Raw genomic sequence first — 113,141 nt, 5'->3', positions numbered from 1 at the left:
GAGCGGCTGGCGCTGTGGGAAAAGATCGCGCCGTCCACCGCCGCATTGACGACGATGCAGATCATCGACGGCACGACCCGGCTGCTGCGCTCGCCGACCGTTTCCTTCCGCGCCTCGGAAATCGGCCTCGACGCTTTCGGCTACAATATCCCGAATGCCGTGCTGCTCGGCAGCCTCGCTGAAGCGGTCAAGGCCGAGGGCAATATCACGCTCGTCGAGACGACCGCTTCCGAGGTCACCATCCGCGATGATGGCGTCACCATCACGTTCGAAGACGGCGATACCGTTGAAGCCGGCTTCGTGGTCGGCGCGGACGGGCGCAATTCGATGGTAAGGGAAACCTTGGGGATCAAGGTCAAGAGCTGGTCCTATCCGCAATCGGCCATGGTGCTGAATTTCGCGCATTCCTTGCCGCATCAGAATATCTCGACGGAATTCCACACCGAGAGCGGGCCGTTTACGCAAGTTCCCCTGCCCGGCAACCGCTCCAGCCTCGTCTGGGTGCAAAAGCCGGCGGAAGCCGCTGACAATGCGGAGAAATCGCTGGATGAGCTCGGCCTGTTGATCGAGGAGCGCATGCAGTCGTTGCTCGGCAAGGTCACGGTCGAGGACAATGTGCAGGTTTGGCCACTCTCCGGCATGACGGCCCATCGCTTCGGCAAGGGTCGCGCCGCGCTGATCGGTGAAGCAGCCCATGTTTTCCCACCGATCGGCGCACAGGGCCTGAACCTCAGCCTGCGCGACATTCTGGTGCTGACCGATGTTCTCTGCGACCGTGCCGATCAGCCAATTGCGGCGGCCGCCGGAGACAGTTTCGACCGCAAGCGCCGCGCCGATATCCTCAGCCGCACGGCGAGCGTCGACCTGCTGAACCGTTCGCTTCTGTCGGACTTCCTGCCGGTGCAGATGCTCCGAGCCGCCGGTCTGCACGTCCTCTCAGCCATCCCGCCGCTGCGCAATGTCGTCATGCGCGAGGGTATCGAGCCCGGTGGCAGCCTGCGCGGCTTTACCTCGATGTTACGGGAAAAGTTGCGCCGGTAAGGTGCCGGACTTGATCAGGTAGAGCAGCAGCGACACCGTCACCACGGAACATGCCGTAGTGATCAGGATGGTGGCGGAGGCCCGCTCCTGCCAGACGCCATATTGCTGGCCGATGACGAAAACATTGGTCGCCGTCGGCAGGGCAGCGAGCAACACCGCCGATTCGATCCAGATCGGATCGAAGCCCCCGACCATCTGCAACACGAGATAGACCATCAGCGGATGCAGGATGAGCTTCGCCGGCACGATATAGCCGATCTCGGCTGGAATACGTTTCAGTGGCCGAAGCGCGAGCGTCACGCCCATGGCAAACAGCGCGCAAGGGGCTGCGGCCTGGGCGAGATAATCGACAAAGCGCTGGAAGGCGACCGGCTGGTGGACCGAAAAGGCGGCGGCGGCAAAGCCGAAGGCGGTCGATAGAATGAAGGGATGCAGTAGCACCTTCCGGGCGATATCGGCGGCAACCCGGCCCGGTGAACGCTTGTCGCCGCCCTCGATGGCCATCAGAGCCGGAGCGACGATGAAATGCAGCGCGTTTTCGAAGCAGACGATCAGCGCGACAGGAACGGCGGCGTTTTCGCCGAGCGCCAGCAATGCCAGACCCGGCCCCATGTAGCCGATATTGCCGTAGGCACCGGCAAAGGCCTGGATCGTGCTGTCGGCCAGTGAATTGCGGCGTAGAACACGTCCGACCAGGAACACCAGCAGGAAGATCGAATAGGTCGCGGCAATGTCGGCGACGATGAAGTCGACGCGCGTCAACTGCTCGATCGGCGTTTGCGAGACGAGTTTGAAAAACAGCGCCGGCAGCGCTGCATAGATGATGAATGTATTGAGCCAGCCGAGCGCTTCGGCCGGCTGGCTTGTGGCGCGCGCGGCGATGTAGCCGATCAGGATCAGGCCGAAGAACGGCAGCAACAGACCGACAATGTCAGCCATCGGGGTCAGCCATCGGGCATTTTCCACTTTGATGATGAAAACAGGAACGGACGATGACGTCCGGCTTAGCCGATTTTCATCAGGATTGGAAAGGTCTGCTGAAACCAGATCGCCATGTCGCTGACATAGCCGAATATGAAGGCGAGGCCCGTGAGCACCAGAAACCCGCCCATGACCTTCTCGACGGTGCCGAGATGGTGGCGGAAACGGACCAGGAAGCTCATGAAGGCACCGGAAAAGCCGGCGGCGATCCAGAAGGGTATGGCAAGACCCAACGAATAGATGGCAAGCAGCCCGGCGCCGGCGCCAATCGTCTCCCGCGATGCCGCAACCCCAAGGATCGCTCCGAGTACCGGGCCGATGCAGGGCGTCCAGCCGAAGGCGAAGGCGAGACCCATGATATAGGCGCCCGTCAGCGTCGCCGGCTTGCCATTACCTTGAAAACGCGCCTCGCGTGCCAGAATGCCGAGCCGGAAAACACCGAGGAAATTCAAGCCCATGATGACGATGATCAGGCCGCCGATCTTGGCGAGGACATCAAGATGCTGGCGCAGCAGCATGCCGATCGACGAGGCGCCCGCGCCAAGCGCAATGAAGACCGTCGCAAAACCGAGCGTGAAGAACAGGGAGGAAAACAGCACATTGCCGCGAACACTCGGCCCGCTCGCCACCGCCGCTCCACCGCCACGAAACTGCTCGACGGAAATGCCGGCCATATAGCAAAGATAAGGCGGCACCAGCGGCAGAACGCAAGGCGACAGAAAGGAAAGCGCTCCGGCGAGCAAGGCACTGAGAAGCGAGATATCGGCAAGCGACACGATAGACTCCGGCTATGTCATTCAGCCGCCTTACTAGCGTTGCGCGAGACGGAAGGCCAATCACCTTTTCGCGGGTGATGCGGTGACAATGAAGGCATTCGGCTACTTCATGAACGTTACGGCAGTCGGCAAAATTTCCGGTAGCGTGAAGACCGTTCGCAAAGATCAACAGTATAAACAGCCGCCATGCCTCGGCCCGACCTCACTGCAACAGAGATACCCCAGCCTCTTCTGCGGCCTTGATAAAGGCGTTTCGGGCGGCTTGCGGATGAACGCGTTCCATGATCGCGTCGAGACATGCCTGGATTGCTATCAGGTACGCTTCACCATCCCTAATCGGCCAATGGTCCAGCAGCGTCTCCGTCGCATCCTGTGCCGTATTGACACGTCGATATCCGCCAGTGTCGCTCATCACGAGCGTTACGGCGGCTGGAAATGGTCGCAAAGTGTTTCGTTCCAAAACTTATTACCTCAAAAGCGTAAAGACGCGAGTAACCTTGCAAAAGACATTCCAGGAATTGCGGCCAACATAGTCAGGGCGGTTCGGGGTGCTGGGAAGCCCGAAGAGTTCATCAGGCAATGCGTCGACGTGCTGAACATGACCGCTGCGTTTGATGAAATAACGCACGTCTTTCCGTCGCCGTTACCCCAAGCTCAGAAAGATCACTATCTCTTGGATTAAGTTCACCAAACCAGTCACTTGAAAGACCTTGGTGAGAGCGTCGGGGTTCGAACCCGAGACCTACTGATTAAAAGTCAGTTGCTCTACCAGCTGAGCTACGCTCTCCCCGTCCGCGGGTGGTAACACCCCGGCTGGAAGTGCGCGGAACATATGCAGGCGCCCTATTGCGGTCAACCCATAAAATCGTCATTGCGGCGTCTCAAAATGCTTTTCCGAAGGTTGAAGTCACAAAACCTGGCCGCGTTAGTAGGGGAATAGCCTGGATTGGCTGAAAACTGGGCCTTCGAAGATCCGGAAAATATCTTGTCGATAGTGGAATTTGTGTCGGCACAGCGGGCCAATTGTAACAATAACCGTCAATAATCGGGATTGCGATGCATGGCCCTGCCATACGCGCGCAATTGTTTGCCGCGCGAATCGCTTTTGGTGTATATCAGCATTTGTGAACAACCCACCGAGTCTTAGGAGGACCTTATGGAAGTCGGTTGGATTGCAGCTATTGTTGTTGGTGGCCTTGCCGGCTGGTTTGCTGAAATGATCATGAAAAGCAACACCGGCATAATCATGAATATCGTTCTCGGCATTGTCGGAGCTCTTGTCGCCAGTTGGCTGTTTGGGATACTGGGCATCAGGCTGCCCTTCGATAGTGCATTGATCAACTATCTGATCACCGGCTTTATCGGTGCGTGCATCCTGATCTTCGTCGGCAGACTGATCAGGCGATAGACACTGTATGGGCGTAAGCTCATCGAGAGTGGGGACAGAAGGGAAGACGGGACAACCGCCTTCCCTTTTTTTGCTCTTAAAGGCGCTTCGCCAAAGCAAAACCCTTTTCAACCTCACTAAAAGCACTAGGTACGAAAGAAGAACCAAAGAGGAGGTTGAAAGCATGACGGAAAGCGCCAATCAGACGCCGAACCGCAAGGTGCTTCGCGGTCGCCCCTACAGCATCGCTGAATTCGCTCGGAAATATCGCCTTGATGACAAGGAGGCCAAGCGTCTCTTCGACAAGTTCGGCCCATCGTCCACGGAACTCGATCTGCTGATGGCCGCCAAGCGGAAACTGCCTGGTCTTCCTTCCGTCATCAACCATTGATCGATATCGCGGCAATGGGGAGCCCGGCATTTACCCCGGTCTCCTTTGCCATAACAGCAGGAATGAGGCTCGTAGCGGCGCCCCTCCTTCCAGTCTGATATATCAGTGTGACTTGCCATCGCATATGCGACATGCGAGAATGTGATATATCAGTAAGGATATGGGAAACGGCTGGGAATGCAGAATTCGCAAAGCCACCTCGCCTATCTCGCCCTGGAGCACCGAATCGTTACGCTGGCGCTGAAGCCCGGTGCGCTGGTAACGGAAAAGCAGCTGATCGAGCTGGCGGGCCATGGGCGCACGCCGGTGCGCGAGGCGATCCAGAAGCTGGCATGGCAAGGGCTGATCCATGTGCGGCCGCGCGTCGGGCTGCAGATCGCGGAAATCCGGCCGGCAGACCATATGCATGTCATGCAGGTCCGGCGCGAGCTGGAGCCGATCGCGGCTTCGCTCGTTGCCACCAATGCCAATCAAGAGCAACGCGAGCAGTTGGTCGAATGCGCCCGCCTGATGTCGGATTGTACCGTCACCGGTGACCTCCCCGGCTTCTTCGCCGCCGACAAGACATTCGATGAAATCCTGGAAGAGGCCTGTCCGAACGGTTTCATCACCGCAGCGCTCGGCCCGGTGCAGACCCACTCGCGCCGGCTCTGGTACTCCACCGCGACACCTGCCGGCATGGACAGGTCGATTGCGCTGCATGTCGGCGTCATCCGGGCCATTCATCAGGGCAACGCCGAAGACGCCGGCAAGGCGATGGCGACGCTGATCGACTATCTCAGCGGCAAATGAAAAAGGCGGCCTCGCTATCGAGACCGCCCTTACCTATTCCTATGTCCTAAAACTTTCAGCCGACGAAAGCACGCTCGATGACGAATTCGGCCGGCTTGCTGTTGGCGCCTTCGTTGAGGCCCGCCTTTTCCAGCAGTTCCTTGGTGTCCTTGAGCATCGCCGAGGAGCCGCAGATCATGCCGCGATCGATCTCGGGATCGAGCGTAGGAATACCGAGATCGGTGAAGAGCTTGCCGTTTTCCATGAGATCGGTGATGCGGCCCTTGAAGGCAAACTCTTCGCGGGTAACGGTCGCATAGTGGCGCAGCTTGTCGCCGACAACCTCGCTCAAAAGCTCATTATTGCGGATTTCTTCCACGAGATCGAAGCCATATTTCAGCTCGGCAACATCACGGGTGGTGTGGGTGAGGATCACTTCCTCGAACTTCTCATAGGTTTCCGGATCGCGGATCAGGCTCGCGAAAGGCGCGATGCCCGTGCCGGTCGAGAACATATAAAGCCGCTTGCCCGGCGTCAGCGCATCGAGAACCAGCGTGCCCGTCGGCTTCTTGCGCATCAGCACTTCGTCGCCCGGCTTGATGTTCTGCAGATGCGAGGTCAACGGACCGTCCGGCACCTTGATCGAGAAGAACTCGAGCTCTTCGGCCCAGGCGGGGCTTGCAATCGAATAGGCGCGGTAAAGCGGCTTGCCGTCGACCATCAGGCCGATCATCGCGAACTCGCCCGAGCGGAAACGGAAGCCTTGCGGCCGGGTCATCGTAAAACGAAAGAGCCGGTCGGTATAATGCGTCACGCTCAACACCTTCTCGGCGAAAACGCCTGATGGTACTGCGGAAACAAATTCTTCGGTCTTGGCGGGGGCGTTCATTCGATCTCAGATCCCGTATTCGTCGTGGGGCGTCGTTCTTGGCAGCCTGTTTCTGGCGAGGCACATATTACACTATAGCCCGGATTTAAAGGCATTCCATTCCATCCGGCAGCGCCGGCATAAAATATGTGTATCATGGTCAAGTTTTATGCGATCTCGCAGGCTAGATATAGCCATCACCAGGAATGCGGCAATCCGGTGTATATCCCAGTGCCACAACTCCTGGAATGAAAGCCGAATCAGGCCGTCTTGGCCGCCTGACGGCGCCAGCTGTAGGCCTCGCCGCCTTCGGCTGGTTTGGCCGTCGGCTGATAATAATGCGGAATACCCGGCAGGCGATTTTCCGAAAGCCGCTTCAAAGCCGTTTCATTGGTGACCGCAAAACTGTCGATACCAACGCGCAGCATCAACGGAATCTGGTCGATCAGCACATCGCCAACAGCGCGCAACTCGTTGGTAAAGCCGAGACGCTGACGCAGCAGCGAGGCGTGACTAAAGGCACGACCGTCGCTGAAGGCCGGAAAAGCCACGGCTACGATAGCCAGACGATCCAAATAGGGCTCCAGCTTCGTCACATCGTCGGCCGGCTTGATCAATACGCCGAGACCCACGTCATTGCTCTCTTCAGCCTTGGTGATCAGGGCGTCGAGGCTGAGTAGCGGCTTCTGCTCTTCGGTCGCCTTGACCTCCTCGGACTCGATAACCCAGGGATCGTTTTCGACAAAACCGGTTTCGCGCCAAATCTTCGTCATGGTCATCTCCTTACGCCGCTTCGGCCGCAGCCGAGGACGAGCCGTAGAGCGCATCCTTGAAGGGCTGCGGTCCGACACGCCTGTAGGCAGCGAGGAAGATTTCCGAGGGATCGAGACGCAGGCCGAGATAGGTGTCGACGATCGTCTCGATGGCGTCGGTCACCTTGTTCGGCTCAAAACCGCGGCCGATGATTTCACCGATCGAGGTATGTTCGTCGCCGGAGCCACCGAGTGTGATCTGATAGAGTTCCGCACCCTTCTTCTCGACGCCAAGCAGGCCGATATGGCCGACATGGTGATGACCGCAGGCGTTGATGCAGCCGGAGATCTTGATCTTCAGCTCACCGATCTCCGCCTGACGCTCGGCCGAGCCGAAACGCGTGGAGATTTCCTGCGAGAGCGGGATCGAGCGGGCATTGGCAAGGGCGCAATAGTCGAGCCCGGGACAGGCAATGATATCCGTGATCAGGCCGGCATTGGCGGTTTCAAGCCCGACGGCGACCAGGCCGCGATAGACTGCTTCGAGATCGGCGAGAGCCACATGCGGAAGGATCAGGTTCTGTTCGTGGCTGACGCGGATTTCGTCGAAGGCATATTCCTCGGCGATATCGGCAACGACATCCATCTGCACATCCGAGGCATCGCCCGGAATACCGCCGATCGGCTTCAGCGAGATCGTCACCATGCCGTAGTCGGGATTCTTGTGTGGCTGCACATTCTGCTGCACCCAGCGGGCGAAGTCCGGATCGGCCTTCTTCCAGCGGGCAAGGCTTTCCCAGCCTTCGGCGCGCACCGGCAGAGCCGGCGGCGCGAAATAGGCCGAGATCGCCTGAACGTCTGCCTCGGGGAGTTTCAGCTCCGTATCCTTGAGCTTGGCAAACTCGACCTCGACCTGACGAGCCAGCTCTTCGGCACCGGTTTCGTGCACGAGGATCTTGATGCGGGCCTTGTATTTGTTGTCGCGGCGGCCATGCAGATTGTACACGCGCATGACGGCCGTCGTATAAGACAGCAGGTCCTCTTCCGGCAGGAACTCGCGGATCAGCTTGGCAACCATCGGGGTACGGCCCTGCCCGCCGCCGACGTAGACGGCAAAGCCGATCTCACCCTTGTCGTTCTTCTTCAAGTGCAGGCCGATATCGTGCACCTGGATCGCAGCGCGGTCGCGCTCAGCACCGGTGACGGCAATCTTGAACTTGCGCGGCAGGAAGGAGAATTCCGGATGGACCGACGACCATTGCCGCAGGATTTCAGCGTAAGGACGCGGATCGGCGACTTCATCGGCGGCAGCGCCGGCAAAATGATCGGCTGTGACGTTGCGAATGCAATTGCCCGACGTCTGGATGGCATGCATCTCGACGGAGGCCAGTTCGGCGAGCACGTCGGGCATATCCGACAGCTTCGGCCAGTTGAACTGAAGATTCTGACGGGTGGTGAAATGACCATAGCCGCGGTCATAGGTACGGGCGATATGGGCGAGCATACGCATCTGGCGCGAGCTCAGCGTGCCATAGGGAATGGCGATGCGCAGCATGTAGGCATGCAGCTGCAAATAGACGCCGTTCATCAGGCGTAACGGCTTGAACGCATCTTCCGCGAGTTCTCCCGAAAGGCGCCGCTCCACCTGATCACGAAACTGGGCAACGCGTTCCGCGACAAAGGCGTGGTCAAATTCGTCGTAGCGATACATGGCTTCCTCAGACTGCAATAAATTCAGGATCGGCCGCAGCATAGCCCAGCGCGTATTCCATGGTGGGACCTTCGGCGCGGATACGCTCACGCAGGCGCAGCGGCCAAAGCTTGCCGCCGGTTTCCTGAACTTCGATCAAATTGACGTCGACAACCTTATTGTCGGCGTAAGCCTGCTTACCGATAGCTTCTAGCGCGGCCTCGGCCTCGGCGTGACGGGCTACCAGCGACTCCTGCAGCGACGTTACCCACTCGCCATTGGCATTCAACCAGACGGCGACACCATCGGTCAGCCGGTTAGCGGTCAGAACCTTGTCGACCATGGGATCAGCTCCTTGCAAATTCTTGAGCGGCGGTCTCCTGACGGACCAGCGGCTCGGACTGTTCGAAATTGGCGCCGGCGACGGCTTCACCGATGATGACCATGACTGGGCCGCTCAGTTCATCGCGATGTTCCAGATCAGGCAGATCCTTCAATGTGCCGTGCATCAGCCGGCGGTCGCGGCGGCTGGCGTTCTCGATGACGGCAACCGTGGTCTCGGGCGGAAGCCCGGCTTCCATCAGACGGCCGGCGACAGAGGCGGCAACCGTGCGGCCCATATAGACAGCGATGGTCGCGCCGGAAATAGCAAGGCTCGCCCAATCCGGCAGAACATCGCCGGTCAGGTCATGGCCCGTCGTGAAGACCAGCGACGAGGCGACACCGCGCAGCGTCAGCGGCAGCTCGAAATCAGCAGCGGCAGCGAAGGCCGAGGTGATGCCCGGAACGATCTCATAGGTAACACCGGCGGCGCGCATCGCGGCCATTTCTTCGCCCGCCCGGCCATAGACCAGCGGATCGCCGGACTTCAGCCGCACAACGCGCTTGCCATCTCGGCCAAGCTGCACCAGCAGATCGTTGATCTCTTCCTGTGATTTCGTATGGCAGCCCTTACGCTTGCCGACCGAGAGGCGCTCGGCATCGCGGCGTCCCATATCGACGATCGCCTGCGGCACGAGCGCGTCATAGACGATGACGTCAGCTTCCATCATCACGCGCTGGGCGCGCAACGTCAGCAGGTCTTCCGCACCAGGACCGGCACCGACCAGCCAGACATGGCCTTCGACCTTGTGCGCCGAATACAACAGAGTATCAGCGGCATGCTCGGCCTGCGGCAAGTGGCCGGCACTGACGGCATCAGCAACGGGGCCGGAAAAGAAGCGGCGCCAGAAGACACGGCGGGCAACGCCACGCGGCACCAGGCGATCGACGGGCTTGCGATAGCGCGTCGCCAGTTCCGCGAGCTTACCGAGCGAGGGCGACAGCATCTGGTCGATCTGCGCGCGGATCATCTGCGCCAGCACGGGACCAGCGCCTTCGGTACCGATGGCAACCGCGACCGGAGCGCGGTTAACGAGCGCCGGGGTGTAGAAATCACAATAGTCGGGCTGATCGACGGCGTTTGCCGGGATTCTCTCCAAGCGCGCCGCGTCAACGATCGCGCGGTCAGCCTCCGCATCGCCAGTGGCGGCGAAAATCAGGGCAGCGCCCTTGACCTGATCCGGAGAAAAAGCAGCGCGCACGGTTTCGATGCGGTTGGCGATCAGGAAGGAATGATAGTCAGCTTCGGGCGATGTGGCATAGGCGACGATCTTCGCCTGGGTGTTCATCAGAAGCCGCGTCTTGGCGAAAGCCTCATCACCATTCCCGAAGACAGCCGTGATCCTTCCTTCCACGCGAAAGAAAGCTGGAAACACCGAGAGCTGGTCAGTCCTGGGAGGCATTATCGTTCCACTTCGAGATTGCCCAAATATCGCCCTTACAGCCATAAGATTGAAGAAACAGAAATTCTAATGCCCCGGCAAGTCCGTATTCTTTTGCTCGACATCTCTCCGATTTGAGCAAAACTCACCAGAAGCCCTGACACAAGATAAATACAGGAAATCTATAGACTTTTAGAATTTCTCAACTTTGAAGATAGATTTATTGTCTGTGACAAAGGGTGTCTATACGTCATTTGCGCATTCCGCCGCGCCGGCAATGCCGCTAAGCTAAGAAAAAATCTTGGAGTACGCCGCTTGTCCGCAAACACCATCGCACCCCGCCTTCTCGATGTCATGGAACAGGATATCCTGCCACTGACGCAAAAAGGCGTTGCCGCCGGAAACAAGGTATTCGGCGCCGCGATCCTTCGCAAGTCCGACCTGTCGCTGGTGGTCGCCGAAACCAACAATGAGCTGGAAAATCCGCTCTGGCACGGCGAAGTGCATGCGCTGAAGCGGTTTTACGAGCTTGGCGACAAGCCCGCGACCAAGGATCTGATCTTCCTGTCGACCCATGAGCCCTGCACCATGTGCATGTCGGCGATCACCTGGGCCGGCTTCGACAACTATTATTATTTCTTCAGCCATGAGGATTCCCGCGACGCCTTCGCGATCCCGCATGACTTGCAGATCCTGAAAGAGGTCTTCGGACTGGAGCCCGGCGGCTATCGGCGGCAGAATGCCTTCTGGAACAGCTTCGCCGTCGCCGATCTGGTGGAGACAGAAGAGGATCCGCTGAAGACGGCGCTCAAGGAACAGACGGCACGCATCAAGACCGCCTATGCCGCGCTCTCCGACAGCTATCAATCGTCCAAGGACGACAACGACATTCCGCTGAACTGACCAAGGCCGGACTACAGAGATCCCAATGGAAGCATCACAAGACATATCCCGCCTGATCGAGATCATGGCGGCGCTGCGCAACCCTCAAACCGGCTGCCCATGGGACATCGTCCAGACCTTCGAGACGATCAAGCCCTATACGATCGAGGAGGCCTACGAGGTTTCCGACGCGATCGAGCGCAAGGACATGGATGATCTTTGCGATGAACTGGGCGATCTGCTGTTGCAGGTGGTGTTCCACGCTCGCATGGCCGAGGAAGCGGGCGACTTCTCCTTCGGTGATGTCGTCGAAGCCATCACTCGCAAGATGATCCGCCGGCATCCGCATGTCTTTGCCGTCTCCAGCGCGGACACGCCCGATGCGGTGAAGCTGCAATGGGATGAGATCAAGGCCGAGGAGAAGCGTGAGCGCGCTGAACGCCGGACGAAACGCGGCATCTCCGAGGATTTCAAGTCCGGCTTCCTCGGCTCTGTGCAGCGCTCATTCCCGGCCTTGACCGAGGCGCTGAAATTACAGGAACGCGCCGCCAAGGTCGGCTTCGACTGGTCCGCCCCGGAACCGATCCTCGACAAGATCGAGGAAGAGATTGGCGAATTGCGAGTGGCGCTTGCAAGCGGCGATAAGGCCAAGGTCAGCGATGAACTCGGTGATTTGATCTTCGCGGTCGTCAATATTGGCCGGCATGTGAAGACGGATCCTGAGCAGGCGCTGCGTGGAACCAACACGAAATTCCGCCGCCGCTTCAATCACATCGAGACGACGCTTGAGGCGGAAGGCGAAACGCTGGAGGCAGCTTCACTGCAACGGATGGAAGACATCTGGCAGGCGGCAAAAGCGATCGAAAGGCAGCTTGCCGAATAGGGAGGCGCCTTCCCTATTCCCAATCCTCGCGTTGCGCCTTCGGGCCGCGGCCTAGGCGCCGCTCCAGCTCGGTCGCTTCCGTCTCGGTCAAGCGTACTTCCAGCTTCACCGTACCGTCCTCGTTGTCCTCACGGCTATCGACGATGGCATGATTGTAGACCCAGGACAGCAGCGCCAGCTTGTCGACAGGCAGCGTTATCGTCGTCTCGGTCAGGACACCCGAAAGCCGGTGGCTGATTTCGTCCATCAGACGATCGACACCCTCGCCGCTCATCGCCGATACGGCAATGACGTTTTCAGCGGTCGATGCCTTCTGGACGATGGCGTCATGCGCCTCAGGCTCCAAACGGTCGATCTTGTTCCAGACTTCGAGGATACGCTCCGCCCCTTCCGCCTCACCAATGCCGAGGTCGTCGAGGATCCGCATGACATCGGCGCTCTGCACCTGATTGTCTTCATCCGAGAGATCGCGGACATGCAGGATCAGATCGGCTTCCAGCACTTCTTCCAGCGTGGCGCGGAAGGCGGCTACGAGATGGGTCGGCAGGTCGGAAATGAAGCCGACGGTGTCGGAGAGGATGACGGTACGGCCATGCGGCAGCTTCATGCGTCGCAGCGTCGGATCGAGGGTTGCAAACAGCATGTCCTCGGCGAGGACGCCTGCACCGGTAATGCGGTTGAACAGCGTCGATTTGCCGGCGTTGGTGTAGCCCACCAGCGCCACGATCGGATGCGGCACCTTCCGGCGCTTGGCGCGATGAAGCTGGCGGGTACGCACCACCTGCTCCAACTCGCGCTCCAGCCGGATAATCCGGTCTTGCAACTGCCGCCGGTCGGCTTCGATCTGGGTTTCACCGGGGCCGCCCATGAAGCCCGCGCCACCGCGCTGACGTTCAAGGTGGGTCCAGCTCCTGACCAATCGGCCCTTCTGGTAATTGAGATGCGCCAGTTCGACCTGCAGCGTGCCTTCCTTGGTGGAGGCGCGGCGACCGAAGATTTCGAGGATGAGGCCAGTGCGGTCGATGACCTTGGCGTTCCATGCCTTTTCGAGATTGCGCTGCTGCACCGGCGTCAACGGATGATCGACGATCACCAGACCGGCATTGAATTCATCGAGCAGCGCGAGGATTTCCTCGATCTTGCCGGTGCCAAGCAAAGTCGCCGGACGCGGGTCGTTGATCGGTACGATGGAGCCAATGACGACCTCAAGGTCGATCGCCTGCGCCAGTCCCTTGCCTTCTTCGAGGCGGCTCTCCGGTGTGCGCGACGATGTCGTCGTACCATCCGCCTGAGCCGAGCGCGAACGCGCCTGCTTCAGCACAGGCACGATGACGACAGCTCGCATATCATCCCGATGCTTTACGGCTTCCGGGATGATGGAATCATTTTTGGTATCGCGTGTCGTGATAACGGCAAATCCTAGTTAGGATGCGACTTCTTCGCTCTCGAACATCTGCATGGGCTGACCCGGCATGATGGTCGAAATCGCGTGCTTGTAAACAAGCTGCGAATGACCGTCGCGGCGTAGCAGGACGCAGAAATTGTCGAAGGACGTAACAACGCCCGTGAGCTTCACGCCATTGATCAAGAAGATTGTGAGTGAAATTTTTTGCTTGCGAACAGTATTAAGAAATAGGTCCTGCAAGTTCTGAGAACGTTCCGCCATCGCGCCGATTCTTTCTTTTTTGCCGACCTAAGCCGGTGCAATATCAAGATATATTGAGGTATCTGACAGGAGATACCCTCAATCTCTCCCGCCATCGATTGTTGGTATCAAATCGCAGTCTTTTCCGCAACGTCGAAAAAGGCTTCACGAATTTTCTCGGAAATGCTGCCAGGATGGCCATTGGCAATGGCCTCGCCATCGATGGCAACCACCGGAAAACAAATACTTGTGGCGGCCGTAATGAACACTTCGCGGGCCGCCATCATCTCCTCGACAGAGAAGAAACGCTCGACGATGGTAAGCCCGAGCTTGGCCGCAACCTCCATCAAAGTCGTGCGCGTGATGCCCCGCAGAATGCCATGCTCGGCCGGGCGTGTGACCAGGTTGCCATCGGGATCGACGATCCAGACATTGGTCGCGGCACCTTCCTTCACCATGCTGTTGTGATCGATATAGATCGCTTCCTGCGCGCCGGCCTCCTTGGCCTGCTGGCGCGCCAGCGCATTCGGCAAAAGCCCGACCGACTTGATGTCGACCCGGTCCCAGCGATTATCACGCACGGTGATCGCCTTGATGCCATTGGCATTTTTCTTGGCGATGACGGAGGGATCGGTGCTCTTGGCGGTAACAACGATCGAGGATGGCGTGCCTTCCGGCGGAAAGACATGGTCGCGCCGGGCGACGCCACGCGTTACCTGTAGGTAGAACAGGCCGTTGCGGACGTGATTGCGCCGGAGCGTCTCGCGAATCACATGGATCAGCGCCGCACGGTTCATCGGCCAGGCAATTCGCAGCTCACCGAGCGAACGGTTGAGACGATCAAGATGCCGGCTCAGATCAACGATCAGCCCATGACGAACTTCGCAGACCTCGTAAACGCCATCGGCAAACTGATAGCCGCGATCTTCGACGTGAACCATGGCGTTGCTGTGCTTGACGTAACGACCATTCACATAAGCTATTCTCGGCATGACGAACCTTGATCAGACCTTCACGGGACTATGGGCAGTTGTGCGACAGATTGCTGCAGCTACCTAAACGATATCAGACACCAAGCGACTTCAGCTTGCGATGCAGCGCCGAGCGCTCCATGCCGACGAATTCGGCGGTGCGCGAGATATTGCCGCCGAAGCGATTGATCTGCGCGATCAGATAGTCACGCTCGAACATTTCGCGGGCTTCGCGCAGCGGCAGCGTCATGATGTGATAGTCGTTCTTGGCGGAAACCTTCGGCAGCATGTCGCCGAGATCGGTCGGCAGCATCTCCGCCGTGATCGGCGTATCCGGGCCGTCGGTGCGCGCGAGAATCATCAGCCGTTCGATGTTGTTGCGCAGCTGGCGGATATTGCCCGGCCAATCATGGGCCTGCAGCACAGCCATGGCATCGTCGCCGATCCGGCGCGAACGAATGCCGGCCTGCTCTGAAATCTGCCGCATCAACTGGTCGACGAGGAAAGGAATGTCCTCACGCCGCTCGGCGAGCGCCGGCACGCGCACGGGCACCACGGCAAGCCGATGATAGAGATCCTCGCGGAACAGGCTTTCGGCAATCCGGCTCTCGAGATTGTAGGCTGTGGACGAAATGATACGCACATCGACCTTGACCCGCTTGGAGCCGCCGACACGCTCGAACTGCTGATCCACCAGCACGCGCAGGATCTTGTTCTGCGTCTCACGCGGCATTTCGCCGACTTCATCGAGATAGAGGATGCCGCGATGCGACTCCTCTAGCGCGCCGATCTTGCGCGGCTGGCCGGGCGAGCCTTCCGTGCCGAACAGGGCGACTTCCATTCGCTCGGGCGTAATCGTCGCGGCATTCAGGGCAACAAAAGGCCCGTTGGAGCGCGCCGACTTCTTGTGAATCATGCGCGCCACAAGCTCTTTACCGGAACCGGACGGGCCGAAAATCATCACGCGGCTATTGGTCGGAGCAACCTTGTCGATGGTCTGGCGAAGCTGGGAGACGGCAACCGAGGTGCCGATCAGCTCGATGGCATCGCCGGTGCGGCGCTTCAGTTCCGAAACCTCGCGCTTCAGCTTGGAGTTCTCCAAGGCTCGCTCGGCAATCAGGATCAGCCGGTCGGCCTTGAACGGCTTCTCGATGAAATCGAAGGCACCGCGCTTGATGGCGGAGACGGCGGTTTCGACGTTGCCGTGGCCGGAGATCATCACGACCGGCAGGTCCGGATGACGCACCTTGATCTCGTCCAGCAGCGCGAGCCCGTCGAGCTTGCTGCCCTGCATCCAGATATCAAGGAAGATCAGCCGGGGCGCCCGATCGGAGATCGCCGCGAGCGCGCTGTCGCTGTCATGGGCCGTGCGGGTCTCATGCCCCTCATCCGAAAGAATTCCCGAAACGATTTCGCGAATGTCTTCCTCGTCGTCCACCACGAGAATATCAGATGCCATAAACGCTTTCCTTATCACTTGCTGTCTGGGCGACGATGGCTTGCTCACGGCGCGGCAGATGCACGCGGATCATGGCCCCCCTGCCCTGGTCGAAATCGGCGGGTGCATCGTGCAGTTCGAGCTGCCCGCCATGGTCTTCAATGATCTTCTTGACGATCGCGAGCCCAAGGCCCGTGCCCTTCTCGCGCATCGTCATATAGGGCTCGAGAATGCTGTGCCGGTTCTCCACCGGCAGGCCACGGCCGTTGTCGACGATATCGACAGTAAAGCGGTCGCGCTCTGTATCCAACGACGCGCGCACGAGGATTTTCGGCTCCTCTCGGGCCTCATCGCTCGGCACGCCATCGATCGCTTCGACAGCATTCTTGATGAGATTTCCGAAGGCCTGGCCGAGCATACGCGTGTCGAACATGCCTTCCAGCCGCTCGTCGCCGAGCTCGCGCTCGAACTTGACATGGCTGTTGCCCATTTCGCGCAGGAACACGGCGTCGCGCAGGATATCGCGCAGGTCGCTTGGCTCCATCGTCGGTTTCGGCATGCGGGCGAAAGAGGAGAATTCATCGACCATGCGGCCGATGTCGCCGACCTGGCGGATGATCGTGTCGGTGCATTGATCGAAAACAGGACGATCCACTTCGGCGATATTCTTGCCGAAACGGCGGCGAATACGCTCCGCTGAAAGCTGGATCGGCGTCAGCGGGTTCTTGATCTCATGGGCGATACGGCGGGCGACGTCAGCCCAAGCGGTCGAGCGCTGTGCGATGACGAGATCGGTGATGTCATCGAGCGTGATGACGTAGGATTCGTTCGTATCGCGGGTTTCCTCGCGCGTCACCTGGACACTCAGCGTACGCACCGTGCCTCCGCGCACGAGGCTGATCTGCTTGCGGAAATCGTTGCGATGCCGCGACGTGGCCTCCGTGACGACTTGCTCGACCTCCGGGGCAATCTCGGCCAGGTTCTTGCCGACGAGTTCGTCGCTCTTCAAGGACAGAAGCTCTTCAGCCGACGTGTTGGCGATGGTGATCCGGCGGTCGTGCTCAACGCCAATAACGGCGGCTGTCACGCCGGAAAGCACCGCTTCGATGAAGCGGCGGCGGTCGTCCACCTCGTCCTTGGCTTCAAGGATCTCGTCGCGCTGGGTGCGGATCTCAGAAATCATCTTGTTGAAGGTGCGCGACAGGCTACCGACGTCACCATCGGCGGCGCGCACCGGCACCAGCACGTTCATATTGCCGGAAGCGACGTTGTCGGCGGCGCTGATCAGCAACCGGATCGGCCGAACGATACGGTCGGCCACCGCGATGGCGGTCCAGATCGCAGCCAGAAGCACGATCAAGGCAAAACCGATATAAAGCACGGCAAAGGCGATCTGCAGGGACATGCGTCCCTGTTCCATCGCCTTGTACTCGGCCGTGTTGTCTTCCACCATGCGCATCGCATTCATGACGCGCGGATCGACGGCCCGAACTGTATAGAGGAAGGCACCGGGAAGATCGTCAAGCTTGATGATCGCGCCGACGAGGTTGGTAACGCCGGGCGGGATGAGCGTCGGCTGGCCATCTGCGGAGGCTTCGAGCGCGTCCTTGGGGATTGCCGGCAGCGGACGCTCTGTCTTGATATCGGCCTGGACAATCGCCACGCCGTCCCGGCGCACCAGGAAGGCGCCGAGCAGGCCGCGACCCTTGGCTTGCCTCGTCATCAGATCGGCGAAACCGGTGCGATCGAGGCTGTAGAGCGAGCGGTTGCGTTCCAGGTCGTTCGCCATGGATACGGTCTGGCCCTGCAAATAGCTGGCATTCTCCATCAGATAGGCCTGCGCGACGTTCTGCGAGGAACTGATGATCTGCTGCGTGCGCAATGCGAACCAACGATCGAGGCCGACATTCAGCGTCAGGCTGGCGACAATGGCCACAAGGATCGCGGGCGTGATCGCCACGATTGAAAAGAGAACGACAATGCGGATGTGCAAGCGCGCGGCGGCGCGGCCCCGGCTGCGTGCCTTTATAAGGCGCCCGACTTCACGCCCGATCAGGGCCATCAGCCCCAAAACGAAAAGGCCGTTGATCACGACGGAGGTAAAGACAACCGAGGATGTGGGGGCAATGGGGGTCAGCCCCAGAAGCACCAGAAGGGTGGCAATCGCGCACGACAATGCCCCACCGGCCAGGATCAGGCCAGGAAGAGCGAAGGACGCACGACGGTCCGTCACCTTGACAACCGCCTCGTCGCTTGCCTCCGACGACACCGCGTCCTGCTTCATTCCCAATATCTCCAGGCACAGGCGATGGTCGGCGCCTTGGCCTAATTGCAATCAGCGCTGTTTTGGCGGCAGAGCACAGCAGTCAAAGGCGGCATCGCCACCCGGTTTCGTGTCAACGCGAAACCCCTACTCAAAATTATTGATACAACGGCCTGAAACTTCTGAACAATCTCTATTCGTACAGGAGTTTTTCCGATGAATCGCTACCGCAAAAACCGCGAACCGGCTGCGTGACCTTTAAGCAACGCATTGTGGCGAAAATGCAACGCAGCGGATCACATTGTCAAGCCGTGCGGGAGCTCCGATAGACGGAAACACCCAGTTCTCTGATCTTTTTGCGCAGCGTATTGCGATTGAGCCCAAGCAGATCGGCAGCCTTGATCTGATTACCACGGGTGGCGGTCAGCGCCGCAAGGATCAGCGGATACTCCATTTCGGTCAACACGCGGTCGTAGAGACCGGGCGGCGGCAAATTCTCGCCAAAGCTGGAGAAATAGCTTCGCATATTCTCCTCGACGGCCTGCGCGATGGTCATGGTACCGGTCCGGACAGGACCTTTCTCGATTGGGCTATCCGGCACATCGGCGCGCAATTCCGAATCGATGATTTCGCGGGTGATGACATCCTGCGGGTAAAGCGCCATCAGACGGCGGATGAGGTTTTCCAGCTCGCGCACGTTGCCCGGCCAGGGATAGGCCTTCATCAACTCCAGCGCTTCCTGGTCGAACCGCTTCGAGCCAAGTCCTTCTTTTTCCGCCTGCGTTATGAAATGGCGGACGAGATCGGGAATATCCTCGGCGCGGTCACGCAGCGGCGGCAGACGCAGCGGCACGACATTGAGGCGGTAATAGAGGTCCTCACGGAACAGGCCCTGGTTGATCGCCTGTTTCAGATCCTTGTTGGTCGCGGCAACGATGCGAACGTCGGTGCGGATCGGCGTGCGGCCACCGACGGTCGTATATTCGCCCTGCTGCAGCACGCGCAGGAGGCGCGTCTGGGCGTCCATCGGCATATCACCGATTTCGTCGAGAAACAGCGTGCCGCCCTCTGCCTGTTCGAAGCGGCCGGTCGAACGCGTCTGCGCGCCGGTGAAAGCGCCCTTCTCGTGGCCGAACAATTCCGATTCGATCAGGTCGCGCGGGATGGCAGCCATGTTAATGGCAACGAAGGGACCGTTGCGGCGCTTGCCGTAGTCGTGCAGCGCGCGGGCGACAAGCTCCTTGCCGGTGCCGGACTCGCCGGTGATCATCAGCGTCAAGTCGGTCTGCATCAGACGCGCCAGCACGCGATAGATTTCCTGCATGGCGGCCGAGCGGCCAACCAGCGGCATGCCGTCCTGCATGTCATCATCGAGCTTGGCAGGCTTGCGCTTGGGCTCAGACAAGGCGCGGCCGATGATGGCGATCAGCTCCGTCAGGTCGAAGGGCTTCGGCAGATAGTCGTAGGCGCCTTTTTCCGAAGCCTTGATTGCCGTCATGAAGGTGTTTTGCGCACTCATAACCAGGACAGGCAGTTCCGGCCGCGCCTTCTTGATGCGCGGCAGAAGGTCGAAGGCGTTTTCGTCCGGCATGACGACGTCGGTTACAACGAGGTCGCCTTCGCCGGCGGAGATCCAACGCCAGAGCGTCGCAGCATTGGATGTAATGCGCACATCGTAACCCGCGCGGCTCAAAGCCTGATTAAGCACGGTACGGATGGCCGCATCGTCGTCGGCGACAAGGATCGTGGCTGTCATCGAGTAGTCCCTGTAGAGTTCGGAAAGGGTGCATCTTCAAGTGTGATGCCTTTGGAGGCCGGCATCAGAACCCGGAAAGTGGTGCGATGGTTCTGGCTGTCGCATTCGACGATGCCGCCATGGTCACCGATGATCTTGGCCACAAGCGCCAGGCCGAGACCGGTTCCGTTCGTCTTGGTGGTGATGAACGGGTCGAAGAGATGCGGCACAAGATCGGAAGGTACGCCGGGGCCGTTATCGATCACGCAGAATTCGAGCGGTAGCGAGATTTTTTCCCGAGTACCGGCGACGGACAGGCGAATCCCCGGGCGATAGGCCGTCGTCAGCATGATCTCGCCATCCGGCTTCTCGCCGATGGCTTCGGCGGCATTCTTCACCAGATTGAGGAAGATCTGCACGAGTTGGTCCCTGTTGGCATAAACGGCCGGCAAGGATGGGTCGTAGTTTTCGCTGAACTTGATGTTGCGTGCAAAGCCAGCCTTGGCGACCGCCTTCACATGATCGAGGACAGAATGGATATTGACCGGCACGCGATCGATCGGGCGCTCGTCTGAAAAGACTTCCATGCGGTCGACCAGCGAAACGATACGGTCGGTCTCATCGCAGATCAGGCGCGTCAGCGCGCGATCGTCGTCCTCCACCGACTGCTCCAGCAATTGGGCAGCGCCGCGAATGCCGGAGAGCGGGTTCTTGATCTCATGCGCCAGCATCGAGGCAAGGCCGGTGACGGAGCGTGCGGCGGCGCGATGCGTCAGCTGCCGGTCGATCTTGTCGGCCATGGAGCGTTCCTGGAAAACGACCACTACGGAGCCTGGCTCGCTCGAAACGGGCGCGACGTAGATATCCACCAGCTTATCCTGGCCGAGGCGCGGAGAGCTCAGATCGACGCGATATTCATTCACCGGCGCGCGGCGTTCGCGCACCTGGTCGATCAGTGCCAGCAACGGGCTGCCAAAGGGAATGAAGGCGGAAATCTCGTAGCGCGCCAGATGCGAGGCGCTGGCGCCGAAGAAGGCCTCGGCCTCCCAATTGGCAAAAGCGATCAGGCCGGCCTCGTTGACCATGACGACCGGATTCTGGATCGCGTTGAGAACGGCCATGGCCACGGCGCCACCCGTATGCTCCGCGCCGCCGGAATTAAATTTCGGGCTCATGCGGCCACCTGCATGCTTCGGGCGAAATCGGACCCGGCCTGTAGCGCCGCATGGAACAAGGCGGCCACTTCTTGGCTATCTTTCGAAGTCATGATTCTTGCCTTTTCAGCGCCAATGGTGGTGGGAGCGTAGCGGTCCAGATACCAGCTGAGATGTTTTCGAGCATGACGAATGCCAACGGCCTCACCGTAGAAATCCAGCATCATCCGATAGTGTTCGAGGGCGATATCAGCAATCTCGCCGCGATCCGGCTCGCGATGACCGGCTAGCACGCCCGCATGCCACGGTCGCCCCTGACAGCCGCGCCCGACCATGACGGCATCGGCGCCGGAACGGCGCAGTATCTCGCTTGCGTCTTCCGGCGTATCGACATCGCCATTGGCAACGAGCGGAATGGCAATGGCCTCGCGCACGGCGCGGATCGCATCCCAATCGGCCCTGCCCTCGTAAAACTGCATGCGGGTACGGCCGTGGATCGTCACAAGCTGGATGCCCGCCTCTTCGGCACGGCGCGCAATATGCGGCGCATTGATGGAATTTTCGTCCCAGCCGAGCCGCATCTTCAGCGTCACGGGGACATTGACCGCCTTGACGGTCGCCTCGATCAGGCCCAGCGCGTGATCCGGATCCCGCATCAGGGCCGAGCCGGAATAACCGCCAATCACTTTCTTGGCGGGACACCCCATGTTGATGTCGATGATATCAGCGCCATTGTCGGCGGCAATCTTAGCGGCTTCCGCCATCCAATGCGCCTCGCGACCGGCCAGCTGCACCATATGCGGCTTCAGGCCAGCGCTCTTCAGACGCGCCCAGGATTCAGGAGTGTCCTGCACCAGTTCACGGCTCGCGACCATCTCGGTCACGACCAGGCCGGCCCCATAGCGCAGAGCCAGCTGCCGGAACGGCAAATCGGTTACACCCGACATCGGCGCGAGGATCACGCGATTGCGGATAGGCACCGGACCAATGGAAAATGAGGCTGCTAGCTCGGACGGAAGCAAATGATTATCTTTCAGGCACACCATGCATCTGCACTATTTTTAGACACTCTTGAAGGGCTTGCCAAGAGGTTTCGGAGAATGCCGATATTTTTTGGGCAAATGCTGGAAAATACCCATTCGAGGCGATAGACCCTGCTGTAGTAAGATCCTGCTTTGGCGATCTTCTTAGCATGATCTTGTCCAAAAAACTGCTTCGCACTTTTTTGGGATCATGCTGGAGTGAGCCTTTCATCCTCGGGGGTTTATGACGCAAATGCACTCAACGCAACCGATGTCGATCGGAATTGTGATCGTTGCTGCCGGGCGCGGTGAGCGGGCGGGAGCGCCCGAAGAAGGCCCGAAGCAGTATCGCGCGATCGGCGGCAGGCCTGTTATTGCGCATACGCTTGAAAAATTCGTGACATGGCAGCAGACAGCGAAAATCGTGATCGTTGTTCACCGCGACGACGAGAAATTGCTGCGCTCTGCGCTGGAAAAGGTTGCCGATTCGTCCGGCCTCGAGGTCGCTTTCGGCGGCGCCACGCGCCAACAATCTGTGCTTGCAGGGCTGCGGCGGCTGGAAAAGACCGGCGTCACCCACGTCATGATCCACGACGCCGTGCGCCCTTTCTTCGATCACGACCTACTTGATCGAGTCGCCGCAGCACTTGCCGCCGGTGCACCCGCCGTACTGCCGGCCATGCCTGTGACGGATACATTGAAACGCGCAGCCACGGATGCACTGGTGACGGAAACTGTGCCTCGTACCGGGCTCTACGCCGCGCAGACCCCGCAGTCCTTCCGGCTGGCCGATATTCTGGCCGCGCATGAAAAAGCGGCTGCCGGTAAAAAGACAGATTTCACCGACGATGCGGCGATTGCCGAATGGAGCGGCCTGCCGGTGACGCTGGTTGCCGGCAGCGCGGATAATGTCAAACTGACGATCAAGAGGGATATCGCTATGGCCGATGAAAAACTTTCCGCCGGCCTGCTGCCGGATGTGCGCACCGGCAATGGCTATGATGTCCACCAACTCGAGCCGGGTGATGGCGTGACGCTCTGCGGCGTCTTCATTCCACATGATCAGACGCTCAAGGGCCATTCCGATGCCGATGTCGCCCTGCATGCCTTGACCGACGCCCTGCTCGCCACCTGCGGCGCCGGCGATATCGGCGACCACTTCCCACCCTCCGATCCGCAATGGAAAGGCGCGCCCTCACGCATCTTCATCGAGCACGCTGCAAAGATCGTCCGCGATCATGGCGGCACGATCATGAATGCCGATGTCTCGCTGATCGCCGAAGCGCCGAAGGTTGGCCCGCACCGCGAGGCCATGCGCGCCAAGCTCTCGGAATTTTTGGGGATTAGCCTCGAGCGCTGCTCGGTGAAGGCGACCACCAACGAACAGATCGGCTTCGTCGGCCGCCGCGAGGGCATTGCGGCCATCGCCACGGCAACGGTTGTTTATCGCGGCGGCAGAGCATGAGCCATTTCCCGGATGATATTCTGGCGCTTGCGCGCGATATCGTCACCGACTTCGCGGCAAAGGGTCTCATGATCGCCACGGCGGAATCCTGCACCGGCGGGCTGATTGCCGGCGCGCTGACGGACATTCCGGGCTCATCGGCGGTCGTCGACCGCGGCTTCGTCACCTATACGAATACGGCGAAGATGGAGATGCTCGGCGTTCAGGAGCAGACGCTTGCTCGGTTCGGCGCCGTTTCGAAAGAGACGGCGCTGCAGATGGTGCATGGCGCCCTCTTCCGCTCGCATGCTGATCTGGCCGTTTCCGTCACCGGCATCGCCGGACCAGGCGGCGGATCGGCGGACAAGCCGGTTGGCCTGGTTCACCTTGCCGCCAAGGTACGAACGGGAGGCCTCATTCATCGCGAGATGCGTTACGGCGATATCGGTCGCGACAAGGTTCGGCTCGCCACGGTGCGGACGGCGCTCGAAATGCTGATCGCGCTGGATCAAACGTAGATCTTGCCTGCCCGCGTCTCGAAGGCATCCGTGAACATGCGGAAGGCGCGGTCGAACATCGAGCCCATCAGGGCGCCGAGAATGCGGCTCTTGAATTCATAATCGATGAAAAAATCGATGACGCTGCCGTTCTCAGCCGGCTGGAAGCGCCAGCGGTTGTCGAGATACTTGAACGGCCCGTCGATATATTTCACGTCGATCGCCCGCTCCGCCTTGTTGAGCAGTACCTGCGTCGTGAAGGTTTCGCGGATCGCCTTGTAGCCGACCGTCATATCGGCAACCAATAAGACTTTACCGTCGCGCTCCTTGCGACTGCGGATCACCAGCCCATCGCAAAGCGGCAGGAATTCCGGATAGCGCTCGACATCGGCGACGAGGTCGAACATCTGGTCAGGTGTGTGCGGGACGGGGCGGTGCGTTTCAAACTGTGGCATGAGCCGCAATTAAGCAGGACGGCCGAGAAGATCAAGAAGCTGACGCATTTCGCCGCGGGATTTTAGCTGGAAAACAGGGACGTCGGGGCCGTGTTGAGCAAGGCCGACCAGCACTTTGGGTGCAAATTTGCGTTCCCAATCCCAAATGTAGCGCAGGAACTCCCAATGGATGCGCTCGGGGCAACCCGGCGCCATGTCTGGACGGGACCGTCCCAACCACCGCACTGCTCTCGAAAGAGCTCCCCACATGCACAACCATCGCGGCATGCGCACCCAAAGAACAAGCTGTGTGCGCGGCAATCTCAGATCAAAGCTTGATGGCGCCGTTCCATCGATCAGCCAGCGCGCCTCCGCAACCTTGGCGGCGATCAGGGCACGCTCCTCCGCCTTATCTCTTTTTTGCCAACCCGGTAGCCAGAAAAACTCGCGATCCATCGAAACATAGGGGAGATCGGGGCGTGCGCAGATCTTCCGCGAAAGGGTCGTCTTCCCACCGCCAGAACACCCCATGACGAGGATGCGGTCTGCGGCCCTGAGACGAACCGCAGCTTCGACTATGCTGCTCAATTCCTTCATATTTCATCTCCCAAAACCAGTCGATTGCAGCACTATGAAGTCTGTTTGCAATTAGCCGGGAGTGACAAGGAGATCAAGAAGCTCACGCATCTGGCGGCGGCTCGTCAATTGAAGGATCGGGACGTTCGAGCCGTGCTCGGCAAGGCCGGCAATGACGCGCGGCGCGAATTTCTCCTCGAAGGTCCAGATGAATTGCAGAAATTCCCAATCGATCTTTTCGGGGCAACCGGGCGCCATTTCAGGGCGCGTGCGGCCGACCCATTTGAGCCACCTCGATATGGCGCCCCAAAGACAAAGCAGGCGTGGCATGCGGACCCAGACGACGATATCGGTGCGCGGCAGGCGAATATCAAAGGTTGATGGATTCGTGCCGTCCATAATCCAGCGCTCCCCAAGGATTTTCTCGGCGATGATATTTCTTTGCTCCGTCTTGCCCCGCTGCTTCCAATCGGGGAGCCAAAGCACATCGCGATCGATAGAGACATAAACAAGGCCGAACTGCTTGGCGATCTTCTGCGACAACGTTGACTTACCGCCACCGGAGCAGCCGACAACGAGAATACGGTCGGCAGTACGAATGAGATTAGCTGCAAGCTCCAAATCATTGATTTCGCTGTGTATGATAGGTAGCGTTATCTGATCCATCACAACCTCTCCATTCCGATTTCCGACTGAATGCGCGCCAGCAATTCATCGCCATCGCGATAAGATCTCAGCGTCAAGACCGGCACATCCCGCCCATGGAGCGCCAGCATTTCCATGAATTGCGGAGCCTCTTCCCTTTCGAAAGTCCAGATGTAACGAAGGAAGGCCCAATCCAGCTGCTCCGGACACCCATCGGCCATCTCCGGTCGCGTTTTACCCCGGAAGCGCAGCCAGCGTCGAAAGACGCCGGATAGTGCAACATGTCGCGGCGGACGGCACCACACCACGAGATCGGTGCGTGGCAAGCGCAGGGGTAGCGTGCCGGGGCTGTTGCCATCGATCACCCAGCGCGGTTCCGCGACCATCTCTTTCATCAGCTTGATGGATTCCTCGCGTGGTCGCAGCCTCCAGCCCGGCAACCAGAAAAAATCACGGTCCATCGACACATAGGTCAGCCCGCGCAACGAGGCTATCGCTTGCGCCAGCGTGCTCTTGCCGGTGCCGGAGCAGCCTATGACAAGGATGCGGTTCGCCTCTTTGATAAGCGCAGTCGCCTCTTCGATATCAATGGCACGGACATGCGCCTGCGGCGCGACGATCTGCTCCACGGTACAGCTCCATAGTCGAATCGAAAGTGCCGGCACCGGCAACAAACGGCGGGCATGTTTCCTAAATCAAACGGATGACGATCATATGGCGAAGCACGCGAAAACCGTGGTAGCATCCCTTAGCCAGATCGAGGAGCAGCGCAATGGCGATGGTGCGGTACATAGTCGAGGATGTCGAAACGGCAGCGGCATTCTATCTGAAGCATTTCGGCTTTACGCTAAAACAACAGTTCGGACCGGCAATGGCGATTCTGACGCGGGACGACCTCACATTGTGGCTTGCAGGCCCGATGGCGTCGGCTTCCCGGCCAATGCCGGATGGCCGCAAACCTGAACCGGGCGGCTGGAACCGGTTCGTGCTTGAGATCCAAGGAGAGTTGCCTGCGCTCGTTTCCACTCTGCGCGAACATGGTGTTCATTTCCGCAACGACATCATAGAGGGACCAGGCGGACGACAAATCCTCTGCGAAGACCCGTCCGGCAACGCGATCGAATTATTCGAACCCAAAAGTTCCTGAGATCTCCGCGCCCTCCTGAGGACGGAGAGACTGTTCTCCTATTCCGCCGCTAGCAGAACCTTCTTCTCGCGGGCCGCCCGCAGCCGGGCGAAATCGTCGCCGGCATGATGGGACGAGCGGGTCAGCGGGCTGGAGGCCACCATCAGGAAACCCTTGGTGTAGGCAACCGTCTCGTAGGACTTGAATTCGTCGGGCGTGACGAAGCTCATGACCTGATGATGCTTGCGGGTTGGCTGCAGATACTGGCCGATGGTCAGGAAATCGACGTCCGCTGTCCGCAGGTCATCCATCAGCTGCAGCACTTCGTTGCGCTCTTCGCCAAGACCGACCATGATGCCGGACTTGGTGAACATGGTCGGATCGAGTTCCTTGACCCGCTGCAAAAGCCGGACCGAATGGAAGTAGCGAGCACCGGGACGTACCGTCAGGTAATTACCGGGCACAGTTTCCATGTTGTGATTGAAGACGTCGGGCTTGGCGGCAACGACACGCTCCAGCGCACCGGGCTTCTTCAGGAAGTCAGGCGTCAGGATTTCGATCGTCGTCATCGGTGAAGCGGCACGGATCGCCCAGATCACCTTTTCGAAATGCTCGGCACCGCCATCCGCCAGATCGTCGCGGTCGACGGAGGTGATGACGACGTGACTGAGGCCCATTTCCTTGACGGCCTTGGCGACGTTTTCAGGCTCGGCCATATCGAGCGCATTCGGCTTGCCGGTCGAGACATTGCAGAAGGCGCAGGCGCGCGTACAGATCTCGCCCATGATCATGAAGGTGGCGTGCTTCTTTTCCCAGCACTCGCCGATATTCGGGCAGCCGGCCTCCTCGCAGACCGTGACGAGCTTGTGCTCCTTCACGATAGAGCGCGTTTCGGCATAGCCCTTCGATGTCGGCGCCTTGACGCGGATCCAGTCGGGCTTGCGCAGAACTTCCGTGTCCGGCCGATTTGCCTTTTCCGGATGCCTCACGCGCTTTGCGTCTGAATTGATCCTGTCGAGAATCGTGACCATGAAACGTCTACTTTCCGCCGCTCGTCCGCGGCCCATTCATCGCCGGGCGAATTTGGCGAGAAATATCAGAATGCATGCACCAATGAAACCGGTGACGAAAAAACCAAACCTTCCACCGGGTACGCCGACGTGCAACCCCGCGAGAATGGCAGCTGCAACCACCGAGCCGGCGATGCCGAGGACGATGTTGAGAATGACGCCATAGCGCACCTCCATCAGCTTGCCCGCGAGCCACCCCGCAAGACCGCCGATAATGACCAAACCCAACCAGCCCGTACTTTCCATCGAATCCTTGCCCTTAAGCTATCAATCTCGCCAGCACCACCACGACAATCGCACCCACGGTCGCGTGAATAATCTCAACCACCAGCGCGCTCTCAATTCCCAGCGAGATCCCGAACCAATTGAACAGGAACCCGCCGACGAAAGCACCGATCACGCCGCTGACCAGGCAACCGATCAAACCACCGCCGCCGCCGACGATCAGGCTGGCGAGAAACCCCGCCACCAGACCGATCAAAAGAAAGACGACCCAACCTTCCGTGCCTATAGACATGATGATTTCCTTCGCTATTTTCCACCCTCAACATAGAGGGCATGTCAGAAAATTATCAAGCGTTCAGCACGCGGCCGTAGGCGTCCAGCACGGCTTCCTTCATCGATTCAGAAACAGTCGGATGCGGGAAGATCGTGTGCATCAGCTCTTCTTCCGTCGTCTCCAGGTTCATGGCGACGACAAAGCCCTGGATCAGTTCGGTGACTTCGGCGCCGACCATGTGGGCGCCGAGCAGCTCACCGGTCTTCTTATCGAAAATGACCTTGACCAAGCCCTGGTCTTCACCGAGCGCGATCGCCTTGCCGTTGGCGGCGAAGGAGAAGCGGCCGACGCGGATCTCACGGCCCTGCTCCTTGGCTTTGGCTTCCGTCAGGCCGACGGAGGCGACCTGCGGATTGCAATAGGTGCAGCCCGGAACCTTGCTCTTGTCGGTCGGATGCACGTTCGGCAGGCCCGCGATCTTCTCGATGCAGACAACACCTTCATGCTCGGCCTTGTGGGCCAGCATCGGCGGGCCGGCAACGTCGCCGATCGCATAGATGCCCGCTACATTGGTCTTACCGTAGCCATCGATAACGACGCAGCCACGATCGGTCTTCACGCCGAGCGATTCAAGGCCGAGATTTTCGATATTGCCCTGCACACCGACGGCGGAGATCATGCGGTCGGCAACAATCTGCTGCACCTTGCCGTCTTCGGTCTCGACATGGGCAGTGATGCTGTTGGCAGCCTTCTCGACCTTGGTGACCTTGGCCTTGGTAATGATCTTCAGGCCGCGCTTTTCGAGTTGCTTGCGGGCGATGCCGGAGATTTCGGCGTCTTCGACCGGCATGATGGTCGGCATGACCTCGACGACGGTGACGTCGACGCCCATGGAGCGATAAAAGCTTGCAAACTCGATGCCGATGGCGCCCGAGCCCATAACCAGCAGCGACTTCGGCAGGAAATCCGGCTTCAGCGCTTCAAAATAGGTCCAGATCAGCTTGCTGTCCGGCTCGATGCCCGGCAGAGCGCGCGGACGGGCGCCGGTGGCGACGATGATGTGCTTGGCGGTGTAGGTGCCCTCGCCCTTGGTGTTCTTCGGCAGCGGATGCTGCGGCTCGACAACGACCTTGGTCGACTTGCCGACGACGATTTCACCGGGCTTGGTGATCTTGGCTTCGCCCCAGATCACGTCGACCTTGTTCTTCTTCATCAAATAGCCGATGCCGGAGTTGAGGCGAGCAGAAACGCCGCGCGAGCGGGCAACAACCGCCTTCACATCTGCGCTCACCTTGCCCTCGAGGACGAGGCCGTAGTCCTTCAGGTGGTTGGAATGGTCAAGAATTTCGGCCGAGCGCAGCAGCGCCTTGGTCGGGATGCAACCCCAGTTGAGGCAGATGCCGCCCAGGTGCTCGCGCTCGACGATCGCCGTCTTCAGGCCAAGCTGGCCGGCGCGCACGGCGGCGACGTAGCCGCCGGGACCAGAGCCGATGATGATGACGTCGTAATTCTCAGCCATGTGTTTCCTGCCTTTTTGGTGGCGGCCGGTAAAGCGTCAGCCTGCCCTGAATTGTTAGATACCCAGCATCATGCGCACGATCGACTCTACGCCACGACCAAGCGCCCGGGTGTTTTCCGCATCGAGATGCACGCCGTCGAGCGGCGTTGTGACGGCTACCGAAGCGCCGTCGAAAAAGCCGCAGCCTTCCTCGTCGGCGAGATCGCGGTAGAGCGTTGCCAGCTTGCCCGACTCGTCAACCGCGCCAAGGAAACTTGAAGCGAAGGCCGCATTGGCCGTCTCGGAGATGACGGGCGGCGCGACGATCAGAATATCGGGGACCTCATGATCGAACCCCCATGTATGATTGCGCACGAGCTGGATCAACCGCCGCACACCCTGCATCGCCGCAAAAGCGGGACCCGCAACAACCGGCTTCATGTCGTTGGTGCCGAGCATGATGATGACGAGATCGAGCGGCGCATGTGTCTGCAGGATCGTCGGCAACACCCTTGCGCCATTGCGATCGCAATCGGCAAGGTGATCATCAAAAGCCGTCGTGCGGCCGTTCAGCCCTTCCGGGATGACGCGCGCCTGATCGCCGAGCGCCTTTTGCAGCACGCTCGGCCATCGATCTTCGAAGGCATGACGACCGATCGTTTCGGCGTTATAGCCCCATGTCAGAGAATCGCCATAACACAGAACGGTCTTGGTCATTCATGCCTCCGATTGACGACAAGGCTCAGACGAGCATCCCCATCGGGTTTTCGATGTAGCCCTTGAAGGCTGCCAGGAGTTCCGCGCCGAGAGCACCGTCGACGGCGCGATGGTCGGTCGACAGCGTGACGCTCATCACGGTGGCGATGACCATCTCGCCCTTCCTGACGATCACTCGCTGCTCGCCCGCGCCAACGGCCAGAATGGTCGCATGCGGCGGGTTGACGACGGCGGCGAAGTTCTTGACGCCCATCATGCCCATGTTGGACACGGCGGTGGTGCCGCCCTGATACTCTTCGGGCTTAAGCTTGCGCTCCTTGGCACGCTTGCCGTAGTCCTTCATCTCGTTGGAGATGGTCGAGAGCGTCTTCTCTTCGGCACTGCGGATGATCGGCGTGATCAGGCCGCCCGGAATGGAGACGGCAACGCCGACATCGGCATGCTTGTGCTTGACCATGTTGCTGTCGGTCCAGGAGACGTTGGCATTCGGCACATCGCGCAGCGACAGCGCCAGGGCCTTGATGACCATGTCGTTGACCGAGAGCTTGTAGGCCGGAACACCGTCCTTCGACTTCGGAGCGGCATCGTTGAGTTGCGTACGCAACGCCAACAAGGCGTCGAGTTCGCAATCGACCGAGACGTAGAAATGCGGGATCGTCTGCTTGGATTCCTGCAGGCGCTTGGCAATGGTCTTGCGCATGCCGTCATGCGGCACGAGCTCGTAGGAGCCGGCCTCGAACAGCTTGAGAACGGCGTCTTCCGACATGCCCTTCGGCGCGGCGGCCGGTGCCTGGGCAGCTGGTGCTGCAGCCGGAGCGGCCTTGGCGACGCCGCCGCCGGCAGCAGCGGCTTCGATGTCCTTCTTGATCACCCGGCCATGCGGGCCGGAGCCGACGAGCGCGGTCAGATCAATGCCAGCATCCTTGGCAAGACGACGCGCCAGCGGCGATGCGAAGGTGCGCTGACCACCCGTTGCTGCCGGAGCCGAAGCCACGGCGGGAGCGGCAGAAGCCACCGGAGCAGGCGTTGCCGCGGGAGCGGCAGCAACCGGAGCAGCTTCAGCCTTCGGCGCAGCGGCCGGAGCCGAACCCGCGCCGGAAGCAGCAGCGGCAACATCTTCGCCTTCGCTGGCCAGAACCGCGATCAGTGCGTTGACCTTGACGCCTTCGGTCCCGGCGGGAACGAGGATCTTGGCAACCGTACCTTCATCGATGGCTTCGACTTCCATCGTCGCCTTGTCGGTCTCAATCTCGGCGATGATGTCACCGGACTTGATCTTGTCGCCTTCCTTGACCAGCCATTTGGCAAGGTTGCCCTCTTCCATGGTTGGCGAGAGGGCAGGCATGGTGATGTTGATAGGCATCGAAGAGCCCTCCCCTTATTTGTAGCAAACGGCTTTCACCGCATCGACCACTTCACCGACATTCGGAAGCGCCAGCTTCTCGAGGTTGGCGGCGTAGGGCATGGGCACATCCTTGCCGGCAATCGTCAGGATCGGCGCATCGAGATAATCGAAGGCCTGCTGCATGACGCGGGTCGCGACTTCCGTGCCGACGGAGGACTGCGGATAGCCTTCCTCGACGACCACCAGGCGGCCGGTCTTCTTCACGGATTCGATAACTGTCGGCAGATCCATCGGACGGATGGTGCGCAGATCGATCAGCTCGACATCGATGCCCAGGGCTTCCAGCTCGGCAACCGCCTTGATGGAATAGGACATGCCGATACCGAAGGAAACGATCGTCACGTCCTTGCCAGTACGATGAATGCGCGCCTTGCCGATCGGCACAACGAAATTGTCGAGCTTCGGCACGTCAAAGTGCTGGCCGTAGAGAATTTCGTTTTCAAGGAAGACAACCGGGTTCGGATCGCGGATAGCAGCCTTCAGCAGGCCCTTGGCGTCGGCTGCCGAGTAGGGCATGACGACCTTGAGACCTGGAATCTGGCTATACCATGCAGAATAATCCTGGCTGTGCTGAGCACCGACGCGGGCTGCAGCACCATTCGGGCCGCGGAACACGATCGGAGCGCCCATCTGGCCGCCGGACATGTAGAGCGTCTTGGCAGCGGAGTTGATGATCTGGTCAATCGCCTGCATGGCGAAGTTGAAGGTCATGAACTCGATGATCGGACGAAGACCGGCCATGGCAGCGCCGACGCCGACACCGGCAAAGCCGTGTTCGGTGATCGGGGTATCGATAACGCGGCGAGGACCGAACTCCTGCAGCAGGCCCTGGGTGATCTTGTAGGCACCCTGGTATTCGGCGACTTCTTCACCCATGACGAAGACGTCTGGGTTGTCGCGCATTTCTTCGGCCATGGCGTCGCGCAGTGCTTCGCGCACCGTCATCGACACCATTTCCGTGCCGGCCGGGATTTCCGGATCGGCAGGAGCAGCGGCCTTCGGCTGTGCCGGAACAGGCGCCGGAGCGACGGCAGCGGCAGGCGCTTCAGTCTTGACCGGCTCGGCAGCCGGAGCAGCCTTAGCCGTCGAGATGTCCGAAGCGGATTCGCCGTCCTGCAGCAGGATGGCGATCTTGGCGTTGACCTTGACACCTTCGGTTCCGGCTTCCACCAGCAGCTTGCCGATGATGCCTTCATCGACGGCTTCCACTTCCATGGTGGCCTTGTCGGTTTCGATTTCCGCAATGACGTCGCCGGATGTGACCTTGTCACCTTCCTGCTTCAGCCATTTGGAAAGGGTGCCCTCTTCCATCGTCGGAGAAAGGGCGGGCATGAGAATATCGATGGGCATGGTTTTCCCTCCCCGATTCAGAGCAGAATGTCGGTGTAGAGCTCGGATGCATCCGGCTCCGGATCGGCCTGAGCGAAATCGGCGCTGTCGGCGACGATGTCGCGGACGTCCTTGTCGATCACCTTCAGGTCGTCTTCCGACGCCCAGCCCTTGTCCAGAAGACGGACACGAACCTGCTCGATCGGATCATGCTCGGAGCGCATCTTCTGCACTTCGTCCTTGGAGCGATACTTAGCCGGATCCGACATGGAATGGCCACGGTAACGATAGGTCAGCATTTCCAGAATGATCGGACCCTTGCCGGAGCGGCAATATTCAACCGCCTCGTCGGCAGCTGCCTTGACGGCACGAACGTCCATGGCGTCAACCTGGATACCGGGGATACCGAAGGAGGCACCGCGCTTGGAGAAGTCAGGCTGCGCGGTGGCGCGTGCCGTCGACGTACCCATGGCATAACGGTTGTTCTCGATCACGTAGATCACCGGCAGCTTCCAGAGCTGCGCCATATTGAAGCTTTCGTAGACCTGGCCCTGGTTGGCAGCGCCATCGCCGAAATAGGCGACGCTGACATTGTCATTGCCGCGATACCAGTTGGCAAAGCCGAGACCGGTGCCAAGCGAGACCTGCGCGCCGACGATGCCGTGGCCGCCGTAAAAATTCTTTTCCTTGGAGAACATGTGCATGGAGCCGCCCTTCCCTCGGGAATAGCCGCCCTGGCGTCCGGTGAGCTCGGCCATGACGCCGCGGGCACTCATGCCGGCTGCCAGCATGTGACCGTGGTCGCGATAGCCGGTGATGACCTGGTCGCCATCCTTCAGGGCCATCTGCATGCCGACAACGACAGCTTCCTGACCGATATAAAGGTGACAGAAACCGCCAATGAAGCCCATACCGTAGAGCTGGCCAGCCTTCTCTTCGAAGCGGCGGATCAGCAGCATCTCGCGATAGGCACTCAGTTCTGCATCGCGGTCAAATTCTGCAATAGCGCCGCCATTGGTTTCCTTGGCAGGCCTCGATGCTGTCTTCCGGCTGGAAACGGACGCGGATTTACGTGGCGCCATTCAACCCTCCCTGTGTGAGTAGCCTCGTTTTATAGTGAGGCGTAACATAGGGAAGATTGTCCGCCACAGCAATGCTATAATTGCATGGCTCATATTCATCGCAAGCTATTGTTATAGCTGTGAAAAATTCAGTTAACTTGAATTCGGTTAATTGTGGCTATTTGTTGAAAATGACGATTTCATCAGCCTTGGAATAGGTTAGCTGATAGCGCGCGTACTGATCAAGCATATCCTTGTCCAGCGAGCCGTCGCTGAGCAGCGCCACGGCCTTTTCGAGGTGTTCGCGCTTGGCAACGAGATCGGCAAGCTCCTTGCCGCGATCGATGCGCCGCTGCTCGAAAACCTCGGTTGCCTTCAGGCCGTAGTCGCCATGAATACAGTGATAGCCGAAATAGCTGACGAAGGCGACCGTGATGGCGGGAAGAACGAAACGACCGAATCTTCTCTTCTTATGATATTTTGTCCACATACTCGCCCGCTCGAAACGCCCTACGGAGTATGATCCCGAACCTTTGGTCCGCGCAGCGAAAATGCGAAGCGGTTTCCGGATAAGATCATGCCAAATCAAACATCTATGACGACTCTAGCCGGTAGAGATTAACCATCCGTTGACTCTAACCTTCCCACAACGAAAAACCGCGCCCGAAGGCGCGGCTCAAGATATTGCAGGCATTAAAGGCAGACCGGATCAGCGCCCGGCCGAACCCTGAAATCAGCCGCGCAGGATGGAGCGGCCGGCATACTTTGCCTGCGGGCCGAGGCCTTCTTCGATGCGGATCAGCTGGTTGTACTTGGCAAGACGATCGGAGCGCGACAGCGAGCCGGTCTTGATCTGACCGCAGTTGGTGGCAACTGCGAGATCGGCGATGGTCGAGTCTTCGGTTTCGCCGGAACGGTGCGACATGACGGCCGTGTAGTTGGCCTTGTGCGCGGTTTCGACAGCGTCGAGCGTTTCCGTCAGCGTGCCGATCTGGTTGACCTTGACGAGGATCGAGTTGGCAACACCCATACGGATGCCGTCGCGCAGACGAGCCGAATTGGTGACGAACAGGTCGTCGCCGACAAGCTGCGTCTTTTTGCCGATCAGATCGGTCAGCGCCTTCCAGCCTTCCCAATCGTCTTCAGCCATGCCGTCTTCGATCGACGCGATCGGGTACTTGGCGGCGAGTTCGGCAAGGTACTCAGCCATGGCGCCCGGTTCCAGCGTGCGGCCTTCGCCTTCGAGAACGTACTTGCCATCCTTGAAGAATTCGGTCGAAGCGCAATCCAGGCCGAGATAGATATCTTCGCCCGGCTTGTAGCCGGCCTTTTCGATCGACTTCATGATGAAGTCGAGAGCAGCTGGCGCGCTGGAGAGGCCCGGCGCGAAGCCGCCTTCATCACCGACGTTGGTGTTATGCCCCTGCGACGCCAGTTCCTTTTTGAGAACATGGAAGACTTCCGCACCAATGCGCGCTGCGTCACGGAAGGTTTCTGCGCCGACCGGCAGGATCATGAACTCCTGGAAATCGATAGGATTGTCGGCATGAGCGCCGCCGTTGATGATGTTCATCATCGGAACCGGCAGCAGGCGAGCGTGAGCGCCGCCGACATAGCGGTAGAGCGGCAGGTTTGCAGCCTGGGCGGCAGCCTTGGCGACAGCGAGCGACACGCCGAGGATGGCGTTGGCGCCGAGACGGGCCTTGTTCGGCGTACCGTCAAGCTCGATCATGATGTCGTCGATCTGGATCTGATTTTCAGCGTCCATGCCGCCGATCGCGTCAAAGATCTCGGTATTGACGGCTTCGACGGCCTTTTCGACACCCTTGCCGTGATAGCGCTTGCCGCCGTCACGAAGCTCGACGGCTTCATGCGCGCCGGTCGATGCACCCGACGGAACCGCTGCGCGGCCCAAGCTGCCATCTTCGAGGTAGACATCGACTTCAACAGTCGGATTGCCACGGCTGTCGAGAATCTCGCGGGCGATAATGTCGGTGATTGCGGTCATGATTGCTTCCTGCTCGCTGGGTTATAAATCGATTGAAATCGTCTTAATCGAAGATGCGGAAATTACAATGCCGCTCCGCACCTCAATCAGGCGCTCCAACAGGCCGCGTATAGCAAGTTCATGTCAGCCTGTTGAATGCCGCTTATATCTCTCAGGCCTTGGCGATGGCGTCGAAGGCCAACAGCTTTTCCAGAAGCTGCGGCATGTCCTTCAGATAGACCATGTTCGGACCATCGGACGGTGCATTGTCCGGATCCTCATGTGTCTCGACGAAAACGCCGGCAACGCCGACGGCAACGGCGGCACGCGCCAGCGTTTCGACGAATCGGCGGTCACCGCCCGTCGAACCGCCCTGCCCGCCCGGCTGCTGCACGGAATGAGTGGCATCGAAGATCACCGGAGCGCCCATCGCCGCCATGATCGGCAGCGAGCGCATGTCGGAGACCAGCGTGTTATAGCCGAAGGAGGCACCACGCTCGCAGAGCATGATATTCGGGTTGCCGCTCTCGTTCAGCTTGGCAAGCACGTTCTTCATGTCCCAGGGCGCCAGAAACTGACCCTTCTTGACGTTGACGACGCGGCCGGTCTTGGCGGCAGCAACGAGAAGGTCGGTCTGGCGCGACAGGAAGGCCGGGATCTGCAGGATGTCTACCGTCTTGGCGACGATCGCGCACTGTTCTTCGGTGTGGATGTCGGACAGGACTGGAAAGCCATATTCCTTTTTTAGATCGGCAAAGACTTCCATGGCCTTGTCCAGGCCGATGCCGCGCTTGCCGGAGAGCGAGGTGCGGTTCGCCTTGTCATAGGACGACTTGTAGACAAGGCCGATGCCGAGCTTGCCGCAGAGTTCCTTCAGCACACCGGCAACCATGAAGGCATGATCGCGGCTTTCCATCTGGCAGGGGCCGGCAATCAGCGACAGCTTGGCGGTATTGGAAAACAGAACCTTGGATGCGCCCTCGCCGACGATCACTTCGGAATTCGTGCTCATGCTATCTCCTCGAAGGCAAACAACGCGCCCTGTCCGGGGGCGGGCTTTGCCAGAATACGATTGTTCTTACGCGTGTATGTGACGCCGTTAGCAGCCAAATGCGACGATGTCACGGAAAGATCGTGTGTCTTGAAGAGGATTGCGCGCGCGCGAAGGCCGGGATCGCCCGCCGGCACAGGAAAATCGTAAAAGGCTTCCATGCCTTCCGGGGTCAGAACCTCGATCCGGGCATTCGCCGTCTCGATCGTCAGCCCAAAGGAATGCTCCGATATCTTCGGTCCACCTGCAACCTGTTCGAAGAAACCCCGGAATGCCGCCGGCTTCGGCGTCGACAGGGCGACCTGTGCAATGCCAGTCACGCCGTTGGCATGCCGTTCCAGGGCGCTGCGATCGGCCGGTATGGGATTGATCCGCTGCGCGCAGAAAGCGTAGAAATCCGGCGACCGCAGATCGGCCGCGAAAGCGAGACGGAAGCCGGCGATCGTTTCCGAGCCGTCCAGCATGCGCATCGGCCGTTCGAAATCCAGCATGCTCCCGGCCGACATGGCGTTCGCCTGGAAGCGCTTATCATCGACGGCCGCATCCTCAGTGCCGAAAACCACGGCCGAAAAACCTTCCTCACTGACGCGAAAACGGTAGGCCTGATCGCGAGCGACAAAAACATTGCCCTCCTCGATACTCGCTTCATATTGCTCATGCGACGCAACGCCCAGAGGCTCCAGATAGGTCTTGTCGGAAAAGAACACGCAGGCATTCTCGGTGCCGAAAGGATGGCGGGCATCAGCGGCAACGGTAAAGCCGAGCTTGCCAAGCCGCTCCCGCGCCATGGCGATATTGACCGTTGGCAAAACGAGATGATCCAGCGGATGCAGCGATAAGGCCATGGCTTCCTCCTTCATGTATGCCGCAGGTTTGCGCCCTTCCGCGGTTCAATTCAAGATGAAAGCGCGGCGTCTAAAAACCAGGCGGATCGCAAAAAGAAGGCTTATTGTCGAATAGTTTGCGACTGCGCGGAAGCCGCAAGTCCTCCGGGTTTCAGTAGTCATGCAACGATAGCCGGCTCCCATTCCCGCAGAATCGACCATGGCCGACTTCCATATATGTTTCCATTGACTAGCGCCGGAATACTCCACGGTTCCGCCTACGGGGGACCTGTTATGTTCTGCTTTATTTAACACGCCCACAAAACATTCATCGAAAATTAGGGACTTGCGGAACACATATGGAACATATAGTGTTCGTTCTGGATTTGTTTCACGATACCTTCACGATTCTGGGGTTCAAATACGATGTTGACACGCAAGCAGCAGGAACTGCTTCTCTTCATTCACGAACGGATGAAGGAGTCCGGTATTCCACCTTCTTTCGATGAAATGAAAGATGCGCTGGATCTTGCGTCCAAGTCCGGCATTCACCGTTTGATCACGGCTCTGGAAGAGCGCGGCTTCATCCGCCGCCTGCCGAATCGGGCTCGAGCGCTGGAGGTCATCAAGCTACCGGAAGCCTATAGTCCGAGCCTGCAGCCGCGCCGCGTTTTCTCGCCGAGCGTCATCGAGGGCAGCCTGGGCAAGCCCCAGCCGGTACAGCCGCCCGCCCCTGCGAAGCCGGCGAACGACGAGAACAATAGCGCCGTATCCGTGCCGGTCATGGGCCGCATTGCTGCCGGTGTTCCGATCTCGGCGATCCAGAACAACACTCACGATATCAGCGTCCCCGCAGACATGCTTGGCTCTGGCGAGCATTATGCGCTCGAGGTCAAGGGCGACTCGATGATCGATGCCGGCATCTTCGATGGCGACACTGTCATCATCCGCAACAGCACGACCGCCAATCCCGGCGATATCGTCGTCGCCTTGGTCGACGATGAAGAGGCGACATTGAAGCGCTTCCGCCGCAAGGGTGCCTCAATAGCGCTCGAGGCGGCCAATCCCGCCTATGAGACCCGTATTTTCGGGCCGGATCGCGTCAAGGTGCAAGGCAAGCTCGTCGGCCTTATCCGTCGTTATCACTAGCTGGTGACGCGGGCACAATCGGCGCTCCGAATGTGCCCGTTCGCCAATCATAGCCGCGATGCAGATTCCATGGCCGCGCTAGAGTTTCAAATGCGGTCGTGGCGATCGGCTTGTTGGCACTAAGATCCATTTCGATGGACCCGGTTCGCTGTAACGTAGCCCCTGTAAACAGCATTGCACCCGAGCGGCAACGATCGAGTCGCAGACGGATAGGGGTGACGACGATATTGGCGGTGTCACAGGCCGGGGCGAGATAGGCCGCATCCTCGATTGTGACGAGCATCTCGCCATTGCTGAGCACCGCCACGCACCATGCCCGTTTCTGGCAGGCAAAGCCACCCTCCCCCGCTTTATCCAATGCCGCATCCATCGCCTTGCGGACAGCGTTCTGCTCATCGGCAGTCAGGCGGCGGTTCCTGTCCGATTTGCTGATCTTGGGGAGTTGGCTGTCGGGTGGAAGCATTGTCGGCGGCCGGTGATCGGTCATGGCCAGTGCCCTTTGCCACTGCTCGAAGATGAAGTCAGGCGGCTTTTCGCGATTGCTCGTCAAAGCATCGTCCCGCCGCAAGGCTACCAAGGTGCCATCCTCGGAAATCATCAAGTCAGGCTTTCGGACATCCGGAACAAGTGCGGCGACAACAACCGAGCCAATCATCAGCAACACGCCCGTATGCCGTAGCCAAGTCTTCAGCAAAGTCATCAATACGAAGCCGGCAATGAATGTCGGGAACAGCCAGACCGGCATTCGGCCGAACGGAATATTGCCACCCCAGGCAGCAACAGTCTTGGCGATGATGATAACGAGGTCCAGCCCCTCGCCGGTGATCTGCCAGAACCATCCATCGAGACCGAACGGCATCAGCAGCATCGCGGCCATTCCGAACGGCATGACGATAAAGGAAACGATCGGCATGGCAGCCAGGTTGGCAGCGAGACCATAGGTCGACAACCGGTGGAAATGCTCGATCGAAAAGATCGCCGTCGACGCGCCACCGAGAAAGGAGGTCGACAATATGCCGCCGAAGAAACGCGAGACGAAAAGCAGCGGGCGCATGACCCGAAACCGGGAAAAAATGCTTTCCCGATGCCGCCGCCGCGTCCAGAGCGAATAGCCGGATACCAATGCCAGTGTTGCGGCATAGGACATCTGGAAACTCGGTCCCAACGCCTGCGACGGCGACAGGACGAGGATAACGATCGCCGACAGGGCAACGTTGCGCAGGCTGAGAGATGGCCGATCGAAAAGAACGGCGACCAGCATGATCGCCATCATGATGAAAGCGCGCTCCGCCGAAACACCGAAACCGGAAATCAGGTAGTAGGCGGTCACCGTTATCAGCGCGCCAATGGCAGCGATCTTCTTCGTTGGCCAGGCCTGTGCGACTCCAAACAACAGGCTGAGGGCATAACGCAAGCCGACATAAAAGATACCGGCCGAGAGCGCCATGTTCAGGCCGGAAATGGCGATGATATGCGTAAGGCCCGCCGTCCGCAGCGCTTCGGTCGTATCGTCAGAAATCGCGCGTCTCTCATCGGTGACAAGCGCTGCCGCAAAGGCCCCGGTATCGCCGGGCAGTGTCTTCCTGATCCTGTCGCCGATGCTGTTGCGCAAACCCGCGAGCCAGATATCCGCTCTGTCGAGAATTGTTCCGTTGTCGATATCACCGGAAGGTGAGATGAGTGTCGGCGCTCCAAAGGCAAAGCCGTTCGCGCCGATCCCATTGAAATATGCGCTGAAGGCAAAATCGTTAAGACCCGGCAAGGCAGGCCCCGCCGCCGGCGTCAGCCGTACCCTGCCCTGCATGCGATCGCCGAGTTGGAAGGGCTGGGGCTGTTTGCGCACGAAAATGGTGACCCGTTCCGGGGCCCTGCGGATGGTCGGCTTCTCCGTTGCTTCGAGTGCGACGACATAGCGCCAGCGTCCGTTATCATCCGACTCACGCCGCTCGATCCGCCCGGTGATCGTGGTCGTCACCGCTGAGTCGAGCATCACGGTCGAAGCGCGCCAGGCTTCACATTGAGCCAACGCCATGCCGGAGCATGTCAGCATTCCAGCCAAGAGGAAGTGCCGCAGCCCAGGCTCCGCATGCTGCTTCAGAAAGAAAGCACCCGCGAAAATCAAAAGGGCCGCGAAGACGGCCTGGGGTGGCGGATCGACACCGGCCTTGAACCAAAAAATCGCGCCAAGGCCGATATAGACCGGCACAAAGAGAAGCGCTCGCCCATGGGCCGCCTCTTCCTCGACCAACCGGACAATGTCGAGCCGAACACTATTTGCGGCGAGACGAAGACGCGTCGCGAACGTTGCCTGATCCTGCGTCCGCGACAGGGGGATGGCTTTGGCAACGACGATAACAGCCGGAAAACCGCCGTCGCGGTCGGCAACCTCGGCTTGATTTTGGCTGTCCAACTGCCGATCAGATGCCTCTAAATTAGGCATTTACCCCACGCCCACCGCAAAACTACAGCTATGACGAGATTTTTGCCGTCACCGGCCGGTGAATTCAACTGAAATCGCGTGCGTGCTGGATAAAACACCTCACTCAGCATGGAAGCGAAGCAATTTCATCTATTGCAGTGCCCAAAAGTTGATACCGCAATGCACAAATAGGCGTAAGGATAACTTGGCATTAGGCTCTGGATCATATAGCTAATCCGTAGTCGCTTAACCTTTTGGCGCTTTTTATGGCGTCAACCCCCGCCAAATCTTGGAGGATCAGCATGACGGAACAAAGCGCGAAACTAACTTGGGGCGAAAAGACGGTGGATCTGCCGGTGAAATCCGGAACCATCGGCCCAAGTGTCATTGATATTGGTGCCCTTTATAAGAACACCTCCACTTTCACCTACGATCCGGGCTTCACCTCGACCGCGTCGTGCGAGTCCGCCATCACCTTTATTGATGGCGACGAAGGCGTTCTGCTGCACCGCGGTTATCCGATCGAACAGCTTGCCGAACACGGCGACTTCCTCGAAGTCTGCTACCTGCTTCTATACGGCGAACTTCCAACCGCTGCCCAGAAGAAGGATTTCGATCATCGCGTGACCATGCACACGATGGTGCATGAGCAGATGAGTCGCTTCTTCACCGGCTTCCGCCGTGATGCGCATCCGATGGCCGTCATGTGCGGCTGCGTCGGCGCCCTGTCGGCTTTCTATCACGACTCGACCGACATCACCGATCCGCACCAGCGCATGGTTGCAAGCCTGCGCATGATCGCCAAGATGCCGACGCTCGCCGCCATGGCCTACAAGTACCATATCGGCCAGCCCTTCGTTTATCCGAAGAACGATCTCGATTATGCGTCGAATTTCCTGCGCATGTGCTTTGCTGTTCCTTGCGAGGAATATGAGGTCAATCCGGTGCTCGCGCGCGCCATGGATCGCATCTTCATCCTGCATGCCGATCACGAGCAGAATGCCTCGACCTCGACGGTTCGCCTCGCTGGTTCTTCCGGCGCCAATCCATTCGCCTGTATCGCCGCTGGCATCGCCTGCCTCTGGGGCCCGGCTCATGGCGGCGCCAATGAAGCTGCGCTGAACATGCTCAGCGAAATCGGCTCCGTCGACCGTATTCCGGAATATATCGCCCGCGCCAAGGACAAGAACGATCCGTTCCGTCTGATGGGCTTCGGTCATCGCGTCTACAAAAACTACGACCCGCGCGCCAAGATCATGCAAAAGACGGCGCACGAGGTTCTGGGCGAACTCGGCATCAAGGACGATCCATTGCTCGATATCGCTATCGAGTTGGAGCGCATCGCGCTGACCGATGAATATTTCATCGAGAAGAAGCTCTATCCGAATGTCGACTTCTATTCCGGTATCACGCTGAAGGCCTTGGGCTTCCCCACGACCATGTTCACGGTGCTCTTCGCCCTTGCTCGTACCGTCGGCTGGATCGCCCAGTGGAATGAGATGATCGAAGATCCGCAGCAGCGAATCGGCCGTCCGCGCCAGCTTTACACCGGCGAACCGCCGCGCGAATACATTCCGGTTTCAAAGCGTTAAGCCAAGTGACAAAACAACAAAAAACCCGGTCAGAAATGGCCGGGTTTTTTGTTGGCTAAAACATCAAGGAGGATCGCCGCCGCCTTTTCTCCGGGCGGCTCTTCCGTCTGCATCCGCTGCCAAACCAGATCGTAACCCTCCAGCATGGCCGCCCGCTCCAAGGTATCGTTCGACAGGCGTTCCATATAACGCGCCACTTTGCCGGGCCGTAGCACGTCGTTGAGGAGTTCGGGCACGATGACATAATCCGCAATCAGGTTCGGCAAAGCGGCTGTCCAGACCTTTATACGCGACATCACAAACCGGGCAAGCCACTCAGTTTTATAGGTCGAGAGAACAGGAACGCCGGCAAGACCCAGCTCCAGGATCACGGTGCCGGAGGCGGCAACCGCAGCATCCGCTTCCACAAAAGCCTTCCATTTAGCCTCCTGTCCGACGAAGATATCCGGCTTGACGCTCCAGTTTTCGACAAGAGAGCGCACCAATGCTTCCTGTCGCGGTACGGTCGGCAGCAGATAGCGAACGCGATCATTTCGCCGGCTAAGCTCCATCACTGCCTGCTCGAAAATCGGCAAGAGCTGGCGAATCTCAGTGGAGCGCGAGCCGGGAAGCAGCAGGATCGTCTTTTCGCCATCAGGGGCGCTCACGGCGCGGAGCGCACGCTGGCGGCGGGTCTCGACGAGGCTCGCATCCACCGTCAGGCGATGTCCGACATAGCTCGTTGCCGGTCCCGCCAACCGCTGCATCGCCGCCGGTTCGAACGGTAGGATGGCCAAGACATGATCAACATAGGCGAGCATTTTCTGCGCGCGATATTCCTTCCACGCCCAGACGCTGGGGCAGACGTAATTGATGATCGGCAGGTCCGGCAAAGCCGCCCTTACTTTCTTGGCGACGCGATGGGTGAAATCCGGGCTATCGATGATCAGAAGCACATCCGGCCTGGCCGCGATGATGGTATTCGCCGTCTGCCTGATGCGGGCAAGCAGTTTCGGCAGTTGCTTGATCACCTGCGCAAACCCCATGATCGACAGTTCGGAATAGTCGAACAGCGATCGCAGGCCCTGCGCCTCCAGCGCTTCGCCGCCGACACCGATCAATTCCACCGGGCCGTCATAACGACGCTTCAATGCAGCGACAAGATCGCCGCCGAGCAGATCGCCCGAGACTTCACCGGCAACCACCGCGAGTTTCAGCAGCCCCTTGCTCACATGAAGCCCTCCGCGCTCAGGCCGCGGTCGATACCGCACACGAAAAGCCCTGCTTCATCGGCAGCAGCAATAACCGCCTCGCGCTCCAGTACCAGCGCCCTGCCCGCCTCGATGGCAACACCGGCAAGACCGGCCTTCTTGGCGTTCATCACGGTCGAGACGCCGATCGAAGGCAAATCGGCGCGCACATCCTGCTGCGGCTTGCAGAGTTTGACCAGCACGCCGCGACGACGCGTCGATATGCGCCCTTCCGCACGCAGGCCAGCGACGCGCTCGATCATCTGGTCCGTGCCTTCGGCGCCCTCCAGCGCCACGACGCGGCCGCCGACGCTAACCGCGCCCTGGCCAACATCCAGCAGCCCCAATGCATCGGCAGCTTTCGCGCCCTGGGCGATATCTCTTAGATCCTCTTTGGATGGCGAATGCTTGCCAAGTGGCCCGGTGGTTGCAAGCAGATCGGGCGCAATCTCATGCGCGCCGATAACGCGGACACCGCACGCCTCAATCAAACGAATGACCATTTGCAACACGGCATTATCGCCGCCGGAAAGAAGCGTGCGAATGGTCGAGGGCAATTCCTTGATCACCCGCCAGGTCGGATGGATCTCCCGCCAGGCTGGGCGGCGCGCGACTGCGCCGGACATGACGACCCGGTCGATGCCATAACGGCGGAACGCGGCTTCAAGACCGGCAAAATTGCCGACGCCAAGAGTAGCGTGATCGAAAGCGGACCAATCGCGGTCCGCCTCGTTGGTCAATGCAAGAATAACAGGATCTTCGCCGGCCTGGCGGGCGGCTTCGGCGACATAGGCTGGCAAAAAACCACTACCTGCGATGATCGCCAGCCTGCCCTTGTTGTCCTGACCGCTCGCGGCCACCTTAGCCCTTACCGCGATTGGGCGACGACAATGCGCGATCGCTATCGGCGGCGATGAAATCGAGGATCTCCATTGCTTCCTTGCAATCGGCATATTCCTCGCGGATCGCCGCCGCATTGTCGCGGATCGAGCCTTCACCTTCGAAAATGCTCTTATAGGCACGGCGGACCCGATGGATCTCCGAACGCGCGATACCGGCGCGGCTCATGCCGACAATATTCAAGCCCGACAGGACACCAGGATTGCCGTTCAGCATGCCATAGGGAATGACGTCGTAGCTTGCGGCCGAGAGGCCGCCGACGAAGGCCTGACGGCCGATGCGGGTGAACTGATGCACCGCGCAGCCGCCGCCGAGAATGGCGCGGTCTTCAACGGTGACATGCCCAGCCAGCATGACGTTGTTCGACATGATGACATTGTTGCCGACGCGGCAATCATGGGCGACATGCGAATTGGCGAGGAACAGATTGTTATTGCCGACGATCGTCTTGCCGCCGTAATCGGCCGTGCCGGTATTGATTGTCACGCCTTCGCGGATCGTGCAATTCTCGCCGACATCCAGCGTCGTCTCTTCGCCGCCGTGATGCACACTCTGCGGATCGCCGCCGACGACAGCCATGGCGAATATCTTCGTACCCTTGCCGATCGTCGTCCGACCGGTCACGACCACATGCGTCAACAACTCGACAGCGTCATGCAGCACGACCTTCGGACCGACATGGCAGAACGGACCGACGAAAACATTCTCGCCAATGACCGCGCCGTCCTCGATAACCGCAAGCTTATGAATGCGTGCGCTTTTTGCGATGCTGCTCATGCCTGATCTGGGTCCCTTCGTACAATCATCGCGCCAATATCGGCCTCGGCAACCACCGAACCATCTACCTTGGCGTCACAGTGGAACTTCCAGATCGTGCCACGCTGCTTCTGCTTGACGACATGGAACTCCACACGATCGCCCGGAACGACCGGTTTGCGGAATCGGGCATTATCGATCGTCATGAAGTAGACGAGATTGCCGCCGATGCCGTCCTTGCGGGCGCAGATCGCGCCTGCCGTCTGAGCCATGCCTTCAATCAGCAGAACGCCCGGCATGATCGGCGCGCCTGGAAAGTGCCCGGTGAATTGCGGCTCATTTGCCGTGACGTTCTTGATGCCGATAGCGGAATTATCGCTATCGATCTCAATGATCCTGTCGACCATCAGGAAAGGATAGCGATGCGGCAAAAGCTTCATAATCTCGATGATGTCAGCCGACGACAGCGACGTTTTGGCGTCTTCAGTCATGCTCCGCACTCCCGTCCTTCTTCTCTCTGGCTCCGGATCGCTTTGCAATCTCGGCCACCTCTCTCAGGAAATCCCACAAAGGTCGTGCCGGAATACCCGCAAAGCGCGCTCCCGCCGGGATACTGTTCATGACGCCGCTCATAGCACCGATCTGAACGCCATCACCGATATGGATATGACCGTTGATGCCCGTATGGCCGCCGATCTGCACGCCATCGCCGATCACCGCGCTGCCGGCTATGCCGACCAGGCTGACAATAGCGCAATGACGGCCGATCCGGACGTTATGTCCGATCTGCACGTGATTGTCGATCTTGGTGCCTTCGCCGATCACCGTATCATCCATTGTGCCACGGTCGATCGTCGTGTTGGCACCGATCTCGACATTGTCCTGGATGATAACGCGGCCAATTTGCACGATCTTGATCATCCCGCGCGGGCTTGGCGCATAGCCAAAACCATCCTGACCGATACGGGCGCCATTGTGGATGATGACATCGTTGCCGAGATAGGAACAAAGAATACTGGCACCGCCGGCGATCGTGCAATTGCGCCCGATCTTGACGCCCGGGCCGATGATGGCGCCGGCTCCGATGCGGGTTCCCTCGCCTATTTCGGCACCCGGCCCGACGACCGCGCCTGGCTCGACGCCGACCTCGGCTTCAAGCCGGGCCGTCGGATCGACGAAAGCCATCGAAGAAATCAGGTTTGGCGTCGACGTCAGCGCAACCGGACGCATGGCTTGCGGATGCAGCAAAGCACCGGCAAGCGCAAAATCAGTATGCGGCTTCTGGGAAAGAAGAACCGGAACGTGTTCCGGGACGATAGACCTCAGGGTCGGCAAACAAATGATCGCCGAAGCCTTGCAGGTCTCCAGTTCCGCTCGATTCTTCGTGGAAAGAAGGTAACAAACATCGCCTTCTCCGGCCCGATAGACCGGTGCGACGGACTTGATAATGACGCCCGCAAAGGCCTCATCAGCAAGTTCCGCCCCAAGATGCTCGGCCAGCATACCTAAGCTGACGCCATCATGGGGCGGGAAAAAACCAATATGTTCCATAAGCACCAGCTCCAGAACGGTGTTAAGCCCGCAGTTCTGGGCTGCCGATATCAGAACTGGTTGGCAATGCCAAACCGGAAATTCTCAACCTTGTCGTAGTCCTGCTTGAGAACCGGCACTGCATAGTCGACACGGATGACACCGAAGGGCGAAGACCAGATCAAGCCGGCACCAAGCGAGGCACGGATCGAGCTGTTATCATTCAGGACGTCACCGAATAGGCTAGCCTTGTTGCCGGTGAGCGTACCCGCATCGGCAAAGGCTGCGAGGCGTAGACCGACATCCTGCGGAACACCCGGCATCGGCATGCTTGCCTCAGCCGAAGCCGTGAAGTAGGTCGTACCACCAAGCGGATCGCCATTCGACGTGCGCGGACCGATACCGGCATTCTCGAAGCCACGGATTTCACGGCCACCGAGCGTAAACTGATCGAAGACATTCAGCTTGCCGTCCGTCGGCATGACATAGCCGGCACCGACCGTCAACGAGCCGATGATATCGGCCTCGTCGCTGATCATCTTATAATAACGCGCCTTGCCGCTCAGCTTGTAGAAGTCGGAGTCGCCGCCCAGACCCGCATATTCATGCGTGAACTTAGCGATGATACCTTCACGCGGCAGATTTTGGTCATCCAGCGTGTTGTACGTGAAAGTCTGCGAAATCGTAGACTGAATCCAAGGACCGTTCTCGACAAGATTCTGGTACGGAGCGGAGAGGTGATCTTCCCAATCATTCGTACCGTCATAGGTGAGGCGCTTGTAGTTGTAGCGCAGCGTCGTCGCGAGGTTCTCGGTAATCGGAGCCGTCACGCGCAGCGAGAAGCCTTCTTCCGAGTAATCATAGTAGTCGTCGCTCGACGTCTGGTTCTTGAAGATGTCGAAACCGGCAGCCAGACGATAACCGAGGAAATAAGGCTCGGTGAACGAGATGTTGTAGGTACGATTGCCTTCAGTGCCGGCGCCCGCAGCAATACGGATATACTGACCGCGACCGAGGAAGTTCTTTTCTTCAACCGAAGCTTCGAGCAGCAGACCGCCATTATTGCCGACGGCGTAACCAGCACCGATACCGAACGAGCCGGTCGGCTGATCTTCGACGTTGACGACAACGACCACGCGGTCCGGAGCGCTGCCCGCTGCCGTGCTGATATCAACCTTCGTGAAGTAGCCGAGTGCGTCGAGGCGACGCTTGGCGCGGGTAATCATTTCCTGATTGAACGCATCGCCTTCGTTGATGTCGAATTCGCGACGGATAACGTAGTCGCGCGTGCGGGTGTTGCCGCGGATCTCGATGCGTTCGACATAAGCGCGCTCGCCCTGGTCGACGAGATATTCGATACCGACCGTGTGGCCGCTCAGGTCACGGTTACCGCGCGGCGTGATGCGGGCAAACGGATAGCCGGCGGAAGCGACGCGCTTGGAAATGTTCTCGATGGAGGTCTGGATATCCTTGGCGCTGTAGACATTACCCTTCTGAGTAATGACCAAGCTCTTCAGGTCCTCGGCATTGACACCGTCAACCGTCGAAACGACATTGATGTCGCCGTAGGTATAGCGCGGGCCTTCATCGACGTTGAAGTTCAACGTGTACTCGTTGCTCTGCTCGTTCATCGTCGCATCGGCACTGACGATGCGGAAGTCGGCATAACCGTGATTGTAGTAGAACTGACGCAGCGTATCCTGATCCGCCTGCTGGCGATCGGCGCTGTAGACGTCCTTGCGGGTCAGGAACGACATGAAGTTCGTCTTCTTGGTGCTGATCACCGAAGCGAGACGACCACTGTTGTAAGCCTGGTTGCCCGAGAAATTAATCTTGTCGATCTTGGTACGATCGCCTTCATTGATGACGAAGGCAACGTTGATGCGACCCTGCGCGACCGGAACGGTCTGCGTCGTCACCTGAATTTCATTACGACCGATCGCCGCGTAGGCGTCCTTGATCGTCTTGATGTCGGCCTGCACCTGGGTTTCGCTATAGGGACCAGCGGCATGGGTCTGTACGATACCCTGCAGCTTGTCGTCCTTGATCTTGCGGTTGCCGTTGAAAACCACAGCGTTGATCAGCTGGTTTTCCTTGACGGAAACGACCAGCGTGCCGCCGGAAACGCTCACATGCACATCGGAGAAGTATCCGGTGGCATAGAGCTGCTTCACCGAACTATCGATATCACCGGGCGAGAAACTCTTGCCAGGCTTGATCGTGAGATTGTCGCGAACAGCATCAACACCAACGCGCTCAGCCCCCCTTACATCGATCCGCTGTACAACAGCGGCTTCTGCGACCGAAGCAGAAGCAAAGGTGACAACACCAGCGCCCGACGCAACAACACCAGCAGACAGCGCTACCGCCGACACTGCGTTCAAAAATCTTGAACCAGCCTTCATTTCACTTCTTACCTTTTTTCAGTCGTCCCCAGCCCCGGGAAGAACCCGATTCCGGCCACGTGTGTCGTTTTACCCGCTTTTGACATACAAGCAAGGGAGCAAGTTAATTTCTATTTACTTCATTTCAAAGAGTGGCTCATTCGCCACTACAGCTTTGAAACATCGTAAATAAATCGTAATTTTCCTCTTGCTCCCCATCAGCCTATCCTGGAGCTGATGTCGTTCCATGTCGCAAATACCATGAGTGACAGAACCATCGCGAAACCAATCCGGAAAGCGATGTCTTGCGCTCGAGCACCTAGCGGTTTTCCCCTTACTGCTTCAATCGCATAGAACATCAAGTGCCCGCCATCAAGTACCGGGACCGGCATCAAATTTAATAAACCAATTGAAACAGAAAGTATGGCGGCGAATTGGAGCACTGCGGAGAGGCCCAGCGTCGCCATCTGGCCGGAAAGTTGCGCCACACGAATCGGGCCACCGAGCTGATCCGCCTTCATGTAGCCGCCGATGACATTGCCGAGATATTCGACGGTACCGGAAATGATGTTGCCGGTCTGCTTCACGCCTTCGCTTAGCGCCTGCACCGGCCCGTATGCCTGATACCGCAGCTTGATAGGCTTCTGGCCGTCGCTCATTCCTATGCTGCCGATCTCCGTCTCGTTGCCGAAGGCATCGGGTTCTGCAGCCATCCTCGGCGTAATATGGACGTCACGCCTCACGCCGTCATGCTCGACGGACAATACCACAGTCCTGTCCGCACGCGAGGCAACATAACGCTGCACCTCGCCGATGGAGCCGATGGCCCGTCCATCCACAGAAATAATGCGATCTCCGAGCGTGACGCCCGCGCCGGCAGCCGGGCTGTCTTGCGCAATGGTGGCAACGAGCGGATCGACCGGCGAAATGCCGATACTACCGACATCCTTCTTATTGCCGGAGGAATCAGTCTCGGCCAAGGTTTCCGGCACCATCGGAAAATCGCGTGTCTGGCCATTGCGTTCGACCGTCAGGACCACGCTCTTGCCGGGGCGATCACCGATATAGCGGGCGATATCGTAATAGGTCGCGACATTGTTGCCGTCGATAGCAATCAGGCGGTCGCCGGCCTGCAAGCCCGCCCGCGCGGCCGGCCGGCCCGGCTCAACCGCCGTCACCACCGGATCGACAAGCGCAATGCCGATGCGGCCCATCTCCATCTTGTTGCCGAACTGATCCGTATCTTCCGCGAGCTTCGGCATGAGGTTGAAATCGCGCTTCTGGCCATCGCGTTCGACACTCAGCACGATATTGCGGCCGGGACGCATGCCGACATAGCGCTGCACTTCGTCAAAGGTCGTGATCTTGTTGCCATCGATGGCAACGAGACGGTCGCCAGGTTCGATCCCGGCTTCAGCGGCAGCGCCGCCGCGCGTGACCATGGCGACAACTGGATCCGCGACCGTGCGGCCATAGACGCCGAACAGCACGGCAAAGATTACGATAGCGAGAATGAAATTGGCGATCGGGCCGGCGGCGACGGTTGCGGCGCGCTTCCAGAGTTTCGCGCCGGCAAAGGATTGGGCACGCTCTTCCTCGGTCATGGCCGCGAGTTGATCCGTGTCAGTCTTGCTCGAGGCATCCTCGTCGCCGAAGAAACGGACATAGCCGCCGAGCGGAATGAGCGACAGTTTCCAGCGCGTACCGTGACGGTCGGTGAAACCGGCGATCTCCGGGCCAAAGCCGATCGAAAAGGCCATGATGCGAATGCCGGACCAGCGCCCCACGAGATAGTGACCCATCTCGTGCACGAAAACGAGCAGTGACAGGACGAAAACAAACGTGATGACGTTGTTCGTCAAGAAGCCGATGATGCCTGCCACGCTACCCATGCATTGATCCTGTTCGCGTTGATTTCATACACCGAGCAGGACACTGCCCAATGACATGGTCTCGCCGCTCATTGTCAGCGATATCACGATAGCCAACATGAACGCCGCAAAACAAGCAAAAATTAGTCCATCGACTCGATCCATGACACCGCCATGGCCGGGAATCAGGTGGCTGGAGTCCTTGACGCCGAAGCGGCGCTTCATGAAAGACTCGAATAAATCGCCGGTTTGGCTACAAATCGACAGCACCAGCGCGAGCACCGGAATCCATAAACCATCTGCAGAGAAATAACTCCAGACGACGGCAGTTCCGGCAACCACGGCGGCGATTGCGCCGCCGATGGCGCCCGACCATGTCTTGCCCGGTGATATGCGTGGCGCAAGCTTTGGTCCGCCGATGGCACGGCCGACGAAATAGGCGAAAATATCCGTCGCCCATACTGTGGCGAAGATGAACAGCATCAGCACGAAGCCGCGCAGGTCATCGTCGCGGATCTCCGCAAGGGCGATGGCGGTCAACCCGGCATAGAATATTCCGCCGGGCAGCCACCAGCTTTTACCGCGCATGGCGACCATGATCGCGGTCACCGCAACAAAAGCGAACAGCACCTCGACGGAATAAACCGATTCTTCCATCAGCGTTGCGCCGGAAATCAACACCAGCCCCAGCCAGGCAAGCGCGTTGCCCTGCGGATCCTGGCCATGAAGATCCGAGATTGTCGACCATTCATAATAGACGAGCAAGCCAATCGCCACCGCCAGCAGACGGAAGCTCAGACCGCCGTACCAGGTGGCAACGAGAACGATTGCGGCAAGAATGATGCCAGAAATAATGCGCAGCCTGAGTTCGCGACTCATCAAGACCCCACGGCCGCCGCCTGCTTGGCGGAAAGACCGCCAAAACGCCGATCGCGCGCGGCATATTTTTCCAGCGCGGAGAAAAAGAGGTCGCGGCTAAAGTCCGGCCAGTATTCCGGCATGAACATGAATTCCGAATAGGCGGCCTGCCAGAGCAGGAAGTTCGACAGCCGCTCTTCACCGCTGGTGCGGATGATAAGGTCCGGATCGGGAATTCCGGCCGTGTCCAGGCGGGCTCCGACCAGTTCGGGGCTGATGTCCTGCGGGCGCAGCCGCCCAGCCTCGACGTCCCTGGCAAGGCTGACGAGGGCGCGGGCGATTTCATCGCGCGAACCGTAGTTGAAGGCGATGACCAGCGTGAGGGCAGTGTTGTCCCTGGTGGTCTCCTCCGCCTCGATCAACAATGGCAAGATGTCGCCGCGCAGATTGTTGCGGTCGCCGATCACGCGGATACGGACATTCTGGCGATGCAATTCGGCAAGGTCTCGCCGAATAAATGCCTTCAGGAGACCGAGGAGATCGCTCACCTCTGTCTCCGGTCGACGCCAGTTCTCCGACGAGAAGGCAAAAAGGGTCAGATATTTTACACCGATGTCGCCGGCTGCCCGCACGGTTTCGCGCACCGCCTCCACGCCCTTACGGTGACCCATGGTTCGCGGCAGGCCGCGTGCATTGGCCCATCGCCCGTTGCCATCCATGATGATGGCAACGTGTTCAGGTATGGCAGAGAAGGTCGGAAGTGACATATGGGTCCAGTTTTGTTCGGCAGGAAAGGTTCTGGCCTCTTAATCTAGAGCACCCTCGCCGCTTTCAATATCTCGTGATCGAAAGCGCGATGCCCCAGACTGAAATCAAACCTGCATGATTTCCTTTTCCTTGTCGACTAGCAAGCGGTCGATATCCGAAATCGTTTCATCCGTCATCTTCTGCACACGCTCGGACAAGGAGCGGCTTTCGTCCTGACCGATCTCACTGTCCTTTTCGGCCTTTTTGAGACCGTCCATGCCGTCGCGACGAACATGGCGAATCGCCACCTTTGCCTTCTCGGCATATTCATGGGCGACCTTAACCAGCGAGCGGCGACGCTCCTCGTTAAGCTCCGGCAGCGGAATTCGCAGGCTCTGCCCATCGATGATCGGATTGAGACCGAGATTGGATTCGCGGATGCCACGCTCGACCGCGCCGACCATCGACTTGTCCCAGACCGAGACCGACAGCATGCGCGGTTCGGGAACCGTGATGTTTGCCACCTGATTCAGCGGCATGCGCGAGCCATAGGCGTCAATCGTCACCGGGTCGAGAATGTTGGCGGACGCGCGCCCGGTGCGAAGCGACGCGATGTCGCTCTTGAATGCCGCAATGGCGCCGTCCATGCGGCGCTTCAATTCCTTGAGGTCAGTGCCTTCACTCATGTTTATACTCCCGTCTAATAGGCGGCGCCGGGAAGGTCCGGTGCCACAGGAACGTCAATTGTCTGATACGATGGTCTTGCGGCCGCCGCCGGTCAAGATTTCCGCGAAGCCGCCCTTTTCATGAATGGAAAAGACGATAATCGGAATGGAGTTTTCCCGCGCCAGCGCCACAGCGGCCACATCCATGACGGCGAGCCCCTTTTCCAGCACCTGGCTGTGGGTCAATTGTTCGAAGCGAGTCGCATCCGGGAACTTCTTCGGATCGGCGGAATAGATGCCGTCGACCTGCGTGCCCTTGAAGATCGCCTGGGCGCCCATTTCGGCGGCACGCAAAGCTGCGGCTGAATCAGTGGTAAAGAAGGGATTGCCGGTGCCGCCGGCAAAGATCACCACACGGCCAAGCGAGAGGTGATAGAGCGTGGCGCGTTGCGAGAAGCTCTCACAGATCTCCGGCATGGAGATAGCCGACAGAACGACGGTGTCGATATCGAGCTTGCGCAGCGACGTCGCCAGCGCCAGCGCGTTGATGATGGTTCCCAGCATGCCCATGTGATCGCCGGTTACGCGGTCGCCACCCTTGGAGGCCACTGCGACGCCGCGGAAAATATTGCCGCCACCGACGACGACGCCAACTTCGACGCCCATTGCGCGCGCTTCTGCAATATCAGAGGCAATCCGGTCAGAGACGGTCACATCGATACCGAACCCCTGGCTGCCCATCAGAGCTTCGCCAGAGGCCTTGAGCAACACACGCTTGTAGATCGGCTGAGACATCATGGCTCCTTGAAGTGATCGCGGGGAAGATTGTGAAAGCCGGATACACGAAGGGCATCGCGTTGTCACGCGATGCCCACGGGTTTTCCCGGATATGGTTTCACCTATCTGGGGTATGGTTTCGTTTCGTCAACAGACGAAACGAATTCGATGGTCAGCCCTTGGCCACGGCGGCGACTTCAGCGGCGAAGTCAGATTCTTCTTTCTCGACGCCTTCGCCGAGCAGCAGACGCGCCATACCGACGACTTCGATCGAGGCACCGGCGGTCTTTTCAGCTTCCTTGATGGCAGCAGCGACCGTCAGGTCCGGGTTGATGACGAAAGCCTGCGAGAGAAGAGCGACTTCCTCGAAGAACTTGCGCATGCGGCCTTCCACCATCTTTTCGATGATTGCTTCCGGCTTGCCGGATTCGCGGGACTGCTCGATGAAGACGTTGCGTTCGCGCTCGGCGACTGCCGCATCGACGTCATCGGCGCGGATAGCCAGCGGGTTGGTAGCAGCAATGTGCATGGCAACCTGGCGGCCGATCGACGTCAGAACGGCCTTGTCACCGACCGACTTCAGGGCGACCAGAACGCCGAGCTTGCCGATACCGTCGCCGGCAGCGTTGTGGATGTAGGTTGCCACGACGCCGTGCTCGACTTCCAGCTTAGCGGCACGACGAAGCGTCATGTTCTCGCCGATGGTTGCGATTGCGTCCTTGATAGTGTCGACGACCGGCTTGCCGGATGCGGGATAGGTCGCAGCGGAAATGGCTTCGACCGTGCCGTCGGTGGACAGGGCAACTTCGGCGATGCCGCGAACGAGTTCCTGGAAGGCATCGTTACGGGCAACGAAGTCGGTTTCGGAGTTGAGCTCGACGACAACGGCCTTGTGACCGGCGCCGGCAATAGCAACCAAACCTTCAGCGGCGGTACGACCGGACTTCTTGTCGGCCTTGGATATGCCCTTGGCGCGCAGCCAGTCGATAGCAGCTTCGATATCGCCGTTAGTTTCGATCAGCGCCTTCTTGCAGTCCATCATGCCCGCGCCAGACTTTTCGCGCAGTTCCTTCACCAGTGCAGCCGTAATCTCGGTCATAAGCTTCCTCTTGTCGGTTCATACGGTGCGGCATGCGGCTTTGAGCCAAAGCGGCACCGATTTGAGGGACGAAATGTACTCGTAAGTATGACAGCGTTATGAAGCTGCATCATACCGTGGAATTCTTGATTGGAACACGCCTGGATTCATCGCCCAGGCAACTCGCCATCCTAAACAGAACAAGGCCGCTCGAACTCCTGAAAGTCGCAAACGGCCTTATCCCGGATGTCAATACGCTCGGGCGGACAAGTGTCTGTCCGCCGCGGGGCGTGATCAGGCTTCGGTGCCGCCTTCGACCAGGGTCGGCTCGACCATAGCTTCGATGGAAGCGCCGAGGTCACGGCCGGATGCGCTCTGCTGGCGAGCGATGCCGTCGATGGCAGCGCGTGCGATCAGGTCGCAGTAGAGAGCGATGGCGCGCGAGGCGTCGTCGTTGCCCGGGATCGGATAGTCGATCAGGTCCGGATCGCAGTTCGAGTCAATGATGGCAACGACCGGGATGCCGAGGCGCTTGGCTTCGTCGATCGCGATCTTTTCCTTGTTGGTGTCGATGATGAACATCAGGTCCGGGGTGCCGCCCATATCGCGGATACCGCCGAGAGCCTTGTCCAGCTTTTCGCGCTCGCGCTCAAGGTTCAGACGTTCCTTCTTGGTGAAGCCCTGGGCGTCGCCGTTGAGGATTTCGTCGAGCTTGCGCAGACGCTGGATGGAATTCGAAATCGTCTTCCAGTTGGTCATCATGCCGCCGAGCCAGCGGGCGTTGACGTAGTACTGAGCCGAGCGCTTTGCGCTGTCGGCAATCAGTTCAGACGCCTGACGCTTGGTGCCAACGAACAGAACGCGGCCGCCACGGGCAACGGTGTCGCTAACGACCTGAAGAGCACGGCTCAGCAACGGAACCGTCTGGGCAAGGTCGATGATGTGGATGTTGTTACGATCGCCGAAGATGTACGGCTTCATCTTCGGGTTCCAGCGATGTGTCTGGTGGCCGAAGTGAATGCCAGCTTCCAGAAGCTGACGCATAGAAAAATCGGGCAATGCCATGCCTTTGAATCCTTTTCCGGTTGAACCTCCGCAAGGCAAACAGCACCCTCTTCGAGGATGCCACCGGGCGGAACGATCCGGATTTCTCCCGGACAATCCCATGCCTTACGTGTGGAATGCGGCTGGCCATACATTCGATTCACCGCGAATGCAAGGGCGAGGCAGAAAAAGAGCGATTTGGGCCGCGTTAGCCCGATGCTTTACTGGCAGGCCTTGGCGTCAAGCACTTCCAGCTTGGAGAGTTTGCCGGTCAGCACGAAGTCACCGTAATCCATGGTGAGATCGCGGGTGATGCCGTTTTCATAGAGTTTGAACGACATGCGGTAGACCGGTATGGCATCGCCCTTGGACTTCTCATTGAAATAGGCAACGGTCACCGGCCAGAACGATGTCTTGGCGAAGGCCCCTGCCTTGTCGGCATCGGGATCGTCGGTGGCGGGCGTTTCCTGCTTGCCGACGACGGTGGTGGCGAGCAACGGCTTGTCGCCGTCATCTGAACCGTCGAAAACCTGGGCCTCGAAGAAATTCTTGCCCAGCTTGGCATTGTGGATGATGTCGAGCATGTGCTCCGTCGGAAACCGGCTCTGGATGAGTTCGATCTGTTTTGCCTGCGGCTGGGTCAGATCAACCTTAATGCCCTTCTGATCGTCCGCCGCAGCACCGCGCACGTCCTTATCCAGTTGATTGTCGGTATAGGACTTCGTCTCGAAGCGGAATGTGCGCTTGTCGAGATCCTCGAACGTGGTCGTCTGCTGGTCGCTGACGCGCGTGGCGTCGCCGGTGTCGATCTGCGTGACGAAGCGGAAATTGGTGGTGAAACCGGCGCAATCGGAGCCGTCGAATTCATAGACCATGCGGCCGAACATGCCGGCAATGCCGGAGCGGTCGGTAGCGTCCTTGAGCTCGAGATCGTAGACGGCGCGATGCGCGATCAACCCGCTCGGACCGGCCGCATGGGCGGGTACGCCCAGAGATGCGACGCCTAAACTCGAAACAACAACGGCGGCAAGACTCGAGCGGAACATTCATTATCTCCTGTTGGACTCGCACGCGATGTTATAAGAACGCTTTCGGCTAAAACGAGGCCGCCGGTCCCTATTATGGGAATATAATCTTGATGCCGGATTTTTGACAGTTTTACAACAAAACGGGAGATGAAAATGTCCAACGCTATAGAGGTCCGTCTGAAGGAGCTTGGCATTGTCCTGCCGCAAGCCGCCGCGCCGGCTGCGAATTATGTTCCTTATGTTATCAGCGGCAATCTTCTTTATCTCTCCGGACAGCTGCCGATGGAAAACGGCAAGATCGGCGTCGCCGGCCATCTCGGCAAGGATGTCGACGTTGCCGGTGGCCAACGCGCCGCTGAGCTTTGCGCCATCAATATCCTCGCTCAGGCGAAAGCGGCCCTGGACGGCGATCTCAGCCGTATCAAGCGCCTGATCAAGCTGAACGGCTTTGTCGCCTCGGTGCCAGAGTTCGTCGAACAACATCTTGTGATCAACGGCGCCTCCAATCTTCTGGCAAATGTACTCGGCGAAGCCGGCAAGCATGCGCGCGCCGCCGTCGGCATGGCCGCATTGCCGTTCAACGCCGCCGTCGAGATCGATGCCATCCTGGAAATTGCATAATGAGCAAGATTGCCTGGCTGACCGAACGCCCCGTCGCCCATCGCGGCTACCACGACATGAACAAGCAGGTTTGGGAAAACACGCTCTCAGCCTTTTCCCGGGCGATCGAGGCAGGTTTTGCCATCGAATGCGATCTGCACTATGCCTCGGACGGCGTCCCCGTCGTCTTTCACGATGACGACCTGCAGCGCGTCTGCAATCTTCCCGTCGAAGTGCGCGACCGCACGTCGGGCGAACTCGGCCTGCTGTCGATCGGCGGCACAAAGGACAAGATCCCGACGCTGAAGCAACTCCTGCGGCTCTGCGACAGCAAGGTGCCGCTGGTACTCGAGCTCAAGGGCCGCGAAGGCGACGACGAAGGCTTTGCGGAAACCGTGCTCGAGGTGCTGGACGGCTACAAGGGTCCTGTGGCGCTGATGAGCTTCGACCATTGGCTGCTCAAGGACCTGAAGGCGCTCGATGCCCCCTACCCGGTCGGCCTGACGGCGGACGGAAATAAGCCCGAGACATTTTTTAAGCATGACGAAGCCATGCAGCTTGGGCTAGACTTCATCTCGTATTTCTATGGCCATCTGCCGAACCCATTCATCACGGCGCAGCGCCAGCGCGGCATTCCGGTTATCACCTGGACCGTGCGCGACGAAGCGGCCCGTCAACACACATTTGCCAACGCAGACCAAATGACCTTCGAAGGTTTTGATCCAAGGGAAAGTCCACCCCTCATTTCATGACAGACGAATTATCCATTCGCGTAGAACGTTCCTTCAAGAATATTGCTCCGGAGAGCTGGTCCAGGCTCGCCGGGGCATCGAGAACGGGTACGCTGCTGCCGTACAACCCGTTCGTCTCGCATGCCTTCCTGTCATCGCTGGAGGAGTCCGGCTCCGCAACCGACAGGACGGGCTGGCTTGGCAACCATCTGCTGCTCGAGACCGATAGCGGCGAGCTGATCGGCGCCGTCACCGGCTATCTCAAGAATCACAGCCAGGGCGAATATGTCTTCGATCATGGCTGGGCCGACGCCTTTGAGCGGGCGGGCGGGCGTTATTATCCGAAGCTGCAATGCTCCATTCCTTTCACGCCGGCGACTGGCCCACGGCTGCTGGTCGCCGAAGGTCAGAATCGCAACGCGATCCAGCCGGCGCTGGCCGAAAGCCTGAAGGAAGTGACCCGACAGATCGGCGTCTCCTCCGCCCACATCACCTTCCTGCCGGAGGACGAGGTTTCCGTCTTTGAGACGGATGGCTACCTGCATCGCACCGATCAGCAATTCCATTTCATCAATGACGGCTACGCCAATCACGACGCCTTTCTGGAAACACTGGCGTCCCGCAAGCGCAAGGCGCTGAAAAAGGAGCGCCGCACCGCTCTCGAGGACGGAATCAGCATCGACTGGTTGACCGGCAGCGACTTGACCGAAGACATATGGGACCAATTCTTTACTTTCTATATGGATACCGGCAGCCGCAAATGGGGCCGGCCCTACCTCACCCGCAAATTCTATTCGCTGATCGGCGAGCGCATGGCCGACGACATCCTGCTGGTGATGGCGAAGCGTGAGGGCCGCTATATCGCCGGCGCCATCAACTTCATCGGCGGCGACGCGCTCTATGGCCGGCATTGGGGCTGCATCGAGGACCATCCCTTCCTGCATTTCGAGGTTTGCTATCATCAGGCGATCGATTTCGCGCTGGCCAAGGGGCTGAAGCGGGTCGAGGCCGGCGCGCAAGGCGAACACAAGCTCGCACGCGGCTACCTGCCTGTTATCACGCATTCGGCGCATTATATCGGCCATCAGGGCCTGCGCCGCGCCGTTGCCGACTATCTGAAGCAAGAGCGTGAGCAAGTGGAAGAGATGAGCGAGATCCTGACGGAACACAGCCCCTTCCGCAAAGGCGAGCGGCAAGATAACTAGAGCAATTCCAGGAAAAGTGCGCTGCGGTTTTCCGTCCGGAATTGCGTAAAAACAAAGAGATAGAACGTTTCTACGCTTCCGTGAGGAGTAGAAACGTTCTAGCTGCTCAGCACAACCATAATCGGAAGACGAGGAGACCCTTCATGACCAGCCCGGCCTATGACACGAACAACATCTTCGCGAAGATCCTGAAGGGCGAAATCCCCTCTGTCCGCGTCTACGAGGACGAGCACACGATCGCCCTCATGGATGTCATGCCGCAGTCGCCTGGCCACACGCTGGTGCTACCGAAATCTCCGTCGCGCAACCTGCTGGATGCTGATCCGGCCGCCTTGCCGCATCTGATCACGACCGTCCAGAAGATCGCCGTCGCGGTTCAGGAGGCTTTCGATGCTGATGGCGTCTATATCGCCCAGTTCAACGAGCCGGCCGCCGGCCAGACGGTGTTCCATCTGCACTTCCACGTCATTCCGCGCCATGAAGGCATCGCGCTGAAGCCGCATTCGGGGAAGATGGAGGATGGTGCGATCCTGGCGGAGAACGCCAAGAAGATTATCGAGGCTCTGGGCTGAGTTTCAGCCGAAGGCGATCGTAACTGCTAAATCTCTTTATGAGATATACGTCATAAGCATATGAAAACGGCTGCATTGTTTCCAATGCAGCCGTTTTTTCTTAAGCGGTCGATTGCGGCCTACTTGCGCGGCACTTTCGGTACTGTGCTGCCCTTGCGCGGCGACTTGCCCTCCTGCACATCGCCATCGCTGGCGGGTGCCGTCTTCGGCGAGCGGCGGGCGTCCGAAGCAGTCCCGGCCTTGCCGACGCGGCTGCGGGTCTTGACGGTATCGCCGTCATCTTCTTCAACCTCGACCACCGCATCGACCACCTCGGCCTCCGGCTTTGGCCGGATGCGTGCGGTTTCGGAGACGGATTCGAGCACGATACCGGTCGTGCCGTCTTCCTTCTTGCCGACGGTGACCGTGACCACGCCACCCTTCTTCAGCTTGCCGAAGAGGATTTCGTTGGCCAGCGGCTTCTTGATGTTTTCCTGGATGACACGCGCCAGCGGACGGGCGCCCATCTTTTCATCGTAGCCCTTCTCGGAGAGCCAAGCGATCGCGTCCTCGTGCAGATCGAAGGTAACATTCCTCTCGGAAAGCTGTGCTTCCAGCTGCATGATGAACTTCTGCACGACCTTGTGGATGACAACGGTCGGCAGCGGAGCGAACGGAATGGTCGCATCCAGACGGTTGCGGAATTCCGGAGTGAAGAGCCGGTTGAGAGCCTCTTCATCTTCGCCCGTACGCTTGGCAGAGCCGAAGCCGATCGCAGCCTTGGCCATTTCCGATGCGCCCGCATTGGTCGTCATGATCAAGATGACGTTGCGGAAGTCGATCTTCTTGCCGTTATGGTCGGTCAGCGAGCCATGATCCATGACCTGCAACAGGATATTGAAGATATCCGGATGCGCCTTCTCGATTTCGTCGAGCAGGACGACGCTGTGCGGATGCTGATCGACACCGTCGGTCAGCAGGCCACCCTGGTCGAAGCCGACATAGCCGGGAGGTGCGCCGAGCAGACGGGAAACCGTGTGACGCTCCATATATTCCGACATGTCGAAGCGCAGCAGTTCGACGCCGAGCGACGAAGCAAGCTGCTTGGCGACTTCCGTCTTACCGACGCCCGTGGGGCCGGAGAAGATGTAGCAGCCGATCGGCTTGTTCGGTTCGCGCAGGCCTGCACGAGCAAGCTTGATCGCCGTCGACAGAGCCTCGATCGCCGTATCCTGGCCGTAGACAACCGAACGCAGCTCCTGTTCAAGGTTGGCGAGAACCATCTCGTCGTCCTTGGACACCGTCTTCGCCGGAATACGGGCCATGGTGGCGACCGTGATCTCGATTTCTTTCTCGGTGATCAGCTTACGACGCTTCGACGGCGGCAACAGCATTTGCGCCGCACCGGTTTCGTCGATGACGTCGATCGCCTTGTCCGGCAGCTTGCGGTCCGAAATATATCGAGCCGACAGCTCGACCGCCGACTTGATGGCGTCGTTCGTGTAGCGCAGGTGATGATACTCTTCGAAATAGGGCTTCAGGCCCTTCATGATTTCGATGGCATCCTCGATGCTCGGCTCGTTGACGTCGATCTTCTGGAAGCGGCGGACCAAGGCCCGGTCCTTCTCGAAGAACTGGCGGTATTCCTTGTAGGTGGTCGAACCGATGCAGCGGATTGCGCCCGAAGACAGGGCCGGCTTCAAGAGGTTCGACGCATCCATTGCGCCGCCGGAGGTCGCGCCGGCACCGATGACGGTATGGATCTCATCGATGAACAGCACGGCGCCGGGATATTCTTCCAGTTCCTTGACGACCTGCTTCAAACGCTCCTCGAAATCGCCGCGATAACGGGTGCCGGCGAGCAGCGTACCCATATCGAGCGAAAAGATCGTGGCATCGGCCAGAGCTTCTGGAACCTTGCCCTCGACGATACGCTTGGCAAGACCTTCGGCGATCGCCGTCTTGCCGACGCCGGGGTCGCCGACGTAGAGCGGATTGTTCTTCGAACGGCGGCACAGCACCTGGATGGTGCGGTTGACCTCCGAATGACGGCCGATCAACGGGTCGATCTTGCCGTTCTTGGCCTTCTCGTTGAGATTGACGCAGTAAGCCTTCAGCGCGTCCTGCTGCTTCTTGTTGTTACCCTCCTCCGGCTCGCCGCGGGAGGTCGGCTTGCTCTCGGATTCGCTGTCTTCGGCGCCGCGCGGCGCACGGGTCTGGGAGGCCCCCGGACGCTTGCCGATGCCATGAGAAATATAGTTGACCGCGTCATAGCGGGTCATTTCCTGCTCCTGCAGGAAGAAGGCCGCATGGCTTTCCCGTTCCGCGAAAATCGCGACGAGAACATTGGCGCCCGTCACTTCCTCGCGGCCCGAGGATTGGACATGGATGACCGCGCGCTGGATGACGCGCTGAAAGCCGGAAGTGGGCTTCGAGTCCTCGTCATAACCAGTGATCAGGTTTGAAAGTTCATTATCGACGTACTCAGTCAGCGTCTTACGGAGCGCGTCGAGATCAACATTGCACGCGCCCATCACAGCTGCGGCATCGGCGTCGTCAACCAAAGCCAATAGCAGATGTTCCAGCGTGGCATATTCGTGATGCCGCTCATTCGCGTAGGTCAGTGCCTGATGCAGCGCCTTCTCTAGACTAGGCGAAAATGTTGGCACGTTCAGATCCTCACTTCTTTTCCATAACACATTGCAGCGGATGCTGGTGCTGCCGGGCAAAATCCATCACCTGGCTCACCTTCGTTTCGGCTACTTCATATGTAAATATCCCGCATTCGCCGACGCCGTGGTTGTGGACAAGAAGCATAATGCGGGTGGCACTCTCGAGATCCTTTTGGAAGAAACGCTCCAGGATGTGGATCACAAACTCCATGGGCGTATAGTCGTCGTTCAAAAGCAGCACGCGGTAGAGATTGGGTTTCTTGGTCTTGGCCTTGGTGCGTGTAATTACCGAGGTCCCGCGATTGCCGTTATCCCCGTTCCTTTCGCCGTCTTTTTGCATCCGGATCGGCTCAGCGATCATTTCATTCATTCCTCAAATCATCCGGCAGAAGCTATCGCATTCGGACTTGGTAAACTGGATTGGCTAACTGACTCGGTCGGGCCGGATATCCGAACCTCTAACGTAGTTCATATTGACGCGATTTTAAGCCCCCTGCCGAACACTGCAATCACTATTCGTTGTCAAAACGGGCAATGATCAAAAAAGTCGCGGCCGCAACCGACCTGAAACCGGCAATCGGAAACGCAAAAGACCGGCTACGCCTCGCGCAGCCGGTCTTTCCGGAAATTACCAGCGCCAGGTGAAGCGCTTATGCGGCAGGCGCTACCGAGGCGACAGCTTTGCCAGTAGCCTTCGTGGCAGCGGCAATCGGCGCTTCGAAAGGCTTGTAAGCAGTCTTGGCGAGATCGGCGTACATTTCGCCCAGCTTTGTCGCCTCGGCAACGAAGCTTTCATAAGAGGACTTCACGAAGCTGCTTTGCAGTTCGAAAACGGCTTCAAAGCTCTTGACGCCGGCCAGCGTCTCGAAATGAGAAACGCCATCCTGGAACGACTTCTTGGAATATTCCGCGGTTTCAGCGGCAATCGCCTGAAAACCCTTGTTAACTTCGGAATAGTTCTTCAGCGCCGTGTCGATCGCTTCCTTGCCCTTATTATTGGCTTCATCGAAATTGAACATGTTATCTCCGTCCCTTTGCTGATTGGCCGATAATCGGTCTAGCGAGGGAAAATTTAAATGCAGCGCACAAATAGTCAAGTAGTCTTGTGCGTTGCAATATCTATTTAAGATTGCATTTCCAATTAAGATGAAGCGATGGCCAGAGCGGCCTCGAGGCATCCGTCTGATTTTACTAATATATATCAAGCAAGTTGCAACTGCAGGCTTTGCGAGAAAAATTCGCCCTTGCTGGAAAAATCCCGACTTCCGCCAAAACCAGACTGAACTCAGCTCGAAATCACGAGTATTTGCATCACTTACGAGCGATTACTCAAAAAAAGAGTCGCATTTCGATGAAATGCGACTCTCTGCGAAATCAGACACTATCGGAAATCGAAGTCTCTATTGGAGATCCATGTCCAGGATTGCCATGGAGAAGTTGTAGGAACGGTCGCCGTCCTCGTCGTCGATATAGACAACGCCCAGGAACTCTTCACCGAGATAGACTTCCGCGGAATCGTCCTTGCGCGGCCGGGCCTTGACCACCATCTGCGGGTTGAGCGTGCGTTTGAAATAGGCGTCGAGCTTCTTGATTTCGTCAGGCTTCACAATTTATCTCCGCGAGGAATCTCAGGTTGGCCGCTTCTTGCATAGGAAAAGCGGCAGTGTAAAGACCGGAAACGCGCCTTCCACCTTGGCTGGCGGCGCAAAACCCTGAACATCAAACAGGATTTTCCTTAGATTCCGGCGCCCATGATTTGGTCGACGATGATCTTCTCGGCGAGAAGCTGATCCATGGAGCGGGAGGGCTCCGAACAGCCGGCTTCCCCCACCACTTTGGCCGGCACGCCAGCCACCGTCGTCTTCGGCGGTACTTCCTTCAACACTACCGAACCGGCAGCGATGCGCGAGCAATGGCCGATCTGGATATTGCCGAGAATTTTCGCACCCGCGCCGATCAGCACGCCGTGAGCGATCTTCGGGTGACGGTCGCTGCCTTCCTTGCCGGTGCCGCCGAGGGTGACGCCATGCAGGATCGAGACATTGTCGCCGATGACGGCGGTTTCGCCGACGACCAGGCCGGTCGCATGATCAAGGAAGATGCCCTTGCCGATGCGCGCGGCCGGGTTGATGTCGGTCTGGAAAACGCTGGAGGAGCGGCTCTGCAGATAAAGCGCGAAATCGCGGCGGCCGCGATTGAGCAGCCAATGCGCCAGGCGATGGGTCTGGAGCGCATGGAAGCCCTTGAAATAGAGAACCGGCTCCAGGAAGCGCAAACAGGCAGGGTCGCGGTCATAGATGGCCTGGATATCGACACGCAGGATCGAGCCCCATTCCGGCCAGTCGGACAGCATTTCCTCAAAAGTCTGGCGCAGCAGAATGCCCTGCAGGTCCGGATGATCGAGACGCTCGCAGATCCGATAGATGACGCATTCTTCCAGCGACCGGTGATTGATGATCGTGGAATAGAGGAAGGCGGCCAGAAGCGGATCCCTATCGGCAGCGGCGCGGGCTTCCTCGCGCATGCTGTCCCAGATGGGATCGACGACCTTGACCGAACCTAAGCCTTCGATCGGGCGAATGTCCATTGCTGCGACCATTGGCGGTCTCCTGATTTCCTATTGGTAGGACATTATATAGAGTAAAAGTCCGACAACATAAATGGGTTAGGCGCGTATGAGTTTCGAGCATGATTTTGCCGGCGGCCTCCTGCGTGCAAGCTGCAGCGATGCCGTCGGCACTCTCACCATCGACAATCCCGACCGCAAGAATGCCGTCACCGCAGCAATGTGGCGTGCCATACCCCAAGCCATCCGCATTCTGACCGACAAAGCTCGTGCACATGTGATCGTCATTCGCGGCGCTGCGGGCGACTTTTCCGCCGGCGCCGACATCAGCGAATTCGACAGCCTGCGTAAGAATGCGGAAACCGCCATCGCCTACGAGGCGCTGAACAGCGCCGCCTTCACAGCCATCCGCCACTGCCGCGTGCCGACGATCGCGGCGATCCGCGGCATTTGTTACGGCGGCGGCTTCGGCATCGCAGCCGCCTGCGACCTGCGCGTCGCCGAGGAAGGCGCGCGCTTCTCGGTACCCGCCGTCCGCCTCGGCATCGCCTACCCCGCCGATGCGGTGCAGGATATCGTCAATGCGCTCGGACCACAGATGGCCAAGGTCGCCCTGTTCACCGGCGCGCCGATGCCGGCCGGCAAGATGGTTGCGGCCGGCTTCCTGCTGGAAGAGATCGCAGCCGATGCCTTCGACGGCGAGGTCTCGGCGCTTGCCCATGCGATCGCCACCAATGCGCCGATCGCGTTGCATGCCTCGAAGCTTGCGGTGCGGGCCGTCGTCGAACAGGATAGCGACCTTCTGCGCGAGGCGGAGATTATCGGCGCCGAGACGTTCGATAGCGCCGACTATGCCGAAGGTCGAGTCGCCTTCGCCGCGCGGAGGAAACCACATTTCACCGGGAAGTGACTTGATCCATCAACCGGCCAGCCGCTCGTAAAACTCCAGGACGGCTTTCTTGAACAGCTTGTCGCCAACGGCAAGCATATGATCACGGTTCGGGATATCCAGCACTTCGGCATGCGGCATCAGCGCGGCGAGTTCCTGCGCCGAGCCGGCAATGTCATCATTGGTACCGACGGCGATCAGCGTCGGCTGTTCGACTTTCGCGATGTCTTCTCTGGCAGCGAGATCGCGCGAGCCCTTGATGCAGGCGGCCAGCGCCTGGCGGTCGCTCTTGGTCTGATCGGCGAAGGCGCGGAACATGCGGCCGCGCTGATGCGTGACATCGTCCAGCGACGGCGCCAGCAGCGCATCGGCGATCGGATCCCAATCACCGACACCATCGACCATGCCGATGCCGAGACCGCCGAGCACCAGAGATCGAACGCGCTCAGGATGCGCCATCGCCAGAAAGGTCGAGACGCGCGCACCCATGGAATAGCCCATGACATGAGCCTCGGGAATGCCGAGATGATCGAGCAGAGCGACGGCATCCTCGGCCATGATCCAGGGATGGTAAGCATCGGCATCGTAGGATTTATCGCTGGCTCCATGGCCGCGATTGTCGATGGCGATGACGCGGTAGCCCGCATCCCCGAGCGTTTTGAGCCAACCCGGATTGACCCAATTGGCAATCGCGGTTGAGGCAAATCCGTGAATCAGCAGCACCGGCGGACCGTTTGGATCGCCCTCGTCGAAATAGGCGAGCTTCAACCCATCATGGGTGAAGTGAGAAAAGGCGGGGACATTCAGATTCATGGCAAGGTCTTTGCAAACATCGTCTCTTTGGCCCAGGACCTTATTTTATCGGCGATATCAGGTGAACCCCGCGCCTGCGAAAATCTGTGCGTCGAGCCGGACTTTCGCACTACACAATCGCCAAGAAGGATTATAAAGAAGGGCTACCAAGTCTGGCGCAACATTCATGCCATCCAGGGCAAGACGTATTCGGAGATCATCATGGCCGGCCACAATATTCCGCATTTCCAGAACGACGGCGGTCACCGCGTTATCGAGATCGGCGTGAAGGAATTCATGTGCACCGGCGCCTCGGTCCCCTACGACCATCCGCACATCTTCATCGATCTGGGTGACGAGAGCGAGAAGGTTTGTTCCTACTGCTCGACACTCTATCGCTACAATCCGTCGCTGAAGGCGGACCAGACCAATCCGGCCGGCTGCGTTTTCCAGTTCAAGGCCGCCTGATTCTACGAGACCGGATCGGACATAGCTGAATGCCGATCAAGAGCGCCGCGATCATCGGTGCCGGGATAGCCGGCCTCACGGCGGCGCTGGCGCTGGCGAGGCATGGCATTCGCTCTGAGATTTTCGAACAGGCCGAAGCGCTGACCGAGGTCGGCGCCGGCCTGCAGATCTCCCCAAATGCCTCCCGCATTCTCGACACGCTTGGCGTACTTGATGCGCTCCTGCCTGTCTGGCTGGAGCCGAAGGAAGTGCGGCTGGTCTCCGGCGCATCTCTCCGGCTGATAGCATCCGTTCCCTGCGGCAGCTTCGCCAAAGAGCGCTGGGGCTCGCCCTATGGGGCGGTGCATCGCGCCACGCTGCAAAAGGCGCTTCTTGACGCGGCAATTGCCAATCCACTCTGTACGCTGCATCTCGGTCGGCAAATCGACGCAACGAACCGGCAAGCGCTTGATGCGACCGTTGGCGATAAGCCGGATCTGATTATCGGCGCCGATGGCGTCTGGTCGAAGGCGCGCGCGCTGGTGCCCGGCGGCCCCTCTCCTATTTTTTCCGGCAACATCGCCTGGCGCTTTACCATCCCCGAAGCACTGGCTCCCTCCATCCTCGACAGAGCAAGCGTTACCGCGTTTCTCGGTACTTCCGCGCATCTCGTCAGCTATCCGATTCGGGAAAAATCCGCCTTCAACATCGTGGCAAATACCGCCGGAAGTAGTGCGAGCCACGACTGGAATACCAACGGCACCAAGACACAGCGCGATCATCTGCTGCGCCGCTTTTCGGGATGGAACAGCGCAATCACAAGGGTGCTGGAACAGCAGGAGCAGGCAAGCTTCTGGCCGCTCTACGAAGCAAGCGTCGGGCGCTGGCATAATGGCAGGGATCTCGTCCTCATCGGCGATGCAGCGCATGCGATGATGCCCTTTGCGGCCCAGGGTGCCGCCATGGCGATCGAGGATGCCTTCGAGCTTGCCGGCATGGTGGCTTCACGCCCCCTCGGCGAAGCGCTCGATCTTTTTGAAAGACACCGCGCGCCACGCATCGCGCGCCTGCGCCAGCGCGCCGCCTTCAACAAATTTGCCTATCACGCCCGTGGCCCCGTGCGGCTGGCGCGCGATCTGGTTCTATCCATGCGCCCGCCGCAAAGCCTCGCGGCGGACATGGACTGGATCTACGGCTACCGCGCCATCGGCTGATCAGGCCTCTTTGGCGGCCGCAAAGCCCTTTTCGATATCTGCCTTGATATCGGCGACGTCCTCGAGCCCGATCTGAAGACGCAGCACCGGCCCTTCCGTTGGCGCCTTGGTGACGCGTCGGTCCTTGAGATTGACGTGCAATGTAAGGCTTTCAAAACCGCCCCAGGAATAGCCGAGACCGAAAATCCGGAGCGCATCGAGAAAGGCATGCGCCTTGGCCTTGAATTTCTCCGGACTGTCGACGGCGAGCACAAAGGAGAAGATGCCGCTCGATCCCTTGAAGTCGCGCTTCCAGATCGCGTGGCTCGGGAAGCTCGGCAAGGCTGGATGCAAGACGCGCGCGACCTCCTCCCGGCCCTCGAGCCACTGTGCGATGGCAAGCGCACTTTCCTGATGCCGCTCCAGCCGCACACCCATGGTGCGCAAGCCTCGCAGCACCTGATAGGCATCATCCGGCGCGCCGCAGATGCCGAGTTGACCGTGGGCGTCCAGCAACTGCTTCCAATGCGCCGCATTGGCTGAGACCGTTCCCATCAGAATGTCGGAGTGACCGGCCGGATATTTCGTCGCCGCATGGATCGAGATGTCGACGCCATGATCAAGCGGCTTGAAATAGAGCGGCGTCGCCCAGGTATTATCCATAGTCACGACGCAGCCATGCCTGTGAGCGGCGGTCGAGATCGCGGAAATATCCTGCATTTCAAAAGTGTTGGAGCCCGGCGCCTCGGTATGCACCAATTTGGTATTCGGCCTGATCAACTGCTCGATGCCGGCGGCGATCAGAGGATCGTAATACTCCACCTCGACGCCGAGACGCTTCAGCATCGTGTCGCAGAAGAAACGCGTCGGCCCGTAGACCGAATCAACGACCAACGCGTGATCGCCGGCGGACAAAAAGGCAAGAAAAGGTACGGTGACCGCTGCAAGCCCCGACGGCACGAGGATCGTTCCAGCCGACCCCTCCAGCGCATCGATCGCCTCGCAGAGCGCATCCGTCGTCGGCGTGCCGCGCGTGCCGTAGGTATATTTCTGATCATGCGTCTCCATGGTCCGCGCATCGCGGAACAGCACCGTGGACGCACGAACCACCGGTGGATTGACGAAGCCGTGATAATCCGAGGGCGAATAGCCGATGTGGGTCAAACGCGTATTGATGCCGGCGTTTTGCAGCGGTGTGTCTTTGTCTTTCATGCCTGGATATGCCTTTGGCGCTGTGGGATTTCGATTTGTGGCGGCCAAGTCTGGCGGGGTCAACCCCGAATGGTTCAGTAGTTCCTACTATTACCACCTACAGAAATACCAAAACGACGGAATTTTACGCCGTTTTCGTGCATTTCTCGACAAAACACTGCCTAAACTGAAGCCAATTGCCCATTTTAAAGCCGCCGAGAGCAAAAATGCCGGAATATTCCTCAATAATTCGGGCAATGTCTTGACCCGAAATGCATTTACGAATGAGATAGGACTACTCGCACCGGGAGAGTGAGGAACACGGTTCTTCGAGAACCTGCTTCGGGAGCGATACATTTTAATTATAAAACAAGAGACAAAGGTTGGGAAAGATGAAAAAGATTGCTCTGTCCGCATTCCTCGGAGCGGCAGCATTGGCATACAGCGTTTCTGGCGCGTCGGCATCGACGCTGAGCGACGTTAAGGCCAAGGGCTTCGTCCAATGCGGCGTGAACACGGGCCTTCTTGGCTTCGCACAGCCAGATGCAACTGGGAACTGGGCCGGTTTTGACGTCGACTTCTGCAAGGCCGTCGCTTCGGCTGTTTTCGGAGATGCGACCAAGGTCAAGTACACACCCCTCAGCTCCAAGGACCGCTTCACCGCGCTGCAATCCGGCGAAGTCGACCTGCTGTCGCGCAACACGACCTGGACCATCAACCGCGATACGGCTCTCGGCCTCAACTTCCGTCCGGTCACCTATTATGACGGCCAGGGCTTCATGGTTCGCAAGGAACTGAACGTGAAGTCGGCTCTCGAGCTTTCCGGCGCCGCCGTCTGCGTCCAGTCCGGAACAACAACGGAACTCAACCTCGCTGACTACTTCAAGGCCAATAACCTTCAGTACAATCCGGTGGTCTTCGACAAGCTGGAGGAAGTTAACGCTGCCTACGATTCTGGTCGTTGCGACGTCTACACCACCGACCAGTCCGGTCTCTATTCGCTGCGCCTGACGCTGAAGAACCCCGACGATAACGTCGTTCTGCCGGAGATCATCTCCAAGGAGCCGCTTGGACCGGCCGTTCGCCAGGGCGACGAGCAGTGGTTCGATATCGTCAGCTGGACCGCTTACGCGCTGATCAACGCCGAAGAATTCGGCATCACGCAGAAAAACCTCGACGAGATGAAGGCTTCGCCGAACCCGGACATCAAGCGCTTCCTCGGCGCTGAGCAGGGTTCGACGATCGGTACCGACCTCGGCCTGACCAACGACTGGGCCTATAACGTGATCAAGGGCGTCGGCAATTATGGCGAAGTCTTCGACCGCAACATCGGCGCCGGCAGCCCGCTGAAGATCGCTCGCGGCCTGAACGCACTGTGGAGCAAGGGCGGCATTCAATACGCACCGCCGGTCCGCTAACCCGCGAACGGCTCGATTTTTGGAGAAAGGCGGCTTGCCGCCTTTCTCGCCTCAAGAAAACAAGCCTGAAACAGGCACACTGGGGAAAAATTCTGCATGGCAATTACCGTAAATTCGCCTGAGGGCGAGCGATCATTCGTATCAGCACTATACAATCCCAAAGTCAGGGGTGTGTTTTATCAGGCTCTCACCCTCGTCATTCTCGTGGCCGTCGGCTGGTTCCTCATCGAGAATACGATCGACAATCTGCACGCATTGAACCGCTCCTTCGGCTTTGGCTTCCTCGAAGGCCGTGCTGGCTTCAATCTGGGACAAACGCTGCTTCCCTTTTCAAGCGACTCCACCAATACCCAAGCGCTCCTCGTCGGCCTGCTCAATACACTTCTTATTTCAGCAGTTGGCATCGTCGGCGCAACGATCGTCGGCTTCATCATCGGCATCGGTAGACTTTCGAAGAATTGGCTGATCGCGAAGCTTTCCCAGACCTATGTCGAAATCTTCCGCAACATCCCGCCTTTGCTCGTTATCTTCTTCTGGTACAGCGGCGTTCTGGTGCTGCTGCCACAGGCCCGCGACGCCGTGCATCTGCCATTCTCCGCCTATCTCAGCAATCGCGGCCTTGCCTTTCCAAGCCCGATTTTCGGCGCGGGCATGTGGGCCGTCGGCCTTGCCTTCCTCGTCGCCCTCGCTGTGGTATTTTTCGTGGCGCGGTGGGCACACAAGCGCCAGGCGGCGACCGGCCAGCAATTCCACACGATCTGGGTATCGATCGGCGTATTGATCGGTTTGCCGCTATTGACCTTCCTTGCGGCGGGCCTGCCTCTCTCCTTCGATTATCCAGTTGCCGGCAAATTCAACCTGACGGGCGGGTCCGTTGTGGGACCTGAGTTCATCGCACTTCTCCTGGCGTTGTCTCTTTACACCGCGACCTACATTGCCGAAATCGTGCGCGCCGGTATTCTCGGTGTAGCAAAAGGCCAATCGGAAGCGGCAGGCGCACTCGGCCTTCACGCGTCGGCCGTCACCAGACTCGTGGTCATTCCGCAGGCAATGCGCATTATCATTCCACCATTGACGAGCCAATATCTCAACCTGATCAAGAACTCTTCGCTCGCCATCGCCATCGGCTACGCCGATCTCGTCGCCGTCGGCGGCGTGATCCTCAATCAGTCCGGCCGCGCGGTCGAAGTCGTCATCATATGGATGATCATCTACCTCGCCTTGAGCATCGCAACGTCGCTGTTCATGAACTGGTTCAATGCCAAGATGGCTCTGGTGGAGAGATAAGATGTCCAACATAAGCCAAAACTTTGTCAGCAAGACCCTTCTTCCGCCGCAGCCGGCTCCGGCAGGCGAAAAGGGCCCTGCTCACTGGATCCGGAAAAACCTGCTGGCGACACCGAAAGACGTGGTGTTGACGATCCTCGCCATCGCCCTTCTCGCTTGGGCCATTCCGCATATCGTCAACTGGCTGTTCACCCAGGCTGCCTGGACTGGCACCGATCGCAGCTTCTGCGCGACGACCGTGCAGGGTGGAACGCAGCCGGACGGTTGGAGCGGCGCTTGCTGGGCTTTCGTCCGCTCGAAATTCCTCATCTTCATGTTCGGCCTCTATCCGCCGGATGAACGCTGGCGTCCTGTGCTCGTTGCGATTCTGACGATTATCGCCTTCGTGCCGCTCATGATGCCATCACTTCCCAGGAAGGGATTGAACGCGATTCTGGCATTCTTCGTGCTGCCAATCGTTTCGTTCTTTCTGCTCTATGGCGGCTTCGGCCTAGAGGTCGTGGAAACGGAGAGATGGGGCGGCCTGCTGGTGACGTTGGTGATCGCCTTCGTAGCAATCGCGGTCTCGTTTCCATTCGGCATCGTGCTTGCACTCGGACGCCGCTCGAAAATGCCTGTCGTCCGCATGCTGTGTGTGGTCTTTATCGAGATCATCCGTGGCGTGCCATTGATCACGGTGCTGTTCATGGCCAGCTACATGCTGCCATTGTTCATGCCGCAGGGCTGGACGGTGGACAAGCTGCTGCGCGCCATAGTCGGCATCTCGATCTTCACCTCAGCCTATATGGCCGAAGTTATCCGTGGCGGCCTGCAGGCGGTTCCGAAGGGTCAGTTCGAGGGCGCCGATTCGCTCGGCCTCGGCTACTGGCAGAAAATGCGGCTGATCGTGCTGCCGCAGGCCATCAAGCTGGTCATCCCGGGTATCGTCAACACCTATATCGGCATGTTCAAGGACACGTCGCTGGTGGCGATCATTGGCATGTTCGATCTGCTCGGCATCGTCCGCCAGAATTTCGCCGACGCCACCTGGGCGAGCCCCGTGACACCGATCACCGGCCTGGTCTTCGCTGGATTGGTATTCTGGCTGTTCTGCTTTGGCATGTCGCGTTATTCAGGCTTCATGGAACGCCATCTCGACACTGGCCACAAACGATAAAAACTGAGGGAAAATAATATGGCTGACGCCCAACCGAAAAAAACTGACCATTTCCGATACGGAAGTCGCGGTTGAAATGATCAACATGAACAAGTGGTACGGCGATTTCCACGTACTGCGTGACATCAACCTCAAGGTCATGCGCGGCGAGCGCATCGTCATCGCCGGCCCGTCGGGCTCGGGCAAATCGACGATGATCCGGTGCATCAACCGGCTGGAAGAACACCAGAAGGGCAACATCTTCGTTGATGGCACCGAGCTCACCAACGACCTGAAAAAGATCGACGAAGTGCGCCGCGAAGTCGGCATGGTGTTCCAGCACTTCAATCTCTTCCCGCACCTGACGATCCTGGAAAATTGCACGCTGGCGCCGATCTGGGTGCGCAAGATGCCGAAGAAGCAGGCGGAAGAAATCGCCATGCACTTCCTCACCCGCGTCAAGATCCCGGAACAGGCGAAGAAATACCCGGGCCAGCTTTCCGGCGGTCAGCAGCAGCGCGTGGCGATTGCCCGCTCGCTTTGCATGAACCCGAAGATCATGCTGTTCGATGAGCCGACCTCGGCACTCGACCCGGAAATGATCAAGGAAGTGCTCGACACCATGGTGGGCCTCGCCGAAGAAGGCATGACCATGCTCTGCGTCACCCACGAAATGGGCTTTGCCCGCCAGGTCGCCAACCGCGTGATCTTCATGGACCAGGGCCAGATCGTCGAACAGAACTCCCCGAAGGAGTTCTTCGACAATCCGCAGCACGAGCGTACCAAGCTGTTCCTGAGCCAGATCCTGCACTGATCCGAGCGGATTAACGGACAATCAAAACCCGTCGGCTGTGATGCAGCCGGCGGGTTTTCTATTTGATGCGCGTTATCCGGCCATCGTCGCGATTAACCATCTTGACACCAGGAACAAACCAGAACATTGTGCGAACAAACAAGGACAGACACAATGGCATCCGGCGAAAAATTTATCATCCTTCCCTACAAGAAGAACCGTGGAAACCTGGTTCCAGGCGAAATGCGGCAGGCATCAAGCGCCGCTGGCGCCGAGAAGATCGCCTCCTCCATGTCCGCCCGCTTCATCGGCGTCGCGGCCTACTCCGTCATGGTCGACGAAGAGACCGGCGACATGACCGCCCCTCGCCTCCTTGCACGGCACGGCGAGATCGCGGATCTGAATGCTGCTTGATATCGCTCGTTAGCCGAGGCGTCTCAACCGCTCGAGACAAGCCTCAGTTTCGCGGTCGCTGCAGCTAGCGCCTGCGGGCTCATCTATAACCGTCGCCGGCGATCGAGGGCTCCTACTTGACGCCCTGGCCGCCTAAAGAGGCATATAGCGCGCCACCACGAACTCGATGTACTATTGCTCGCTGGGCAAGATGCAGTTTTCACAAGGCGTTGGGGAGCGGGGCGTGAAGAAGAGCGACAGGATAATCATGACACTCGCGCTTTTGAGCGCGGCAATCATCGTCATAAAGTTGTTCGGAGCGATGTCCGGATACGACGTGATCGAGATGGCGGTAAATGCCACTAGGCCTGCAAATGCTGGCGGCTGGTCAGTGGAGATACGCTGAGGCGCGGCACCCATGTCTTCGGGTTGGACACAAGATAAATTGGTGACCCCTGCTGGATTCGAACCAGCGACCACCTGCTTAGAAGGCAGGTGCTCTATCCAGCTGAGCTAAGGGGCCTTGAAAGCCAAGGTGCCGCGAGCTGTTCGCGGCGGGCACTACATGCCTGAAACTGCCGCCAAACTCAATGGGCGGCAAAATTAATCAGCAGCGGTCTCAATGAGTCCAAGGCTGGATGCGGCTGAAGCGGAAATTGTCGGTGTAGGAGACCACCTGGCGATTGGCGTCCTTCGGGGCGATGACGCGATATTCGATGCCCTCGCGCTGAGCATAGGCTTCGGCCTGCTCCTGCGTGTCGAAGGTCAGCTTGAGCTGCTGGCGCGTGTCGGCCGAGGAGGTGTAGCCCATGATCGGATCGATCTTGCGCGGGGTTTCCTGGTCGAATTCCAGAACCCAGAGGTGAGTCTTGGCCTTGCCGGACTGCATGGCGGTCTTTGCGGGACGGTAAATCTTGGCAGGCATTGCTGCATCGCCTCCGAATAAGCGGGACAGCCCGCTTTCTTGCTTCTCTTGTCTTCACCCGACCCTTTCGGGCAGAGCGCATATGGGATTCTGCTTAGCCGCGAATCCCTTTGTTATCAAGCGAAAAGGCGGTTCAGCCTCATCTCAATCCATCGTTACTTGCGGGGGGATTTAAATGGTCGGAGTGGAGAGATTCGAACTCCCGACCCTCTGGTCCCAAACCAGATGCGCTACCAGACTGCGCTACACTCCGTACCCTTACGTCGACCTTCAGAAGATCGCGTCGCCCTGCATAGCAGAACGAGTGGGGAGATACACGGTTCGCCTCCATGCTGCAACAGCTAAAATGGTGTTGAAGCAACGATCCCGGGGGATAAACTCATTTGCCGAGCTTGGCGGAAATGGTGCCGCTCGTTACCTTGTCGCCGACGGCAAGGCCGAGCTTCTTCACAACGCCGCCATTCAACTCGATAACGTAGGCGATCGGACCGCCGGAACTGATGATCGCTTCCGAGAAGGGTACGGCATTTTCCTGGATATGGATGATGACGCCATTCCTGTCGAGGAAGAGCATATCCAGCGACAGCTTGGTGTTTTTCATCCACATCATCACAGGGCGCGATGTGCCGAAATCGAACAGCATGCCGTGATCGGCCGGCATCGTGTCGCGATACATCAGGCCGAATTCCAGCTGCGGTTCGGTCAGCGCCAATTCCACGGAGAACTTGTGCGTCTCACCCTTCGCGGTCTTGATCGATAAGGGTTCTGACTCAAACTTGACCGTTTGCTCGCTCGCGGTCTGCGCGGCAAAACTTGTCGGAACGGCACCGCAAACAAGAAAAAGCGCCAAAGCGGCGCTTTTGAAAACGGTAAAAAACGTTTCTCTGACCATGATCAGTGCGGCCGTGTCGCCGGGCTCGGCGCATCCGGATGGATTTCCGCCGCCATCAGCCCCTTATCGCCCGGTCCGAAGCGAACGAGAACCACCTGCCCCGGCCGCAACTCGGCGAGACCGAATCGGCGCAACGTTTCCATATGCACGAAGATGTCCTCAGTGCCCTCGCCGCGCGTCAGGAAACCAAAACCCTTGGTGCGGTTGAACCACTTGACCAAGGCGCGCTCAAGGCCGCTCGTCGCCGTGACCTGGACATGCGTGCGTACCGGCGGCATCTGCGACGGGTGCACGGCGGTCGACTGGTCCATCGAGAGGATCTTGAAGGCTTGATAACCGCGTTCGCGACGCTGGATTAGCGCGACGATCCGCGTGCCCTCGAGAATGGTCTGATAACCGTCGCGACGCAGACACGTCACATGCAACAAAACGTCCTGCATACCGTTATCCGGAACGATGAAGCCAAAACCTTTGGCGACGTCGAACCATTTTACGACACCTGAGATCTCGATAAGATCGACGGCTTCGCCCGATAACTCTCCGAAGTCGGCTATTCCCTTCGATGAAATTCTGTCACTCATCCTGGCCAGCCCTCGATTACGCGTCACACTGTTACGGTTAACTGATTCCTTGAAATCAAGTTTAACATCTTGGTAACCGAAATGCGCAAGTCCTAGTTTCGTTTATTCCCATCCTTAGATTATCAAGCCGAAGTCTTGCCTGAAGCTGGTGTCTCGTTTCATGATCGATCTAGAACAACATTAGAGAGGAAATAGAATGCGTTATCTCCACACCATGGTCCGCGTGACGGATCTCGACGCGTCGCTGCATTTTTATAGCACTCTATTCGGCCTCACCGAAACCCGCCGTTACGAAAACGAAAAAGGCCGATTCACGCTGGTTTTCCTGGCCGCCAGCGACGATGTCGAATCATCGCGCAACAGCGGAGCACCCAGCCTGGAGCTGACCTATAACTGGGATCCGGAGGAATATACCGGAGGACGCAACTTCGGTCACCTCGCGTATGAGGTCGACGACATCTATCAGACCTGTCAGACGCTCAAGGACAACGGCATCACGATCAACCGGCCGCCGCGCGACGGTCACATGGCTTTCGTGCGTTCACCGGACGGCATTTCCATCGAGATCCTGCAGAAGGGCGCCAATCTCGCGCCTGCCGAACCCTGGGCTTCGATGCAAAATACCGGCGCTTGGTAAAAGCAAGCTTTCGCGAGGCTTACGGCGTGCGCGGAACCATCGGTTTCGCGCTTGCCGGCCATACCCGCTCTCCTGCATGCTTGGACGACTCGAAGCATCATGCATCGGATTTCGCGGGGTCCCATCGTTCCCAGTCAGTGTCGCGCGATATCATCGTCCCTCGCAGGAGGCCGTTCCGGTGCACACTCTTTAAAGCGGGGAACATCCTTTGTGCGATCGGCAGATTCTATCCGGCAATGAGAAGCGCGCAAGCGCTATTGCAATCGCCCTCTCGTTTCTGATGCTCTCCGGCTGCGCGACGACGAGCGACAAGCCGAAGCTGGCAGCGGAGATCGCGCCACCACCCCAGAGCGCCGCCGAGCAGCTTGCCGATTCTCTCAACAGCAATGCCGAGGCGAAGCGGCTAAAAGGCGACGCCGCCTATCGTGATCCGCTGGTCCGCAGCGTGCATGACGTACGGCGGCAGATCGTCACCGAACAGGCGAACAATCAATCCGGCTACCCGCCTGCCCCAGTCACAGACACACCAACCGGCATCGCCGAGCTGGTGACGCAGCCGACGGCGGTGAATGCCAGCAGGAGCAGCATCTATGCGGCACCCGCCCCGATCGCCGTCAATCCGGATGGAACACTCGCGAACACGCAGCCCGGCAGCGCGCAACAGGGAATCACGCCGTTCATGCGCAGCGTCTACACCCTTCCGCCTGGTGCGGCACAGAACGTCGCACCGCCGCAGGGCGATGGCGGCATGCCTGTAGGCCGGACCTCCGAGGCCATGCTTCCGCCGCCCGTCATTCGTAACGCCGCGCCGACATCGACGAGCCCGATGAAGCCAACAGCAGACGCCACGCCCTCGAAAATCATGCCAGGCCCTGGCTCAACGGCCCACACGATCGACAGCAAGGAAGCGCTCATGCTGGCGCATATCGCCGCGTCGAAGGGCCAAGGACCGGGCGCCAAGTCGCTGATCACGCCGACGCAAGGCGCCTCGGGGCTTTGAGCCGCGCCCTCCGCAGATCTTCACAAGGCCCTGTTAAGGCAGGCTTATTCAAATTTAGCTGTAGGTTCATGCATCTGTCATTTTTTCGAAGAAAAAGCGAAATAGGCGCTTGCGGGAATGAAATCACCCCGCTATAAGCGCGCCACACAGCAGCACGCGCCCTTCGTCTATCGGTTAGGACGACAGATTTTCATTCTGTAAAGAGGGGTTCGACTCCCCTAGGGCGTGCCACTGTTGTTCTCCCCTTTACAACAATGCTTGATCCGCTTGCGACAGCTTTGCGCTATTCCTATATGATTGCGAGTGCGGCATGCGCCCTTCGTCTATCGGTTAGGACAACAGATTCTCATTCTGTAAAGAGGGGTTCGACTCCCCCTAGGGCGTACCAAACGGAACTGCCTCGAACTTTTCCACAATCGCCTCGAAAAATCTGCTTCTAGCCATGGTTTTTTCTCGATTTTCCGCTTGCGAGATCAAAAGGTGCTGACTATAAGGGCGCCACAGCACGCGCCCTTCGTCTATCGGTTAGGACGACAGATTTTCATTCTGTAAAGAGGGGTTCGACTCCCCCTAGGGCGTGCCACTGTCTTTCCCTTCGAAATCTTTGAATTTATGTCGCTATTTTCGCTCGACGGTCAAAACCATCGGCATAGCCCAGGTAGCACTTGATAGCGGCCACCTTAAGAGCCGAACCTCATCACCATACACTTGCGCTTCCCAGCGCGCGTAGAGTTTCCTCTGGAAACCCGGCAGCCGAACACTCTGGCAAGCAATCGGTCCACCATCGAAATTGAGTGCCATCTTCAGATCCAGAGGAGATTTTTTCAGAAACTCGGCCAATGGACCAAGCGGAAAGAATGCTTCCTTCGTCGTCCCGACGATGATGCGACCCGCGCCATCCTTGCCTACAAAGGTGCGATTGGCGAGCCAGCGGCTATTCGTTGTGACGTGGGTCTGTCCATCTGCGCCAATTAGAAGAGGGTAGGAAACCATGGCGTTTGCCGCGCCTGTCAACGCGGTTTGCCAATCCTGATGAGACAGATCCTTGATATCAGCAAAACCGTCGCCTGCGACAAAGGCTCCGGCCTTCGCATCGTACGTTGTCGGTCCCAGAGCGACGCCGTTACTTATGATCGGCGTATCGGGTTTGCCTTTCAGGTCATAGTAGCTGCCGTTAACGATGAGGATTGCGTTTGGTAGGGCCTGTTCCCACTCATCAATCCCCTTATCGCCGTTTGGCGCGTTTCTCGCCACAAAGCGGTAAAGCGTCGGGTCGATACGGTTCAGTAGTATACGGTCAACCTCATGGCCATTGACCATCACCGGCAGCTCCGCGACCTCGAAGCCCTTTTCGGGTTCTTGCCAAACCAGAGGTCCCGGTTGCGCGACGGGCTGCGGATCGCTCAGAGCAAGCCGCATAGACGATGACAAGCGTGAATCATCAGCCTTGATCGAGATCCAATAGGTGCCGCCGCGCCGGAAAAATGTGTTGAACCCGTAAGCGCCATTTCGCTCCCATACCCAACCCGCTGCGCCCATCGTTACCAGCAATATCAAGATAAAAATGGTGATAGAAAACTTAAACCTAAAAGACATAGCAACCATCCAAAAATCACGAAATTTATCGGTTGCAGTACTGACCGATGTAGATCGATATTTATTGAGAAATGGCGATAATTGGGGCGCGATTGGCGAATTCTGCTGGAATAATAATTCTCTAGTATTGCAGCATTCGGCGCCTACAGGGTCTTTTACTGCCTAAGGCGCCTTGGCCGCATCCGTGACACGCAGCTGGACGCGGCGGTTGCCCTGCCAGTGGTCGGCGCCGAGTGTGCCGGCGACGTGGATCTGTGATCCGCGGGACGACATCAGGAGTTCGCCGAGCGGCGTCTCGGCGGCGCGGAAGGCGATGCCGTCGAGGCGGCCGCCGTCCTGGGCTTCCAGCGTGATCTTGATGTGCGACTGACCGACGAGGCGCGAATCGCGCAGGCGATGGCTCGGCAGGGCGAAGATCGGCTGCGGATGGCCGGAACCATAGGGGCCGGCGGTTTCGAGCTGGTCGATCAGGTCCACGGTCGCGCCGCTGGCGCCGAGCGCGCCGTCTATCTTCAGAGTTTCGTTGGCAACGAGGCCGGGTACCTGCCTCTCTGTCTTCTCGGTAAAGAAGGCGCGCAGTTTTCCGAGATTGCCGCGCTCCACCGTCAGGCCCGCCGCCATGGCGTGGCCGCCGCCCTTGACGAGCAGACCGGCATCGACGGCGGCGCGCACCATGCGACCCATGTCGAAGCCATTGATGGAGCGTCCCGAACCCGTGCCCTTGCCGTTGGGATCGAAGGCGATCGCGAAGGCCGGGCGGCGGAATTTGTCCTTCAGACGCGAGGCAATCAGGCCGACGATACCCGGATGCCAATTCTCGCGGGCGGTGACGATGACGGAGGCCCCATCGCCATTGCCGTACTCCGCCAACGCCTCGGCTTCCGCCTCCTGCAGCATGGCGGCTTCCATGGCCTGGCGCTCGCGGTTCAGCTCGTCCAGCTTCTCGGCAATCGTCTCAGCTTCGCTGCTATCGTCGAGCGTCAGCAGGCGCGCGCCGAGTGCTGCATCGCCGATTCGGCCGCCGGCATTGATGCGCGGGCCGATCAGGAAGCCGAAATGATAGGGGGTCACCGGTCCGCCGAGCCCGGCCTTGCGGAAGAGTGCGGCGAGGCCGGGATTGCCTTGATGACGGGCGGCGATCAGGCCCTTGACGACATAGGCGCGGTTCAGCCCCTTCAGCGGTACGACATCGCAAACTGTCGCCAGCGCGACGATATCGAGCCAGGCCAGCAGATCGATGGTGCGGACGCGGGCATCGCCCGCCTCGCGCAATTGCCGCAAGGCGGCGACCAGAACCAGGAAGACGACGCCGGCGGCGCAGAGATGCCCCTGCCCCGACAGATCGTCCTCGCGATTCGGATTGACCAGCGCATGGCAATGCGGCAGCTCATGCGCAACCTGGTGGTGATCGATGACGACGACGTCGATGTTACGGGCCTTCGCCGCCTCCAGCGATTCGAAGCTGGTGGAGCCGCAGTCGACGGTGACGATCAGCGTCGCGCCATTGTCGATAAGCTGATTGATGGCAGCGGGGTTGGGGCCGTAGCCTTCAAAGATGCGGTCAGGAATATAGATGCTGGCCGGCATGCCGAAATGGGTGAGAAAGCGGTAGAGCAGCGCGGAAGACGCGGCGCCGTCGACGTCGTAGTCACCGAAGATCGCGACAGTCTCGCCCGCCTTGACGGCGCGCAGCAGGCGCTCAGCGGCCTTTTCGCAGTCGGTCAGCAGGTAGGGATCCGGCATCAGGCTACGGATGGTCGGATCGAGAAACGCCATGGCCTCGTCGACACCGACACCACGCCCGGCTAGGACGCGGGCGATCAGATCCGGCAGGCCGTGGGTCTGGGCCATGGCCAGTGCCCGGTTCTGGCCGGCCTGGTCGAGCCGGGAGACCCAGCGATTGCCGGAAACGGAGCGTTCGACGCCCAGAAATGCCCGCTGCACAGGATCTGCCGGTTGTTCCACCATATCTCCCAGAATTGGACGGCCCAGCTCCGCTTTTCCGGAACGGGCCGCGCGTCAGATTATTCCTTCGGCCGCTCGATGCGGATGACCTGCGGGTCGCCGACGAGATAACCCTCGGTCTTGATCGCAGCGACTGCCTTGCGCACCGAATCCTCCATCGTCGCATGGGTGACGAGGATGATCGTCTGATGGTGAGACGGCGACAGGTGCTGTGTCGAGCGCTGCACGATCGATTCCAGCGAAATGTTGTTTTCCGCCATGCGGGTCGCGACGCTTGCAAAAACGCCGGTGCGATCGAGAACGGTCAGGCGGATGAAGTAGCCGCCCTCGTGGCTCTGCATCTGCGCCTTGTGATAGGGTTCCAGCGCCTTGGCGGGATGGCCTAGTACCGGCACGCGCTGCGCACCCGGCTGGCTCTTGGCGATATCGGCGATATCACCCAGTACGGAAGAGGCTGTCGCATTGCCGCCGGCGCCGGGGCCGACCATCAGCAGTTCGCCGAGAATGTCGGATTCGATCGCCACGGCATTGGTGACGCCATCGACCTGAGCGATGACCGAATCAAGCGGTACCATCGTCGGATGCACGCGCTGTTCGATGCCAGTCTCGGTGCGCTGGGCGACGCCGAGCAGCTTGATGCGGTAACCGAGATCGGCAGCAGCACGGATATCCTCGATGGAGATATTGGTGATGCCCTCGAGATAGATGTCGTCAGCCGCAATGCGGTTACCGAACGCAAGCGTCGTCAGGATGGCGAGCTTGTGCGCCGTGTCGTTGCCCTCGATGTCGAAGGCCGGGTCGGCTTCGGCATAACCAAGGCGCTGGGCTTCCTTCAGGCAATCGGCAAAGGACAGGCCCTCCTTCTCCATCCGGGTCAGGATGTAGTTGCAGGTGCCGTTCATGATGCCGTAGACGCGCGAGATCGTATTGCCGGTCAAGGATTCACGCAGCGCCTTGATGACGGGAATGCCGCCGGCAACCGCCGCTTCGAAGTTGAGCAAAGCGCCCTTCTCTTCGGCAATCTCGGCAAGCTCGACGCCGTGATAGGCGAGCAGCGCCTTGTTGGCGGTTACGACGTGCAGGCCACGCGCAAGTGCCGCGCGCACGGCAGCGTTGGCAGCACCTTCGGAGCCGCCGATCAGTTCGACGAACACATCGATATCGGCCTTCTGCGCCAGATCGACCGGGCCACCGAACCATTCGATATCGGTGAGATCTATGCCGCGATCCTTGGTGCGATCGCGCGCCGTGACGGCGACGATCTTGATCGGGCGGCCGCAGGTAACGGCAAGCTCGTTGGCGCGGCTCTGAATGATACGAACGAGCGAGGCACCAACGGTACCCAAGCCCGCAACGCCGATTTTGAGGGCATCTGCCATGGATAGTTCCTGATCAATGTCTTGGGGCACGGCAGCCGAGGGAACGGCTGCCGCAAAAAATTAGGAGCGATGAGCGTTCAGCGAAACCACATTATGCAACGTGTCATCCGCGGTCGAGAGGAAGCGCTTCAGATTGCGCGCCGCCTGGCGGATGCGATGCTCGTTCTCGACAAGCGCGATACGAACGTAATCGTCGCCCATTTCACCGAAGCCGATGCCCGGAGCCACTGCGATATCGGCCTTCTCGACCAGCAACTTGGAGAACTCCAGCGAGCCGAGATGACGGAACTTCTCCGGGATCTTGGCCCAGGCGAACATGGTGGCTGCCGGCGGCGGAACCTCGAAGCCAGCCTTGCCGAAGCTGTCGACCAGCACGTCGCGGCGGCGCTTGTAGATGTTGCGCACTTCAATGATGTCGGAACCGTCGCCGTTCAAGGCATGCGTCGCCGCCACCTGGATCGGCGTGAAGGCGCCGTAATCGAGGTAGGATTTGACGCGCGTCAAGGCGGCGATCAGGCGCTCGTTGCCAACGGCAAAGCCCATGCGCCAGCCGGGCATGGAAAAAGTCTTCGACATTGAGGTGAACTCGACAGTGACGTCCATCGCGCCCGGCACTTCGAGAACTGACGGCGGCGGGGTGTCATCGAAGTAGATTTCCGAATAGGCGAGATCCGACAGAACGATGATGTCGTGCTTCTTGGCGAAGGCAACGACTTCCTTGTAGAAATCGAGCGTCGCGACATAGGCCGTCGGGTTGGACGGATAGTTGATGATCAGCGCCAGCGGCTTCGGAATCGAGTGGCGCACGGCACGCTCGAGCGGCGGAAAGAAGCTGTCGTCCGGCTCGACCTGCATCGAGCGAATGACGCCGCCTGCCATCAGGAAGCCGAAGGCATGGATCGGATAGGTCGGGTTCGGGCAGAGGATGACGTCGCCCGGCGCCGTGATCGCCTGCGCCATGTTGGCGAAGCCTTCCTTGGAACCGAGGGTGGCGACCACCTGCGTATCCGGATTGAGCTTCACGCCGAAACGGCGGGCGTAATAGGCGGCCTGCGCGCGGCGCAGACCCGGAATGCCCTTGGAGGAGGAATAGCGATGCGTGCGCGGGTCCTGAACCACTTCGCACAGCTTATCAACGATCGCCTTGGGGGTCGGAAGGTCCGGATTGCCCATGCCGAGGTCGATAATGTCGGCCCCGCCCGCTCGCGCGCTGGCCTTCAAACGGTTGACCTGTTCGAAGACGTAGGGCGGCAAACGCCGGACTTTATGAAACTCTTCCATTTATTTCCCCATGGGACAGCGGCCCTTGCAACCGCATGAAGTTCGTCGATCTCCCGGTGACCCGCGATACGAACTCCGGAATCGCGGCACCGCACTCAAGCTGACACGAAGGATACGGTGAATCTTGGGCGGCTAAGGACGCAAAGCGCTCTCAACCAGGAAGAAACATCGAAATTCGGCCTATCCGAACGCTTTGCGTCCAAATCGCCTGAAACGCAAGGTTAATTCTGCGTCTGGCCGGGCTGCCCGCCCTGTTGCTGAATTTCCGACAGCGTATTCTGGCCATGTTCAGCCGCAAGCTTGCGCATGTCGGCAACGCGCTTCTGGTATTCGGCTTCCGAAATCGTGCCGGCCTTGCGCTGCGCGCCGAGTGACGTCAACTGCTTGCCAATGTCGGATGCCTGCTGATCGTTGATCTGGACATTTGCCGCGGTCGGCGGAGCGTTGAAGGACGGATAGCCATCCTTGTAATGCTGCTGCGTGCTGCCCTCGTCGACGGGTTTGCCATCGACGGACCTGACCACCACGGCCTGCGGCGCTTGTTTGCGCTTGGCAAAGTCTGCTTTTTCTTCAGGGGTCGAGCAACCGGCAAGCGCCAGCGCAAGAATGCCGAACAAAGCACCGCTAAGTACGGAATACCGGTTTAGTCTTGCCACCATGCCGCCGTCCATATTGTCGTCCTGCCCTATTCCCTTGCCGTGGGATGCGACTGTTAAATTTGTCGCAGCGGCAAAGCAAGAGCAGGGATGCGTTTCATTCGACTTGTATTCCTTTTCCCGCAAGATGTACAAATGGAAAACAAAAGAGATTTGCCGCCGGGAGGATGATGCGTGACCGACAGCAAGCGGGATAAAACTGAAGGCAACGGCGCCTTTCCCGGCTTTGATCCGAAATCGGTCGAGCCCTACATCGTCAGGGATCCCGAGGCGATGGCCGTGAATTTTGCCCGTGCGCTGGAAAGCCTCGGCAAGGCCGCTTCCGCCTGGCTTGCGCCCCGCGAGCGCGGCGAGAAGGTCGATACCGTCGCCGACCCGGTCACCGATATGGTCAAGACGCTTTCCAAGATCGGCGAATACTGGCTTTCCGATCCGCGCCGGACGCTGGAGGCGCAAACTTACCTGCTGTCTGGCTATTTCGGCCTGTGGACGAAAACCATGCAGCGCCTCAGCAGCGATTCGCCTGCCGTGGCTGAAGCCGAGCCGGTCAAGGACAAGCGCTTTGCCGACGAGGACTGGCAGAAGAACCCCTTCTTCGATTTTCTGCGCCAGACCTACCTGCTGACCGCCGGCTGGGCGGAGAAGCTAGTCACCGACGCCGAAGGGCTGGACGAACACACACGCCACAAGGCTGCCTTCTACACCAAACAAATCACCGCAGCGCTGTCGCCTGCCAATTTCATCGCCACCAACCCGCAGCTCTACCGGGAAACGGTCGCCTCCAATGCGGAAAACCTGGTGCGCGGCATGAGGATGTTTGCCGAGGACATCAGCGCCGGCCAAGGCGAACTGCGCGTGCGCCAGACCGACATGACAAAATTCGCCGTCGGACGGGACATGGCGCTGACGCCGGGCAAAGTGATCGCGCAAAGCGATGTCTGCCAGGTGATCCAATACGAAGCGGCAACCGACAAGGTGCTGAAGCGACCCCTGCTGATCTGCCCGCCCTGGATCAACAAATTCTACATTCTCGATCTCAACCCGCAGAAATCCTTCATTAAATGGTGTGTCGACCAGGGGCACACCGTCTTCGTCATCTCCTGGGTGAATCCAGACCGCCGCCACGCGGCCAAGGACTGGACGTCCTATGCGCGCGAGGGCATCGATTTCGCACTGGAGACCGTCGAGAAGGCAACCGGTGAGACAGAAGTCAACGCTGTGGGATATTGCGTCGGCGGCACGCTGCTGGCGGCCACGCTCGCTTTGCATGCCAAGGAAAAAAACAAGCGTATCCGCACGGTGACGTTCCTGACAACGCAGGTCGATTTCACTTTTGCCGGCGACCTTAAAATCTTCGTCGACGAGGAGCAGATCGAGGCGCTGGAAGAGCAGATGAACGCGATCGGCTATCTCGAAGGCTCGAAGATGGCGGCAGCCTTCAACATGCTGCGCGCCTCGGAGCTGATCTGGCCTTACTTCGTCAACAGCTATCTGAAAGGCCAGGATCCTCTGCCCTTCGATCTCCTGTTCTGGAATGCAGATTCCACGCGAATGGCCGCCGCCAACCATTCGTTTTATCTGCGCAATTGCTATCTCGACAATGCGCTCAGCCAGGGCAAAATGGTGCTCGACGGTAAGAAACTGTCGCTGAAGGACGTCAAGATCCCCGTCTACAATCTGGCGACGCGCGAGGATCATATCGCACCGGCCAAATCGGTCTTCGTCGGCAGCGGGTTCTTTGGCGGGCCGGTGGAATTCGTCGTGACGGGCTCCGGCCATATCGCCGGCGTCGTCAACCCGCCGGACAAGCACAAATACCAGTTCTGGACCGGCGGGCCGATCAAGGGCGAATATGATCAATGGCTGACGGAAGCGAGCGAAACGCCCGGTTCCTGGTGGCCTCACTGGCATGCCTGGATACTGAAGCAGGACAGCCGCATGACTGCCCCCCGCAACCCCGGTGGTGCCGCCCTGAATGCCCTTGAGGAGGCACCTGGCAGCTTCGTGATGGAGCGCGCCTGAGCGGCAATATCCCATGCTCTTCAACCCGCCCCTCATTCCCGCGCGGCTGATCTCCCGCTACAAGCGCTTTCTCTTCGACGCTGAGCTGGAGAACGGTGAGATCATCACCGGCTCCTGCCCGAATACCGGCTCGATGCGGGGCCTGACGACGCCTGGGTCTCGTATTTGGCTGTCGGAACACGACGGTGCGAAGCGGAAATACCGCCATGTCTTCGAATTGATCGAGGCCGACGGCATCACGGTCGGGGTCAACACCGCAATGCCGAACCGAACGGCGGCGGAAGCCATTGCGCTTGGCCAAATCTCCGATCTCGGCAACTACGCAACGATGCGGCGCGAGCAGAATTACGGCCGCAACTCCCGCATCGACCTGCTCTTGACCGACCCGTTGCGGACAACCACCTATGTCGAGGTCAAGAATGTGCATTTCATGCGTCAACCGGGTCTTGCCGAGTTTCCCGATACGGTCACGGCGCGTGGTGCCAAGCATCTCGAAGAGCTAGGCGATATGGCTGAGGCGGGATACCGCGCCGTCATGCTATTCGTGATCCAACGGCACGATTGCTATCGTTTTCGCGTCTGTGGCGATCTCGATGTCGTCTACGCCGCCGCGTTCCAGCGGGCCTTGAAGCGCGGTGTCGAAGTCTACGCGCTGAAATGCAGGGTTTCGCCCACGGAAATAACGCCTGCAGGGTTGATCCCGATAGACGAACCCGGCATAGCTGCATTAAATACCAAGTATAAAATTTCTGCTGAAGGCTGATCATGGTGAACTACATTGAGGCGGCGACTGCGCCGGCGAAAAATACGGGCGCGATCCGCCTCTACGGGCCGGATGCCTTCGCGGGGATGCGCAAGGCTTGCCAGCTCACCGCCCGCTGCCTCGACGAACTCGCCGCAATCGTTGCGCCCGGCGTGGCGACCGACATCATCGACCGCTTCGTCTTCGAATTTGGCATGGATCACGGCGCCTATCCGGCGACGCTGAATTATCGCGGCTATACGAAATCCTCCTGCACCTCGATCAACCACGTCGTTTGCCACGGCATTCCCAACGACAAGCCGCTGCGCGACGGCGATATCGTCAATATCGATGTGACCTATGTGCTCGATGGCTGGCATGGCGATTCCAGCCGTATGTATCCGGTCGGCGAAATCAGGCGCTCGGCGGAGCGGCTGCTGGAAGTGACTTACGAATCGCTGATGCGCGGCATCGCCGTCGTACGTCCCGGCACCCGGACCGGCGCCATCGGCGAAGCGATCCAGACCTTTGCCGAGACGGAGCGCTGCTCCGTCGTTCGCGACTTCTGCGGCCACGGCGTCGGCAGCCTCTTTCATGATTCTCCGAACATCCTGCACTACGGCCGCGCCAGCGAAGGCCCAGAAATGCGCGAAGGCATGATCTTTACCATCGAGCCGATGATCAATCTCGGCCGGCCGCATGTGAAGGTGCTCGGTGATGGCTGGACGGCTGTCACCCGTGACCGGTCGCTCTCGGCGCAGTACGAACATACCATCGGCATCACGGCCACGGGCTGCGAGATCTTCACCCTGTCGCCCGGCGGCCTAGACCGTCCCGGCCTTCCGCCGCAGCAGGCATAGTTCATGGCGAAACGCCCCGCTCCTTCCTCCGGACATGGTGACATGCCCTTCGATGGCAGCGGGGCGACGGATGGGCTTGAGGACGCATCGCTTTTCGACGAGCGGCTGTTTTTCGCCCCTCAAACCGCCAAGTCCACCCGAGGCGACAAACCGGCGAAACCGCCAAGCACGCCGGCCACGCCCGAGGCCCATTATCACGGCCATCGCGAGCGCCTGCGCAATCGGTATCGCGACAGCGGCGATACGGCGCTCGCCGATTACGAAATCCTCGAGCTGCTGCTCTTCAGGCTCATTCCTCGCCGCGATACCAAGCCGATCGCCAAGGCACTACTTGCACGCTTCGGCACGCTCGGCGGCGTCTTCGGTGCATCGACCAAGCTGCTGCAAGAGGTGAGCGGCGTTGGCGAAGCCGTGGCGCTGGACCTGAAGCTGGTGGCAAGCGTTGCGCAGCGCATGCTGAAGAGCGAACTGACGGGCAAACCGCTGCTTTCCTCCTGGAAAGCCCTGATCGACTATTGCCACACCGCGATGGCGCACGAGACGCGTGAACAATTCCGCATCCTGTTTCTCGACAAGCGCAACGCCCTTATCGCCGATGAAGTGCAGGGCCTGGGCACGGTCGACCATACGCCGGTCTATCCGCGCGAGGTGGTCCGGCGAGCGCTCGAACTCTCTGCCACGGCCGTGATTCTCGTCCACAATCACCCTTCGGGCGACCCCACGCCCTCGCGCGCCGACATCGATATGACGAAGACGATCGTCGAGACCGCGCGCCCCTTGGGCATCGCCGTTCACGATCATATTATCATCGGCAAGAACGGCCACGTCAGTTTCAAGGCGCTCAGATTGTTCTAATCGCCCCCATCGGCATAAGAAGATACATTAGAATATAATCATATCATCTTGTTTCCGATGATGCTTTCCGCGCGAATAGTGCCGCCGGATGCCGACGAATTATTCCGTCTATTCTCCGCGATCTCCGTTTTCATTTTTCAGGTAGGCGTCAGGATGATCTGACAAAAGGACGATGCTTCGACATCGGCGTGACTGCCGAAGGAAGCCGTTGTTTTGATTGCGCCTTGTCATTCCTGGTTGAACGCTCCCGGAGACTACATGCCGAAGACCCCATCGCCGCTCTTTCGTCGCTTGCGCCGTATCGGTCGCGGTGCGCTGCTCACAACTGCCCCCTTTGCGCTGATCGCCAGCGGCTTCTATGCCCATATGCTCTGGACGACGAACTTCCATCCGGTCATCGCGGGTCAGGTCTATCGCTCTTCCCAACCGTCAGCGGCAACGATCGCCGAATTGCAGAAGCAATATGGCATCAAGACCATCATCAACCTGCGCGGCAATAATACCGGCCACGCCTGGTATGACAGCGAAGTCGCCCAGGCCAAGGAACTGAATATCGATCATATCGATTTCCGCATGTCCTCCGGGCATGAGCTGACGCAAGCTCAGGCCGCCCAACTGGTCGAGATCATGCGTGATGCACCGAAGCCGTTATTGATCCACTGCCAGGCGGGTTCAGACCGCACCGGACTGGCTTCAGCCCTCTATCTCGCCGCGATTGCCAAGACCGGCGAAGCGATTGCGGAGGACCAGATGTCGATCATTTACGGGCACCTGCCGTTTTCCTTCACCCGTGCCTATGCGATGGATCGGACGTTTGAAAAGCTGGAGCCGTGGCTCGGCCTTTCAAACTCCTGAGTATCGGACCTTTCCCGTTAGATAATCTGTAACATTGAGCAGCTACCGGTTGACGGACAGCATGTTGCATTGCGACATTGATTCCGTAATCAAACATCCGAGGCTTCCCGATGGACCAATTCGATCTCCTCGTCGTGGGCAGTGGCCCTGCCGGCCGCAGAGGCGCCATTCAGGCCGCCAAGCTCGGCAAGAAGGTTCTTGTGATCGAACAGGGCAAGCGTGTGGGCGGTGTTTCCGTTCACACCGGCACCATTCCGTCCAAGACACTGCGCGAGACCGCCCTCAACCTCTCCGGCTGGCGCGAGCGCGGCTTCTATGGCCGCGCCTATCGGGTCAAGCAGGAGATCAGCGCCGAGGACCTGCGCCGCCGCCTGCTGATCACGCTGGATCATGAAGTTGAGGTGCTGGAGCATCAGTTCGCCCGCAATCGCGTCCAGCATATCCGCGGCAAGGCGAGCTTCATCGATCCCCAGACGATGCAGGTCGTCAAGGACGATGGCGAAATCATTCATGTCTCCGGCACCAGCATCCTGCTCGCGGTCGGCACCAAGCCATTCCGGCCGGACTACATGCCCTTCGACGGCAAGACTGTTCTCGACAGCGACGAGTTGCTGGAGATTGAGACACTGCCCCGCTCGATGGTCGTCATCGGCGCTGGCGTCATCGGCATCGAATATGCGACGATCTTCAGCGCGCTCGACACACAGGTGACGCTGATCGATCCGAAGTCGACCATGCTCGACTTCATCGACAAGGAGATTGTCGAGGATTTCATCTACCAGCTTCGCGACCGCAACATGAAGCTGCTGCTGGGGCAGAAGGCCGAAAAGGTCGTCCACCAGGACGGCAAGGTGGAATTGACGCTCGACAATGGCCGACGCCTCGTCACCGACATGGTGCTGTTTGCCGCCGGCCGCATGGGCGCCACCGACACGCTGAACCTCGCCGCCGCCGGGCTTGAGGCCGACAGTCGCGGCCGCCTCAGCGTCAATCCCGAAACCTTTGCCACCAAGGTTCCCCATATCTTCGCCGCCGGCGACGTCGTGGGCTTCCCGAGCCTTGCTTCCACCTCGATGGAACAGGGCCGTATCGCTGCCCGCGTCGCCGTCGGCGCCATCGCCAAGGAGCCGCCGAAATACTTCCCCTATGGCATCTACGCCGTACCGGAAATCTCCACCTGTGGCCTCTCCGAGGAAGAGGTCAAGGAACGCCACATTCCCTATGAATGCGGCATCGCTCGTTTCCGCGAGACGTCCCGCGGCCATATCATGGGCCTCGACACTGGCCTCTTAAAGATGATTTTCTCACTAAAGACCCGCCGCCTGCTCGGCGTCCATATCGTCGGCGAAGGGGCGACCGAACTCGTCCATATCGGCCAGGCCGTGCTGAACCTCAAAGGCACGGTCGAATATTTCGTCGAAAATACCTTCAACTATCCGACGCTCGCCGAAGCTTACAAAATCGCGGGTCTGGATGCGTGGAACCGCATGGGTGACATCAAGTCGGAGCTTTGAGGGGTTTTGCGGGTGATCCCGGCAATTGCGGAATAGTCCCCTCTCCCCGTAAAACGGGGAGAGGGTTAGGGTGAGGGGCCGTTCACGGGGACAGTCAATTGCGTGGTCCTAAATCAGAAACAACACAACGAGCCCGTATTCTGCGCCAATCAGATAATGACGCGGAAGCAAAGCTATGGTCCGAATTGCGCGACCGCCGTTTGAACGGCTTGAAGTTTGTCCGGCAGTATCCCGTAGGGCCTTACTTTGCCGATTTTGCCTGCCGTGAAGGGCTCCTCGTGGTCGAAGTTGATGGCGCATCGCACGTCAACAACTCCCGGGATCGCCGACGTGATGCCTTTATGAATAGCGAAGGCTGGTCCGTTATCCGGTTTAAGGATGTCGACGTGTTGAGGATAACTCCATCGATTTTGGCGACTATTCTTGCGATTTGCGATGGCCGCCTTGTCGACGCGGTTGAAACGTCTGATCTGCGCTTCGCACCCGCGCCGAGATCTTAGGCTTCAGTTTTCGCGGATACCCCTAAGCCCCTCACCCCAACCCTCTCCCCGTCTTACGGAGAGAGGGAGTTTTTCTTTTCCCTTATCAACCCAACGAAAAAGGCCCCACCGCGAACGGCAGGGCCTTAAATGATTTCGAAAAACTGCCTGATTACTCGGCGCTGTCTTCAGCAGCCTTCTTCTTCGGAGCAGCCTTCTTTTTCGGAGCGGCAGCTTCTTCGCCTTCAGCAGCGGCTTCCGTTGCTTCGGCCTTGGCAGGCTTTTTCTTCGGAGCAGCCTTCTTTGCAGCCGGCTTGTCTTCGGATTCGTCGTCAGCCAGAAGCGCTTCCTTGGAAACGGTCTTGTCGGTGACGTCGACTTCGGTCAGCAGGTGGTCGATGACCTTTTCTTCGAAGATCGGCGCGCGCAGGTTGGCGGAAGCGCCAGGCGTGTTGCGGAAGAAGTCCAGGATTTCCTTTTCCTGGCCCGGGAACTGCTGGAGCTGAGCGTAGAGCGCGCGCTGCAGTTCGTCTTCGCTGACTTCAACGCCGGCCTTTTCGCCGATTTCGGAGAGAACGAGGCCGAGGCGAACGCGGCGTTCAGCCAGCTTGCGGTACTCTTCGCGAGCCTTTTCTTCCGTCGTGTCTTCGTCTTCGAAGGTCTTGCCCGATTCGGCGAGGTCAGTCTGGATCTGGCGCCAGATGCTGGCGAATTCGGCATCAACCAGCTTCTGCGGCGTGTCGAACTGATACATCTCGTCGAGCTGGTCGAGGATCTGACGCTTGACCTTCTGACGGGTAACCGAGCCGTACTGGCTTTCGATCTGGCCGCGGACGATTTCCTTCAGGCGGTCAGCCGATTCGAGGCCGAGCTTGGAGGCGAGTTCGTCGTTGATTTCGACTTCGCCCGGAGCTGCGACTTCCTTGACGGTGATGTCGAAGGTGGCTTCCTTGCCGGCGAGGTTCTTGGCCGGATATTCAGCCGGGAACGTCACGGTGATGACCTTTTCATCGCCAGCCTTGACGCCGACGAGCTGCTCTTCGAAGCCTGGGATGAAGCGGTTCGAGCCGATAACCAGCTGAGAGTCTTCGTCCTTGCCGCCGTCGAAGGCTACGCCGTCAACCTTGCCGAGGTAGTCGATGGTGACGCGGTCGCCGTCGGCGGCCTTGCCCTTCTTTTCCTCGTAGCTGCGAGCGCTTTCAGCGATCTTCAGGATCTGCTCGGTGACTTCGTCTTCGCCGATCTCGGCAACTTCGCGCGTGATCTTGACGCCCTTGACCGACTTCAGTTCGATCGCCGGGATGACTTCGTAGGAGAGCGTGAATTCGAAATCGGCCTCAGCGGCGAGGATCTTTTCAGCCTCGTCCTTGTCTTCGGTCATGGCGACTTCCGGCTGCGTGGCCGACTTTTCGCCGCGCTCGGTCAGAATTGCCGGCGGCTGGTCGCGAACGATCTCGTTGACGAGGTCGGCCATGATCGACTTGCCATAGACCTTCTTCAGGTGCGTAAAAGGTACCTTGCCTGGACGGAAGCCGTTGATACGGACCTTGTCCTTGACCTCGGCCAGGCGCTCGTTCATGCGGCCTTCCATGTCCTTGGCGGAGATGACCACCTTGATTTCGCGCTTCAGCCCTTCAGCGAGCGTTTCGATAACCTGCATTGTCCTACCTTCATTCTGGCGGCCGTGCCCAGACAGCCGTTCGTTACGATGAGCACGACGCCGGAAAATCCCGAGCGTGGCTTGGATGCAATTCATTGTCATTCTGCTAGAGCACCGCGCGTTCGAACGAACGCGCAAAGGCCGCTCTACCTCTTTGAATCCGAAACATCTTATCCGCTTTCAATTTGAAAACGGGATGTTCCAGGCAGAATGGCGCTACCAACAGCGGGCCAGGAGACAGGCGATAAGCCTCTCCCGTCCACAAGGCAGCCTTGGTGCGGGTAGAGAGACTTGAACTCCCACGCCTTGCGGCACCAGAACCTAAATCTGGCGTGTCTACCAATTTCACCATACCCGCGTTCCCAAAACCGCATGGCAATGCCTGCTTATGGGGCCTTCCGGAGCGCGGCGTCTCTATAACACCCGTTTTAAACCACGCAAAGGAAAAATGACGGTTCCACGACCGTCCGCAGAGGTTGTTCGGTTTTATAGTGCAAGTCGATCAATAAAGCGGCTCTTCATACAGCGATTTGCCGTCGAGAAGCAGGCTTCTGATATGCGCCTGACCATTGGCCGCGACGCGGGCGGCAATCGCGACACGGTGTTCGTTGCGCGCATCCTCGATGTCATGGCCATCGCCTTCGGGCACATAATAGCGCTCGATGCCATAAGTGACCCAGATCGTGTCCTGAGGTGTAGAGGAGAAATAGTAGTCGAAGGGCTCGCTTTTCAGCACCACCGTATCCGGCTTCGGCCCCAGGGAGCCAAAAGACGATTCGGCAATGCCCCAATAGCCGTCGTCCTGCTTCTTCAGACGCACGGATAACACCTGCCCCGATAAACCCTCCGTCGGCGCACCCCCGACCAGGGTCGATACCGGCACGCGGGAAATATCATAGTTGAGCGTCACATAGTCGCCGCGAAGCAGGTCGCGTGGATCGACAGGCGCCGTTTTCAGTAGCACCTCGACACCGCTTCTCAGGCCCCAGGCCCGTTCGCCGACCATATAGCCGAGCACGGCCGTCTGCAGGGCAGCGACGATGATCGCGGCGATCCACATGCGTCGCGCAAAATTGCCTCCGGCGGAGTTCGTATCAGCGAGCAACGTCATGCCTTGTCCCCCTGCGCGTCACCATGGGAAAATCGCCGCTCCAACTGGATAACCAGCCAGGCGGCAATCGCGACCAGCACGCCGCTGATCAGGAAGAAGCCCGATGTTCCGATGATCGAGCCGACTGTTTCGCTGGCGAGATAGAGGATTTCGCAGGCGAAGACCAAATAGGCGAGATAACGCACAGCGCCATTGTCGCGGCCACTGAGAATGATCGCAACGACCGCGCTTGCCAGCGCTGCGAAGGCCAGCACGACGAGCGGCAGCTTGTTTTGAACCCAGATGTCATTCGCAAAAAGCCCGTAGGCAATTTCCCCGTGGATTGCGAGGAGGCCGATGGCAGCGACGAGGAATGCGTAGAAGGCAGGCGCCGCACCGGCACTCCGGGCGATCCGCGCCAGCGGCGAAACCGGAAGACTGATCGCCAGGAAGGCAATTAAGCCGGCGGCGGCCAGCAGCATGGCAGCGTGCAAGCTCTCATATTGCGCGAAAATCCATGTCAGCCAGCCGACAAGCATGAGATAAGCGAGATGCCGTACCTGGGGCGCATCGACATATCGAACGAGAGCGATCACGACCGCCGCCATAACCGGCGGCACCCAAGGCATGACGCCGTACCACTCGTCGGAGTGTCCCCAGAGATAGAAGCCGCAAAAGCCCCAGGCCAGGAAACCGGCAAGTGCCACCTGCGCGGCCGAACGAAACAATGCCGCCGCAATGGCTGCGGCTGCGAACCAGACGATCATCATCGTCAGCTCATCGCCGGATATATTGTACATCTGGCCGACCAGTGACATGGCGCCGCCGAACGTCATCGTCCCGATAATCAGCAATGCCGACGCAACAATCGAGCGTCCGCGCGTCAACAGATAGGCGCCGCCAAGATAAAAGGCCCAGATGAGCGCGACGAGACCAAGGAGCCGGATGATCCTTGGAATCTCTTCCCAATTCGAAGCGACGAAGAGCAGGATGGCGGCACCGACCAGCAGCGCCGCCATGACGGTTAGCACGCGACCGACGCTGAAGCTTGCGGGCCTGCTGTCATATTCGTTGAGGATAGCCGAGGCTGCTGGCGCTCCCACCAGCCCCTTTTCGACCCAGATCTTCAGATCACGCTCTAGCCTACCCCGATACATTGCGCGCTCCCGACTGCGATTCCCTTACCTCAACGTGTCCCATCCAATAATGGAATGCAATCGAGGCCGTTCACCCATATACGGGGCCATAAGGAAATGGCGGCGAGCCGCATCATATTCACGCAGAATTAAGACTCCATTCGCCATAGTGCGGGGTGGCGTGGAAAAGCCTTCCAAAGGCATGCGCACCCAACATACCTCCCATGATATTATTGCGTTGCACAAAATTCAAAAGTCATACTATTTATACCTCTCAAGGACGGCGGTGGCGCGCCGCTTCGGCGAAAGCTGGAAAGAGCCTGGGGAATGATTTCCCCATACAGAATTCGGGGCCGCACACTCCTCCTCCCAGTGCGCTCCGATAGATTGACGACACTCCTCCTCCCAGTCGTCAATCACCACAAATGACGCCCACCGCATCCTCCTCCCGCGGTGGGCGTTATTTTTTATCCTCCGATTAAATCGTTTAGTCGCCTTAGAATCAGCGATTCTTGCCTGCGCAGCGGTTTAGAACGCGCTCAGGCAAGACAAGTTGGCGCGGGGGCCGCACGAGGCCAGGTTTTTCTTCAGCCCGCCATCAGCGATCTCTTCCACACAATGCAGTTCGAAAGAACGCAAGAATCGTGGCAAGACGCAGACAATATCCGGGCAATTGCTCGACGCCTGGGCGTAAGTACTTATATTCGGCTGAATAAACGCTCCAGGAGCCATCATCACGCCGCCGTGATGTGCACATAAAGCAGCCATCATCTTAGGCAAAACACCTGCGAGTATTGCGTTTTATGCATAGGTGGCATGAAGCATTCGCTCTTTTAGTTTTCGCACCGCAACAATATATTTAAATCCATTAGATCGAGGCTGGAACCAATCGCGGAACCGCTAGATCTCCAAATCCTCGAAAGGGAATTACAATGAACCTGAGCCGCTCTTTCAATAACTGGCGCAAGTATCGTCAGACCGTTACCGAACTTGGCCGCATGAGCACCCGCGAACTGCACGACCTCGGCATCGACCGTTCTGACATCCATCGCGTAGCTCGCGAAGCCACCGGCCGCTAATCGCCGGACTGGCTTCGCCCAACAGCGACAGCCTCACAACGCCCGTTGCGGACACCGCGACGGGCGTTCTTTTTTGCGCGCTATTCGCACCTGCACAACAAGCAGGCTGCTTCCAAGCCATTCGCCACGCGCATGTCGGATAAAATTTAGGCGATGATGGCTTTTTAGGCGTCACATTGCACAAACGCATAGCAGATGCTTTTAATTCGCACTGCAAAATCAGCGTCCTTATGTATATATGTATCTCAAGCGCTGAGGCGGCAATCGCGCCGCTCGCAACTGACTACTTGAGGACAAGATCATGAACCCGATTCGTATTGCTAAGAACTGGATCAGCTACCGCCGCACTCTGAACGAGCTCGGCAACCTTTCCAGCCAGACCCTGTCGGATATCGGCGTTAGCCGTTACGAAATCCGCAACATTGCTTCGCGTTCTTTCCGTTAATCGAAACGGACTGAACGGACTGCCTCAAGACGGCGCCTTTCGGCGCCGTTTTTGATTCCAGGACCTGCGTAAAGCAATTGGATCATCGGCCTGCCCGTGATAATGACGCGCCCATGACAAAGACCAGCTCCTTTTCTCCCATCCACGTAATCGGCGGCGGCCTTGCCGGCTCTGAAGCCGCGTGGCAAATCGCCAGCGCCGGCGTACCAGTCATCCTCCATGAAATGCGTGGTGTACGCGGCACCGAGGCGCACAAGACCGACGATCTGGCGGAACTCGTCTGCTCCAACTCCTTCCGCTCCGACGACGCGACTAGCAATGCAGTCGGCGTCATCCATGCGGAAATGCGCCTGGCCGGTTCGCTGATCATGGCCTGCGCCGACAAGCACCAGGTTCCGGCTGGCGGTGCGTTGGCGGTGGACCGCGACGGATTTGCGGCGGCGGTCACGCGGACGGTCGAAAGTCATCCGCTGATCACCGTGGTGCGTGAGGAAATAGAGGGTTTGCCGCCCAGCGAATGGGACCAGGCGATCATCGCCACTGGCCCGCTGACGGCACCTGGCCTTGCCAGCGCCATTCAGACTGAGACCGGCGCTGATGCGCTAGCCTTTTTCGACGCCATCGCGCCGATCGTCTATCGCGACAGCATCAATATGGATATCTGCTGGTATCAGTCCCGTTACGACAAGGTCGGGCCGGGTGGCACCGGTAAGGACTATATCAACTGCCCGATGGACGAAACCCAATACAATGCCTTCCTTGATGCGTTGATCGCCGGCGATGGCGTTGGTTTCAAGGAATGGGAAGGCACGCCCTATTTCGACGGCTGCCTGCCGATCGAGGTCATGGCCGAGCGCGGACGCGAGACGCTGCGCCACGGGCCGATGAAGCCGATGGGACTGACCAATGCCCATAATCCGACCGTCAAGGCCTATGCTGTCGTACAACTCCGCCAGGACAATGCGCTCGGCACACTCTACAACATGGTCGGCTTCCAGACGAAGCTGAAATATGGCGCGCAAGCTGAGATCTTCCGACTGATCCCCGGCCTGGAGAATGCCGAATTCGCACGGCTCGGAGGCCTGCACCGCAATACCTATATCAATTCACCGACCCTGCTCGACCACTCCCTGACGCTGAAATCGCGGCCGGGCCTGCGTTTTGCCGGCCAGATAACCGGCTGCGAGGGCTATGTCGAGAGCGCAAGCATCGGCCTGCTCGCCGGTCGCTTCGCTGCCGCTGAGCGCAAGGGCGAGGCACCATCCGTGCCGCCAGCCACAACGGCGCTGGGGTCGCTGCTCAACCATATCACCGGCGGTCATATCGTCTCCGACGAAGAGCCGGGCAAGCGCTCCTTCCAGCCGATGAACGTCAATTTCGGGCTATTTCCGGAGCTGGAACCGGATTCTATCGTCAAGCCGGAAGGCGTCAAGCGCTTTCGCGGTAAGGACAAGACGATCATGAAGCGGCAACTGATCGCCAAGCGGGCGCTTACGGATTGCGCGGCATGGCTGGGCGTTGAAGCACCGGTCTTCCAGTCGCCAGTCGTCGCCGAGAGTGCCTAAGACCTTCTCAAGCCTTTGCCGTCGGCATCGTTGCCGATGGCTTGAGATCTTCACTCGCAATATAATTGCCAAGCAGCCAGAGTGAGACTTCGGCCGCCTCGGCAGGCGTCGAGAACTCAAACGTGCCGTTGTGATGGGGCGCGTCAAGGAAATCGATCGTCAAACCATGGCCGGTCCCCGAATCCTTGGCGCGCGCCCTACCCGGCTCGATCAGATGAACGCTATAGTGATTGCGCAAGCTCCGCATGAAGCCGGCCTTGTCGTCATGCAGGCGCACGAACACCGCCTGGCCATTCGCCGTCGTCTGCAATTGCCGGATCGCTTCCGTCGGAAAGGCGCGTCCGAATTCAAGAATGGCAAGACCGGTGTCGTGTAAACCGTCTTCCTTATTCTGCGACGTCATGCGCGCGATAAAGAAGGCAAAGAAGACGACGATCGCAAAGAGTGTGCACCAGACGATAATGCCCATGGCGGCTCCTCCAGAGGAATACGGGCGACAATTCGGCAATCTCCATAAACCTCGAGACTTGCGCGAACTTGGTCGATTTCAGATTTTCTTCGTTATGGAGGCCAGCGCCATGCGCATCTGCCGGCGCCATTGCGACGACTGGAAGGGCTGATCGAACAATTTGGCGCCCAGCTTTTGTGCCCGCTTCAGCACCGGTTCAGCCAGGACTACCGGCAGAAAGGCTGGAAACACCAAAGGCGCTATAGGGCCTGCGGCCCGCGCCTTCGCCAAATGCTCGCGTCCCAGACCGGCGAAAGCCTCGATGGCCGCCGATATCCGCACCTTGTCTTCACCCGCCAGAAACGTGTCGCGGTCGAGACCGGTGGCCGTCAGGATTTCCAGCGGCAGATAAAGCTGGCCGCGTCGGCGATGCAGCGGCATCAACAACAACTGTCCGGCAATCGCCTGTGCAACACCAGCATGGCCGGCGGCATCGGCGGAGCGCCGGGCGTCTTGAGGCGATAGCACCAGGCTCGCAAGCTGGATCAGCGCCGATGCAGTCTCGCCGGCATAGCCCTCCAGCGTGCCACGCGTCTCCATCGGATCGTCGTAGAGGTCGAAAATGCGCGCATCGATCATGTCGATCAGCGTCTGCGTTGGCAGGCGGTATTGTTCGATCGTTGCAAGAAGTTCAGCGGCGACCGGATTGGCCGCGCTCGACCCATGCGCCTGCCCTTCAAGCAAATCGCGCCAATATTGCATGCGCACCTCGCCCGGCAGCGGCTCGTGCACGAGATCGCGAATCCGCGCCAGTTCGGCGTTAAAGGCATAGAGTGCTGCGAGAGCACCACGTTTGTCCTCCGGCGCCAGGAGGCAGGCGAGATAGCGATCACGATCAGTGTCGCGAAGCGTCACCAGGCAAATATCCTGATTGCTACGAGGCGCAGCGTCTGTCGTCATGCTCGGCCCGATCTCTCGTCAAACAGCGATCAGCGCCGCGGCCACAGCGCGCGACTCGGCCAACATGATGTTGAATGTGCGCACCGCCGCCCCCGTGCTCATCGGATCGGAGGAAATCTGCTTGGCGCGTAACGCCGCCTTCAGTTCCGCCGGCAGCGGCCGCAACTCAGTGCCCGTGCCGACCAGAAGCACCTCGATCTGGGTAGCCTCCTCGAGTACCCTCTGAAAATTCGCCGGCGTCAGCGCATCTTCCATCGTCATGTCCCAACCATAGATGCCGGAGGGCAGGCAAAGCAACGAGCCGCGATGCGACATGTCGGCAAAGCGAAAACCACCATTGCCGTAAGCCTCAATCGGCGCGCGGCCCGGAAAATGCGCGCTTCGTATTTCTATACCTTTTGCCACTCTGTCACACCGCTGGTTTTTCTGATTGCATGTCGCTACCTGCCTGTCCCTTGTTTTCGCCGCCAGCCTGGAATTTATCCGGGCGCAACTTGAAGACGATCAGGACCGGTGCCGCAATATAGATCGACGAGAAAGTGCCGACCGCAACGCCGAAGAGCAGAACGAAGGTGAAGGAGCGGATCACCTCGCCGCCGAATATATAGAGCGCGAGCAGCGCCAACAACGTCGTCGCCGATGTTAGGACTGTGCGCGACAGCGTCTGATTGATCGACGCATCGATCAGGATCGGCAATGGCATCTGCGAATAACGCCTGAGATTCTCGCGCATGCGGTCATAGACCACGACCGTGTCGTTCAGCGAGTAGCCGACGATGGTCAGAAGTGCTGCGATACCGGTCATGTTGAATTCCATGCCAGTCAGCACGAAAAGGCCGAGCGTCAGGATCACATCATGCAACGTCGCGATGATCGCGCCGACTGCGAACTGCCATTCGAACCGCAGCCAGATGTAGATAAGGATCGCCACCAGCGCCGCCAGAACGGCAAGAGAAGCCGTCCTGGTGATCTCACCGGAAACGGAGGGGCCGACCACTTCAACACGGGAAAAATCGTAATCCTTGCTCAGCTCGTCGCGAACGAGGGTCACAGCAGATTGTTCGGCATTCTCGCCGCCGTCCTGCGCATGCACCCGGATCATGGCCCCCAATCGGTCATCCAGCCGTTCGACCTGAACATCGCCCGGGATTACCTGCTGCAAACGCGATTGGATATCGGCTGGGTCGGCAACGCCCTGCTTGGCGCGAACCTCGATGATCGATCCACCGGTAAAATCAATGCCGAGATGCATGCCGACCGCTGCAAAAGCAAGCAAGGTCGCCACCGACAACGCCGCAGATACCGTGAACGTATAGCGGCGGATGCCCATGAAGCGGATATTGGCGCCATCGAAAATGCCGCTGCGAACGCCGACCAACAGCACACGCGGCTTGCGATGCGAAATCCAGGCATGGACGAGCGACCGCGTGACGAAACAGGCGGTAAAGAAGGTCGTGAAAACACCAACGATCAGCGTCGCGGCAAAGCCACGCACCGCGCCGCTGCTGACGTAGAACAGGATGGCGGCGATCATGAGCACGGTGAAGTTGGCATCCGCAACAGTGGACACTGCCCTGTTGAAACCGTGGCGCAGCGCGTCGACAAGAAGATGCGTCTTCTTCTCTTCTTCCCGGACGCGCTCATAGATCAACACATTAGCGTCGAGCGCGATGCCGATGATCAGCACGATGGCGGCGATGCCCGGCAGCGTCAGCGTGATGCCAAACACTCCCATGACCGCCAGAACCATGATGAGGTTGATGATCAGCGCAATTGTCGCGGCGACGCCAAGCAGCCCATAGAAGCCGATCATCAGCGCCGCAACGAAAATAGCGGCAATGACGCAGGCGATGATGGCGGATCGCCTGGTCTCGCTACCGAGACCAGGCTCGATGGTCCGTTCCTCGACAGTCGTCAGCGTCGCCGGCAGCGGCCCTGACTTCAGCATGACGGACAGATCCTGCGCGCCCTGTGCCGTGAAGTCGCCGGGGATATTGATATCACCGGTGGTGATCGCGTTTTTCAGCGAAGCTGATGAAATGACCTGGCCGTCAAGCACGACGGCGATGACTTTGCCGAGATTGGCGGCCGTTACCTGCGCGAAACGGCTGGTCGCCTCTGGCGTCAGCTGGACGGAGACAGTGCCATCGTTGTTCTGGGCATTCGAAACCGCTGCGGCGTTGGCAAAGTCGATACTCGAAAGAAGCGGCTGTTTCTGCAGAAGATAGCCGGCCGGCGGATCGTCCTCGGAAAACAGCACCTCGGAACCTGCGGGCGGGCGGCCATTCATGGCGTCCTGCACCGGCATCGATGAATCGACCAGACGGAGACTGAGTTCGGCGGGCTGGTTCAACAGGTTCTTCAGGCGCTGCGGATCGGCAAGACCCGGCACCTGGATCACAATACGGTCAGCGCCCTGCCGGCGGATCAACGGCTCGCCAACGTCGAGTTGCGCGATGCGATTGCTGATAATCTTGAGCGACCGGGTCATAGCGGCGGAAAGACCGTCATTGATGCCCGCGTCGGTGATATCAATGGTAAGCGCACCATTGTCGCCCTGCGACAGGGTTGCTTCCTGCTTGCCGGAATCAGCCTCGGTGATCGGCTTCAGGGCATTGACGGCGGACTGCACCTGGGCAGGGTCGTTGATACGCAACTGGATTTTCTGACCAGTGCCCGTCAGACCGGAATAAGGAATATTGACCGTGCGCAATCTCGCGCTGATGTCGCCGACGACAGTCTCCAACCGGTTCCTTACAACATCGTCACGCTCGATCTTGAGCATGATATGCGAGCCGCCCTTGAGATCGAGCCCGAGCTCGACCTTTCGTTGTGCAAACCAGGCCGGAAAAGAAGCGAGACGCTGATCACCAAGCAGATTCGGCACGGCAAGGAGAACGCTCAAGAGAACGGCGAACCAGATCAGGACGGTCTTCCACCAGGAGACGTGCAGCATCGCTCTCTCGAGTTTGGTCTTTTCTTACTGCGCCCCGCATGCGCTGAGGCATGCAAAGGACGCAGTAACACTTTGAATTTGCGCATAATCCCGCCCGAAAGTCGATTCCGATTTTCGGAGCCATGCACGATGAGGGCAAGCTTTATAGGCTTGCCCTCTCATCAAGACCTTATGCAGCGTCTGCCTTGACGGGTTCGCCCTTGACGCGCACTTCCGAAATAGCGCTGCGGACGACGCGGATTTTGACGCCCTCGGCGATTTCTACTTCCAGTTCCTTATCGTCGACAACCTTCGTGACCTTGCCAACGATGCCGCCGCCCGTGACGACCTGATCGCCGCGGCGAATGTTCTTCAAAACTTCGTCACGCTTCTTCGCCTGCGCGCGCTGCGGACGGATGAGAAGGAAATACCAAACGACCATCAGCGGCACAAACAGGATGATCATTTCAAAGCCGGAACCGCCGAAGATGCTCGCGGCTGAATCTGTTGCGCTCTGCGCATATGCGTTGGTGACAAACATCAAAAACTCCCTTGAACTCCTTGCGGGAACGGGCCCCGCGTCAGGTGGCCGGAATATAGTTGCGATCATAGCGATTGCAACAAAAACAGCCGCAAGCCGTACCGTTTTCCCGGCCTCTTAGCCTTTCAGCCCTGCAAGGAGCATGATACCCGACAAGACAAGGCGTATTTTACGATCTTCTTGTCTAAAATTCTGGAGGAAAAACGGTGACCGAAAACCAAAACGCCCTGATCCTTGCGGAAGTCCGCCGTCTTGCCGACGCGCTCGAACGTCTGGCAGGCCCACCGCCGGCCGTCAACGACTGGAGCGCCGCCGACTGCTTCGTCTGGGCCCCTACCCGGCTACATTTACAACCGGTTTCCCGGCCGAACCGCGTGGCGCTTACCCTCATTCGCGGCGTCGATCATGTGCGCGACATCCTCCACGAGAATACGCTGCGCTTCGCCGAAGGCTTCGCCGCCAACAACGTATTGCTCTGGGGCGCGCGCGGCATGGGCAAATCCTCGCTCGTCAAGGCCGTGCACGAGGACGTGCGCCGCGCCACCGGCATTTCGCTGAAGCTGATCGAAGTGCATCGCGAGGATATCTCCTCGCTGCCCGTGCTGCTCGATATCCTGAAGGCCGTGCCGCACCGCATCATCCTCTTCTGTGACGACCTCTCCTTCGACCATGACGATACCGCTTACAAGTCTCTGAAAGCGGCGCTTGATGGTGGCATTGAAGGGCGACCGGACAATGTGCTGTTCTACGCCACGTCCAACCGCCGCCACCTGCTTCCGCGCAACATGATGGAGAACGAGCAATCGACGGCCATCAACCCCTCGGAAGCCGTCGAGGAAAAGGTTTCCCTTTCCGACCGCTTCGGCCTCTGGCTCGGTTTCCACAAATGTAGCCAGGAAGACTATCTGCAGATGATCGATGCCTATGCCGATCACTTCAAGCTCAGCCTTGACCGCGCCCAGATGCACCATGAAGCGCTGGAATGGGCGACCACCCGTGGCGCCCGCTCCGGGCGCGTGGCCTGGCAATATATTCAGGATCTGGCCGGACGGCAAAGGATCGTGCTCGAACGGGACTGACCGACGCCTCCAATCCTCAAACGACAAAAAGCCCGGCGGTGACCGGGCTTTTTGCAGACCTCTTGAGACGCACTACCTATTCAAGGAAGGTCATTGGGTTGACCGGGGCCGAATTCTTGCGAACTTCGAAGTGAAGCTGCGGCTGCTTGACGTCGCCGCTCATACCAGAGGTGGCGAGCGTCTGGCCGCGCTGGACCTTCTGGCCGCGGGCGACGCTGAGAGCATCGGCGTGGCCGTAGACGGTGACCGTGCCGTCGTCGTGGCGTACAAGAACGGTGTTACCGAGCTCCTTCAGGCCGTTGCCGGCATAAATGACGACGCCGTTCTCGGCAGCCTTGATCGGTGTTCCCTCAGGAACCGAGATGTCGATACCGTCGTTGCGGCTGCCGTTGACGTTGGAACCATAGCTAGCAATGACCGCGCCACGGACCGGCCAGCGATATTTGCCGATGCCGGTTGCTTCCGGCGCGTCGGCGGAGACGTCGGACTTGGTCGCGGCGTCGCCGACGGACTGTGTCGGCGCAGCATTTGCGACTGCCTGCGGCTTGGTGGAATCCGGCGCCGCATCGGCGGGAGCGACCTTGGCGCTGGCCTTCGTTACCGGCTTAACAGCGGCTTCGACGACTGGCTTCTGTTCGGCAACCTCCTTCGCGGCAGACTTCTGCGGCTCGATGGAGGCGGTCCTGATCGGGTCGGCACCAGCGGTGGCGCCATGCGGCAGCTTCAGGGCCTGACCAACGCGGACGCCCTCACCCGACTGCATGCGGTTCGCCTGCTTCAATTCATCGACGCTGACGCCGGTGTTACGGGCAATCCTGGCGAGCGAGTCGCCCGGCTTGACGACATAGGTACCGTTGCCCTTCGGCAGCGGACCCTTGCCGTTGCCGGCGGCGAGCTTGTTCGGATCGGCGAGGCCGGCCTGCGACTTGCCGCGTAACTGGCCGTTGGACGGCAGCACGGCGGCGTCCTGCTCGGGAGCCTTGGCCGGACCCGGCATCTTGCCGCCCCTGGAAAGATCGGTCGCTTCCGACGCAACCTTCGCCGGGCTGGAACCCCCTGCGCCGTTCATGGTTGGAATAATGATCTGCTGGCCGGGCTGGGCGCCGGCGCTGTTTCTCAAGCCGTTGGCGCGCAGGATTTCCTTTGCCGGAACACCGTAACGACGCGACAGGAGATCGATGTTTTCGCCCTGCTGCAGGGTAACGCTCGGCGCATTGACCGTCGTCCAGCCGGAAGAATTCGTCGAAGCGGAAGGTGCCTTCAGCGTACCATTCGACGCCGAATCCGAGGCCAAAGCCGGTTCCACTCGGGAAGCCGCCTGCCTGCCACGCGACGCCGGCAGAGGCTGCGCAAGCGCCTGATCTTCGGAATTGGACATTCCGCGCGAACGGGCCGGGGCTGCGGAAGCCGTCGGGGCCGCCAGATCGGAACGCTGGATCGCGACCGGAGCGGTCGATACGCGGGCACTGGAATAGGAAGGATTATAACCGGATGGAGAATTCGGATAGGTTCGCGCGGCCGGCGCGCTCTGCTGCGAATAATCCTGCTGCTGATCGCCACCACCCTGGGCAACATCTGCCCTCGGTACGGTATTACTATCCAAGCTGCCCGACCCACCGCGATTGATGGAACCTGTCGTCGTCCGATCCGGCGAGCCCGCGAAGAGCCCGCCGAAGCGCGTCGTGTCTGAACTGCAAGCTGTCGCTGTGCTCGCCAGGAGAACTGCCACAAGGACTTTCCCTGCCGATTTACCGAAGTTTGACGAAAGACTGAAACTCATGACTCGACCCACTTGAGACGCAACTGTTTATGGGTCGATTAAAGCGCGTTAATCTTACCATGCGGTTAAAGCACTGGCACCGCATGTGTTTTTTTGAGGAATTGCTAACCATAGGAAACGAATCCGTCACGCATGCGGAATGCGCCGGGCGTTTCGATCCAAATTTGGTCTTAAAGATAAGAGGCGAGCATCGGCACGATTGGCTGATAAGGAACGTCGAAAAGTTCCTCGCGCTCGAAGCGGCTGCCGGTCTTGGTGAGACGCACCATGCGGCAGACATCGTCCGAAAGCATCAGCGGCGCGATCATCGATCCGCCGGATACCAATTGATCGGCATAGAAACGCGGCATGGTCGTGAAAGCCGACGTCACCAGGATACGGTCGAAGGTGCCCTCGCCCGGCAGACCGACGCTGCCATCCGCCTGGCGGATGATGACGTTGCGCAGGCCGAGCGCATCCATGCGCTGCTGCGCGGCCGTCGTCAGGGTCTTGTAGCGGTCAATCGTCAGAACCCGCTCGACAATGCGGCTCATGACGGCGGCGGTGAAGCCGCTGCCGGTTCCGATTTCGAGAACGCGATGGCCCGGCTTGATCTTCAGGCCGTGCAGAATACGGACCACGAGATCGATGCCTTCCATGAAGGCACCGCATTCGATCGGAATCGTCCGGCTGGAATAGGCATCATCGGTAAATTGCAGCGGCACGAACGGCAGGCGCGGCGTCTGTTCGACGGCCGTCATCAGATCAATGTCCAGTATGCCTTCGGCCCGCAGCCGCAGCACAACGGCTGCGAAGCTTTCCTTCTCGACCAAACGAGGTGTCAATCCGCTACTCCATGCCCAAGCGCCCGCGCCACGCGGTCTTGCACCGAATAATCCGTCAAATCGAGTTTCAAAGGAGTTACCGAAATACGATTTTGTTTCAGCGCGTGGATATCCGTGCCGGGGCGAAATATGCCGCTGCGCTCGCCGAAGCGCAGCCAGTAATAGGGAAAGCCGCGTCCGTCGGCGCGCTCATCGACCTGTAGATTGAAGGCGAGATTACCTTGCGCCGTAACCTCGGTTCCGGAGACTTCGTCCGGTCGGCAGTTCGGGAAATTCAAATTGAGGAAAGTGCCATCCGGTAGATCGATATCGATAAGCTTGCCGAGGAGCGCTGGGGCATGCGCCTCGACCACCTCCCAGGGAACAATGCGTGTGCCATTCTCATGCACATAGGCCTGGCTCAGGGCAAAGGAGCGCACGCCTTGCAACGTGCCCTCGATCGCACCGGCAATCGTTCCCGAATAGGTGACGTCATCGGCGACATTGGAGCCCGAGTTGACACCCGACAGGATCAGGTCCGGCTTGATGTCCATGACCTGGCGGATGCCCATGATGACGCAATCCGTCGGCGTGCCACGCAGCGCATAGTGCTTGTCGGAGATTTTGCGCAGACGCAGCGGCTCGGAAAGGCTCAGCGAATGAGCAAGCCCGCTCTGATCCGTCTCCGGCGCGACAATCCAGACATCGTCCGACATGGTACGGGCGATACGCTCCAACGCTGCCAGCCCTTCGGCATGAATGCCGTCGTCATTGGTCAGAAGTATCCGCATTGCCCCACCGCCAGTCTTATGCTGCTTTTTCGATCCTCTTCACACCACCCATATATGGCAGCAGTGCGTCCGGGACAGTGACCGAGCCGTCGTCGTTCAGATAATTCTCAAGGACGGCGATCAGGCAGCGGCCAACCGCCGTGCCGGAGCCGTTGAGCGTGTGCACGAATTTCGTGCCCTTATCGTCCTTGCCGCGATAGCGCGCATTCATGCGCCGACCCTGGAAATCGCCACAGACCGAGCAGGAAGATATCTCGCGATAGGTATCCTGCCCCGGCAGCCAGACTTCAAGGTCGTAGGTCTTACGGGCACCGAAACCCAGATCGCCGGTCGACAGTGTCATGACGCGATAATGAAGGCCGAGGCGCTTCAGTACTTCTTCGGCGCAAGCGGTCATACGCTCATGTTCGGCAATCGAGCTTTCGGCATCAGTGATCGACACGAGCTCGCATTTCCAGAACTGGTGCTGGCGCAGCATGCCGCGCGTATCGCGGCCGGCGGAACCCGCTTCCGAGCGGAAAGATGGGGTCAGCGCGGTGAAGCGCAGCGGCAGCTTCTCCTGGTCGAGGATGTCGCCGGCGACGAGATTGGTGAGCGTCACTTCGGCGGTCGGGATCAGCCAGCGGCCATCCGTGGTCCTGAACAGGTCCTCGGCAAATTTCGGCAATTGGCCGGTGCCGAACATCGCCTCGTCACGCACCATCAACGGCGAGCTGACTTCGGTATAGCCATGCTCGCTGGTATGCAGGTCGAGCATGAACTGGCCGAGGGCCCGTTCCAGACGCGCGAGCTGCGAGGTCAACACGGTGAAGCGCGAACCAGAAAGCTTGGTAGCCCGTTCGAAATCCATGTAGCCGAGTGCTTCGCCGATTTCGTAATGCTCTTTCGGCTTGTGATTCCAGGTCGGCTTAGCGCCCCAGGAATGCTTGACGACATTGTCATCTTCGTCCTTGCCGACCGGCACGTCATCGAGCGGAATATTGGGAATGCGCGACAGCGCGTCGTTGAGCTCGGCGGTTAGCACGCGCTCTTCCTCTTCCGCAGCCGGAAGCGACGCCTTGATCTCGGCGACTTCGCCCTTCAGTCTCTCGGCAAGTTCGGTGTTCTTTTGCCCCAGAGCAGCACCGATCTCCTTCGAGGCGGCGTTGCGGCGGGACTGCATATCCTGAACGGACTGGATGATGGAGCGGCGCTTTTCATCGAGCGCGATGAGGCCTTGCGACAAAGGCTCGGCACCGCGCTTGGCAAGCGCTGCATCCAAAACCTCGGCATTCTCACGAATCCATTTGATATCAAGCATCGTCGTTCCAGGTCGTTACACATGACTATAGCTCCGACCGAGAGTTCGGTCGGAGATCGAATTGGCAAACCCTTATGGAAGGACGTTTCCGACCCGTCGCTCAGACACTATCCGTCTTGGTGACATCGGACTTCTCGTCATTTTCCTCAGACGTCTGCCGGGCACGCTGGCGTTCCACGAGTCGCGCCGCATAGATGGAAATCTCGTAGAGAAGGATCGTCGGCACTGCAAGGCCGATCTGGGACATCGGATCCGGCGGTGTCAGCACGGCGGCGACGATGAAGGCCAGGACGATTGCGAATTTGCGCTTTTCCGCCAGCCACGCCGACGTCAACAGGCCGACGCGCGCAAGCAGCGTGGTGATGACCGGCAACTGGAAGACGAGGCCGAAGGAGAAGACCAGTGTCATGATCAGGCTCAGATATTCCGAGACCTTCGGCAGCAGCGCAATGCCGATCTGACCGTCAGCCGGCACCTGCTGCATCTTCAGGAAGAACCACATGACCATGGGAGCGAAGAAGAAATAAACCAGCCCCGCGCCCAACAGGAACAGAACGGGCGATGCAACCAGGAACGGCAGGAAGGCGCCACGCTCGTTCTTGTAAAGGCCGGGCGCCACGAACTTATAGATCTGCGCGGCGATGACCGGGAAAGCGATGACCAGCGCGCCGAACATAGCGACCTTCACCTGCGTGAAGAAGAACTCTTGCGGTGCGGTATAGATCAGCTCGGCCTTAGAGACATCGAGATGCGCCCAGACAACGGCCCATTTGTAGGGATAGACCAGATAGTTGAAGAGATGCTTGGCAACGGCGAAGCAAGCA

113 protein-coding genes and 7 tRNA genes (2 of these 120 only partly in view) are annotated in these 113,141 nt (G+C 59.1%); 42 read left to right on the top strand and 78 right to left on the bottom strand.

Annotated elements, in window-relative coordinates; genetic code table 11:
- On the top strand, positions 1-1,041 hold the 3' portion of the coding sequence (locus HB780_RS15470; protein ID WP_183693222.1) for a UbiH/UbiF family hydroxylase. It extends 162 nt beyond the left edge of the window; 1,041 of the gene's 1,203 nt are visible here — the last part of the coding sequence; its start codon lies off the left edge, out of view; its stop codon occupies positions 1,039-1,041.
- Here HB780_RS15470 and HB780_RS15465 read toward each other — a convergent pair.
- Together HB780_RS15465 and HB780_RS15460 are read right to left on the bottom strand one after the other, a co-directional pair.
- Positions 1,018-1,980, bottom strand: a complete 963-nt coding sequence (locus HB780_RS15465) for an AEC family transporter (RefSeq protein ID WP_183693220.1) — start codon at positions 1,978-1,980, stop codon at positions 1,018-1,020. The genes HB780_RS15470 and HB780_RS15465 overlap by 24 nt on opposite strands.
- 65 nt (positions 1,981-2,045) lie before the next feature.
- Entirely contained in the window at positions 2,046-2,798 is a 753-nt protein-coding gene (locus HB780_RS15460) for a cytochrome c biogenesis CcdA family protein (RefSeq protein WP_183693218.1), read from the bottom strand.
- Positions 2,799-2,886: 88 nt separating this feature from the next.
- Here HB780_RS15460 and HB780_RS33520 point away from each other — a divergent pair, with 88 nt between their 5' ends.
- Entirely contained in the window at positions 2,887-3,480 is a 594-nt protein-coding gene (locus HB780_RS33520; RefSeq protein ID WP_435693907.1) for a hypothetical protein, read from the top strand.
- 29 nt (positions 3,481-3,509) lie between these two features.
- Here HB780_RS33520 and HB780_RS15450 read toward each other — a convergent pair.
- Positions 3,510-3,585: transfer RNA gene (locus HB780_RS15450), tRNA-Lys, on the bottom strand.
- A gap of 369 nt (positions 3,586-3,954) precedes the next feature.
- On the opposite strand from HB780_RS15450, the gene HB780_RS15445 reads away from it, so the two are divergent.
- The 3 genes from HB780_RS15445 to HB780_RS15435 all read left to right on the top strand — a co-directional run bounded on the left by HB780_RS15445 (position 3,955) and on the right by HB780_RS15435 (position 5,368).
- The gene (locus HB780_RS15445) at positions 3,955-4,206 is read left to right on the top strand and encodes a GlsB/YeaQ/YmgE family stress response membrane protein (RefSeq protein ID WP_183693214.1); all 252 of its coding nucleotides are present in this window, start codon (positions 3,955-3,957) and stop codon (positions 4,204-4,206) included.
- 163 nt (positions 4,207-4,369) lie between these two features.
- Positions 4,370-4,576, top strand: coding sequence for a hypothetical protein (locus tag HB780_RS15440; protein ID WP_183693212.1), 207 nt, complete (start codon positions 4,370-4,372; stop codon positions 4,574-4,576).
- A gap of 177 nt (positions 4,577-4,753) precedes the next feature.
- The gene (locus HB780_RS15435) at positions 4,754-5,368 is read left to right on the top strand and encodes a GntR family transcriptional regulator (RefSeq protein WP_183693210.1); all 615 of its coding nucleotides are present in this window, start codon (positions 4,754-4,756) and stop codon (positions 5,366-5,368) included.
- Positions 5,369-5,423: 55 nt separating this feature from the next.
- On the opposite strand, the gene HB780_RS15430 is transcribed toward HB780_RS15435, so the two are convergent.
- The 5 genes from HB780_RS15430 to cysG form a co-directional block, all read right to left on the bottom strand.
- Complete coding sequence (locus HB780_RS15430; RefSeq protein ID WP_183693208.1) at positions 5,424-6,236, bottom strand: ferredoxin--NADP reductase; 813 nt, start codon at positions 6,234-6,236, stop codon at positions 5,424-5,426.
- 239 nt (positions 6,237-6,475) lie between these two features.
- The gene (locus HB780_RS15425) at positions 6,476-6,988 is read right to left on the bottom strand and encodes a DUF934 domain-containing protein (protein ID WP_183693206.1); all 513 of its coding nucleotides are present in this window, start codon (positions 6,986-6,988) and stop codon (positions 6,476-6,478) included.
- A gap of 10 nt (positions 6,989-6,998) precedes the next feature.
- Positions 6,999-8,678 (bottom strand): nitrite/sulfite reductase, encoded by a 1,680-nt coding sequence (locus HB780_RS15420; RefSeq protein ID WP_183693204.1) that lies wholly within the window; start codon positions 8,676-8,678, stop codon positions 6,999-7,001.
- 7 nt (positions 8,679-8,685) lie between these two features.
- On the bottom strand, positions 8,686-9,000 hold the full coding sequence (locus tag HB780_RS15415) for a DUF2849 domain-containing protein (RefSeq protein WP_183693202.1): 315 nt from the start codon (positions 8,998-9,000) through the stop codon (positions 8,686-8,688).
- A gap of 4 nt (positions 9,001-9,004) precedes the next feature.
- Entirely contained in the window at positions 9,005-10,441 is a 1,437-nt protein-coding gene (gene cysG, locus HB780_RS15410; RefSeq protein WP_183693200.1) for a siroheme synthase CysG, read from the bottom strand.
- A 294-nt stretch (positions 10,442-10,735) separates the two neighbouring features.
- Here cysG and HB780_RS15405 point away from each other — a divergent pair, with 294 nt between their 5' ends.
- Both HB780_RS15405 and mazG read left to right on the top strand, forming a co-directional pair.
- A complete protein-coding gene (locus HB780_RS15405; RefSeq protein ID WP_183693198.1) occupies positions 10,736-11,323 on the top strand; it encodes a deaminase in 588 nt (195 codons plus the stop codon).
- A gap of 25 nt (positions 11,324-11,348) precedes the next feature.
- Positions 11,349-12,185: a nucleoside triphosphate pyrophosphohydrolase gene (mazG, locus tag HB780_RS15400; protein ID WP_183693196.1), complete on the top strand. Its 837-nt coding sequence runs from the start codon at positions 11,349-11,351 to the stop codon at positions 12,183-12,185.
- 13 nt (positions 12,186-12,198) lie between these two features.
- Here mazG and hflX read toward each other — a convergent pair whose 3' ends face one another.
- The 8 genes from hflX to dusB all read right to left on the bottom strand — a co-directional run bounded on the left by hflX (position 12,199) and on the right by dusB (position 22,437).
- Positions 12,199-13,530, bottom strand: coding sequence for a GTPase HflX (hflX, locus tag HB780_RS15395; protein ID WP_183693194.1), 1,332 nt, complete (start codon positions 13,528-13,530; stop codon positions 12,199-12,201).
- A 78-nt stretch (positions 13,531-13,608) separates the two neighbouring features.
- A complete protein-coding gene (gene hfq, locus HB780_RS15390) occupies positions 13,609-13,851 on the bottom strand; it encodes an RNA chaperone Hfq (RefSeq protein ID WP_007693481.1) in 243 nt (80 codons plus the stop codon).
- 107 nt (positions 13,852-13,958) lie between these two features.
- Positions 13,959-14,822: a D-amino-acid transaminase gene (locus HB780_RS15385; RefSeq protein ID WP_183693192.1), complete on the bottom strand. Its 864-nt coding sequence runs from the start codon at positions 14,820-14,822 to the stop codon at positions 13,959-13,961.
- Positions 14,823-14,895: 73 nt separating this feature from the next.
- The gene (gene ntrX, locus HB780_RS15380; protein ID WP_183693190.1) at positions 14,896-16,260 is read right to left on the bottom strand and encodes a nitrogen assimilation response regulator NtrX; all 1,365 of its coding nucleotides are present in this window, start codon (positions 16,258-16,260) and stop codon (positions 14,896-14,898) included.
- The gene (locus HB780_RS15375; RefSeq protein ID WP_183693188.1) at positions 16,250-18,523 is read right to left on the bottom strand and encodes a sensor histidine kinase NtrY-like; all 2,274 of its coding nucleotides are present in this window, start codon (positions 18,521-18,523) and stop codon (positions 16,250-16,252) included. The genes ntrX and HB780_RS15375 overlap by 11 nt, the downstream gene beginning before the upstream one ends.
- Before the next feature lie 283 nt (positions 18,524-18,806).
- The gene (ntrC, locus tag HB780_RS15370) at positions 18,807-20,258 is read right to left on the bottom strand and encodes a nitrogen regulation protein NR(I) (protein WP_183693186.1); all 1,452 of its coding nucleotides are present in this window, start codon (positions 20,256-20,258) and stop codon (positions 18,807-18,809) included.
- Complete coding sequence (locus HB780_RS15365) at positions 20,255-21,412, bottom strand: two-component system sensor histidine kinase NtrB (protein ID WP_183693184.1); 1,158 nt, start codon at positions 21,410-21,412, stop codon at positions 20,255-20,257. The genes ntrC and HB780_RS15365 overlap by 4 nt, the downstream gene beginning before the upstream one ends.
- Entirely contained in the window at positions 21,409-22,437 is a 1,029-nt protein-coding gene (gene dusB / locus HB780_RS15360) for a tRNA dihydrouridine synthase DusB (RefSeq protein WP_183693182.1), read from the bottom strand. Before dusB ends, HB780_RS15365 begins: the two co-directional genes overlap by 4 nt.
- 220 nt (positions 22,438-22,657) lie before the next feature.
- Here dusB and HB780_RS15355 point away from each other — a divergent pair, with 220 nt between their 5' ends.
- Together HB780_RS15355 and HB780_RS15350 are read left to right on the top strand one after the other, a co-directional pair.
- A complete protein-coding gene (locus HB780_RS15355) occupies positions 22,658-23,878 on the top strand; it encodes a bifunctional 2-C-methyl-D-erythritol 4-phosphate cytidylyltransferase/2-C-methyl-D-erythritol 2,4-cyclodiphosphate synthase (RefSeq protein WP_183693180.1) in 1,221 nt (406 codons plus the stop codon).
- Positions 23,875-24,375 (top strand): CinA family protein, encoded by a 501-nt coding sequence (locus HB780_RS15350; RefSeq protein ID WP_183693178.1) that lies wholly within the window; start codon positions 23,875-23,877, stop codon positions 24,373-24,375. The genes HB780_RS15355 and HB780_RS15350 overlap by 4 nt, the downstream gene beginning before the upstream one ends.
- Here HB780_RS15350 and HB780_RS15345 read toward each other — a convergent pair.
- The 4 genes from HB780_RS15345 to HB780_RS15330 are packed head-to-tail and all read right to left on the bottom strand — an operon-like array spanning position 24,366 to position 26,638.
- Complete coding sequence (locus tag HB780_RS15345; RefSeq protein WP_183693176.1) at positions 24,366-24,809, bottom strand: type II toxin-antitoxin system RatA family toxin; 444 nt, start codon at positions 24,807-24,809, stop codon at positions 24,366-24,368. The two genes, HB780_RS15350 and HB780_RS15345, sit on opposite strands and share 10 nt — an antisense overlap.
- Before the next feature lie 9 nt (positions 24,810-24,818).
- Positions 24,819-25,385, bottom strand: coding sequence for a P-loop NTPase family protein (locus HB780_RS15340; RefSeq protein ID WP_183693175.1), 567 nt, complete (start codon positions 25,383-25,385; stop codon positions 24,819-24,821).
- A 51-nt stretch (positions 25,386-25,436) separates the two neighbouring features.
- Positions 25,437-26,030, bottom strand: a complete 594-nt coding sequence (locus tag HB780_RS15335; RefSeq protein ID WP_183693173.1) for a P-loop NTPase family protein — start codon at positions 26,028-26,030, stop codon at positions 25,437-25,439.
- Positions 26,030-26,638 carry a P-loop NTPase family protein gene (locus tag HB780_RS15330; RefSeq protein WP_183693171.1) on the bottom strand — a complete coding sequence of 203 codons (609 nt, stop codon included), beginning with the start codon at positions 26,636-26,638 and terminating at the stop codon, positions 26,030-26,032. Before HB780_RS15330 ends, HB780_RS15335 begins: the two co-directional genes overlap by 1 nt.
- 143 nt (positions 26,639-26,781) lie before the next feature.
- On the opposite strand from HB780_RS15330, the gene HB780_RS15325 reads away from it, so the two are divergent.
- Positions 26,782-27,156: a VOC family protein gene (locus HB780_RS15325; RefSeq protein ID WP_183693169.1), complete on the top strand. Its 375-nt coding sequence runs from the start codon at positions 26,782-26,784 to the stop codon at positions 27,154-27,156.
- 38 nt (positions 27,157-27,194) lie between these two features.
- Here the strand turns inward: HB780_RS15325 and lipA are convergent, their stop codons facing one another.
- From lipA to HB780_RS15265, 12 genes are all read right to left on the bottom strand, one after another.
- Positions 27,195-28,166, bottom strand: coding sequence for a lipoyl synthase (gene lipA / locus HB780_RS15320; protein WP_183693167.1), 972 nt, complete (start codon positions 28,164-28,166; stop codon positions 27,195-27,197).
- 36 nt (positions 28,167-28,202) lie between these two features.
- Positions 28,203-28,451, bottom strand: a complete 249-nt coding sequence (locus HB780_RS15315) for a GlsB/YeaQ/YmgE family stress response membrane protein (protein WP_007693461.1) — start codon at positions 28,449-28,451, stop codon at positions 28,203-28,205.
- A gap of 13 nt (positions 28,452-28,464) precedes the next feature.
- A complete protein-coding gene (locus HB780_RS15310; protein ID WP_183693165.1) occupies positions 28,465-28,722 on the bottom strand; it encodes a GlsB/YeaQ/YmgE family stress response membrane protein in 258 nt (85 codons plus the stop codon).
- Positions 28,723-28,777: 55 nt separating this feature from the next.
- Complete coding sequence (lpdA, locus tag HB780_RS15305; protein WP_183693162.1) at positions 28,778-30,223, bottom strand: dihydrolipoyl dehydrogenase; 1,446 nt, start codon at positions 30,221-30,223, stop codon at positions 28,778-28,780.
- A 54-nt stretch (positions 30,224-30,277) separates the two neighbouring features.
- Positions 30,278-30,919: an SGNH/GDSL hydrolase family protein gene (locus HB780_RS15300; RefSeq protein WP_183693160.1), complete on the bottom strand. Its 642-nt coding sequence runs from the start codon at positions 30,917-30,919 to the stop codon at positions 30,278-30,280.
- A gap of 25 nt (positions 30,920-30,944) precedes the next feature.
- Positions 30,945-32,282: a pyruvate dehydrogenase complex dihydrolipoamide acetyltransferase gene (locus HB780_RS15295; protein ID WP_183693158.1), complete on the bottom strand. Its 1,338-nt coding sequence runs from the start codon at positions 32,280-32,282 to the stop codon at positions 30,945-30,947.
- 15 nt (positions 32,283-32,297) lie between these two features.
- Positions 32,298-33,674: a pyruvate dehydrogenase complex E1 component subunit beta gene (locus tag HB780_RS15290; protein WP_183693156.1), complete on the bottom strand. Its 1,377-nt coding sequence runs from the start codon at positions 33,672-33,674 to the stop codon at positions 32,298-32,300.
- A 17-nt stretch (positions 33,675-33,691) separates the two neighbouring features.
- Positions 33,692-34,735, bottom strand: a complete 1,044-nt coding sequence (pdhA, locus tag HB780_RS15285; protein ID WP_183693154.1) for a pyruvate dehydrogenase (acetyl-transferring) E1 component subunit alpha — start codon at positions 34,733-34,735, stop codon at positions 33,692-33,694.
- Positions 34,736-34,892: 157 nt separating this feature from the next.
- Entirely contained in the window at positions 34,893-35,204 is a 312-nt protein-coding gene (locus HB780_RS15280; protein ID WP_183693152.1) for an FtsB family cell division protein, read from the bottom strand.
- A 243-nt stretch (positions 35,205-35,447) separates the two neighbouring features.
- On the bottom strand, positions 35,448-36,722 hold the full coding sequence (gene eno / locus HB780_RS15275; RefSeq protein ID WP_183693151.1) for a phosphopyruvate hydratase: 1,275 nt from the start codon (positions 36,720-36,722) through the stop codon (positions 35,448-35,450).
- A 151-nt stretch (positions 36,723-36,873) separates the two neighbouring features.
- A complete protein-coding gene (kdsA, locus tag HB780_RS15270; RefSeq protein ID WP_183693149.1) occupies positions 36,874-37,713 on the bottom strand; it encodes a 3-deoxy-8-phosphooctulonate synthase in 840 nt (279 codons plus the stop codon).
- Positions 37,710-38,597 carry a VOC family protein gene (locus HB780_RS15265; RefSeq protein ID WP_183693147.1) on the bottom strand — a complete coding sequence of 296 codons (888 nt, stop codon included), beginning with the start codon at positions 38,595-38,597 and terminating at the stop codon, positions 37,710-37,712. The genes kdsA and HB780_RS15265 overlap by 4 nt, the downstream gene beginning before the upstream one ends.
- Positions 38,598-39,002: 405 nt before the next feature.
- Here HB780_RS15265 and lexA point away from each other — a divergent pair, with 405 nt between their 5' ends.
- Positions 39,003-39,725 carry a transcriptional repressor LexA gene (gene lexA, locus HB780_RS15260; RefSeq protein ID WP_183693146.1) on the top strand — a complete coding sequence of 241 codons (723 nt, stop codon included), beginning with the start codon at positions 39,003-39,005 and terminating at the stop codon, positions 39,723-39,725.
- On the opposite strand, the gene HB780_RS15255 is transcribed toward lexA, so the two are convergent.
- Entirely contained in the window at positions 39,706-42,165 is a 2,460-nt protein-coding gene (locus HB780_RS15255) for a ComEC/Rec2 family competence protein (protein WP_183693145.1), read from the bottom strand. The genes lexA and HB780_RS15255 overlap by 20 nt on opposite strands.
- 281 nt (positions 42,166-42,446) lie before the next feature.
- On the opposite strand from HB780_RS15255, the gene gltA reads away from it, so the two are divergent.
- Complete coding sequence (gltA, locus tag HB780_RS15250) at positions 42,447-43,736, top strand: citrate synthase (RefSeq protein ID WP_183693144.1); 1,290 nt, start codon at positions 42,447-42,449, stop codon at positions 43,734-43,736.
- A gap of 29 nt (positions 43,737-43,765) precedes the next feature.
- On the opposite strand, the gene lpxB is transcribed toward gltA, so the two are convergent.
- The 14 genes from lpxB to HB780_RS15180 form a co-directional block, all read right to left on the bottom strand.
- A complete protein-coding gene (gene lpxB / locus HB780_RS15245) occupies positions 43,766-44,947 on the bottom strand; it encodes a lipid-A-disaccharide synthase (RefSeq protein ID WP_183693143.1) in 1,182 nt (393 codons plus the stop codon).
- On the bottom strand, positions 44,944-45,825 hold the full coding sequence (locus HB780_RS15240) for an LpxI family protein (protein ID WP_183693142.1): 882 nt from the start codon (positions 45,823-45,825) through the stop codon (positions 44,944-44,946). Before HB780_RS15240 ends, lpxB begins: the two co-directional genes overlap by 4 nt.
- 1 nt (position 45,826) lies before the next feature.
- Positions 45,827-46,642, bottom strand: coding sequence for an acyl-ACP--UDP-N-acetylglucosamine O-acyltransferase (gene lpxA, locus HB780_RS15235; protein ID WP_183693141.1), 816 nt, complete (start codon positions 46,640-46,642; stop codon positions 45,827-45,829).
- Positions 46,639-47,112, bottom strand: a complete 474-nt coding sequence (gene fabZ, locus HB780_RS15230) for a 3-hydroxyacyl-ACP dehydratase FabZ (RefSeq protein ID WP_183693139.1) — start codon at positions 47,110-47,112, stop codon at positions 46,639-46,641. The genes lpxA and fabZ overlap by 4 nt, the downstream gene beginning before the upstream one ends.
- A complete protein-coding gene (gene lpxD / locus HB780_RS15225; protein ID WP_183693136.1) occupies positions 47,105-48,172 on the bottom strand; it encodes a UDP-3-O-(3-hydroxymyristoyl)glucosamine N-acyltransferase in 1,068 nt (355 codons plus the stop codon). Before lpxD ends, fabZ begins: the two co-directional genes overlap by 8 nt.
- A gap of 50 nt (positions 48,173-48,222) precedes the next feature.
- The gene (bamA, locus tag HB780_RS15220; RefSeq protein WP_183693134.1) at positions 48,223-50,556 is read right to left on the bottom strand and encodes an outer membrane protein assembly factor BamA; all 2,334 of its coding nucleotides are present in this window, start codon (positions 50,554-50,556) and stop codon (positions 48,223-48,225) included.
- A 197-nt stretch (positions 50,557-50,753) separates the two neighbouring features.
- Positions 50,754-52,427 (bottom strand): RIP metalloprotease RseP, encoded by a 1,674-nt coding sequence (rseP, locus tag HB780_RS15215; RefSeq protein WP_183693132.1) that lies wholly within the window; start codon positions 52,425-52,427, stop codon positions 50,754-50,756.
- 24 nt (positions 52,428-52,451) lie between these two features.
- Entirely contained in the window at positions 52,452-53,285 is an 834-nt protein-coding gene (locus HB780_RS15210; RefSeq protein ID WP_183693130.1) for a phosphatidate cytidylyltransferase, read from the bottom strand.
- On the bottom strand, positions 53,285-54,031 hold the full coding sequence (locus HB780_RS15205; RefSeq protein WP_183693128.1) for an isoprenyl transferase: 747 nt from the start codon (positions 54,029-54,031) through the stop codon (positions 53,285-53,287). The genes HB780_RS15210 and HB780_RS15205 overlap by 1 nt, the downstream gene beginning before the upstream one ends.
- A 105-nt stretch (positions 54,032-54,136) precedes the next feature.
- Positions 54,137-54,697 carry a ribosome recycling factor gene (gene frr / locus HB780_RS15200; RefSeq protein WP_183693126.1) on the bottom strand — a complete coding sequence of 187 codons (561 nt, stop codon included), beginning with the start codon at positions 54,695-54,697 and terminating at the stop codon, positions 54,137-54,139.
- A gap of 54 nt (positions 54,698-54,751) precedes the next feature.
- Positions 54,752-55,474 (bottom strand): UMP kinase, encoded by a 723-nt coding sequence (gene pyrH, locus HB780_RS15195; RefSeq protein WP_047454696.1) that lies wholly within the window; start codon positions 55,472-55,474, stop codon positions 54,752-54,754.
- A gap of 151 nt (positions 55,475-55,625) precedes the next feature.
- Positions 55,626-56,552, bottom strand: a complete 927-nt coding sequence (gene tsf / locus HB780_RS15190) for a translation elongation factor Ts (protein ID WP_183693124.1) — start codon at positions 56,550-56,552, stop codon at positions 55,626-55,628.
- 273 nt (positions 56,553-56,825) lie between these two features.
- On the bottom strand, positions 56,826-57,596 hold the full coding sequence (rpsB, locus tag HB780_RS15185) for a 30S ribosomal protein S2 (protein WP_183693122.1): 771 nt from the start codon (positions 57,594-57,596) through the stop codon (positions 56,826-56,828).
- Positions 57,597-57,796: 200 nt separating this feature from the next.
- The gene (locus tag HB780_RS15180) at positions 57,797-58,621 is read right to left on the bottom strand and encodes a cell envelope integrity EipB family protein (protein ID WP_183693120.1); all 825 of its coding nucleotides are present in this window, start codon (positions 58,619-58,621) and stop codon (positions 57,797-57,799) included.
- A gap of 135 nt (positions 58,622-58,756) precedes the next feature.
- On the opposite strand from HB780_RS15180, the gene HB780_RS15175 reads away from it, so the two are divergent.
- The 4 genes from HB780_RS15175 to HB780_RS15160 all read left to right on the top strand — a co-directional run bounded on the left by HB780_RS15175 (position 58,757) and on the right by HB780_RS15160 (position 61,711).
- On the top strand, positions 58,757-59,224 hold the full coding sequence (locus tag HB780_RS15175; RefSeq protein WP_183693119.1) for a RidA family protein: 468 nt from the start codon (positions 58,757-58,759) through the stop codon (positions 59,222-59,224).
- Positions 59,224-59,955, top strand: coding sequence for a glycerophosphodiester phosphodiesterase (locus HB780_RS15170; protein ID WP_183693117.1), 732 nt, complete (start codon positions 59,224-59,226; stop codon positions 59,953-59,955). The genes HB780_RS15175 and HB780_RS15170 overlap by 1 nt, the downstream gene beginning before the upstream one ends.
- Positions 59,952-61,139 carry a GNAT family N-acetyltransferase gene (locus HB780_RS15165; RefSeq protein WP_183693116.1) on the top strand — a complete coding sequence of 396 codons (1,188 nt, stop codon included), beginning with the start codon at positions 59,952-59,954 and terminating at the stop codon, positions 61,137-61,139. The genes HB780_RS15170 and HB780_RS15165 overlap by 4 nt, the downstream gene beginning before the upstream one ends.
- Before the next feature lie 143 nt (positions 61,140-61,282).
- Positions 61,283-61,711, top strand: coding sequence for an HIT family protein (locus HB780_RS15160; protein ID WP_183693114.1), 429 nt, complete (start codon positions 61,283-61,285; stop codon positions 61,709-61,711).
- Between the two features lie 119 nt (positions 61,712-61,830).
- On the opposite strand, the gene clpA is transcribed toward HB780_RS15160, so the two are convergent.
- The 5 genes from clpA to cysE all read right to left on the bottom strand — a co-directional run bounded on the left by clpA (position 61,831) and on the right by cysE (position 66,961).
- Positions 61,831-64,359, bottom strand: coding sequence for an ATP-dependent Clp protease ATP-binding subunit ClpA (gene clpA / locus HB780_RS15155; RefSeq protein ID WP_183693112.1), 2,529 nt, complete (start codon positions 64,357-64,359; stop codon positions 61,831-61,833).
- Between the two features lie 10 nt (positions 64,360-64,369).
- Entirely contained in the window at positions 64,370-64,723 is a 354-nt protein-coding gene (gene clpS / locus HB780_RS15150; protein WP_183697151.1) for an ATP-dependent Clp protease adapter ClpS, read from the bottom strand.
- A 289-nt stretch (positions 64,724-65,012) separates the two neighbouring features.
- Positions 65,013-65,381 carry a phasin family protein gene (locus HB780_RS15145; protein WP_183693110.1) on the bottom strand — a complete coding sequence of 123 codons (369 nt, stop codon included), beginning with the start codon at positions 65,379-65,381 and terminating at the stop codon, positions 65,013-65,015.
- 381 nt (positions 65,382-65,762) lie between these two features.
- Positions 65,763-65,969 carry a DUF3126 family protein gene (locus tag HB780_RS15140; protein ID WP_183693108.1) on the bottom strand — a complete coding sequence of 69 codons (207 nt, stop codon included), beginning with the start codon at positions 65,967-65,969 and terminating at the stop codon, positions 65,763-65,765.
- Between the two features lie 128 nt (positions 65,970-66,097).
- Positions 66,098-66,961 carry a serine O-acetyltransferase gene (gene cysE, locus HB780_RS15135; protein ID WP_183693106.1) on the bottom strand — a complete coding sequence of 288 codons (864 nt, stop codon included), beginning with the start codon at positions 66,959-66,961 and terminating at the stop codon, positions 66,098-66,100.
- A gap of 76 nt (positions 66,962-67,037) precedes the next feature.
- Between cysE and HB780_RS15130 the strand changes: the two genes are divergently transcribed.
- Positions 67,038-67,838: an enoyl-CoA hydratase-related protein gene (locus HB780_RS15130; protein WP_183693104.1), complete on the top strand. Its 801-nt coding sequence runs from the start codon at positions 67,038-67,040 to the stop codon at positions 67,836-67,838.
- A gap of 9 nt (positions 67,839-67,847) precedes the next feature.
- Here HB780_RS15130 and HB780_RS15125 read toward each other — a convergent pair whose 3' ends face one another.
- Positions 67,848-68,630: an alpha/beta fold hydrolase gene (locus HB780_RS15125; RefSeq protein WP_183693102.1), complete on the bottom strand. Its 783-nt coding sequence runs from the start codon at positions 68,628-68,630 to the stop codon at positions 67,848-67,850.
- Between the two features lie 201 nt (positions 68,631-68,831).
- Here HB780_RS15125 and HB780_RS15120 point away from each other — a divergent pair, with 201 nt between their 5' ends.
- Both HB780_RS15120 and HB780_RS15115 read left to right on the top strand, forming a co-directional pair.
- The gene (locus HB780_RS15120) at positions 68,832-69,077 is read left to right on the top strand and encodes a zinc-finger domain-containing protein (RefSeq protein ID WP_007693387.1); all 246 of its coding nucleotides are present in this window, start codon (positions 68,832-68,834) and stop codon (positions 69,075-69,077) included.
- A gap of 29 nt (positions 69,078-69,106) precedes the next feature.
- A complete protein-coding gene (locus HB780_RS15115) occupies positions 69,107-70,270 on the top strand; it encodes an FAD-dependent monooxygenase (protein ID WP_183693100.1) in 1,164 nt (387 codons plus the stop codon).
- On the opposite strand, the gene HB780_RS15110 is transcribed toward HB780_RS15115, so the two are convergent.
- The gene (locus HB780_RS15110) at positions 70,271-71,461 is read right to left on the bottom strand and encodes a cystathionine beta-lyase (RefSeq protein ID WP_183693098.1); all 1,191 of its coding nucleotides are present in this window, start codon (positions 71,459-71,461) and stop codon (positions 70,271-70,273) included.
- Between the two features lie 37 nt (positions 71,462-71,498).
- Between HB780_RS15110 and HB780_RS15105 the strand changes: the two genes are divergently transcribed.
- The 7 genes from HB780_RS15105 to HB780_RS15075 all read left to right on the top strand — a co-directional run bounded on the left by HB780_RS15105 (position 71,499) and on the right by HB780_RS15075 (position 76,872).
- A complete protein-coding gene (locus HB780_RS15105; RefSeq protein ID WP_183693095.1) occupies positions 71,499-71,756 on the top strand; it encodes a hypothetical protein in 258 nt (85 codons plus the stop codon).
- Between the two features lie 76 nt (positions 71,757-71,832).
- Positions 71,833-72,858 carry an amino acid ABC transporter substrate-binding protein gene (locus HB780_RS15100; RefSeq protein ID WP_183693093.1) on the top strand — a complete coding sequence of 342 codons (1,026 nt, stop codon included), beginning with the start codon at positions 71,833-71,835 and terminating at the stop codon, positions 72,856-72,858.
- A 96-nt stretch (positions 72,859-72,954) separates the two neighbouring features.
- Positions 72,955-74,145 (top strand): amino acid ABC transporter permease, encoded by a 1,191-nt coding sequence (locus tag HB780_RS15095; protein ID WP_183693091.1) that lies wholly within the window; start codon positions 72,955-72,957, stop codon positions 74,143-74,145.
- A 1-nt stretch (position 74,146) separates the two neighbouring features.
- The gene (locus HB780_RS15090) at positions 74,147-75,301 is read left to right on the top strand and encodes an amino acid ABC transporter permease (RefSeq protein ID WP_183693089.1); all 1,155 of its coding nucleotides are present in this window, start codon (positions 74,147-74,149) and stop codon (positions 75,299-75,301) included.
- 76 nt (positions 75,302-75,377) lie between these two features.
- Entirely contained in the window at positions 75,378-76,094 is a 717-nt protein-coding gene (locus HB780_RS15085) for an amino acid ABC transporter ATP-binding protein (RefSeq protein WP_183693087.1), read from the top strand.
- A 153-nt stretch (positions 76,095-76,247) separates the two neighbouring features.
- Positions 76,248-76,487, top strand: a complete 240-nt coding sequence (locus HB780_RS15080; RefSeq protein WP_007693372.1) for a hypothetical protein — start codon at positions 76,248-76,250, stop codon at positions 76,485-76,487.
- Between the two features lie 223 nt (positions 76,488-76,710).
- A complete protein-coding gene (locus HB780_RS15075) occupies positions 76,711-76,872 on the top strand; it encodes a hypothetical protein (RefSeq protein WP_183697696.1) in 162 nt (53 codons plus the stop codon).
- Between the two features lie 40 nt (positions 76,873-76,912).
- Here the strand turns inward: HB780_RS15075 and HB780_RS15070 are convergent.
- The 5 genes from HB780_RS15070 to HB780_RS15050 all read right to left on the bottom strand — a co-directional run bounded on the left by HB780_RS15070 (position 76,913) and on the right by HB780_RS15050 (position 78,864).
- A tRNA-Arg gene (locus HB780_RS15070) sits at positions 76,913-76,989 on the bottom strand.
- 96 nt (positions 76,990-77,085) lie between these two features.
- Positions 77,086-77,391: an ETC complex I subunit gene (locus HB780_RS15065; RefSeq protein WP_153365732.1), complete on the bottom strand. Its 306-nt coding sequence runs from the start codon at positions 77,389-77,391 to the stop codon at positions 77,086-77,088.
- Between the two features lie 176 nt (positions 77,392-77,567).
- Positions 77,568-77,644 (bottom strand) — tRNA-Pro (locus HB780_RS15060).
- A gap of 126 nt (positions 77,645-77,770) precedes the next feature.
- Positions 77,771-78,283, bottom strand: coding sequence for a DUF192 domain-containing protein (locus HB780_RS15055; RefSeq protein WP_183693085.1), 513 nt, complete (start codon positions 78,281-78,283; stop codon positions 77,771-77,773).
- 2 nt (positions 78,284-78,285) lie between these two features.
- The gene (locus HB780_RS15050) at positions 78,286-78,864 is read right to left on the bottom strand and encodes a cold-shock protein (protein WP_183693083.1); all 579 of its coding nucleotides are present in this window, start codon (positions 78,862-78,864) and stop codon (positions 78,286-78,288) included.
- Between the two features lie 196 nt (positions 78,865-79,060).
- Between HB780_RS15050 and HB780_RS15045 the strand changes: the two genes are divergently transcribed.
- From HB780_RS15045 to HB780_RS15025, 5 genes are all read left to right on the top strand, one after another.
- Positions 79,061-79,501 carry a VOC family protein gene (locus HB780_RS15045; RefSeq protein WP_183693081.1) on the top strand — a complete coding sequence of 147 codons (441 nt, stop codon included), beginning with the start codon at positions 79,061-79,063 and terminating at the stop codon, positions 79,499-79,501.
- 208 nt (positions 79,502-79,709) lie between these two features.
- Positions 79,710-80,501 (top strand): hypothetical protein, encoded by a 792-nt coding sequence (locus HB780_RS15040; protein WP_183693079.1) that lies wholly within the window; start codon positions 79,710-79,712, stop codon positions 80,499-80,501.
- 156 nt (positions 80,502-80,657) lie between these two features.
- Positions 80,658-80,732 (top strand) — tRNA-Glu (locus HB780_RS15035).
- A gap of 81 nt (positions 80,733-80,813) precedes the next feature.
- Positions 80,814-80,889, top strand: a tRNA-Glu gene (locus HB780_RS15030).
- A 119-nt stretch (positions 80,890-81,008) separates the two neighbouring features.
- Positions 81,009-81,084, top strand: a tRNA-Glu gene (locus HB780_RS15025).
- 35 nt (positions 81,085-81,119) lie between these two features.
- Here HB780_RS15025 and HB780_RS15020 read toward each other — a convergent pair.
- The 5 genes from HB780_RS15020 to HB780_RS15000 all read right to left on the bottom strand — a co-directional run bounded on the left by HB780_RS15020 (position 81,120) and on the right by HB780_RS15000 (position 87,393).
- A complete protein-coding gene (locus HB780_RS15020) occupies positions 81,120-82,097 on the bottom strand; it encodes a phosphodiester glycosidase family protein (RefSeq protein ID WP_183693077.1) in 978 nt (325 codons plus the stop codon).
- 162 nt (positions 82,098-82,259) lie between these two features.
- The gene (gene recJ / locus HB780_RS15015) at positions 82,260-84,065 is read right to left on the bottom strand and encodes a single-stranded-DNA-specific exonuclease RecJ (protein ID WP_183693075.1); all 1,806 of its coding nucleotides are present in this window, start codon (positions 84,063-84,065) and stop codon (positions 82,260-82,262) included.
- Between the two features lie 56 nt (positions 84,066-84,121).
- Positions 84,122-85,441 carry a homoserine dehydrogenase gene (locus tag HB780_RS15010; protein WP_183693073.1) on the bottom strand — a complete coding sequence of 440 codons (1,320 nt, stop codon included), beginning with the start codon at positions 85,439-85,441 and terminating at the stop codon, positions 84,122-84,124.
- Between the two features lie 60 nt (positions 85,442-85,501).
- Positions 85,502-86,722: an LL-diaminopimelate aminotransferase gene (locus HB780_RS15005; protein WP_183693071.1), complete on the bottom strand. Its 1,221-nt coding sequence runs from the start codon at positions 86,720-86,722 to the stop codon at positions 85,502-85,504.
- A 221-nt stretch (positions 86,723-86,943) separates the two neighbouring features.
- On the bottom strand, positions 86,944-87,393 hold the full coding sequence (locus HB780_RS15000) for a hypothetical protein (RefSeq protein WP_183693069.1): 450 nt from the start codon (positions 87,391-87,393) through the stop codon (positions 86,944-86,946).
- 159 nt (positions 87,394-87,552) lie between these two features.
- Between HB780_RS15000 and phaC the strand changes: the two genes are divergently transcribed.
- The 7 genes from phaC (at position 87,553) to HB780_RS14965 (ending at position 94,726) form a co-directional block, all read left to right on the top strand.
- The gene (phaC, locus tag HB780_RS14995; protein ID WP_183693067.1) at positions 87,553-89,400 is read left to right on the top strand and encodes a class I poly(R)-hydroxyalkanoic acid synthase; all 1,848 of its coding nucleotides are present in this window, start codon (positions 87,553-87,555) and stop codon (positions 89,398-89,400) included.
- A gap of 13 nt (positions 89,401-89,413) precedes the next feature.
- Positions 89,414-90,163, top strand: coding sequence for a DNA/RNA nuclease SfsA (gene sfsA, locus HB780_RS14990; protein ID WP_183693065.1), 750 nt, complete (start codon positions 89,414-89,416; stop codon positions 90,161-90,163).
- Between the two features lie 2 nt (positions 90,164-90,165).
- Positions 90,166-91,002: a type I methionyl aminopeptidase gene (gene map, locus HB780_RS14985; protein WP_183693063.1), complete on the top strand. Its 837-nt coding sequence runs from the start codon at positions 90,166-90,168 to the stop codon at positions 91,000-91,002.
- A gap of 3 nt (positions 91,003-91,005) precedes the next feature.
- A complete protein-coding gene (gene radC, locus HB780_RS14980; RefSeq protein ID WP_183693061.1) occupies positions 91,006-91,857 on the top strand; it encodes a RadC family protein in 852 nt (283 codons plus the stop codon).
- A gap of 258 nt (positions 91,858-92,115) precedes the next feature.
- Positions 92,116-92,712 (top strand): dual specificity protein phosphatase family protein, encoded by a 597-nt coding sequence (locus tag HB780_RS14975; RefSeq protein WP_183693060.1) that lies wholly within the window; start codon positions 92,116-92,118, stop codon positions 92,710-92,712.
- A gap of 110 nt (positions 92,713-92,822) precedes the next feature.
- A complete protein-coding gene (sthA, locus tag HB780_RS14970; RefSeq protein ID WP_183693058.1) occupies positions 92,823-94,226 on the top strand; it encodes a Si-specific NAD(P)(+) transhydrogenase in 1,404 nt (467 codons plus the stop codon).
- 98 nt (positions 94,227-94,324) lie between these two features.
- Entirely contained in the window at positions 94,325-94,726 is a 402-nt protein-coding gene (locus HB780_RS14965; RefSeq protein ID WP_183693056.1) for an endonuclease domain-containing protein, read from the top strand.
- A 151-nt stretch (positions 94,727-94,877) separates the two neighbouring features.
- Here the strand turns inward: HB780_RS14965 and tig are convergent, their stop codons facing one another.
- The 4 genes from tig to HB780_RS14945 all read right to left on the bottom strand — a co-directional run bounded on the left by tig (position 94,878) and on the right by HB780_RS14945 (position 98,612).
- Entirely contained in the window at positions 94,878-96,365 is a 1,488-nt protein-coding gene (gene tig, locus HB780_RS14960; protein WP_183693054.1) for a trigger factor, read from the bottom strand.
- 273 nt (positions 96,366-96,638) lie between these two features.
- Positions 96,639-96,723 (bottom strand) — tRNA-Leu (locus tag HB780_RS14955).
- A gap of 144 nt (positions 96,724-96,867) precedes the next feature.
- Positions 96,868-97,476, bottom strand: coding sequence for a GDYXXLXY domain-containing protein (locus HB780_RS14950; RefSeq protein WP_183693052.1), 609 nt, complete (start codon positions 97,474-97,476; stop codon positions 96,868-96,870).
- Entirely contained in the window at positions 97,473-98,612 is a 1,140-nt protein-coding gene (locus HB780_RS14945; RefSeq protein ID WP_183693050.1) for a DUF2157 domain-containing protein, read from the bottom strand. The genes HB780_RS14950 and HB780_RS14945 overlap by 4 nt, the downstream gene beginning before the upstream one ends.
- Before the next feature lie 911 nt (positions 98,613-99,523).
- Here HB780_RS14945 and HB780_RS14940 point away from each other — a divergent pair.
- The 3 genes from HB780_RS14940 (at position 99,524) to trmFO (ending at position 101,680) form a co-directional block, all read left to right on the top strand.
- Positions 99,524-99,670: a DUF1127 domain-containing protein gene (locus tag HB780_RS14940; protein ID WP_183693048.1), complete on the top strand. Its 147-nt coding sequence runs from the start codon at positions 99,524-99,526 to the stop codon at positions 99,668-99,670.
- A gap of 301 nt (positions 99,671-99,971) precedes the next feature.
- The gene (locus HB780_RS14935) at positions 99,972-100,115 is read left to right on the top strand and encodes a DUF1127 domain-containing protein (protein WP_007690982.1); all 144 of its coding nucleotides are present in this window, start codon (positions 99,972-99,974) and stop codon (positions 100,113-100,115) included.
- Between the two features lie 113 nt (positions 100,116-100,228).
- Positions 100,229-101,680 (top strand): methylenetetrahydrofolate--tRNA-(uracil(54)-C(5))-methyltransferase (FADH(2)-oxidizing) TrmFO, encoded by a 1,452-nt coding sequence (gene trmFO / locus HB780_RS14930; protein WP_183693046.1) that lies wholly within the window; start codon positions 100,229-100,231, stop codon positions 101,678-101,680.
- Between the two features lie 7 nt (positions 101,681-101,687).
- Here the strand turns inward: trmFO and HB780_RS14925 are convergent, their stop codons facing one another.
- The 5 genes from HB780_RS14925 to yajC all read right to left on the bottom strand — a co-directional run bounded on the left by HB780_RS14925 (position 101,688) and on the right by yajC (position 106,564).
- Positions 101,688-102,149 carry a hypothetical protein gene (locus tag HB780_RS14925; protein WP_183693044.1) on the bottom strand — a complete coding sequence of 154 codons (462 nt, stop codon included), beginning with the start codon at positions 102,147-102,149 and terminating at the stop codon, positions 101,688-101,690.
- Between the two features lie 78 nt (positions 102,150-102,227).
- Positions 102,228-103,088 carry a phytoene/squalene synthase family protein gene (locus tag HB780_RS14920; RefSeq protein ID WP_183693042.1) on the bottom strand — a complete coding sequence of 287 codons (861 nt, stop codon included), beginning with the start codon at positions 103,086-103,088 and terminating at the stop codon, positions 102,228-102,230.
- Positions 103,089-103,106: 18 nt separating this feature from the next.
- Entirely contained in the window at positions 103,107-103,493 is a 387-nt protein-coding gene (locus HB780_RS14915) for an Mth938-like domain-containing protein (protein WP_183693040.1), read from the bottom strand.
- Between the two features lie 4 nt (positions 103,494-103,497).
- On the bottom strand, positions 103,498-106,044 hold the full coding sequence (gene secDF / locus HB780_RS14910) for a protein translocase subunit SecDF (RefSeq protein WP_183693038.1): 2,547 nt from the start codon (positions 106,042-106,044) through the stop codon (positions 103,498-103,500).
- A gap of 169 nt (positions 106,045-106,213) precedes the next feature.
- Complete coding sequence (gene yajC / locus HB780_RS14905; protein ID WP_183693036.1) at positions 106,214-106,564, bottom strand: preprotein translocase subunit YajC; 351 nt, start codon at positions 106,562-106,564, stop codon at positions 106,214-106,216.
- A 206-nt stretch (positions 106,565-106,770) separates the two neighbouring features.
- Between yajC and HB780_RS14900 the strand changes: the two genes are divergently transcribed.
- Positions 106,771-107,643: an ATP-binding protein gene (locus tag HB780_RS14900; RefSeq protein WP_183693034.1), complete on the top strand. Its 873-nt coding sequence runs from the start codon at positions 106,771-106,773 to the stop codon at positions 107,641-107,643.
- 76 nt (positions 107,644-107,719) lie between these two features.
- Here HB780_RS14900 and HB780_RS14895 read toward each other — a convergent pair whose 3' ends face one another.
- From HB780_RS14895 to tatC, 5 genes are all read right to left on the bottom strand, one after another.
- Positions 107,720-109,423, bottom strand: coding sequence for a peptidoglycan DD-metalloendopeptidase family protein (locus HB780_RS14895; protein ID WP_183693033.1), 1,704 nt, complete (start codon positions 109,421-109,423; stop codon positions 107,720-107,722).
- 170 nt (positions 109,424-109,593) lie between these two features.
- Positions 109,594-110,247, bottom strand: coding sequence for a protein-L-isoaspartate(D-aspartate) O-methyltransferase (locus HB780_RS14890; RefSeq protein WP_183693031.1), 654 nt, complete (start codon positions 110,245-110,247; stop codon positions 109,594-109,596).
- Entirely contained in the window at positions 110,244-111,017 is a 774-nt protein-coding gene (gene surE, locus HB780_RS14885) for a 5'/3'-nucleotidase SurE (protein ID WP_183693029.1), read from the bottom strand. Before surE ends, HB780_RS14890 begins: the two co-directional genes overlap by 4 nt.
- 16 nt (positions 111,018-111,033) lie before the next feature.
- Entirely contained in the window at positions 111,034-112,317 is a 1,284-nt protein-coding gene (serS, locus tag HB780_RS14880) for a serine--tRNA ligase (RefSeq protein WP_183693027.1), read from the bottom strand.
- Between the two features lie 100 nt (positions 112,318-112,417).
- A protein-coding gene (tatC, locus tag HB780_RS14875; RefSeq protein ID WP_183693025.1) for a twin-arginine translocase subunit TatC crosses the window boundary here: on the bottom strand, positions 112,418-113,141 show its 3' portion. The gene runs 104 nt beyond the window's last position; 724 of the gene's 828 nt are visible here — the last part of the coding sequence; its start codon lies beyond the right edge, outside the window; the stop codon is at positions 112,418-112,420.

The sequence above is a fragment of the Rhizobium lusitanum genome (assembly GCF_014189535.1).
GTDB classification, from domain to species: domain Bacteria; phylum Pseudomonadota; class Alphaproteobacteria; order Rhizobiales; family Rhizobiaceae; genus Rhizobium; species Rhizobium lusitanum_C.
The sequence above is the reverse complement of the archived record's forward strand: the minus strand, read 5'-3'. Positions and strand labels throughout refer to the sequence as shown.

Excerpts from the sequence above, each read along its gene's own strand:
- HB780_RS15465 (WP_183693220.1), bottom strand. The coding sequence starts at position 1,980 with ATGGCTGACATTGTCGGTCTGTTGCTGCCGTTCTTCGGCCTGATCCTG.
- HB780_RS33520 (WP_435693907.1), top strand. The coding sequence starts at position 2,887 with ATGAAGGCATTCGGCTACTTCATGAACGTTACGGCAGTCGGCAAAATT.
- HB780_RS15445 (WP_183693214.1), top strand. The coding sequence starts at position 3,955 with ATGGAAGTCGGTTGGATTGCAGCTATTGTTGTTGGTGGCCTTGCCGGC.
- HB780_RS15440 (WP_183693212.1), top strand. The coding sequence starts at position 4,370 with ATGACGGAAAGCGCCAATCAGACGCCGAACCGCAAGGTGCTTCGCGGT.
- HB780_RS15435 (WP_183693210.1), top strand. The coding sequence starts at position 4,754 with ATGCAGAATTCGCAAAGCCACCTCGCCTATCTCGCCCTGGAGCACCGA.
- HB780_RS15430 (WP_183693208.1), bottom strand. The coding sequence starts at position 6,236 with ATGAACGCCCCCGCCAAGACCGAAGAATTTGTTTCCGCAGTACCATCA.
- HB780_RS15425 (WP_183693206.1), bottom strand. The coding sequence starts at position 6,988 with ATGACGAAGATTTGGCGCGAAACCGGTTTTGTCGAAAACGATCCCTGG.
- HB780_RS15420 (WP_183693204.1), bottom strand. The coding sequence starts at position 8,678 with ATGTATCGCTACGACGAATTTGACCACGCCTTTGTCGCGGAACGCGTT.
- HB780_RS15415 (WP_183693202.1), bottom strand. The coding sequence starts at position 9,000 with ATGGTCGACAAGGTTCTGACCGCTAACCGGCTGACCGATGGTGTCGCC.
- cysG (WP_183693200.1), bottom strand. The coding sequence starts at position 10,441 with ATGCCTCCCAGGACTGACCAGCTCTCGGTGTTTCCAGCTTTCTTTCGC.
- mazG (WP_183693196.1), top strand. The coding sequence starts at position 11,349 with ATGGAAGCATCACAAGACATATCCCGCCTGATCGAGATCATGGCGGCG.
- hflX (WP_183693194.1), bottom strand. The coding sequence starts at position 13,530 with ATGCGAGCTGTCGTCATCGTGCCTGTGCTGAAGCAGGCGCGTTCGCGC.
- hfq (WP_007693481.1), bottom strand. The coding sequence starts at position 13,851 with ATGGCGGAACGTTCTCAGAACTTGCAGGACCTATTTCTTAATACTGTT.
- HB780_RS15385 (WP_183693192.1), bottom strand. The coding sequence starts at position 14,822 with ATGCCGAGAATAGCTTATGTGAATGGTCGTTACGTCAAGCACAGCAAC.
- ntrX (WP_183693190.1), bottom strand. The coding sequence starts at position 16,260 with ATGGCATCTGATATTCTCGTGGTGGACGACGAGGAAGACATTCGCGAA.
- HB780_RS15375 (WP_183693188.1), bottom strand. The coding sequence starts at position 18,523 with ATGAAGCAGGACGCGGTGTCGTCGGAGGCAAGCGACGAGGCGGTTGTC.
- ntrC (WP_183693186.1), bottom strand. The coding sequence starts at position 20,258 with ATGACAGCCACGATCCTTGTCGCCGACGACGATGCGGCCATCCGTACC.
- HB780_RS15365 (WP_183693184.1), bottom strand. The coding sequence starts at position 21,412 with ATGAGCCCGAAATTTAATTCCGGCGGCGCGGAGCATACGGGTGGCGCC.
- dusB (WP_183693182.1), bottom strand. The coding sequence starts at position 22,437 with ATGGTGTGCCTGAAAGATAATCATTTGCTTCCGTCCGAGCTAGCAGCC.
- HB780_RS15355 (WP_183693180.1), top strand. The coding sequence starts at position 22,658 with ATGACGCAAATGCACTCAACGCAACCGATGTCGATCGGAATTGTGATC.
- HB780_RS15350 (WP_183693178.1), top strand. The coding sequence starts at position 23,875 with ATGAGCCATTTCCCGGATGATATTCTGGCGCTTGCGCGCGATATCGTC.
- HB780_RS15345 (WP_183693176.1), bottom strand. The coding sequence starts at position 24,809 with ATGCCACAGTTTGAAACGCACCGCCCCGTCCCGCACACACCTGACCAG.
- HB780_RS15340 (WP_183693175.1), bottom strand. The coding sequence starts at position 25,385 with ATGAAGGAATTGAGCAGCATAGTCGAAGCTGCGGTTCGTCTCAGGGCC.
- HB780_RS15335 (WP_183693173.1), bottom strand. The coding sequence starts at position 26,030 with ATGGATCAGATAACGCTACCTATCATACACAGCGAAATCAATGATTTG.
- HB780_RS15325 (WP_183693169.1), top strand. The coding sequence starts at position 26,782 with ATGGCGATGGTGCGGTACATAGTCGAGGATGTCGAAACGGCAGCGGCA.
- lipA (WP_183693167.1), bottom strand. The coding sequence starts at position 28,166 with ATGGTCACGATTCTCGACAGGATCAATTCAGACGCAAAGCGCGTGAGG.
- HB780_RS15315 (WP_007693461.1), bottom strand. The coding sequence starts at position 28,451 with ATGGAAAGTACGGGCTGGTTGGGTTTGGTCATTATCGGCGGTCTTGCG.
- HB780_RS15310 (WP_183693165.1), bottom strand. The coding sequence starts at position 28,722 with ATGTCTATAGGCACGGAAGGTTGGGTCGTCTTTCTTTTGATCGGTCTG.
- lpdA (WP_183693162.1), bottom strand. The coding sequence starts at position 30,223 with ATGGCTGAGAATTACGACGTCATCATCATCGGCTCTGGTCCCGGCGGC.
- HB780_RS15300 (WP_183693160.1), bottom strand. The coding sequence starts at position 30,919 with ATGACCAAGACCGTTCTGTGTTATGGCGATTCTCTGACATGGGGCTAT.
- HB780_RS15295 (WP_183693158.1), bottom strand. The coding sequence starts at position 32,282 with ATGCCTATCAACATCACCATGCCTGCCCTCTCGCCAACCATGGAAGAG.
- HB780_RS15290 (WP_183693156.1), bottom strand. The coding sequence starts at position 33,674 with ATGCCCATCGATATTCTCATGCCCGCCCTTTCTCCGACGATGGAAGAG.
- pdhA (WP_183693154.1), bottom strand. The coding sequence starts at position 34,735 with ATGGCGCCACGTAAATCCGCGTCCGTTTCCAGCCGGAAGACAGCATCG.
- HB780_RS15280 (WP_183693152.1), bottom strand. The coding sequence starts at position 35,204 with ATGTGGACAAAATATCATAAGAAGAGAAGATTCGGTCGTTTCGTTCTT.
- eno (WP_183693151.1), bottom strand. The coding sequence starts at position 36,722 with ATGACCGCAATCACCGACATTATCGCCCGCGAGATTCTCGACAGCCGT.
- kdsA (WP_183693149.1), bottom strand. The coding sequence starts at position 37,713 with ATGAGCACGAATTCCGAAGTGATCGTCGGCGAGGGCGCATCCAAGGTT.
- HB780_RS15265 (WP_183693147.1), bottom strand. The coding sequence starts at position 38,597 with ATGGCCTTATCGCTGCATCCGCTGGATCATCTCGTTTTGCCAACGGTC.
- lexA (WP_183693146.1), top strand. The coding sequence starts at position 39,003 with ATGTTGACACGCAAGCAGCAGGAACTGCTTCTCTTCATTCACGAACGG.
- HB780_RS15255 (WP_183693145.1), bottom strand. The coding sequence starts at position 42,165 with ATGCCTAATTTAGAGGCATCTGATCGGCAGTTGGACAGCCAAAATCAA.
- gltA (WP_183693144.1), top strand. The coding sequence starts at position 42,447 with ATGACGGAACAAAGCGCGAAACTAACTTGGGGCGAAAAGACGGTGGAT.
- lpxA (WP_183693141.1), bottom strand. The coding sequence starts at position 46,642 with ATGAGCAGCATCGCAAAAAGCGCACGCATTCATAAGCTTGCGGTTATC.
- fabZ (WP_183693139.1), bottom strand. The coding sequence starts at position 47,112 with ATGACTGAAGACGCCAAAACGTCGCTGTCGTCGGCTGACATCATCGAG.
- lpxD (WP_183693136.1), bottom strand. The coding sequence starts at position 48,172 with ATGGAACATATTGGTTTTTTCCCGCCCCATGATGGCGTCAGCTTAGGT.
- bamA (WP_183693134.1), bottom strand. The coding sequence starts at position 50,556 with ATGAAGGCTGGTTCAAGATTTTTGAACGCAGTGTCGGCGGTAGCGCTG.
- rseP (WP_183693132.1), bottom strand. The coding sequence starts at position 52,427 with ATGGGTAGCGTGGCAGGCATCATCGGCTTCTTGACGAACAACGTCATC.
- HB780_RS15210 (WP_183693130.1), bottom strand. The coding sequence starts at position 53,285 with ATGAGTCGCGAACTCAGGCTGCGCATTATTTCTGGCATCATTCTTGCC.
- HB780_RS15205 (WP_183693128.1), bottom strand. The coding sequence starts at position 54,031 with ATGTCACTTCCGACCTTCTCTGCCATACCTGAACACGTTGCCATCATC.
- frr (WP_183693126.1), bottom strand. The coding sequence starts at position 54,697 with ATGAGTGAAGGCACTGACCTCAAGGAATTGAAGCGCCGCATGGACGGC.
- pyrH (WP_047454696.1), bottom strand. The coding sequence starts at position 55,474 with ATGATGTCTCAGCCGATCTACAAGCGTGTGTTGCTCAAGGCCTCTGGC.
- tsf (WP_183693124.1), bottom strand. The coding sequence starts at position 56,552 with ATGACCGAGATTACGGCTGCACTGGTGAAGGAACTGCGCGAAAAGTCT.
- rpsB (WP_183693122.1), bottom strand. The coding sequence starts at position 57,596 with ATGGCATTGCCCGATTTTTCTATGCGTCAGCTTCTGGAAGCTGGCATT.
- HB780_RS15180 (WP_183693120.1), bottom strand. The coding sequence starts at position 58,621 with ATGTTCCGCTCGAGTCTTGCCGCCGTTGTTGTTTCGAGTTTAGGCGTC.
- HB780_RS15175 (WP_183693119.1), top strand. The coding sequence starts at position 58,757 with ATGTCCAACGCTATAGAGGTCCGTCTGAAGGAGCTTGGCATTGTCCTG.
- HB780_RS15170 (WP_183693117.1), top strand. The coding sequence starts at position 59,224 with ATGAGCAAGATTGCCTGGCTGACCGAACGCCCCGTCGCCCATCGCGGC.
- HB780_RS15165 (WP_183693116.1), top strand. The coding sequence starts at position 59,952 with ATGACAGACGAATTATCCATTCGCGTAGAACGTTCCTTCAAGAATATT.
- HB780_RS15160 (WP_183693114.1), top strand. The coding sequence starts at position 61,283 with ATGACCAGCCCGGCCTATGACACGAACAACATCTTCGCGAAGATCCTG.
- clpS (WP_183697151.1), bottom strand. The coding sequence starts at position 64,723 with ATGATCGCTGAGCCGATCCGGATGCAAAAAGACGGCGAAAGGAACGGG.
- HB780_RS15145 (WP_183693110.1), bottom strand. The coding sequence starts at position 65,381 with ATGTTCAATTTCGATGAAGCCAATAATAAGGGCAAGGAAGCGATCGAC.
- cysE (WP_183693106.1), bottom strand. The coding sequence starts at position 66,961 with ATGGTCGCAGCAATGGACATTCGCCCGATCGAAGGCTTAGGTTCGGTC.
- HB780_RS15130 (WP_183693104.1), top strand. The coding sequence starts at position 67,038 with ATGAGTTTCGAGCATGATTTTGCCGGCGGCCTCCTGCGTGCAAGCTGC.
- HB780_RS15125 (WP_183693102.1), bottom strand. The coding sequence starts at position 68,630 with ATGAATCTGAATGTCCCCGCCTTTTCTCACTTCACCCATGATGGGTTG.
- HB780_RS15120 (WP_007693387.1), top strand. The coding sequence starts at position 68,832 with ATGGCCGGCCACAATATTCCGCATTTCCAGAACGACGGCGGTCACCGC.
- HB780_RS15115 (WP_183693100.1), top strand. The coding sequence starts at position 69,107 with ATGCCGATCAAGAGCGCCGCGATCATCGGTGCCGGGATAGCCGGCCTC.
- HB780_RS15110 (WP_183693098.1), bottom strand. The coding sequence starts at position 71,461 with ATGAAAGACAAAGACACACCGCTGCAAAACGCCGGCATCAATACGCGT.
- HB780_RS15100 (WP_183693093.1), top strand. The coding sequence starts at position 71,833 with ATGAAAAAGATTGCTCTGTCCGCATTCCTCGGAGCGGCAGCATTGGCA.
- HB780_RS15095 (WP_183693091.1), top strand. The coding sequence starts at position 72,955 with ATGGCAATTACCGTAAATTCGCCTGAGGGCGAGCGATCATTCGTATCA.
- HB780_RS15090 (WP_183693089.1), top strand. The coding sequence starts at position 74,147 with ATGTCCAACATAAGCCAAAACTTTGTCAGCAAGACCCTTCTTCCGCCG.
- HB780_RS15085 (WP_183693087.1), top strand. The coding sequence starts at position 75,378 with ATGATCAACATGAACAAGTGGTACGGCGATTTCCACGTACTGCGTGAC.
- HB780_RS15080 (WP_007693372.1), top strand. The coding sequence starts at position 76,248 with ATGGCATCCGGCGAAAAATTTATCATCCTTCCCTACAAGAAGAACCGT.
- HB780_RS15065 (WP_153365732.1), bottom strand. The coding sequence starts at position 77,391 with ATGCCTGCCAAGATTTACCGTCCCGCAAAGACCGCCATGCAGTCCGGC.
- HB780_RS15055 (WP_183693085.1), bottom strand. The coding sequence starts at position 78,283 with ATGGTCAGAGAAACGTTTTTTACCGTTTTCAAAAGCGCCGCTTTGGCG.
- HB780_RS15050 (WP_183693083.1), bottom strand. The coding sequence starts at position 78,864 with ATGAGTGACAGAATTTCATCGAAGGGAATAGCCGACTTCGGAGAGTTA.
- HB780_RS15045 (WP_183693081.1), top strand. The coding sequence starts at position 79,061 with ATGCGTTATCTCCACACCATGGTCCGCGTGACGGATCTCGACGCGTCG.
- HB780_RS15020 (WP_183693077.1), bottom strand. The coding sequence starts at position 82,097 with ATGTCTTTTAGGTTTAAGTTTTCTATCACCATTTTTATCTTGATATTG.
- recJ (WP_183693075.1), bottom strand. The coding sequence starts at position 84,065 with ATGGTGGAACAACCGGCAGATCCTGTGCAGCGGGCATTTCTGGGCGTC.
- HB780_RS15010 (WP_183693073.1), bottom strand. The coding sequence starts at position 85,441 with ATGGCAGATGCCCTCAAAATCGGCGTTGCGGGCTTGGGTACCGTTGGT.
- HB780_RS15005 (WP_183693071.1), bottom strand. The coding sequence starts at position 86,722 with ATGGAAGAGTTTCATAAAGTCCGGCGTTTGCCGCCCTACGTCTTCGAA.
- HB780_RS15000 (WP_183693069.1), bottom strand. The coding sequence starts at position 87,393 with ATGGACGGCGGCATGGTGGCAAGACTAAACCGGTATTCCGTACTTAGC.
- sfsA (WP_183693065.1), top strand. The coding sequence starts at position 89,414 with ATGCTCTTCAACCCGCCCCTCATTCCCGCGCGGCTGATCTCCCGCTAC.
- map (WP_183693063.1), top strand. The coding sequence starts at position 90,166 with ATGGTGAACTACATTGAGGCGGCGACTGCGCCGGCGAAAAATACGGGC.
- radC (WP_183693061.1), top strand. The coding sequence starts at position 91,006 with ATGGCGAAACGCCCCGCTCCTTCCTCCGGACATGGTGACATGCCCTTC.
- HB780_RS14975 (WP_183693060.1), top strand. The coding sequence starts at position 92,116 with ATGCCGAAGACCCCATCGCCGCTCTTTCGTCGCTTGCGCCGTATCGGT.
- sthA (WP_183693058.1), top strand. The coding sequence starts at position 92,823 with ATGGACCAATTCGATCTCCTCGTCGTGGGCAGTGGCCCTGCCGGCCGC.
- tig (WP_183693054.1), bottom strand. The coding sequence starts at position 96,365 with ATGCAGGTTATCGAAACGCTCGCTGAAGGGCTGAAGCGCGAAATCAAG.
- HB780_RS14950 (WP_183693052.1), bottom strand. The coding sequence starts at position 97,476 with ATGACGTTGCTCGCTGATACGAACTCCGCCGGAGGCAATTTTGCGCGA.
- HB780_RS14945 (WP_183693050.1), bottom strand. The coding sequence starts at position 98,612 with ATGTATCGGGGTAGGCTAGAGCGTGATCTGAAGATCTGGGTCGAAAAG.
- HB780_RS14940 (WP_183693048.1), top strand. The coding sequence starts at position 99,524 with ATGAACCTGAGCCGCTCTTTCAATAACTGGCGCAAGTATCGTCAGACC.
- HB780_RS14935 (WP_007690982.1), top strand. The coding sequence starts at position 99,972 with ATGAACCCGATTCGTATTGCTAAGAACTGGATCAGCTACCGCCGCACT.
- trmFO (WP_183693046.1), top strand. The coding sequence starts at position 100,229 with ATGACAAAGACCAGCTCCTTTTCTCCCATCCACGTAATCGGCGGCGGC.
- HB780_RS14925 (WP_183693044.1), bottom strand. The coding sequence starts at position 102,149 with ATGGGCATTATCGTCTGGTGCACACTCTTTGCGATCGTCGTCTTCTTT.
- HB780_RS14920 (WP_183693042.1), bottom strand. The coding sequence starts at position 103,088 with ATGACGACAGACGCTGCGCCTCGTAGCAATCAGGATATTTGCCTGGTG.
- secDF (WP_183693038.1), bottom strand. The coding sequence starts at position 106,044 with ATGCTGCACGTCTCCTGGTGGAAGACCGTCCTGATCTGGTTCGCCGTT.
- yajC (WP_183693036.1), bottom strand. The coding sequence starts at position 106,564 with ATGTTTGTCACCAACGCATATGCGCAGAGCGCAACAGATTCAGCCGCG.
- HB780_RS14895 (WP_183693033.1), bottom strand. The coding sequence starts at position 109,423 with ATGAGTTTCAGTCTTTCGTCAAACTTCGGTAAATCGGCAGGGAAAGTC.
- surE (WP_183693029.1), bottom strand. The coding sequence starts at position 111,017 with ATGCGGATACTTCTGACCAATGACGACGGCATTCATGCCGAAGGGCTG.
- serS (WP_183693027.1), bottom strand. The coding sequence starts at position 112,317 with ATGCTTGATATCAAATGGATTCGTGAGAATGCCGAGGTTTTGGATGCA.